Source organism: Streptomyces sp. NPDC031479, from assembly GCF_055581065.1.
In genome coordinates this window covers 1-115343 of sequence record NZ_JBVIKC010000014.1, presented here as the reverse complement: position 1 = coordinate 115343, position 115343 = coordinate 1, and the positions used below count along the sequence as shown (strand labels likewise).

Sequence of the window (115343 nt, the reverse complement as noted above, 5' to 3'; positions counted from 1 at the left end):
CCCGGTGGGGGGCTCGACCATGCGGCGACGATGCTGGCCGGGCCCGCCGTCGTGCAGCCGCCCGGCCCGCCGCCCGGTGCGCCGCGCGGTCCGGCTCCGCAGCAGCCCCCGGCCCCGTCCGGCGCGCCCACCGTCGGCCCCGGCTACCAGGCCGTGCTGCGCTACCGCGCGCCCGACGGCTCCGAGCAGCAGATCATCCGCCGCTCGGCGCCCGGCACCCCGCACCCCGAGTGGCAGATCCTCTACGAGCTCCGCGCGCTGAACGTGCCGCCCCAGCAGGTGCTGGAGCTGCACACCGAGCTGGCCTCCTGTGAGCTGCCCGGCGGCTACTGCGCCCGGATGATCCGGGAGACCTGGCCGCAGGTGCGGATCACCAGCGTGGCCCCGTACGGGACCGACCACGCGGGACGTCAGCAGGGCATGCGGCACCTGCTCACCCATCAGGGTGAGCTGCACCAGGTGGCCGACGGGCCGGCGCGTCCCGCTCCGGTGCGGGCGCCGCTGCCGCAGGTCCCGCTGCAGCCGGCCATCCCGATGGACGCCATCGCGCAGGAACTGGCCGGTGCCTTCGGGCCGCAGGGCGTGTTCCGTTTCGACCAGCGGGCGGTGTCCCGTCAGGGCGTGCCGGAGATCGTGGCGCAGACCCTGATGTGGGCCGGTCTGCCCGTCGACTTCGGGCCGTTCTTCTGGGCGCAGGCCGTGCCGGGCCAGCCGGTGCCGACGCTGGCCGAGCTCGCGGCGCAGAGGCAGGTCCAGCCGGCGTCCGACGCGGGTTCGTACCTGGTGGTCGGCAGCGACTTCGGCAAGGCGCTCTGCGTGCAGTACGGGACCGCGCACATAGTGGCGGTCCCGGTGGAGGCCGGACCCGGAGGGGCGCCCGTACCGCCGCAGTTCGTGAATTCGAGCCTGCCGCAGTTCGCGCGTTCCCTGGCGATGCTGGGTCACATGTGGCGTCTGAGGCAGCATCTGACGCCGGAACAGGCCGGCCGCTGGACCGTCGATTTCCAGGCGAATCTGGCGGGTCTCGACAGTGCGGCGCTGGCCTCTCCGGAGAGCTGGTGGTCGGTGCTGCTGGAGCAGATGTGGGACGGGCTCCTCTGATCGGATGATCGGATGTACGGCCGGGTCGGGACCTTCGAACGGGGTCCCGGCCCGGCCATTCCGGCTTCTGACACCAAATGACGCATCCTTGTCAGCAATCCCCGCGAGAGAGGCGCTTCCAGGATGAGTGCACCCATGTCACCTCACGGACCCCAGGGTTTCTCGACCGTGCGAGGTCGCGGCTACCGGACCGAAGAGGTCGACCGGTACCTGGCCCGGCTGTCCGGGAGCCGGGACGAGGCGTGGGAACGGGTGGCGCGGCTGACCGTCCTGGCCAAGCGGATGGAGGCGGAGGCGGAGCGGCTGGGCGTCGTCGTCGCCTCGCTGGCCCCGCAGACGTACGACGAGCTGAGCGAGCGCGCCCGGCGGATCCTGTCGCTCGCCCAGGAGGAGGCGGAGGTCCTGCGCCGCGACGCACGGGCCGACGCGGTGGAGGCGAAGGGCGCGGCCGAGGCGCACGCCGACCGGGTGGCGGAACTGGCGCGGCACGACGCGGAGGCCGTGCGCGAGCAGACCGAGGTCCGGGCGCGGCAGGGGCTGTCGAGGGCCCAGCGGGAGGCCGACGCGATGCGGGCGGAGGCGCGGGAGGACGCGGCGGGCTGGCGGGCGGAGGCGGTGGCGGCGCTCGGGGAGATGCGGCGGCGCACGGAGGCGCTGCTCGCGGAGCGGGAGCAGGAGCACGCGGAGCGGTGGGACGCGGCCGGGCGGGAGCTGGCCGCGCGCCAGGCCGAGCTGGAGGCGCGGAGCGCTGAGCAGGAACGGCAGGCGGAGGCGCGGCTGGCGGACGCGCGGCGGGGGTTCGCGGAGGCGGAGGAGACGGCGCGGCACGGGCAGGAGGACGCGGAGGCGCGGGCCGCGGAGCTGATCGCCGAGGCGCGGGTGCGGGAGGAGCGGGTGGGGCGGGAGACGGACCGGGTCCTGCGGGAGCACGCGGAGGCGCAGGAGGAGATGCGGGCCCACATGAACCACGTGCGCTCCAGCCTGGCGGCGCTCACGGGGCGGGCGCCGGCGGAGGGGTAGGGGGCTTGCCGTTGCCCTGGCCGGGCGGTTGTCCGGGGGCGGGGGCGGGGCGGGGGCGGGGGTGGCCGGGGTCGGGGCCGGGGCGGGGTGTCGTCCGGGACTGCATGATTTATGGCGCCCTGTCCGCAGCTGCGGAGTTTTTTGGGGTACCTCGCGCCAACACATCACGTTTTACGTCCCGGCCGACACCCCACCCCGTCCCCGCCCCCGGCCGGGTGCTCCCCCCTCATGAAGCCCGGCCCTCGTGGCGCATGCCGCCCCGTGGCGTCAGAGGTGCTTCGACAGGAACGTGGCGATCAGGGGCGCGATCGTCGGGAGGTGGGTTTCCAGGGCGAAGTGGCCCGCGCCTTCGAAGACGTGGATCTCGGCGTCCGGTACGTCGCGCCGGTACGCCTCCGCTCCGGCGGGGGTGAAGAAGGGGTCGCCCGCGCCCCAGACGACCAGCAGCGGCGGGCGGGTCGTGTGCAGCCAGGTCTGCCAGTCGGGGTAGAGCGCGAAGTTGCCGGAGTAGTCGAAGGCCAGGTCGGCCTGGGCGTCGGCGCGGCCCGGCAGGCCGAGGTAGTGGAGGTCCAGGGTCCAGTTGTCCGGGGAGAGGAGGGAGCGGTCCGCGACTCCGGTCTCGTACTGGAAGCGGGTGCCCTCCTCGGTGAAGAGGCGGCGGACGCGCTCCTCGTTGCCGGGGACCTCGCGGCTGAGCCCGGCGAATCCGCGGGCCGCGTCCGAGAGCCCCTCGTCGTAGGCGTTGCCGTTCTGGACGATCAGGCCCGTGACCCGTTCCGGCCGGCGGGCGGCCAGGCGCAGGCCCACGGGTGCGCCGAAGTCGAAGACGTAGAGCGCGTAGCGGTCCAGGCCGAGGGCGTCGGTGAAGCCCTCGACGACGTCCGCGAGCCGGTCGAAGGTGTACGTGAACCCGTCCGGGGCCTCGGTCCGGCCGAAGCCCGGGTAGTCGGGGGCGATCAGCCGGTACGGGGTGTCGCCGAGCGCGTCCATCAGGCGTGCGAACTGGTGGGAGGCGGTGGGGAAGCCGTGCAGGAGCAGCAGGACGGGGGCGTCCGCGGGGCCGCTCTCGCGGTAGGCGACGGACACGCCGTCGACGTCGACGGTGCGGTGGATCGGCATCACATGCCTCCTCGTGGCTTGGTGGCATTAGTCTTGCGGAGGTCTGGCTAATGGGTCAAGGGGGATTGGTAGAGTTAGTTCATGGTTTCGTTTCCGCTTGTGGGTGAGCCCCTCGCCCTGGACCTGCTGAACGCGGGGGAATTGCTCGACGCCCCCGTGGGCCTCGCCGCCTGGATCGGGGAGCAGGCCGGGCGGCTGGAGCCGGTCGATGAAGTGGGGGAGGCCGAGGTGTCCGCCGTGCGGGCCGTCCGGGAGGCGGCCGGGCCGGTGCTGGGCGCCGTCCGGCGGGGCGGGGCGCCGCCGGACGGGGCGCTGCGCGCGCTGAACGGCTTCCTGGCCGCGGCCCCCTCGCACACCGAGCTGGCCTGGACGGCCGGGGCCGGGCTGACGGCCGCCCCCTGCCGGACGGCGGACCCGGCGCGGCGGCTGGCCGCGGAGCTGGCGCAGGCGGTGGCGGAGCTGGCGACGGACCCGCGGGTGACGTCGGTCCGCCGGTGCGAGGCGGAGGGCTGCGTGCTGCTGTTCCTCCCCGCGCACCCGCGGCGCCGCTGGTGCGTGGCGTCGGTCTGCGGCAACCGGGCCCGGGTGGCCCGCTACTACGCCCGTCACAAGGAGGCCGGGGCGTGAGCGCCGAGTGGGAGGCGCTGGACGAGAGCCGGCGGGCGTTCATGATCAACGCGTTCGAGATCGACATCCTGCCCGGGGTCTGGGGCGACCTGGCGGAGGAGGACAAGGAGCTGCCGGTCTCCGCGCTGGCCGCGATGCTGCTCGACCTCGTCGACCGGGGCTGGGTGGAGGTGCGCCGGGTCGCGCCGTGGACCGCGCCCGACGGCACCCCCGGCTACCGGCCGGGCGAGCGGGTCCCGCGTGCGGAGCTGCCCGCGGTGCTGGCCGACCCCGACGAGTGGGAGTACCCGGCGGACGGGGCGGAGTGGATCGGGGCGCTGACCCTGACGGAGACCCCCGAGGGATGGCGCGTCAACCGCATCGGGCCGCAGGAGGCGGGCTATCCGGCCGGTTCGTAGCGGTACGGGTCGCTGCGCAGCCCGCGGGAGGTGACCACCACCGTGAACGGGGGCCGCGCCGTGGCCGGGAGCGGGGCGGTCAGGGCGCCCGTCGCGGGGTCCGGGGTGGCCGGGACGGCGGTGTCGTCCACCGTGAGGCGGGGTTCGGTGAAGCCGCCGCCCTCCACCGTGAGCAGGCCGTCGGCGGCTTCGACGTGGGTGATGACCGGGTTGGCGCGGGTGGCCATCTTGTTCACCAGGTAAGCCCCCGCCGGGGCGCCGGTCAGGGCCCAGACCTCGGACGGCAGTCGCGGGAGTCCCGCGCGCACGTCGGAGAGGAAGAACAGGACGACGTAGAGCATCGTGACGGCGCTCAGGGCCACGTACTGGAGGTCCACGAGGTCGGTGCGGCCGCTGTCGTTCGCGATCAGTTCGCGCAGCGGGCGCCGGCCGGTGGCGGTGGGCCTGGGGGCCGGCTTGGCCAGGGTGCCGCTCTCCACCCGTATCCCGACGACCGTCTTCGCCGCGATCAGGGCCACGTAGGGGCCGCCGAGCAGCGGCAGGTAGACGGAGGTCAGGGAGGACAGGGGGCCGTCCGGGCCGTGGAAGTACGCGACCCCGCCGCCCGCCGCCAGTCCGTACCCGAGGATCGCGAGCAGCAGCCAGACCAGGATCACGGTCCAGGCCAGCGCGAGGGCGGTGGAGGTGGAGAGCCGGCCGTCGCGGCCGGTCACCGTGCCGGGACGGTGGTACAGGCGCAGGCCGACGGGGCCGGCCAGCGCGGCCAGTAACGCCAGCGCGCAGAGTGCGGATGTCATGTCGTCCCCCCGGGTGCGGTCCAGGGGAAGAGGGTCACCCAATGGGTCCGGGCATGACAAGTCTGCCGGTGGCGGCTACTCCCCTTCCGGCAGCACCGGGAACCGTCGCGGCGCGACGAGCAGCAGCACCAGCAGGGCGGCCGCGCCCGCGGCCGTCGCGCCCAGGAAGATGTGGTCCACGGCCGCCGCCACCGCCGAGCGCAGGTGGTCCGAGGCGGCCGGGGTCAGGGAGCCCGGCTCGGCCAGGGCCCGCGACACGTCGTCGAGCCGCTCCGGGGACCCCGAGGCCGGGGAGTCCGCCAGCCGGGCGGCGACGGTCGCGTTGGCCACCGCCCCCAGCAGCGCGGCCCCCACGCTCTGCCCCACGGTGCGGCAGAAGAGCACGGAGGCCGTCGTGGTGCCCCGCTCGGCCCAGCCCACCGTGGACTGCACGCCGACGATCAGCGGCAGCTGGAACAGCCCGAGGGCGGCGCCCAGCAGCAGCATGACGAGCGCGGGCTGCCACGGCCGGGCGGGATACGGGAGCAGGGTGAAGGCGAACAGCACGACCGTCGCGAGGGACATGCCGAGGACGGCGGTGTCGCGGAAGCCGATGCGCCGGTAGACGTGCTGGCACAGGGCGGCCGACAGGGGCCAGCTCAGGGTCATCAGGGCCGTCATGAAGCCGGCCCCCACCGGCCCGAGGCCGAGCACGGACTGCGCGTAGGTCGGCATGAACACCATCGGGGCGACCATCAGCAGCCCCAGGGCGCCGAGCGCCAGGTTGACGGCGGCGATGGTGCGCCGGCGCCACACCCAGCCCGGCAGGATCGGCAGGGCCGCCCGCCGCTCGATCCGGACCACCACGGCGGCCAGGACCGCGCTCGCGCCGAGCAGCCCCAGCGAGGGCGCCGACAGCCAGGGCCAGGCGACCCCGCCCTGCACCAGTGCGAAGAGCAGCAGCCCGCCGCAGGCGAAGACGCCGAGGGCCCCGGCCCAGTCGACCGGGCCCCGGCGGCCGGGGGAGCGTAGGGGCTCCACGAGGTGGCGGGCGGTCAGCCACAGGGCCAGTCCGGCGAGCGGCACGTTGATCAGGAAGGTCCAGCGCCAGCCCGCGCAGGCGGCGAGCAGACCGCCGAGGGCCGGGCCGATCAGGGAGGAACTCGCCCACACGGTGGTCATCCGGGCCTGTATGCGCGGGCGGTCCCGGAGCGGATAGAGGTCGGCGGCCAGGGTCTGCACGGTGCTCTGCAGGGCCCCGCCGCCCAGCCCCTGGACGATCCGGAAGGCGATCAGCGCGGCCATGTTCCAGGCGGACGCGCACAGTACGGAGCCGAGGAGGAACAGGGCGGTGCCGAAGAGGAGGACGGGCTTGCGGCCGAGGGTGTCGCTGAGCCTGCCGTAGACGGGGAGGGTGACGGTGACGGCGAGGAGGTAGCCGGAGAAGAGCCAGGTGAAGACCGAGAACCCGCCGAGGTCCCCGACGATCTGGGGGACGGCGGTGGAGACGATCGTGCTGTCGAGGGCGACCAGGGCCATGTTCAGCATCAGCGCGACCACGACGGCGGTGGGCGGGCGCCTTCGCACGCCGTCCGCCGCGGGAGCGGCCCCGGGACCGGTCGCGGCGGGAGGTGCCCCGGGACCGTCCGCCGCTGGAGGTGCCCCGGGACCGGTCCCGGTGTGAAGGGCCCCGGTGGGAGCGGCCGTCGCATTGGCCGGAATTCTGTCCGCCGACGGATCCCCGGCCGCTGCCGGAGTCCCCCGCCCGGGGGCGTCCGCCCCGCCCGTCCCTGACCCCACCCTGTCCCCCTCGTCCGCGGACGGACACCATCTCACCGGGGGTGCGGACGGCGACATCCCCTACCCCGGATCGCCCGAAGGGTGGACATCCCCTAGGGGTGACTCCCCACTAGGGCGCAGGGGACTTTCGTCCCGGCGGATGAGGCCGAAGGTCCTCCGGCGTCCTTAACTGGTTCCTACGGGCGGGGACGTGGGGGTGGGGTTAACCCCCGGGTGGATACGGCGAAGGGCACCAGGGCGCCGGACACCCCCCGCACCGCAGACTTCACGGCGGCGACGCATTCACGCGCGCAGACGAAACACAACGGGGGAGAACACCGTGACAACGGCGATGACCGAAACCAGGCACGGAGGGACCGGCGGCCAGAGCTCCGTCGCGGCCCGGGCGCGCGAGGTCGTCAAGGCCTACGGCTCCGGCGAGACCCGCGTCGTCGCCCTGAACGCCGTCGACGTGGACATCCACCGCGGCCAGTTCACCGCGATCATGGGCCCCTCGGGCTCGGGCAAGTCCACGCTGATGCACTGCCTGGCCGGGCTGGACACGGTCACGAGCGGACGGATCGAGCTCGACGGCACCGAGATCACCGGCCTGAAGGACAAGAAGCTCACCCAGCTCCGCCGCGACAAGATCGGGTTCATCTTCCAGGCCTTCAACCTGCTCCCGACCCTGAACGCCCTGGAGAACATCACCCTCCCCATGGACATCGCGGGCCGCAAGCCCGAGCCGCAGTGGCTGGAGCGGGTCGTCGAGACCGTCGGACTCGCCGGCCGCCTCAAGCACCGCCCGACCGAGCTCTCCGGCGGCCAGCAGCAGCGCGTGGCGGTCGCCCGCGCCCTGGCGGCCCGTCCCGCGATCATCTTCGGCGACGAGCCGACCGGAAACCTGGACTCCAGGGCCGGCGCCGAGGTCCTCGGCTTCCTGCGCCGGTCGGTGGACGAGCTCGGCCAGACCATCGTGATGGTCACCCACGACCCGGTCGCCGCCTCCTACGCGGACCGCGTCATCTTCCTGGCGGACGGCGGCATCGTCGACGAGATGTACGCCCCCACCGCCGAGCAGGTCCTCGACCGCATGAAGGACTTCGACGCGCGCGGGCGGACCTCGTGACCGTCATGAAGACCGCGCGTCGCAACTTCTTCGCGCACAAGGGGCGGATGGCGCTCTCCGCCATCGCCGTACTGCTCTCCGTCGCCTTCGTCTGCGGCACGCTGGTGTTCACGGACACCATGAACACCACCTTCGACAAGCTGTTCGCGGTCACCAGCTCCAACGTCACCGTCAGCCCCAAGCCGCCGGCCGAGGGCGAGGAGAACCAGAACCGCGGCAAGCCGCGGGTGCTGCCCGCCTCGGCCCTGGAGAGCGTCCGCAAGGCCGCGGGCGTCAAGTCCGCGGAGGGCGGCGTCTTCTCGACCGCCGTCACCGTCGTCGACTCCAAGAACGAGAACATGGGGTCGAGCACCGGCGCCCCGACCATCGCGGGCAACTGGACCGAGAACGAACTCAAGTCCATGAAGATCACCTCCGGCCGGGCCCCGCGCGGCCCCACCGAGATGATGATCGACGCCGACACCGCCGAGAAGCACCACCTGGCACTCGGGGACGAGCTGCGCACCATCGCCGTCACCGGTGACATCCGTACGAAGATCAGCGGCATCGCCTCCTTCACCGTCACCAACCCGGGCGCGGCGATCGTCTACTTCGACACCGCCACCGCGCAGGAAAAGCTCCTCGGCGCGACCGGCGTGTTCACCCACGTCAACGTCACCGCCCAGGACGGCGTCAGCGACGAGCAGCTCAAGAAGGACGTGGCGGCCGCGGTCGGCGCCGACACGTACAAGCTGCAGACCGCCAAGGAGGCCGCGGCCGACAACAAGAAGGACATGGGCTTCCTCGACGTCATGAAGTACGTGATGCTCGGCTTCGCCGGCATCGCCTTCCTCGTCGGCATCTTCCTGATCTTCAACACCTTCTCGATGCTGGTCGCCCAGCGGACCCGCGAGATCGGCCTGATGCGCGCCATCGGCTCGGACCGCGGGCAGATCAACCGGTCCGTCCTCGTCGAGGCCTTCCTGCTCGGTGTGGTCGGCTCCCTCGCCGGAGTCGCGGCGGGCGTGGGCCTGGCCGTCGGCCTGATGAAGCTCATGGGCCAGATGGGCATGCACCTGTCCACCGACGACCTGACCGTCAAGTGGACGACCCCGGTCGTCGGCCTGCTCCTCGGCATCATCGTCACCGTGGTCGCCGCCTACATCCCGGCCCGCCGGGCCGGCAAGGTCTCCCCGATGGCCGCCCTGCGCGACGCCGGCACCCCCGGCGACCGCAAGGCCGGTACCGTCCGCGCGGTCCTCGGACTGGTCCTCACCGGGATCGGCGGCGCGGCCCTGTTCCTCGCCGGCGCCGCCGAGAAGGCCTCGGCCGGATCGCTGTGGCTGGCCCTGGGCGTCTTCTTCACCCTCATCGGCTTCATCGTGATCGGCCCGCTGCTGGCCGGCGTGGTGGTCCGGGTGCTCGCCGCCCCCGTGCTGCGGCCCTTCGGCTCCGTCGGCCGGCTCGCCGAACGCAACGCGCTGCGCAACCCGCGCCGTACGGGGGCCACGGCCGCCGCGCTGATGATCGGACTGGCGCTGGTCGCCTGCCTGTCGGTGGTCGGCTCCTCGATGGTGGCCTCGGCCACCGACGAGCTCGACCGGACGGTGGGCGCGGACTACATCGTCAGCTCCCAGACCGGACAGCCGGTCATGCCGCAGGCCGAGGAGGCCATGCGCGCCGCCAAGGGCCTGGACCACGTCACCGCCTACCGCGAGGTGGACGCCAAGGTCACCGCGCCCGACGGCAGCAGCCTGCAGACCGGCCTGAGCGTCACCGACCCGACGTACGCCCAGGACGTGCGCCGCAAGATGACCGCCGGAGCGCACAAGGACGCGTACGCGCCCGGCTCCATGTCGGTCGGCTCGATCTACGCCGACCAGCACCACGTCAAGGTCGGCGACGAGATGACGGTCGCCTTCACCGGGGGCAAGACCGTCCGGCTGAAGGTCGCCGCGATCACCTCGGACGAGGGCAACCTCGACAAGGGCGTGAAGTACATCAGCACCGCGACCGCCGAGGCCAACCTCCCGGCCGACCAGCTGGCCCGCCCCTTCATGCTGCTGGCCAAGGCCAAGCCGGGACAGGCGGACGACGCCTACCCGGCCCTCAAGGCGGCCATGGCCGGGTATCCGCAGTACAAGGTGCTCAACCAGACCGACTACAAGCAGAACCTCAAGGACCAGGTCGGGCAGCTGCTCAACATGGTCTACGGCCTCCTCGCGCTCGCGATCATCGTCGCGGTGCTGGGCGTCGTGAACACCCTGGCCCTCTCGGTGGTGGAGCGGACCCGCGAGATCGGCCTGATGCGCGCCATCGGCCTCTCCCGCCGCCAGCTGCGCCGGATGATCCGTCTGGAGTCGGTGGTCATCGCCCTCTTCGGCGCCCTGCTGGGCCTCGGTCTCGGCATGGGCTGGGGCGCCACCGCGCAGCAGCTCCTCGCCCTCCAGGGCCTGAAGGTGCTGGAGATCCCGTGGCCGACGATCATCGGGGTCTTCGCCGGCTCGGCCCTGGTGGGCCTGTTCGCCGCACTGGTCCCGGCCTTCCGGGCGGGGCGGATGAACGTACTGAACGCGATCGCGAGCGAGTAGTCGGCGCGGACCGGTCGTACGGGGGAACGCGGGGGAGGCGACGGGGGAGGGAGCGGGGGAACACGGGGGAAGCGCGCCGGCCCCGGCACGTCCGACAGGACGGGCCGGGGCCGGCGTACGTCCGTGTCCGGCTCAGGCCACCCGCTGGAGCAGGACGACCCCGCCCGCCTCGCCCACCAGGACAAACCGCGATCCCGGATGCAGCCGGGCGGCGTAGTCGACCGGGTTCTGCCCGGCCCAGCCGGAGGAGTTGTCGAAGGTCAGGTAGGCCGGGAGCACCCCCCGGGTGTTGCCGATCCAGAAGACCCGGCAGCGCGAGGTCAGCCGGGTCAGCACACCGATGTCGGCCTCCACCCCCACCCCGTCCGGGATCCGCGCGAGCAGCTTCTCCACGGCGGCCACCCGGGCGGGCTTGCGGTAGGTCTCCCGCTCCCCGAGCCGGGCCAGCGGCAGGCTGGTCGCGCTCAGCGCGAGGGCCGCGGCGAGCACGGCGGCGGGCAGCTGGTGGGCGTACGAGCGCAGCCACGGCCGCCGGTCGCGCCGTACGGTGTCGAGCGCGTCGGCCAGGGCGAGGAAGACGACCGGCATCAGGACGGCGCTGTAGTGGAAGTCGGTGGACCAGAAGTACGGGTCGCTCGACAGGAACCGCCAGCCGAGGGTGGGCGCGGCCACCAGCAGCAGCGGGGAGCGCAGCGCCAGCAGCCCGGTGGTGGGCACCAGCAGCCAGGCGAGGGTGGCGAGCTTCGTGCCGTACCCCTGGAAGGGGCCGCCGCCCTTGCCCATCTTCTCCCAGTAGGTGTAGCCGTCCAGGGCGAAGCCGGGTATCACCACGGTGAAGAGCAGTACGGCGGTCACCACCCCGGCCAGCGCGACGGCGAGCGCGAGCCGGGCTGCCCGCCGGTCCGCGCTCCGGGCCCGCAGGGCGATCACCAGGGCCAGCACCGCCACGGTGGCCCCGAGGTCCTCCTTGACCAGCAGCAGCGGTAGCGCCCAGAGGAGCGCGGCCCGCCACCGGCGCGCGAGCAGTGCCTCCAGCGAGAAGGCCAGCAGCGGCACCGCGAAGCAGATCTCGTGGAAGTCGAAGTCGATGGTCCGCTGGATCCCCCAGGACAGTCCGTACGCCGCCCCGACCGCGAGCCCGCGGCCCTGCCCCAGGAGGCGGACCGCGGCCCGGGTGACGGGCAGCGCGGACAGCGCGAGCAGCGCCGCCTGCACCACCAGCAGGGTGACCGGGCCCGGGAAGACCCGGTAGAGGGGGGCGATCAGGGCGATGACGGGACTGAAGTGGTCGCCGAGGACGAGGGCCCCGGGGCCCTTCAGGTCCACCACCGGGGCCTGGAGGTGGGCGTAGGCCCTGACCGCCTGCTCGAAGATCCCCAGGTCCCAGGAGGACTCCTCCATCCGCCGGTGGCGGCAGACGGAGAGCGTCGCGTACGCCAGGAAGAGCACGCCGACGAGTGCGTACGGGGCCCGTCGCAGCGCCGCGGACGCCAGGCGGGCCCGCCCGGCGGCGGGCGGGCGGGCGTACGCCGGCGGGGAGGGCGCGGCGGGTCCGCCCGCGGGCTCCTCGGCGGTCTGGGGGCTCCCGGACGTGGACATAAGGACAGATTGTCATCCCGGACCGGACCGGGCCGCTCCGGCCCCTCACCCGTGCGGAGGCCGGAATCCCCCGCGCGGGCGTCACACCCGCGTCGTAGGGTGGGAACCCCCGGCCCGTTCACGTGTCGGGTCCTTCGCGTTGCCCCTCCACGCCCCTCCCCAGGACGGAAATCCGCCTTCATGAGCCTGCACGGACTGCTCGACGCCGTCACCCGGGACCCCGCCCTCGCCGAGGCGGTCACGGCGGCCGGGGACGGCAACCGCATGCACGTGGACCTCGTCGGTCCGGCCGCCGCGCGGCCCTTCGCGATCGCCGCGCTGGCCGCCCGTACGGAGCGGACCGTCCTCGCGGTCACCGCCACCGGGCGCGAGGCCGAGGACCTGGCCGCCGCGCTGCGCTCGCTGCTGCCGGCCGACGGGGTGGTGGACTACCCCTCCTGGGAGACGCTGCCGCACGAGCGCCTCAGCCCGCGCAGCGACACCGTCGGCCGCCGCATCGCGGTGCTGCGCCGCCTCGCGCACCCGAGCAAGGACGACCCGGCCGCCGGGCCCGTCTCGGTGGTCGTGGCCCCCATCCGTTCCGTGCTCCAGCCGCAGGTCAAGGGGCTCGGGGACCTGGTGCCCGTCAGCCTGCGCCAGGGGCAGAGCACCGACCTCGGCGAGGTCACCGGGGCGCTGGCCGCGGCCGCGTACGCGCGCGTCGAGCTGGTCGAGAAGCGCGGCGAGTTCGCCGTGCGCGGCGGCATCCTCGACGTGTTCCCGCCCACCGAGGAGCATCCGCTGCGCGTGGAGTTCTGGGGCGACGAGGTCGAGGAGATCCGCTACTTCAAGGTCGCCGACCAGCGTTCCCTGGAGATCGCCGAGCACGGCCTGTGGGCCCCGCCCTGCCGGGAGCTGCTGCTGACGGACGAGGTGCGCGAGCGGGCGGCGGCCCTGGCCGAGGCCCACCCGGAGCTGGGCGAACTGCTGCACAAGATCGCCGAGGGGATCGCGGTCGAGGGCATGGAGTCCCTCGCTCCGGTCCTCGTCGACGACATGGAACTGCTGATCGACGTACTGCCCGCCGGGGCCATGGCCGTGGTCTGCGACCCGGAGCGGGTGCGGACCCGGGCCGCCGACCTGGTGGCCACCTCGCAGGAGTTCCTGATGGCCTCCTGGGCGGCCACCGCCGGCGGCGGCGAGGCCCCCATCGACGTCGGCGCGGCCTCGCTGCGCGGCATCGCCGACGTCCGCGACCACGCCCGCGAGCTCGGCATGATGTGGTGGTCGGTCTCCCCCTTCGCCGCCGAGGACGCGGACCTGGCCGGCGGGGACACCCTGAAGCTGGGCATGCGCGCCCCCGAGGCCTACCGCGGCGACACCGCCCGCGCGCTCGCCGACACCAAGGGCTGGATCGCCGACGGCTGGCACACCGTCTACCTCACCGAGGGCCACGGCCCGGCGGCCCGCACCGTGGAGGTCCTGGGCGGCGAGGGCATCGCGGCCCGGCTGGAGGCCGACCTGCCGTCCCTGGAGCCGGGCGTCGTGCACGTGTCCTGCGGCTCCCTCGACAACGGCTTCGTCGACCCGGCCCTGCGGCTGGCCGTACTGACCGAGACCGACCTGACCGGGCAGCGCACCGCCACCAAGGACCTCGGCCGGATGCCGACCCGGCGCCGCAAGTCCGTGGACCCCCTCACCCTGGAGGTCGGCGACTACATCGTCCACGAGCAGCACGGCGTCGGCCGCTACATCGAGATGGTGCAGCGCACGGTGCAGGGCGCCACCCGCGAGTACCTCCTCGTCGAGTACGCGCCCGCCAAGCGGGGCCAGCCCGGCGACCGCCTCTACATCCCCACCGACCAGCTGGAGCAGGTCACCAAGTACGTCGGCGGCGAAGCCCCGACCCTGCACCGGCTCGGCGGCGCCGACTGGACCAAGACCAAGGCGCGCGCGAAGAAGGCGGTCAAGGAGATCGCCGCCGACCTCATCAAGCTCTACAGCGCCCGCATGGCGGCCCCCGGCCACACCTTCGGCCCGGACACGCCCTGGCAGCGCGAGCTGGAGGACGCCTTCCCGTACGCGGAGACCCCCGACCAGCTCACCACCATCGCCGAGGTCAAGGAGGACATGGAGAAGTCCGTCCCCATGGACCGGCTGATCTGCGGCGACGTCGGCTACGGCAAGACGGAGATCGCCGTCCGCGCGGCCTTCAAGGCGGTGCAGGACGGCAAGCAGGTCGCCGTCCTCGTGCCCACCACCCTGCTGGTGCAGCAGCACTTCGGGACATTCTCCGAGCGGTACGCGCAGTTCCCGGTGAACGTGAGGGCGCTGTCCCGCTTCCAGAGCGACACCGAGTCCAAGGCCACCCTGGAGGGGCTGAAGGAGGGGTCGGTCGACATCGTCATCGGCACCCACCGGCTGTTCTCGCAGGAGACGAAGTTCAAGGACCTCGGCCTGGTCATCGTCGACGAGGAGCAGCGGTTCGGCGTCGAGCACAAGGAGCAGCTGAAGAAGCTGCGCGCCAACGTGGACGTGCTCACGATGTCCGCGACCCCGATCCCGCGCACCCTGGAGATGGCGGTGACCGGCATCCGCGAGATGTCGACGATCACCACCCCGCCCGAGGAGCGCCACCCGGTCCTGACCTTCGTCGGCCCGTACGAGGAGAAGCAGATCGGCGCCGCCGTCCGCCGCGAACTGCTGCGCGAGGGGCAGTGCTTCTACATCCACAACCGGGTCGAGTCCATCGACCGGGCCGCCGCCAGGCTCCGCGAGATCGTGCCCGAGGCGCGCATCGCGACCGCGCACGGGCAGATGTCGGAACAGGCCCTGGAACAGGTGGTCGTCGACTTCTGGGAGAAGAAGTTCGACGTGCTCGTCTCGACGACGATCGTCGAGTCCGGCATCGACATCTCCAACGCCAACACCCTGATCGTGGAGCGCGGCGACAACTTCGGCCTCTCCCAGCTGCACCAGCTGCGCGGCCGCGTCGGACGCGGGCGCGAACGCGGGTACGCGTACTTCCTGTACCCGCCGGAGAAGCCGCTGACCGAGACCGCGCACGAGCGTCTCGCGACGATCGCCCAGCACACCGAGATGGGCGCCGGCATGTACGTGGCGATGAAGGACCTGGAGATCCGCGGCGCGGGCAACCTGCTCGGCGGCGAGCAGTCCGGACACATCGCGGGCGTCGGCTTCGACCTGTACATCCGGATGGTCGGCGAGGCCGTGGCCGACTACCGGGCCGCGATCGAGGGCGGGGCGGAGGAGGAGCCGCCGCTGGAGGTCAAGATCGAGCTGCCGGTCGACGCGCACGTCCCGCACGACTACGCGCCCGGGGAGCGGTTGCGCCTGCAGGCGTACCGGTCCATCGCGTCGGCGAACTCGGAGGCCGACATCAAGGCGGTGCGCGAGGAGCTCACCGACCGCTACGGCAAGCTGCCCGAGCCGGTGGAGAACCTGCTGCTGGTGGCGGGACTGCGGATGCTCGCCCGGGCCTGCGGGGTCGGCGACATCACCCTCCAGGGGCCCAACATCCGCTTCGGCCCGGTGGAGTTGCGCGAGTCCCAGGAGCTGCGGCTGAAGCGGCTCTACCCGGGGACGGTGCTCAAGCCCGCGACCTCGCAGGTGCTGGTGCCGCGCCCGAAGACGGCCCGGGTCGGCGGGAAGCCGCTGGTCGGGCGGGAACTCCTGGCCTGGACGGGGGAGTTCCTCACCACCATCCTCGGTTCGTAGCCGGCCCGGCTGCATATCATCGGATGATGATCCCTTCCGTCGCCCTGCGCTGCCCGGCGCAGCAGGACCGTCCGGCCCTGCTGCTGCGTCCCTGGGAGGAGGCGGACGTGCCCGCGCTGAGGGGCGTGTACCGGGACCCGGTGCTGCGCCGCTGGACCCGGTACCCCGTCGACAGCGAGCGCGACGGGCTGATGTTCGTGGAGGACGGCCGGCGGGACTGGGCCGAGGGCCGGCGGTTCGGCTTCGCCGTGGTGGAGGAGGACTCGGGACTGCTGGTGGCGGGCAGCGTCCTCAAGCGGGCGGGCTCGGCGGACGGTCCGTCCGCCGAGGTGGGCTACTGGACGGCGGCGCCCGCGCGGGGCCGCGGCGTCGCCCCGCGCGCCCTGGAGGCCCTCACCGCCTGGGCGTTCGCCACCTTCGCCGGGGCCGGTCTGGAACGCCTCGACCTCCTGCACCAGGAGGACAACGAGGCCTCCTGCCGCGTCGCGGCCAAGAGCGGGTACGCCTTCGAGACGACCCTGCCCGCCGCGCCGCCCGAGTTCCCCCTCAGCGGCCACCTGCACGTGCGGCGGGCCTCCGCCTGACGGGGCGGGCGGGGCGGGCGGGGCTGACAGGGCGGGCAGAGCGGACGGGGCGGACGGGGCGGACGGTCGTCAGACGGCCTCGCCCGCCGGGCCGCCGATCTTCGACATGTCCAGGACGTCGGAGTCCTGCGGGGAGGCCGTGTCGACCGGGACGTCGAAGGCCGAGAACAGCGCCTCGCCTGGGGTGTCCCCGCTGACCGCCGACTTCAGCACGTACGGCTTGCCCTCCGTGGCGACGTAGTCGGTCTGCGTGCCCTGCCGGGACGGGGAGGTGACCGCCAGCGCCGGCTTGCCGTCGACGGTGGTGGGCTGTCCCTTGCGGGCGAGCGGGCTGCCCTTGCCGAAGTCGCCCGTCAGCTTGTCGAGGTCGCAACTGCCCGTCATCGACGCGGCCCGCGGATCGGAGACGGGGACCTTCACCCACCGGTCGGCGAGCGCGGCCACCATCTGGTCCGTCTGCTTCTGCGGGGTGTTCCGCTGCCGGGCCGCGCCCCGCCAGTAGGCGGCGTCGCCCCGGAAGTGCACCAGCTCGGTGGACTTGATGATGTCGAGGCGGCCCATGCCCTCCAGGCGGACGGCGCCGTTGCAGTTGCCCTTCTTGTCGAGGGACAGGTCGATCTGCATGGGCTTGCCCTGGTAGTCGACCTTCGCGGTGACGTGCGCCGACTCCGCCTTGCGGGTGGCCTCGTAGGCCTCCGTCAGGATCTCCTGCCCGGACCGTTCGGCGAGCGGGCCGCCGCTGCGGGCGGGCGCCGGGGCCCCGCCCGGGGCCGAGGGCGAAGGGGCCTTGGCCGCACGGGCCTCGCGCCCCACGGACGCGGCCGTGCCCGGACCGCCCCCGCAGGCCGTCAGGCCGGTGCCGATCAGGGCCGTGGCGGCGAGGGCCGCCGCGCTGGTCTTCGTACGGCTGCGCATTTCGGATCCCCCCGTGGAAAGTCGAACAGGCTCAGCCGTCGAGCGTAGAGGGTGCCTGAGACACGGGGCGGGCGGCCCCGGCCCGGGACGCGCCGCCGGCGGGGGCGCCGGGCCGGCGCAGCTCCGCGTATTCGGCGCTGCCGGCGTCCGGGCCGCCCCGCTGCCAGTGCCTGACGAGGTACGGCTCGCCGTCCAGCAGCACGTGGTCGATGAGCTCGACGCCGCCGGGCCCCTTCGAGGTGAACACCGCCACCGGCGTGCCGTTCTTGTAGGTGTCCGGCTCCCGGTGGACGCCGGTCCGCTCGGCCGGGAAGGCACGGGAGGGGCGGCCCTCCGCGCAGAGGGCGAGGAGGTGGGCGACCGACGGGTCGCCCGGCCTGACGTCGAACCAGCCGTCCTGGTCGTCGGGGGTCTTGACGGGCCCGTCCCCGAAATGGTTCTGGAGGAATCCGGCATCGCCCCTGAAGGAGAACCTGCCGTCCTCCATCAGGACCTCCCCCACCCCGGCCCGGAAGACCGTGACCTGGCCCCAGCACGTGCTGTCGCCCTCGAAGGACAGGTCCGCCCTGATCTGGCGGTCGCCGATGGTGCGCTGGACGGTCGCCCGCTTGGAGTCGGCCAGATCCGTCTGCTCGTAGGCGGAGCGCAGGACGGCGGCCGGGTCCTTGTCCGCGAGCGGGTCGGGCGCCGGAGCCGAGGCCGAGGCCGACGGCGTCCGCCGCGCCGCCGCGTCGGCGGACTTCGGCCCGCAGGCGGTGGCGCCGGCGGTCAGCAGGGCCGCGCAGGCGAGTGCGGCCATGGACACGGGTACGGGCGGTGTGGTGCGCAAGACGGGTCCCCCCTGGGATCGGTCAGGAACCCAGAGGGTAACCACGGCCACCCGGAGGGGGACTGGAGGGGAGGGAGGGGGAAGGCGGGCGGGTCGGGCGGTCGGGGCGCGGGTCGTCCAGGGGGCGCGCCGCGGCCGGTCCGGCGGACGGGCGGCCCGGACCGACCGGGCTGCGACCCTGCAACGGTTGGGGCCTTCCCCTCACGGACGGCCGGAAAGGCTGTATACGCTCAGACCAGCACCCTTCCGTACGCCTCGTCAGGAGCAGCGATGCACGGCCCCGGCCTCCCGCCGCAGCACGGCCCCCACGGCCACCGTTCCCTCTCCGGGAGCGAGATGACGCTGCGCGTGCTGTTCACGGCGCTGCCGCTGCTCAGCTGCGGGTTCTTCGCCTGGGGGTCGGTGCTGCGGCTCGCGATCCTCACCCGCAAGGGGCGGGACTGGGCGCTGCTGGTCATCAGCGGGGTGCTGTCGATCGTCTGGCTCACCCTCATCGAGATGGACCCCACGGCCGAGGTCAACGGCTGGCAGGGCAACCTCGGCGCCGGTGGCTCGATCTTCACGGGTTTCGCGATCTGCGTGTACCACCTCGTCGCGGACATCCGCCACCACGAGAACAAGCGCCCCGCCCCGGCCGTCGGGGCCGCGCCCTGGTACCCGGCGGGCCCGCAGGCCCCGTACGGCGGGCAGCAGACCACCCCCTCCTACGGCTATCCGCCCGTGCGGAACCCGGCCCCCGCGCCGGCGCCCCCGCAGGTTCCCCCGCAGACGCCGCCGCCGCGCCTCGGGCAGGTGCGCGCCGAACTCGACGAACTCAGCGAGCTCCTGCGCCGCCAGGGCCCCGGTCAGGGTCAGGGTCAGGGCCCCGGTCAGGGCCCGGCCCGCCCGCCGCAGCCCCCGCAGCCCCCGCAGCCCGGCGGCCCCTACCAGGACCCGAACAGCACGGCGTTCCAGGACCCGAACCGGTGACCGAGAGCGAACGCCTGATCGGCGAGCGCTACCAGCTCGCCACCATCCTCGGACAGGGCGGCATGGGCCAGGTGTGGACGGCCTACGACCGCCGCCTGGACCGGCGCGTCGCCGTCAAACTGCTGCGCCCCGACCGGGTGGCCGGCCCCGGCACCGTCGCCGAGGAGCTGCGCCGCCGCTTCGTGCGCGAATGCCGCGTCACCGCCCAGGTCGACCACCCCGGGCTGGTCACCGTCCACGACGCCGGCAACGACGGCGACGAGCTCTACCTCGTCATGGGCTACGTCGAGGGCTCCGACCTCGCCGACCACCTCGCCGGGCACGACCCGTACCCGTGGTCCTGGGCGGTCGCGGTGGTCGCGCAGCTGTGCGCCGTGCTCTCCGCCGTGCACGCGGTGCCGATCGTCCACCGCGACCTCAAGCCCCGCAACGTGATGATCCGGCCCGACGGGACCGTGCTCGTCCTGGACCTCGGCGTCGCCTCCGTGATGGACACCGACACCACCCGCCTCACCAGCACCGGTTCCCCGATCGGCAGTCCCGCCTACATGGCGCCCGAACAGGCGATGGGCGGCGCGGTCGGCCCCTACACCGACCTCTACGCCCTCGGCGTGCTGCTCTACGAACTCCTCTCCGGCAACGTCCCCTTCGCCGGATCGACCGCCCTCGGCGTCCTGCACCGCCACCTCTACGAGCCCCCGGCCCCGGTGCGTCCGCTGCGCCCCGAGATCCCGCCGGAGCTGGAGGCGCTGATGCTGCGCCTGCTCGCCAAGGACCCGCAGGACCGGCCCGGTTCCGCGCAGGAGGTCTACGAGGCCCTCGAACCCCTGCTCCCGGCCCGCGGCAGCCGCTCCCCGGCGGGCCCCCTCGACCCCACCCGCCCCTTCCTGCGCCCCCAGGCGCCCTGGCCGGACCGGGCCGCCGTCGTCCCGCCCCGGCCGGCCGACCCGCCCGCGCCGCCCCGGCCGGACATCCCCGGCGCGGTGGACGAGGCCCGCAAGCTGCTCGACCAGGGGCAGCTCACCCGGGCCGTGGACATCCTCGGCGGGATCCTCCCGGCGGCGGCCGCCGAGCACGGCGAGCACTCCCCGGTGGTCCGCTCGCTGCGCAAGCAGTACGCCGCCACCCTGATGGACGACGGCCAGTTCCGCCGCGCCCTGCCCGAACTGCGGCGCCTCGCGGACGAGTTCCCGGCCGGGGACCCGCAGGCGCTGCGCCTGCGCTACGACGCCGCGCAGTGCCTGGAGCAGCTCGGCGAGCCGGCGGCGGCCCTGGCCGAGTACCGGTCGCTGCTGCCCCTGTTCGAGAACCACTACGCCAACCCGGACCCGGGCCTCCCGCTGGAGGTCCGCCGCCGGATAGCGCACCTGCTGCTGTCGCTGGGCGACCGCCCCGCTGCCCACGACACCCTGGTCCGCCTCCTGTACGACACGGACCGCGTCCACGGGCCGGGCCACCCCCTCGCGGTGGACGTCCGCCGCACCCTGCAGTGGCTGGGCCAGGTGCGCTGACCTCCCGGCCGGGGCCGGGCCCCCGGTCCGGGACAGGGAGCCCCGGCGCCGGTGACCCCCGCGTCAGCGCGCCCGCCGCCGGCGCCTGAGCGCCAGGCCGAGCACCACCAGCGCCGACAGGCCGGCCGCCGCCGTGCCCGGGACGAGGCCCGGGGGGCGGAAGGTGCAGGTCAAGGCGGTGGTGCGGCCGTCCAGGGGGACGGCCAGCAGGCCGAGCCGGGACCGGGCCGGGCGGCCGTCGCAGGTCCAGCCCGCGATCGCCGGGACCGCGACCACGGCCGTGCCCCGGCTGCCCGGCGGCAGGGTGGCGCGCAGGCCCGAGTCGGTGACCTTGACCGAGGTGGCGGCCGTGGCGCGCAGGGCCGCCACCGCCGCCGACAGGCGGGGCCGGTCCAGGCAGGACAGCGCCCACCGCGCCGGGGCGGGCCGGTCGAAGACCAGCCTGGAGGCGGGCCCGCGCGAGAGCCCGAGGGGCTGGAGCGCCGCCCGGTTGCGGGGGGCGCTGCCGTTCAGCCGGAACGGGCGGCCACCGGCGAGGCGGGCCGTGGCGTTGTACTCCGGGGCCCACAGGTAGGCCTCCGTCCCCGCCCGGCAGACCCCGGGCGCGACCGGGTCCTCGTAGACCTCCGCGCCCAGCAGCAGCTCCTGGTTGGCGAAGGGGGATTCCCCGTAAGCCGGTTCGGGGCCCGCCGGGTGGACGGTGACCAGCGGCGGGACCTCGGCGCGGGCGATCGTGCCGTCGGGCTTCAGGCGCGCGCCGACCGCGAACACCGCGTCCGTCACCGGGTTGTCGAGGCTCTGCACGTTGCGGCCCCGCGAGGTCCAGCCCGCGCCCAGCGCCTGCATCGTGCGGGTGAACACGTCCGGGGTGTGGCTGCTGTAGTACGAGCCGCCCTCGCCGCCCAGCAGCATCGGGTCGTTGCCGGACAGCGCCGGCCGGCCCGCGTCGGTCCGGTACGCGGGCCAGCCCTCGGCGCCCGCGAGGGCCTCGGCGCGCCGGGTGTGCGCCGCGTTCCAGGACGGGTAGTCGTCCAGCCCGGCCAGTTTGCCCTTGTGGCCGTACGCCGTCGTCGCCGCGGCCTGCGCCACCAGCACCGCCGCCAGCAGACCGGCGGCGGGCAGCAGCAGCCGCGGCCGGCGCAGCGCCCACCAGGCCCCGGCCGTCAGTGCCAGCCCGCCGACGGACAGGGCGTACCCCCAGGTGGTGGTCAGGGCGCTGCCGCTCGCCCACAGCCCGGCCGCCGCCAGCACCGCGGCCCCCGACGCCAGCGCCCGTCCCGAGGGCGGTCCGGCCGCCAGCCCCGTCCAGGCGGCGATCACCACGATCCCGGCCAGCACGAAGGTCTGCCGGTACGCGCTCCCGTTCGGGGTGGCGAACAGGTGCCAGGCCAGGTGGGTCGGCTCCCACTGCAGCGACAGCAGCACCGCCGTCACCAGCCCGGCCCACCACCACCGGGTCCGGGCGGGCAGGGCCCGGTGGAAGGGGAGCGCCGCGACCAGCAGCAGGGTCCCGGTGCCCACGAACACCGCGGGGGAGTTGAAGGAGTACGTCGCCGGCATCAGCCGCGCGAACAGGTCGGACCACGGCACCGGACCGAACGTGCGGGACCACCCCGGATAGGCCTGCTTCGAGCTCAGGAACAGCGGCACCAGCACCGGCGCGGCCAGCCCGATCCCCAGCAGCACGGTCCCCGCCGCCCGCCCGACCACCCGGGCCCGCTCCCGTACGCCCTCCCGGGTCAGCACCACCCGCACCACCAGCACCAGGGCCGCGCCCAGGGTGGCCATGTACGCGGTGTAGAAGTTCGCGGTCCAGCCCACCGCCACCACCAGCACCCCGAGCACGGGCCGCCGCCCGCGCAGCGCCCACTCGCCGGTGAGGCACAGCAGGGGGAAGGAGATGAGCCCGTCCAGCCACATCGGGTTGTAGGAGGCCTCGATCACCGACCAGCCGCACAGCGCGTACGAGGCCCCCAGCAGTCCCGCGGCCCACCACGGACCCGGCCGCTGGGTGCGCAGCAGCCAGGCCATCGCCGCCGCCGCGGCGGCCGTCTTCAGCACGGTGACCACGTACACCGCGAGGTCGATGTCCTGGCGCGGGAAGAGCGCCACCAGCACGGCGAAGGGGCTCGTCAGATAGGTCCCCAGATCGGGCAGGAAGCTGGTCCCGTACCCGGACTGCCAGTTGAAGAGGAGACCGCCCTGCGCCCGCCCGTGCAGCAGGTCCCACAGGTGCGCGTGGAACGGCACGAACTGGTTGCCGAGGTCGTTGACGCTGCGGTGGCGGGGCCCGTACGGGAAGACGCGCGCGGTGGCGTCCCCGCCGCACACGGCCACGACGGTGACCAGCGCCGCGAACGCCGCCCCCACCAGGCCGGCCCGCCGCGCGGAGCGGCGCGGGGGAGCGGGGACGGGACGGCCGGGGACGCGGCGCGGGGCGAGCTGCTGTGTCGACATGGTGGAGCGACCATCCCAGGAACGGTGGGCAGGGCGGTGGCCGGGGGGTGAACTCGCACCCCAACACCCCCCGAATCGTTGGTCGAAGCGGTGGCCCGTACCACCCTGACTGCATACCATCGATCACCGCACGGCCCTTGTGCACCGACGCACAATCTCCCGGCCCTGGAGGCTCCTTTGCACCGTCGCACAGCGCTCTCCGTCTCCGCCGCCCTCCTCGCGGCGGCCCCCCTGCTGGCCGCCTGTTCGGGCGGGACGCGCCCCGGCACGGCGGCCGTCGTCGGCGGGGAACGCATCACCACCTCCGCGCTCCAGGCCCAGGTCAACCACGTCCGCACGGCGCAGAACCGTTCCGGGCAGGGTGCGCAGCTCATCGAGGCGACCGCCGGACTGGAGCGCCTCAAACTCAACAAGATGATCCAGACCGCCGTCCTGGAGCGGGCCGCCGACGACGCGGGCCTGAGCGTGAACACCCGGGAGATCGAAGAGGTCCGCAAGGCGCAGCTGCAGCAGGCGGGCGGGGAGAAGGAGCTCGCGGCGGCCGCGCTGCAGCAGGCGCAGCTGGCGCCGGACCAGCTGGAGGCGGACACCCGCTTCAAGCTGCTGCGCGACAAGCTCTTCGAGCACTACGGCAGCCAGGACAAGGCCCTGGCCAAGCTCGGGCAGGCGGCGAAGGCCCTGCACATCGAGGTCAACCCGCGCTACGGCCGCTGGGACGCGCAGCAGATCATCCTCGGTGACCAGCAGACCCCGTGGATCACCCAGCGGACCCGTCCGGAGCAGGCGGGACCCGCCGGAGCCTGACGCGCGCGGGCGGAGGTAGGTTCGGAGGGTGACCGACCACACCGCCGAACCCGCCCCCGCCGCCTCCGCCGATGCCCGCGCCGGTGCCCCCGCCGAAGCCGGCGCCGAAGCCGGTGCCGGCCCCGGCCGGATCGTCCTGCTGACCGCCAGCCACCGGGTCGCCCCCGGCCTGCTCTCCTGGCCGGCCTGGCGGACCCTGCGCGCCGCGGACCTGGTGCTGTGCGCCGATCCGGCCCACCCGCAGCTGCCGTACCTGCGCGAGGCGGGGGTGGAGGTGGCGCGGGAGGTGCCCGACGCGCACGGGCTCGTCGACGCGTGCGCGGGCGGCCGTACGGTCGTGGTGATCCCGGGCGGCGAGGGCGATCAGCGGCTCACGGACGGACTGGCCCGTCTCGCCGGGTCCGGCCGTGTCAGCATGCCCGACCTGGAACTGCTGCCGGGCTCCTACGACCTGCCCGGAGCGCGCCTGCTCGACCTGGTCCAGGTCATGGACCGGGTCCGGCGCGAATGCCCGTGGACCTCCCGGCAGACCCACGAGGGGCTGGTGAAGTACGCCATCGAGGAGGCGTACGAGCTGGTCGAGGCGATCGAGGACGGCGACCGCGCGGCGCTGCGCGAGGAGCTCGGCGACGTGCTGCTCCAGGTGTTCTTCCACGCCCGCATCGCCGAGGAGGCCGGCCGGGCGGAGGAACCGGTAGGGGAAGAGGGAGAAGAAGGGGAAGGACGGGAGGCGGCCTTCTCCATCGACGACGTCGCGGGAGACCTGGTGGACAAGCTGGTACGCCGCCACCCGCACGTCTTCGGGGACGCGCGGGCCGACTCCCCGGAGGACGTCAACGCGCACTGGCAGGCCACCAAGGCGGTCGAGAAGCAGCGGGAGTCGGTCACCGACGGGATCCCGCTGGGCCAGCCGGGGCTCGCGCTCGCGGCCAAGCTCGCCGGCCGGGTCCGGGCGGGCGGCATCGACGTGGAACTGCCCCGCGGCGAGGGCGTCGGCTACGAACTTCTCGCGCTGGCGGCGCGCGCCGAGGCGGCGGGCACCGACCCCGAGACGGCGCTGCGCGCGGCCGCCCGCGCGTACCGGGACGCGATCAGGGTGGCCGAGGGCGTCGGCTGAGCCGGCGGCCCGGGTCCGTAGGCGGTAGGGGCGCCGGGCGGTGGGCGGGCGGCGGCGCCCGGTTCAGTAGCTGTCGCGCGGGGTGCGTCCCGCCGGGTTGTGCCAGTGCGGGTCGGGGCGGCCCAGGAACCACTCGCCGAAGCCCTGGGGCCGGGTCCGCGCGGGGGCGGAGGCGGGGACGGCGTCGTGGAAGAGCCGGTCGGGGCGGGCGCCCAGTTCCTCCAGGAGGCCCACGGTCTCCTCCACGAACTGCGCGGGGCCGCTGAGGTGGACGTCCTGCTCCCGCCACAGGGCCCGGTTGCCGAGGGCGGTGGCCAGCCGGCCGGTGGCCTGGTTGCGGTGCCGCCCGGGGGCGGGGGTGATGTAGGTGACGGAGAGCCACCGGCAGGAGGCGGCGTACCCGTCGATGAGCGGGCGGTCGTAGAGGTGGGCGCCGTCCCGGGCGACCACGAAGAGGCGCACGTCCTGATCGGGAGGGTGCGCCACGAGGTCCTCCAGCATGGCCCGGACCGGCGCCCACCCGGTGCCGGCCGCGATGAGGGTGACGGGCCGGTCCTCGCGGCGCAGCACCAGGGCGCCGCCCGGGGCGCCGAGCCGCAGCAGCTCGCCGGGCCGCACGTCGCGGACCAGCGCGGTGCTGAGCCGGCCGCCCTCGATGCGGCTCACGTGCAGGTCGACGGTGGTGTCGGGGCGGGGCGCGTTGCCGAGGGAGTACGTGCGCCAGGTCCTCGGGACGCGTTCGCTGCTCACGCTGACGTACTGGCCCGGCCGGTAGGGGAGCGGGACGTGCGGGAGCAGGGTGAGCACGCCGATGTCCTCTCCGTACTGCAGGTGGCGCACCACCTCGGCGTCCCACCAGGGGGGCTCCGCGCTCGCGGCGGCGCCGGCCGTCATCGCGTCGGCGATGACCTGGTAGGCCTCGGTCCAGGCCTTCTCGACGACGGGGGTCCAGGCCTCGCCGGAGGTCTGGGCGAGGGCGGCGAGGAGGCTGGCGCCGACGGCCGCGTAGTGCTCGGGGCCGACGAGGAACTTGCGGTGGTCGCGTCCGAGGTCGCGTAGATAGGGGAGGAGGGTCTCGCTCTCCAGCTGCGCGACGACGTGGGTGAGCGCGGCGAAGAGGCGGTCGCGCTGGCGCTCCATGTCCTCGGGGGAGGCCGGGAAGAGGGCGCGAAGTCCGGGGTGGTGCCAGAAGAGGTGGGAGTAGAAGAACTTGACCGCGTGCTCGGCCCGTCTCTCCACCACCGCGAAACTGCTTTTCAAGATCCTCACGTCCACAAATCCGAAAGTAGGAATGTCGTGGAAGCCGAGGTCAAGCGATGGCCCATCTACGGACAGCCGCGACGAACCACCTATATGGGATGGCGGCTTCCGGCCGGGATAACGTCGTCAGGTGCATGAGCAGACCTCCACTCCCGCGGCCGACGGCTCCCCCTCCCAGGGGCCGACCCTCTTCGACTGGGAGTTCGCGACCGACCCCTACCCGGCCTACGCCTGGCTGCGCGAGCACTCCCCGGTGCACCGCACGAAGCTCCCCAGCGGGGTCGAGGCCTGGCTCGTGACCCGCTACGCCGACGCCCGCCAGGCCCTCGCCGACCAGCGGCTGAGCAAGAACCCGGCGCACCACGCGGAACCCGCGCACGCCAAGGGCAAGACCGGGATCCCGGGGGAGCGCAAGGCGGAGCTGATGACGCACCTGCTGAACATCGACCCGCCGGACCACACCCGGCTGCGGCGGCTGGTGTCGAAGGCGTTCACCCCGCGCAGGGTCGCCGAGTTCACCCCGCGCGTGCAGGAACTCACCGACCACCTGATCGACAGGATCGTCGAGAAGGCGGGCGACGCGGAGCGGGGGGAGGCCGATCTCATCCATGAGTTCGCCTTCCCGCTCCCCATCTACGCCATCTGCGAGATGCTCGGCGTACCGCGCGAGGACCAGGACGACTTCCGCGACTGGGCCGGGATGATGATCCGGCACGGCGGGGGACCGCGCGGCGGGGTGGCCCGCTCCGTGAAGCAGATCCGCACCTATCTCGGGGAACTGATCCACCGCAAGCGGGATGATCTGGGCAATGACCTCATCTCGGACCTGATCCGGGCGAGCGACCACGGGGACCACCTGACGGAGGCGGAGGCCACGGCGATGGCCTTCATCCTCCTGTTCGCCGGCTTCGAAACCACGGTCAACCTGATCGGGAACGGCCTGCACGCCCTCTTCGTGAACCCGGACCAGCGCGCGCGCCTCCAGGACTCCCTCGCGGCCGGGGAGCGCGCCCTCCTGGAGACCGGCATCGAGGAACTGCTGCGCTACGACGGGCCGGTGGAGCTGGCCACCTGGCGATTCGCGACCGAGCCGCTGACCCTCGGCGGGCGGGACGTCGCCGTCGGGGACCCCGTGCTGGTGGTCCTCGCGGCGGCCGACCGCGACCCCGCCCGGTTCGCCGACCCCGACACCCTCGACCTCTCCCGGAGTGACAATCAGCACCTCGGGTACGGCCACGGGATCCACTACTGCCTCGGCGCCCCGCTCGCCCGTCTCGAAGGCCAGACGGCGCTCGCGACTTTGCTGACGCGTCTGCCGGATCTGGAACTTGCCGTTCCCCCCACGGACCTGCGCTGGCGCGGCGGGCTCATCATGCGGGGCCTGCGCACCCTCCCGGTCCGCTTCACACCTTGAAACACCGGGGTCCGGCAACCCGGCGGCGGAAACCGATCGGCTGACCGGAAGTCAGCCCCGGCCCGAACTTGTGACATCCGTTCGAAGGCGGCTAGGTTCTGCCGTTACCCCGCCGTTATGCGAAAGGTGCAGCCACATGCTTCCCGGGAACGGCCGCCACAGACGCCCCCGCCAGGTACCAGCCCTGGTCGTCACCGCCGGAGTCACCGGCTCCGCGTTGGCCCTGCCGCTGCTCGCCGCCACGAACGCGAGCGCAGCCGACACCGCCACGTGGGACAAGGTCGCCGACTGCGAAAGCGGCGGCACCTGGAGCGCCAACTCCGGCAGCGGGGCCTACGGCGGCCTCCAGTTCAGCCTGGAGCAGTGGAAGAACGCGGGCGGACTCGCCTACGCGGAACGCCCCGACCTCGCCAGCCGCTCCCAGCAGATCGCGGTCGCCGAGACCGTGCTGGCCTCCCAGGGCCCCCAGGCGTGGCCGCTGTGCTCCGCCTCGGCCGGGCTGACCCAGCAGGGGCCGGCGCCGCAGGTGGACCCCGGCGACCGCCACGGGCCGGTCGCCCCGACCCCGACCCGGCCGGACAACGCCGTCCCCGACAAGAGTTCGAGCGGGCGCGCCACGGACTTCGGGGCCCCGACCCCGCAGCCGGGTAGGCCGGGCGCCTCCCCGTCCACGAGCCCGAGCGGGCTGCCGGACTACCCGCTGGGCCCGAACACCGGACTGCCCGTCATGCCGGACCCGGACCCGACCGCGCCGACCACCACGCCCCCGGTCACCCCCACCACCCCGGTGGACCCGACCGCCCCGGTCTCCCCGACGGCCCCGGTCAGCCCGACCGCCCCGGTGGACCCGACGGCCTCCCCGGCCCCGACGACCCCCGGCGCCAACCCCGCCTCTCCGGCCGCGGAGAAGGGCGAGGGCGCGGGCAAGCACCGCGGCCCGGCGGCCGTCGAGGTGGCGACCGCGCCCGGCACGGCGTCCGGCACCCCCGACCCCACGTACACGGTGAAGGCGGGCGACAGCCTGACCGACATCGCGAAAGCCAAGGGACTCAAGGGCGGCTGGACCGCCCTCTACCAGGCCAACGAGCAGGTCATCGGCGGGGACGCGGACCTCATCAAGCCGGGTCAGAACCTGGATCTAACCAAGAAATAAGGGCAGTTCGGGCATCCGGAAAGACCTGAATGTCCGTTATCGGTAAATGAGACATGCGTCTCTTCCGGTCAACTGGCGTGTCTCGTTCCGGAACTTCCGCAAACCCCGCCCTCACCTGCGAAAACGCCCATTTGAGGAATGCAAGTAGGCCGGTTTCTCCCTGATGTCGCGCGTTGAACATCGGGGAGAGACCTGCCTACCTTCTGAATCGCTCGCCACCGCGGGCTCCTTCGACCGCATCGCCGAATCCTGCCGGCGGACGGAGGGAACAGTCGTCGCGTCAAGCGCCGAAGGCAGGAGCGGGGGAACCAAGGTAGGCGCCGGGAAAGGCCGTTGAGAGACGGTCGCGACCGGCTAGGGGTTAAGCCACGTGCTCGACACGTGACCGGGCAACTCATCCGCCCGAACCCGACAGCTCACCTCGAAGGCGTCGGTGAGGAGAACTCCATGCTGCTTTCCGGCAAGGGCAAGCACCGTCGCGGCTCCAAGGCCGTCCGCATCGTCACGCTCGCCGGTGTCGCCGGTGTCGCGGTCGCCGCCCCCCTGATGGCCGCGGGCTCCGCGAGCGCCGCCACCGTCAGCGAGTGGGACAAGGTCGCCTCCTGCGAGTCCGGCGGCAACTGGTCCATCAACACGGGCAACGGCTACTACGGCGGCCTGCAGTTCTCGTCCTCCACCTGGGCCGCGTACGGCGGCAAGGCGTACGCCTCGCAGGCCAACCAGGCCTCCAAGAGCCAGCAGATAGCCATCGCCGAGAAGGTCCTCAAGGGCCAGGGCAAGGGCGCCTGGCCGTCCTGCGGCGTCGGCCTGTCCAACTCCGCGTACAACGGCGGCGGTTCGACCACCACCCCGTCGAAGCCGAAGCCCGACACCAAGCCGGCCCCGGCCAAGCCCGCCCCGGCGAAGCCCTCCACCCCGAAGGCCGACACCGAGACCAAGGCCTCCGGCTCCGGCTCCGGCAGCTGGACCCCGGCCAAGCCGGCCCCGGCCAAGCCGTCCACCCCGAAGGCCGGCACCCCGTCGACCGGCACGGTGAAGACCGGCAACGGCTCGTACGAGGTCAAGGAGGGCGACACCCTCGGGACCATCGCCCAGGCCAACGGCGTCAAGGGCGGCTGGGAGAAGCTCTTCGAGCTCAACAAGGACATCGTCGACGACGCCGACATGATCTTCCCGGGGCAGAAGCTGAAGCTCAGCTGAACTCCCGCGTAACACCGCATCACCGGGCCCGGCCCGTAGTGCTTCCCGCCGCCCGGCGCGTCTCCCACGCGCCGGGCGGCGGTGTGTTGTGCGCCGCCGCCGACCTGCGGCGGCTGCCGCCGAGGGCGGACAGGCGAGGGTCTTATGTCAGGGAAGAGGGGTATTCGGGCCCTTTTTCGTCCCAGGACCCGGGCGGCGACAGGCCCAGTGCCCGGAGCCGGTTAGGCTCTAGTCGGCAAGGCCGTCCCACGGCCACCCGCCACCGCACACCCAGCGTCACATCCCAGAAGGAGATGCTCGTGCCGTCCATCGACGTCGTCGTAGCCCGGGAAATCCTGGACTCCCGAGGCAACCCCACGGTCGAGGTCGAGGTGGGCCTCGACGACGGCAGCACCGGCCGTGCTGCCGTTCCGTCCGGCGCCTCCACCGGAGCGTTCGAGGCCATCGAGCTCCGTGACGGTGACCCCAACCGTTACATGGGCAAGGGTGTCGAGAAGGCCGTCCTCGCCGTCATCGAGCAGATCGGCCCGGAGCTCGTCGGCTACGACGCCACCGAGCAGCGCCTGATCGACCAGGCCATGTTCGACCTGGACGCCACCGACAACAAGGGCTCCCTCGGCGCCAACGCCATCCTCGGCGTGTCCCTCGCCGTCGCGCACGCCGCGTCCGAGGCCTCGGACCTGCCGCTCTTCCGCTACCTCGGCGGCCCGAACGCGCACCTGCTGCCCGTTCCGATGATGAACATCCTCAACGGTGGGTCGCACGCCGACTCCAACGTCGACATCCAGGAGTTCATGATCGCCCCGATCGGCGCGGAGTCCTTCTCCGAGGCGCTGCGCTGGGGTGCCGAGGTCTACCACACCCTCAAGAAGGTCCTGCACACCAAGGGCCTCTCCACCGGTCTCGGTGACGAGGGCGGCTTCGCCCCGAACCTGGAGTCCAACCGCGCCGCGCTCGACCTCATCATCGAGGCCATCAAGCAGGCCGGCTACACCCCGGGCAAGGACATCGCGCTCGCGCTCGACGTCGCCGCGTCCGAGTTCTACAAGGACGGCAAGTACGAGTTCGAGGGCCAGTCCCGCTCGGCCGCCGAGATGACCGACTACTACGCCGAGCTCGTCGAGGCGTACCCGCTGGTCTCCATCGAGGACCCGCTGTTCGAGGACGACTGGGCCGGCTGGAAGACCATCACCGACCGCCTGGGCGCCAAGGTCCAGATCGTCGGCGACGACCTCTTCGTCACCAACCCGGAGCGCCTGGCCCGCGGCATCGAGGAGGGCTCCGCGAACGCCCTGCTCGTGAAGGTGAACCAGATCGGTTCGCTGACCGAGACCCTCGACGCCGTCGAGATGGCCCAGCGCAACGGCTTCAAGTGCATGATGTCGCACCGCTCCGGCGAGACCGAGGACGTCACCATCGCCGACCTCGCCGTCGCCGTGAACTGCGGTCAGATCAAGACCGGCGCCCCGGCCCGCTCGGACCGCGTCGCCAAGTACAACCAGCTGCTGCGCATCGAGGAGATCCTCGACGACGCCGCGGTGTACGCGGGCCGCTCGGCGTTCCCGCGCTTCAAGGGCTAATCACCGCCTCTCGGCGCTGGCCTCCGTACGTCCCCGCACTCGGTCCCGTACCGTGTGCGGGGACGTATTTGCGTAGTACGCACCAGGGGAGGCGGGACCATGGCCGGGAACCGGGATCGGTTCTCCACCTTCTCGACGGCGACCAGGCTCAAGCAGCTCGGCGAGCGCACCGCGGCCCACGTCTACCGCTCGCAGTCCCGCCGGCACATCCGGCGCAGCCGGCTCACCGGCCGGGCGGCCCTGCTGGTGCTCGTCCTCTGTACCCTGGTCGTCGCCCTCGCCTATCCGATGCGCCAGTACGTCTCCCAGCGCTCGGAGATCGCGGACCAGCAGCGGGCCGCCGACGACGCGCGCAAGCGCCTCGACCAGCTCCGGGACGAGAAGGCCCGCTGGCAGGACCCGGCCTACGCGGAGCAGCAGGCGCGCAGGCACCTGCACTTCCTGCGTCCGGGGGAGGTCGGCTACATCATGACCGACCCCGGCTCCGGAGCCGCGGAACACCATCGCGGCGGGGAGTCGGGATCCGACCGCCCCTGGTACTCCAACGTCTGGGACGGAGTCGACAAGGCCGACCGCCCCGGCGACTGAGGCCGCCCGACCCGTCCCCGCACCCACCCACGAGAACGAAGAGACTTCCTCCAGGCATGCAGACGCCCCCGCCCCAGACCGACCGGACCGAGCCGACCGACGCGGACATCGACGCGTTCCAGCAGCAGCTCGGCCGCCCCCCGCGCGGGCTGCGCGCGATCGCGCACCGCTGCCCCTGCGGCCAGCCGGACGTCGTGGAGACCGCCCCGCGCCTCCCCGACGGCACCCCCTTCCCCACGCTCTACTACCTCACCTGCCCGCGCGCGGCCTCCGCGATCGGCACGCTGGAGGCCAACGGCGTGATGAAGGAGATGCAGGCCCGGCTCGCCGAGGACCCGGAACTCGCCGCCGCCTACCGGGCCGCGCACGAGGACTACATCCGGCGGCGCGACGCCATCGAGGTGCTCCAGGGCTTCCCCAGCGCCGGCGGCATGCCGGACCGGGTGAAGTGCCTGCACGTGCTCGTCGGCCACTCGCTGGCCGCGGGCCCCGGCGTGAACCCCTTCGGCGACGAGGCCCTGGCGATGCTGCCCGAGTGGTGGGCCAAGGGCGCCTGCGTCACCCCGTGCGGGGAGAAGACGGCGGAGGCCGGCGCGTGACCCGGGTCGCGGCCGTCGACTGCGGTACGAACTCCATCCGCCTCCTCGTCGCGGACTGCGACCCGGCCACCGGTGACCTGGTCGAGCTGGACCGCCGGATGACGGTCGTCCGGCTCGGCCAGGGCGTGGACCGGACCGGCCGACTGGCCCCGGAGGCGCTGGAGCGCACCTTCGCGGCCTGCCGCGAGTACGCCGCGGTGATCAAGGAGCTGGGTGCCGAGCGGGTCCGTTTCGTGGCCACCTCGGCCTCGCGGGACGCCGAGAACCGCGACGACTTCGTCCGGGGCGTCCTGGACATCCTGGGCGTGGAGCCCGAGGTGATCTCCGGGGACCAGGAGGCCGAGTTCTCCTTCACCGGCGCCACCCGCGAACTCACCGGCCACACCCACCTGGAGCGGCCCTTCCTGGTCGTGGACATCGGCGGCGGCTCGACGGAGTTCGTGGTCGGCGAGGAGCACGTACGGGCGGCCCGCTCGGTGGACGTGGGCTGCGTCCGGATGACCGAGCGCCACCTGGTCGTGGACGGGCAGGTCACCGACCCGCCGACCGCCGCGCAGGTCGCCGCCATGCGCGCCGACATCGAGGCGGCCCTGGACCTGGCCGGGCAGACGGTCCCGCTGGACGGGGCCCGCACCCTGGTGGGCCTGGCGGGCTCGGTGACCACGGTCGCCGCGATCGCCCTGGGCCTGGCGGAGTACGACTCTTCGGCGATCCACCACTCCCGGATCCCCTACGAGCGGGTCCGCGAGATCAGCGAGCGCATGCTCGCCTCGACGCACGCCGAACGCGCCGCGATCCCGGTGATGCACCCGGGCCGGGTCGACGTGATCGGCGCCGGCGCCCTGGTCCTGCTCGCGATCATGGAGCGGACGGGAGCCGCCGAGGTCGTGGTCTCGGAGCACGACATCCTCGACGGCATCGCGATCAAGGCAGCAGAAGAGGCCGAGGCCGCCAAGCAGCGGTCTTGACCTGCTGCACGGCTGAACGGCGGCGCTCCGGTGAGTCCACCGGAGCGCCGCCGCCGTATCCTGCGTTCAGATGGTGCGGTAGGCGTCGCGACGGTCGCCGACCTTGACGACGAGGACGACGAGCTCGCCGTCGAGCACCTGGTAGGCGATCCGGTAGCTGCCGACCCGGAGCCTGTAGAGGCCGGAGGGTCCGGTGAGTTCCTTGATGTCGGCGTCCTCGCGGAAGGGGTCGTCCCCCAGCGCGGTCAGGGCGGCGAGGATCCGCATGGCGGCCGGCTTGTCGATCGCCCGGAGCTGCCTTTGCGCGGCGGTCGTGAACCGGAACGCGTACTTCACGCCGCGCCGTCACCCCGTTCGCTGAACAGGTCGGCGAGGAGCTCGGCCATGGTCACGGTCGGTCCGCCCTCGGCGAGCACGGCTTCTGCCTCCCGCGCGAGCAGTTCGTCAGCCGCTTCTTCCAGCGCGTTGAAATCGGCGATCGGTACGAGGGCGGCCACCGGGGCACCGTTGCGGGTGATGATCGTCGGGGCGCCCTGCTCGGCCCGGTTGCCCGTCGTGGGCCGTACGGCTCGCACCGGCCGCCCGGAGTCCCGTGGGCGGCCTTCGCGCGTCCCGGGGCTGAACATCGTGTTCCGCCCGATGGGGTGGTCGTGGTCGGGGCGAGTGAGGGCCGAGCGGAGGCCGAGCGGAGGCCGGGCGGAGGGCTCGCGGAGGCCGAAAGTCCCCTCCTCCGCACGAACTTCGTGAAGTTCTTCACAAGGAAAAAGGGCCTGTTGGGCCGCGGGGAGGGTCCTTCGAGGGGTTCTCGGGGGTCGCGAGGCCGTTTCTCCGTGTGTTTGTGCGAAGAAGTAGGGCTGCGGGTTTCGTATCAGAGGTATGGACGAAGAGCGGTGGTCCAGTCCGGTTCAGGCCCTGGAGGCCAGTTCAGGACGGGTGAACAACGATTTCCGATCCACTCCGGTTCCCGTTGTGCGCCATGATCTGGGTCACGTGGGCCGCGCAGTGTAGCAGAGGGTCTGTGGCACCTTGTGAAGGGGCTCACGAGCGTCACCCCTTGGGGTGCTGGATACTCGTTCCATGAGCACCACGGAGCGTCCCAGGATCCTCGTTGTAGGAGGTGGGTACGTAGGCCTGTACGCAGCCAAGCGCATCATGAAGAAGATGCGCTACGGCGAGGCGACCGTCACGGTCGTCGACCCGCGGTCGTACATGACCTACCAGCCCTTCCTCCCCGAAGTGGCCGCAGGCAGCATCTCGCCTCGGCACGTCGTCGTCCCGCTGCGACGCGTGCTGCCCAAGGCTGAGGTTCTCACCGGCCGGGTCACCACCATCGACCAGGACCGCAAGGTCGCCGTCGTCACGCCGCTGGTCGGCGAGGCGTACGAGCTGCCCTTCGACTACCTGGTGATCGCGCTCGGCGCCGTCTCCCGCACCTTCCCGATCCCCGGCCTCGCCGAACAGGGCATCGGCATGAAGGGCGTCGAAGAGGGCATCGGCCTGCGCAACCACGTCCTCGAGCAGCTCGACAAGGCCGAGTCCACGACGGACGAGAACGTCCGCCGCAAGGCGCTCACCTTCGTCTTCGTCGGCGGCGGCTTCGCCGGCGCCGAGACGATCGGCGAGGTCGAGGACATGGCCCGCGACGCCGCGAAGTACTACTCCACGATCAAGCGCGAGGACATGCGCTTCATCCTGGTCGACGCGGCCGACAAGATCCTTCCCGAGGTCGGGCCCAAGCTCGGCACCTGGGGCAAGGAGCACCTCGAGTCGCGCGGCATCGAGATCTACCTCAACACCTCCATGGACTCCTGCGTGGACGGCCACGTGGTGCTGAAGAACGGCCTTGAGGTCGACTCCAACACCCTGGTGTGGACCGCGGGCGTCAAGCCCAACCCGGTCCTGGCCCGCTACGGCCTGCCGCTCGGCCCCCGCGGCCACGTGGACGCCGAGCCGACCCTCCAGGTCAAGGGCACGGACTACATCTGGACCGCCGGCGACAACGCCCAGGTTCCCGACATGGCCGCCCGCAAGGCCGGCGTCGAGAACGCCTGGTGCCCGCCGAACGCCCAGCACGCGCTGCGCCAGGCCAAGGTCCTCGGCGACAACGTGATCTCCGGCATGCGGGGCTTCCCGCAGAAGGAGTACGCGCACTCCAACAAGGGTGCGGTGGCGGGCCTCGGCCTCCACAAGGGCGTCGCGATGATCGTCATGGGCAAGATGAAGATCAAGCTCAAGGGCCGGCTCGCCTGGTACATGCACCGTGGCTACCACGGTCTGGCCATGCCGACCTGGAACCGCAAGATCCGCGTCTTCGCCGACTGGACCCTCGGCATGTTCCTCAAGCGCGAGGTCGTCTCCCTCGGAGCGCTGGAGACCCCGCGCGAGGAGTTCTACGAGGCCGCCAAGCCGGCTCCGGCCCCGGCCGCCGCCTCGGCTCCGGCCCAGAAGGCCAAGGCTTCCTGACCCCGGCACCCGCCGGCAGGAACCCGAGCAGTACCCGTACGTCCCCGAAGGGGCCGCCCGCCATCCGTGGTGCGGGCGGCCCCTTCGGCGTACCCGGTGCCGGTTCTGATTGACGCGTGCCCGAAACGGGTAGGCCGTTCGGTCGGAACTTATGGAGGTGCCTACGATGACCGACGCCGCGCCGCGGCTGGCCGCTCTTGCCGAAACCCTGCTGGGCGCCCCCCTGCCCGTACGCATACGAGCCTGGGACGGCAGCGAAGCCGGTCCCGCCACCGGCCCCACCCTGGTGATCGAAAACCGGCGCGCACTGCGCCGCGTCCTGTGGATGCCCGGGGAACTCGGGCTGGCCCGCGCCTGGGTCGCCGGGGACCTGACGGTCGACGGCGACCTGTTCGAGGTCCTGGACCGGGTGGCCGGACTGCTCTGGGAGCGGGAGCCCGCCGAGGCACCCGCCACGCCCGCGCCCCGCACGGGCCTGGGCAAGCTCACCGCTCTGCGCCCCCACCTGCCCGCGCTCGCCTCCGGCGCCGCCGGGACGGCCGCGTTACTCCGCGATCCGGCGAGCCGGGCCGCCGTACGGGAGCTCGTGGCCCTGGCCCGGCCCTGGGCGGCGCCCGCGCCGCCCGCGGAGGAGGCGGCCCGCAGGGGCGGGCAGATCCACTCCAAGGGCCGCGACCGCCAGGCCATCAGCCACCACTACGACGTGGGCAACGCCTTCTACGAGCACGTCCTCGGGCCCTCGATGGTCTACTCGTGCGCCTACTGGAGCCCCGGCGGGACCCTGGAGGAGGCCCAGCGCGACAAGCTGGACCTGGTCTGCCGCAAGCTGGGCCTCAAGGAGGGCGACCGGCTCCTCGACGTCGGCTGCGGCTGGGGCTCCATGGCCCTGCACGCGGCCCGGGAGTACGGGGTCCGGGTCACCGGGGTCACCCTCTCCCGCGAACAGGCCGCCTACGCCCGCAAGCGGATCGCCGAGGAGGGCCTGACCGACCGGATCGAGATCCGGGTTCAGGACTACCGGGACGTCAAGGACGGCCCGTACGACGCCATTTCCTCCATCGGGATGGCCGAACACGTCGGCGCCGAACGCTACCGCGAGTACGCCCGCACCCTGCACGCGCTGCTCGCCCCCGGCGGCCGGCTGCTGAACCACCAGATCGCGCGTCCGCCGGAGGCCGACGAAGAGGCCTACCGGATCAACGAGTTCATCGACGCCTACGTCTTCCCCGACGGGGAGCTGTCCCCCGTCGGCACGACCGTCGGCGAACTGGAGCGGGCCGGCTTCGAGGTCCGCGACGTGGAGGCGCTGCGCGAGCACTACGCGCTCACCCTGCGGGCCTGGGTGGCCCGGCTGGAGGAGCACTGGGAGGAGGCCGTACGCCTCACCTCGCCCGGCCGCGCACGCGTCTGGCGTCTCTACATGGCGGCCTCCGCGCTCGGCTTCGAGCACGGCCGGCTCGGGGTCAACCAGATCCTGGCGGTACGGCCCGGGGGCGCGGCGGCCTCGGGGTTGCCGCTGAGGACGCGTACGTGGGGCGCGTGACGGCGTAGCGGTGCGACCGGGAGACCGGACGCCGAAGGGCCCCGGGGGAGTGCCCCGGGGCCCTTCGTGCGCGTGCGCCGCGTCCGCTGCCCGGTTACTCGGTCTTGATGGCGGTCAGCATGTTCAGCCGGGCGGCGCTGCGGGCCGGCCACATGGCGGCCAGGACGCCGACCAGTCCGGCGAGGAGGAAGAAGATCCCGATCCGGTCGAAGGGGATCACCAGCTCGTAGCCCGGGACGGAGCCCGCGATGGTCCGGCCGCCGGCCCAGGCGAGGAAGACGCCGACGCCGATGCCGAGGACCGCGCCGAAGAGCGAGATGACCACGGCCTCCAGGCGGATCATGTTCTTGACCCGGCCGCGGTCGAGGCCGATCGCCCGCAGCATGCCGATCTCCTGCTGGCGCTCGTAGACCGACATCGCGAGGGTGTTGATCACGCCGAGGACCGCGATGATCAGCGCCATGCCGAGCAGGCCGTACATGATGTTCAGGGACGTGTTGATCATGCCGGCCATCTCGTCGCGCATGGCGGCCTTGTCGGAGACCTTGATGGCCGGGTTCTTGCCGAGGGCGTCGACGACGGCCTGCTGGCCCCCGTCGGAGGTGCCGCCGGAGACCTTGACGAGCACCTCGGGCAGGTACTGGGACTCGTTGTGCGCGGCGAGGATCCTGTTGTCGAGGACGTAGTCCTCCAGCTGGTCCTTGCCGTCGTACAGGGCTCCGACCTGGAGCCGGCCCTTCTGGCCGTCGTCGTACTGGACGTCGACGGTGGAGCCGACCGACAGGCCCCTCTTGCCCGCCTCCTCGGCGGAGACCATCAGCTTGCCCTGGCCCAGGGAGGCGAGGTCACCGGCGGTGGTCTTCACGTTCAGCACCGCGTCGAGGGCGGCCGGGTTGACGCCGCTCACCGTCCGGTGGCCGTCGCCGATCTTGACCATCTCCATCGTCTTCGGGGAGACGGCGGTGACGCCCTTGCCCTTCTCCAGGGCGGGGAGCACGGACTTGTCGAGGTTCATGCCCTCGCCGGCCATCGTGACGCGGTAGTCGGCCTTGATGTTCTGGGTGCTGAGCCGGTCGATGGCCTGGCCGACGGTGATGCCGATGACCGACATGGCGGTGACCAGGGTGAGGCCGATGGTCAGCGAGGCGGCGGTGACGGCGGTGCGGCGCGGGTTGCGCACCGCGTTCTGCGCGGCCAGCTTGCCGGAGACGCCGAACACCTTCTCCAGCAGCGGGCGGACTGCGGCGATGACCGGGCGGGACAGCATCGGCAGCAGTACGAACAGGCCGATGACCAGGAAGAACGCGCCGCCGGCGATCGTGGTGCGGCCCTCGCTCTTCTGGCTGGCGCCGAGCAGGACCACGCCGACGCCGATGACGGCCAGGACGCTGCCGATGATGTTGCGCAGCACCAGGGACTTCATCGTGGCGGGCAGGTGGACGCTGGCCATGGCGGCGACCGGGGCGATCTTGGCGGTCCGGCGGGCGGGCAGCCAGGCGGCCAGCATGGTCACGAGGACACCGATGACCAGGGCGACGACGACGGTCATCGGAGCGATGATCAGCGAACCGGCCGGGATCTTGGCGTTGAAGAGTTCCATCGCGGAGCGCATGGCGACCGCGAGGCCGATGCCGCAGGCCAGGCCGATGACCGAGGAGACGAGGCCGACCACTGCGGCCTCGGCGAGGACCGAGCGCTTGACCTGGCCGCGGTTGGCGCCGACGGCGCGCAGCAGCGCCAGCTCCTTGGTCCGCTGGGCGACCAGCATGGTGAAGGTGTTGTAGATCAGGAAGATGCCGACGAAGAGGGAGACCCCGGCGAAGATCAGCAGGCCGGTGCTCATGCCGGACATGGCCGTCTCGATGTCCTTGGCCTGCTCGGCCGCCAGCGCGGCGCCGGTCTTGGCCTCGGCGCTCTTGGACAGCAGCGGCTTGACGTCGGCGAGCAGCTGGTCGGCGGTGGTGCCGGGCTTCGCGGCGATGGAGAGCTCGCGGTAGAAGCCGGGCTGGAGGTAGAGTTCCTGGGCGATCTTGGTGTCGAAGAGCACGAGGCTGCCGCCCGCGTTGACGGCGCCGTCCTCGGTGGTGAAGACGCCGGTGAGGGTGAACTCCCGGACCGGGCCGTTGGTGGCGACGCGGACCTTGTCGCCGACCTGGTACTCGCCCTTGGCGGCGCTGTCCTTGTCGAGGGCGATCTGGTCGTCCTTGACCGGACCGGTGCCCTCGGTGAAGGCGTAGCGCGGGTCCTTGCCGTCCTTGACGGGGGCGAAGTTGGCACCGGCGTTGGCCCAGCCGCTGCCGATCAGCTTGCCGTTCTGGTCGCCGACGCCGGCGAAGCCCTGGACGCGGCCGGAGACCGAGTCGACGCCGTTGACGGCCTTGATCTTGTCGAGGGTCTGCTGGCCGATGCCGGGGTCGCCCTGCTTCTGGCCGTCCTCACCGCGGCCGCGGCCGTAGTCGGTGACGGAGACCGCGACGCCCTCGTAGGACTTCGCGGACTGGTTGGACATGGCCTTGCTGAGCGTGTCGGTGAACACGAGGGTGCCGGAGACGAACGCGACGCCGAGGGTGACGGCGAGCACCGTCATCAGCAGCCGGGCCTTGTGCGCGAGGACGTTGCGCAGGGCGGTACGGAACATGGGATCTCAGTCCTGGGGCTGGAAGTCTGTGCGGAGGGCTGCGGGGGGCCGCCGGGCGGCGCCGCTTCAGCTGGTACGGCCCTTGGCGTCGAAGGCCTTCATCCGGTCGAGCACGCCGTCGGCGGTGGGCTCGCGCATCTCGTCGACGATGGCGCCGTCGGCGAGGAAGATGACGCGGTCCGCGTAGGAGGCGGCGACCGGGTCGTGGGTGACCATCACGACGGTCTGGCCGAGCTCGCGGACCGAGTTGCGCAGGAAGCCGAGGACCTCGGCGCCGGAGCGGGAGTCGAGGTTTCCGGTGGGCTCGTCGCCGAAGATGATCTCGGGGCGGGAGGCCAGGGCGCGGGCGACCGCCACGCGCTGCTGCTGGCCGCCGGAGAGCTGCGTGGGACGGTGGGAGAGGCGCTCGGAGAGGCCGACCATGGCGATCACGGTGTCCAGCCACTGGCGGTCGGGCTTGCGGCCGGCGATGTCCATCGGGAGCGTGATGTTCTCCAGGGCGGTCAGGGTCGGCAGCAGGTTGAACGCCTGGAAGATGAAGCCGATCTTGTCCCGGCGCAGCTGGGTCAGCTGCTTGTCCTTGAGGGAGCCGAGCTCGGTGTCGCCGATGCGGACCGAGCCCCCGGAGAAGGTGTCCAGGCCGGCGACGCAGTGCATCAGGGTGGACTTGCCGGAGCCGGACGGGCCCATGATCGCGGTGAACTGGCCCTGGGCGAAGTCGACGGAGACGTTGTTCAGCGCGACCACCTGGGTCTCGCCCTGGCCGTACACCTTCGAGAGCTGCGTGGCGCGGGCCGCCACGGCCTGGGAGGTGTGGTGCGGGGCGTAGTTCATGGCGGTCACGGAGGACTCCTGTCGAGCGGCTGCTGCGGTGGGGCTGGGACCCTTCCATCCTCACCGCGCCAACAGGGCCGGGGATCAGCCGAGGTGCCCGTTCTCCGGCCCACTGGAGTCTGATCGCGAGCGCGTCCGCCTCCTCCTTTGGTATGACAGGAGCCCTGAGGACCGGCCGTCGCGGCCGGCCCCGGAGGGGATCCGCGCGGGCGGGGCCGGGGGCGCGAGCGGGGGCGCGGCCGGGGGCGCGGCCGGGGGCGCGCTCAGGGGGTGGCCCGGGGTGGCGGACGGGGTGGCGCGGGGCAGCGAAATTACGTCATTCCCGTGGCGGGGGAGAGCGTTGCCCGGAACGGTGCCGACCGTGACTTATCGACCCTGACGCTCCCTCAATCACCAATAAAATCAGACAACATCGGATAGAAGGCCGTCTGGGCGGCAGGGGGATCCGGATAGGCTCGCCGCAGCGTTTCAAGGCTTTTCCACGGGGGCCCGCTGCGCCTTGCCCGGATGGTGGAATGCAGACACGGCGAGCTTAAACCTCGCTGGCCCTCGGGCCGTGCCGGTTCAAGTCCGGCTCCGGGCACTTCCGCAGCCGTCCCCGTTTTTGACGGCGCTTCGACGCGTCCTCTTCTAAGATCCTCCTCCAGCAGTAGGGTGCTTTCTTTGCGAGCGCATTACTCTTGTGGCAAGGCTGCGCACGGTGGCCATGGAGGAGTGAGATGAGGAGCAGTAACCCGGTCTTCTCGCGACGGGGGTTCAGCCGCGACAACGGCGGCTACGCGGGCTTCGAGGCACAACACGCGCAGGCCGGGACCGCGACCAACCCATACGCGACGAATCCTTACGCCACCGACCCCACCACCGGCATGCCGGCGGCGCCGGTCCGCGGCAACGCCATGACGATCGACGACGTCGTGAGCCGTACGGCCATGACGCTCGGCACCCTGATCGTGACGGCGACGCTGGCCTGGATCACGCTTCCCGTCGACCCGGCGAACGTCAACAAGTCGTACGGCTTCGCCGTCGGCGCGGCGCTCGTCGCGTTCGTCCTCGCGATGATCCAGAGCTTCAAGCGCAAGCCGTCCCCCGCGCTGATCCTGGGCTACGCGGCCTTCGAGGGCGTCTTCCTCGGCGTCATCAGCATGGTGACCAGCACCTACATCAGTCCGGGCGTGGTCGTCCAGGCCGTGCTCGGCACGATGTGCGTCTTCGCCGCCGTGCTCTTCGCGTACAAGATGCGCTGGATCCGCGTCACCCGCCGCTTCACCGGCTTCGTGATGGCCGCGGCCCTCGGCTTCGTCCTGCTGATGCTGGCGAACTCGCTGTTCGCCCTGTTCGGCGGCGGCGACGGCCTCGGCTTCCGCAGCGGCGGCCTGGGCATCGTCTTCGGTCTCCTCGGCGTCGTCCTCGGCGCCTGCTTCCTCGCCATGGACTTCAAGCAGGTCGAGGACGGCGTGACCTACGGCGCCCCGCGCGAGGAGTCCTGGCTGGCGGCCTTCGGCCTCACCCTGACCCTGGTGTGGATCTACCTGGAGCTGCTGCGCCTCTTCCAGATCCTCTCCGGCGACGACTAGCCGGACCGCCCGGAGGCACCACGGGCACCACGGCACGGGGAAGGCCCCGCGAGCGGTCCGCTCGCGGGGCCTTCCCGCGTCGTGGAACGGGTGGAGGGAGGTGGGGGCGGGCGGCCTCAGCCGAACCGGCGTGCGGCTCTGCGCAGGTCGTACTCGTGGATGATCGCCTTGGCCTGGCCGTACGAGAGCTCGTGCGCGCCGCGCAGCCAGCTGACCTTCTCCTCGAACCGGTGGAGGGAGGGGCCCTCGTCGACGGTGCGGAGCCAGTCGGAGATCTCACGACCGGTGGTCCGGTGGATTCTGTCGATCATGTTGCGGTGGGTCTGCTCGGAGAACTCTACGGACATGGGCGCCTCCGGGGGTATCGCCGTGCTGTTCCCTTCACGTCACCGTGCCGGAGAGTTCGCCCGTTGGCAATGGTGCGGTGGCGGCGCGTAGGGTCGGCCGCGTGCTCGATACATCGCCCTTGACGGACGCCGTGGAACGTTTCGCCGACCGGCTGCGGGCCGCCCCGCAGAGCCGCCTCCAGCGCGGGGCCGCCGCCGAGGCGCTCGACCTGGCCCGGGAGCTCGCCCTGCGGGCGCAGCGGCTGGAGGACCCCTCGGGGCGGGCTCCGGAACGGGTCGTGCCGGACGCGGGGATCTTCGTCGTGGGGGACCAGGTGTCGGTCGCCGGGCTGGACCTCGCCGAGGCGCTGGGCGCGCTGCGGGACGGGGAGGGCGGGGAGAACGCGAAGGCCCCGTCCGAACTGCTGGACGAGGCCGTGGCGCTGGTGGAGCGGGCGGAAGTCAGAGCGATGCGATGACGCGGTCCGCGAGGATGTAGACGTTGCTGTCGGGGTCCTCGGAGTCACCGCAGGAGAAGGTCAGCGCGTAGGCGCCGGAGATGCCCGAGCCGCCCAGCAGGACGGGCGCCGTGCCCGAGCGGAGGGCCTCCGCGAGGCGCTCCGCCGTCTCCCGGTGGCCCGGGGTCATGCACAGCGTGGTGCCGTCCGTGAAGACGTACACGTCCAGGGTGCCCAGGGGGCCCGGACGGACGTCCGCGAGGGCCGTACGGGCCTCCGCGAGCTCCTCCAGGCGGTTGACCGTGCGCTCGTGGTCGGCGCCGGGGTGCGACTGGACCGGGACGAAGTCGGGGTGCGAGGGGTGGCGCCGGCGGGCCGCGGCCAGTTCGGCCGAATCCTCCGGGTACTCGTCGGCGAGGTCGTCGCCCAGGACCGGCTCCAGGCCGACCATGTCCGCCTGCCGGGGCAGGAAGACCGGGCCGTCCTCACCGAGGCCGGGCAGGCCGCCCAGCAGCGAGGGGGCGTCGGCGGCGTCGCGGGCCTCCTGCGCGGCCCAGAAGGCCCGCGCCTCGGCCAGCTCGCGCTCGCGCTCCTCGGCGAGGGCCTCGGCCACGGCGGCTCGTATCTCCGCGGCGGGGGAGGTCCCGGCGCTGCGGGCGTGGGGGACGGTCGCGGCACGCGGGTGTGCCGACACCGTCAGCTCACCGCGCAGGGCCGTGACCTGCTTGCGCAGTCCGTGGACGGCGTGCAGCGCAGCAGCGCCCACGGCCGTGGCAGCGGCCGTGGTCAGCAGCAGGGCAAGAGACATGGCGCTCACTGACTAACTCCTGATTGATTCGATCCCCCGACTTCCTACATCAGCTTGTCCTGTGCTGGGAATGGCGTGCAGTGCATTACGTCATGAATTGGACAGGTCTTTCGGCCTGGCGGCCTTGGGGGGATAGCGTCTGACCTGGGCAAATGCCGATCCCCCAGGACAAAGGTCACATCCTGGGGGAGATTCGGTCACAGGTCGGCCGCGACCGGATTAGATTCGACGTCAGTACAGCGCATGGATCTAGAGGATCCCTTGCGGGGCCTGGGTGCCCGCGCTGGGGCCGTACGGAGCCCTCACCCTCCGCTACGGCCGGCGCCGGGCCGGGGGCGGTCCGCCGCCGGCCCGGCCGGCATCAGCTCAGGCGCTCGATGACCATGGCCATGCCCTGGCCGCCGCCCACGCACATCGTCTCCAGGCCGAACTGCTTGTCGTGGAACTGCAGGCTGTTGATCAGCGTGCCGGTGATGCGGGCACCGGTCATCCCGAACGGGTGACCGACGGCGATGCCGCCGCCGTTGACGTTCAGCTTCTCCAGGGGGATCTCCAGGTCCCGGTAGGAGGGGATGACCTGGGCGGCGAAGGCCTCGTTGATCTCGAACAGGTCGATGTCGCCGACGGTCAGCCCGGCCCGCTTCAGGGCCTGCTTCGACGCCTCGACCGGGCCGAGGCCCATGATCTCCGGGGAGAGGCCGGTGACACCGGTGGACACGATCCGCGCCAGCGGGGTCAGGCCCAGCTCCCGCGCCTTGGTGTCGCTCATGATGACCAGCGCCGCGGCGCCGTCGTTCAGCGGGCAGCAGTTGGCGGCCGTGATCAGGCCGTCGGGGCGGAAGACGGGCTTCAGGCCCGAGACGCCCTCCAGGGTCACGCCGGCGCGCGGGCCGTCGTCGGTCGAGACGACCGTGCCGTCCGGCGTGGTGACCGGGGTGATCTCGCGCGCCCAGAAGCCGTTCTTGATGGCCTCCTCGGCCAGGTTCTGGGAGCGGACGCCGAACTCGTCCATGTCCTGACGGGTCACGCCCTTGAGGCGGGCCAGGTTCTCGGCGGTCTGCCCCATCGCGATGTACGCGTCCGGGATCAGGCCGTCCTCGCGCGGGTCGTGCCAGGACGAGCCCTCGCTCTGCGCGACGGCGGCCGTACGGGCCTCGGCGTCGGCGAACAGCGGGTTGTGGGTGTCCGGCAGGCCGTCCGAGGAGCCCTTCGCGAAGCGGGAGACCATCTCGACGCCCGCGGAGATGAAGACGTCGCCCTCGCCCGCCTTGATGGCGTGCAGCGCCATGCGGGAGGTCTGGAGCGAGGAGGAGCAGTAACGGGTGATCGTGGTGCCCGGCAGGAAGTCCATGCCCATCTGCACGGCCACGATGCGGCCCAGGTTGTGGCCCTGCTCGCCGCCGGGGAGACCACAGCCGAGCATCAGGTCGTCGATCTCGCGCGGGTCCAGCCCGGGGACCTTGGCGAGGGCGGCCTGGATGATCGTCGCGGTCAGGTCGTCCGGCCGCACGTCCTTGAGGGACCCCTTGCCGGCGCGCCCGATGGGAGAGCGGGCGGTGGAAACGATGACGGCTTCGGGCATCGGGACTCCAAGGGGTGCGTCGTTGCGGGACCGCAAGCGAAGTTACCGCTCCGTACGGTCGAGGTCACCGGCCTGGGCATGTGACGCCCGCCTCCCTTTTCCGGGGCGCCTTCGCCTCCGGGGCGCTGATGCCGTGCTCTCGGGGGCCACGTGCGTGCGGGCTGCGGGGCCGGCGCCGGATGCCGGGGGACGGTTCGCGCGGCTCCTTCCAGTGTCCCGCCGGTCCGCCGGTCCGCCGGTCCGCCGGTCCGCCGGTCCGCCGGACCGCCCGGCCCCGGCCCGGGGCGCGGCTTCAGCGCCCCGGGGGTGAGGGAGCCCCGGGCAGGGGCGCCGGGACGTCTTCCGCCGGGACCCGGCGGCGCCTGCGGTGTTTGAGCAGGGCCCACGGGCCCCGGGCCGCGGTGACCTCCGTGCCCGCCTCGCCGGCCGCCGCCGACGCCGCCTTGGCCACCGGCAGCATGTCCTCGTCCCGCGAGACGTCCAGCCGGTCCGACCCCGGCCACAGGCCCAGCGCCGCGCACAGCGTCGGCAGTATCGCCATCGCCGCGGTCGCGTACCCCTCCGCAGAAGGGTGGTACGAGTCCGGGCCGAACATCTCGCGCGGGTTCGCCGCGAACTCCGGCCCCAGCAGGTCCCCCATCGAGATCGTGCGGGCGCCCAGCGCCACCACGCCGATGGTCTGCGCGGCGGCCAGCTGGCGCGAGACCCGCCGGGCCATCCACCGCAGCGGCTGGTACACCGGCTCGATCGTGCCCAGGTCCGGGCAGGTGCCGACCACGACCTCTGAGCCCGCGAGCCGCAGCCTGCGCACCGCCCCGGTCAGGAACCGGACCGACTGCGTCAGCGGCATCCGCCGCGTCACGTCGTTCGCCCCGATCATGATCACGCACACGTCCGGCGGCGGGGCGTCCCCGTCCAGCAGCAGGCCCACCTGGCGGTCCAGGTCGTCCGACCTGGCCCCGGACAGCGCGACGTTGCGGAGCTCCACCGGTCGCTCCGCCACCGCCGCCAGCCCGGACGCCAGCAGCGCCCCCGGAGTCTGGCGGGCCCGGCGCACGCCCAGCCCGGCCGCCGTCGAGTCGCCCAGCATGCCCATCCGCAGCGGACCGGGACTCAGCTCGGGCCCGGAGAACTCGCTCCCGTACAGCCCGTCGGCGCGCGGCGGATCCGGCAGCCCGGTGCCCACCGTCCGCTTCGCGAACTGCACCTCGGCCAGTACGAGCCCCACCGTGGCGACCCCCACCAGTCCGAGTCCGCCCCCGCCGTACGCTGCCCCCGCCGCGATCCGGCGGGCCGTTCTCGCCCTGGACACCCTTCAGGCCCTCGCTTCCTGTCCTGCCTTGTTGACCTTCCTGCCCCGTACAGCCGGTCGGCCAATCCCTTTCCGCATACTCTGGCCAAACCTCCCGGAGAACCCGTGGAGTCCCCTCCCTGGAGAACATGGTGCAATTCCACGACTCGATGATCAGCCTCGTCGGCAACACCCCGCTGGTGAAGCTCAACCGTGTGACCGAAGGCCTGCAGGCCACCGTCCTTGCGAAGGTCGAGTACTTCAATCCCGGTGGATCCGTGAAGGACCGGATCGCCGTCCGGATGATCGAGGCCGCCGAGCAGAGCGGTGCCCTCAAGCCCGGTGGCACCATCGTGGAGCCGACCAGCGGCAACACCGGCGTCGGACTCGCCATCGTGGCCCAGCAGAAGGGCTACAAGTGCATCTTCGTCTGCCCTGACAAGGTGTCCATGGACAAGATCAACGTGATGCGCGCGTACGGCGCGGAGGTCGTGGTCTGCCCGACCGCCGTCGACCCCGAGCACCCGGACTCGTACTACAACGTGTCCGACCGCCTCGCGCGCGAGCCCGGCGCCTGGAAGCCCGACCAGTACAGCAACCCGAACAACCCCCGTTCGCACTACGAGACCACCGGTCCCGAGCTGTGGGACCAGACGGACGGGAAGATCACCCACTTCGTCGCGGGCGTCGGCACGGGCGGCACGATCTCGGGTACGGGCAACTACCTCAAGGAGGTGTCCGGCGGCAAGGTCAAGGTCATCGGCGCCGACCCCGAGGGTTCCGTCTACTCCGGCGGCTCCGGCCGCCCGTACCTCGTCGAGGGCGTCGGCGAGGACTTCTGGCCGACCGCCTACGACCAGAACGTCACCGACGAGATCATCGCGGTGTCCGACAAGGACTCCTTCCAGATGACCCGCCGGCTGGCGAAGGAGGAGGGCCTGCTCGTCGGCGGCTCCTGCGGCATGGCCGTCGTCGCCGCGCTGCGCGCCGCCGAGGGCCTCGGCCCCGACGACGTCGTCGTCGTCCTGCTGCCCGACAGCGGCCGCGGCTACCTCAGCAAGATCTTCAGCGACGAGTGGATGGCCGGTCACGGCTTCCTGGAGGAAGCGGGCCCGGCGGCGCGCATCGGCGACGTCCTCGCCGACAAGGAGGGCGGCATCCCCTCCCTCGTGCACATGCACCCGGAGGAGACCGTCGGCCAGGCCATCGAGGTCCTGCGCGAGTACGGCGTCTCGCAGATGCCGATCGTCAAGCCCGGCGCCGGCCACCCCGACGTGATGGCCGCCGAGGTCATCGGCTCGGTCGTCGAGAAGGAACTCCTCGCATCGCTGTTCGCACAGCGGGCCTCCCTCGGGGACCCGCTGGAGAAGCACATGAGCGCGCCGCTGCCGCAGGTCGGCTCCGGCGAGCCCGTGTCCGAGCTGATGGCGGTGCTCGGCGAGGCCGACGCGGCGATCGTGCTCGTCGAGGGCAAGCCCACCGGCGTCGTCAGCCGCCAGGACCTCCTGGCGTTCCTCGCCAAGGGCGCGAAGTAGCCACCTGTCGCACGAACGGTACGGGCCCGACACGTGACGGCAGCACCGGCTTAACACGGCACCGGCACAGTGGTGGTCGTCGGCAGGGAACCCCGGACACCCGGGAACCCCGCCGGCACCACGAACGGCGTCGGCGCACCTCCGGAGCGGCTCCCGGACCACGCGGACGCCAAGGACGCGGACGGCCCTGACCCGGCCCGTGTCCCTCGCGGGGACCGCCGTCGTCCCGCCCCCCGGGCAACCGGGGGTGCGGCGGTTCCCGCGCACACCCTTTTTAGGGGCTGCGTGGGCCGGTCAGGTCAGGGGGTCCGCGGTGGTCCGGCGGAGCCCCCGGGCGTGGGCGAGGTTGACCCCGCAGATGCCGGCCCAGGCCACCAGCAGCCCGCCGATGCCCGCCTGGGCCGCGCCGATCGCGGAGAGCGGGATCGCGAGGACCAGGGTCACGACGGCGAAGCCGAACCGTTCCCCGAAGGCGGCCACCGCCGAGTCCGCGCCCCCGGAACCGCCGCGCGCGGTCCGCAGCCGCTCCTCGGCTAGGCGGCGCCGCACCTGGGTGTCGACCTTCTCGACGAAGGAGTCCACCAGGGCGGCCTCGTATTCCGGTCCCAGCTCCCGCCGGGCGTCGAGGGTCGCGGCGAGCTCCTTCTTGAGCTCCTGGGCCTGAGGAGAGTGGGCTGAAGCGGTCATGCGCCCACCGTAGGAACCGGCGGAGCCACCGGCACTGGGGATAGCCCCCGTATCCCGGATCGCGGGCGCGGCTTGCCGAGCTGCATAACCCGATGCAGAGTGCACCGTGACTGAATATCTGACCGGGGACGGACGGAGGGGACGGCAATGAGCGACAGCCCGGCCGCACGGCTGCAGAAGCTGTTCGAGGGGCACCGGCTGACGCCGACCCAGCGGCGGATCGCGCACTGCATGGTGCGCGGCGCCGCGGAGGTGCCCTTCCTGTCGAGCGTGGAGCTCGCCGAGCTGGCCGGGGTGAGCCAGCCGTCGGTGACCCGCTTCGCGGTGGCGCTTGGCTTCGACGGGTACCCGGCGCTCCGCCGCCACCTGCGCGAGGTGGCGCCCGCCGGCAGGCCGGAGCCCGCGCGGGAGGACTCGTACAACGAGTACCAGCAGGCCGTCCAGGGCGAGATCGAGAACCTGCGGCGGCTCTCGGCGATGCTCGCCGATCCGGCGCCGGTGGAGGAGGCGGGCCGGCTGCTGGCCGGTTCGGCGCCGCTGCCGGTGCTGGGGCTGCGCGCGGCGTCCTCGCAGGCGCGCGGGTTCGCGTACTTCGCGGCGAAGGTGCACCCCGACGTACGGCTCCTCGACGAGGGCGGCTCCATGCTCGCCGACCGGATCGACGCGGCGGCCGCCGCCGGGGCCTCGGCGCTGCTGTGCTTCGCGCTGCCCCGCCACCCCCGGGAGGTGGTGGAGGCGCTGGAGCACGCGCGGGCGTCCGGGCTGACGACGGTGACGGTCGCCGACTCGCCGTTCGCGCCCGTCGCCCGCCACTGCGACCTGCTGATCCCGGCGCCGGTCGGCACCGGGCTGGCCTTCGACACGGCGTGTGCGCCGATGCTGCTGGGCCGGGTGCTGCTGGAGGCCATGGCGGACGCCCTGCCCGACGCGCAGGCGCGGCTGGAGTCCTTCGACGCGCGGGCCGTGGCGCGCGGGCTGTTCGTGGAGTGAGCCCGGCGGGTCCGGTCAGCTCGCGGCGGCCAGGGACGTGGTGCGGCGCAGCCAGGTGAGGGAGGCGTCGGCGAGTTCGGGCCAGCCGTGGTCGACGGTCAGGGAGTGGCCCCGGTCGTCGAAGCGCCGGTACTCGGTGATCGCGGCGGAGTGCCGGTACCGCTTGAGCGTGGAGCGGGTCAGGATGTCGGGGACGGTGTGGTCGAGCTTGCCGGAGAGCAGGAGCAGCGGCCCCCGGGTCCGGTTGGCGGTGTCGACGCGGGCCGGCGAGTGCGGGGTGAAGTTGCCGAGGGCCAGCTGGAACAGCGGCCGGGCGGGGCTGGGGATCGTCCACTTCTCGTACAGCTCGTCCGCTTCGTGTTCCGGGACGGCGTTGGCGAAGGCGTAGCGGAACTGCTCGGGGCTGAGGGAGACGGCCCGCCGGGTGTTGGCGGGGTTGCTCAGGAACGCGAACGTCGACCTGGCCTGGGCGGGGCCGATGGCCTTGACGCCCCGGATCTGGCCGGGGCAGATCGCTACGGCCGCCGCGCCCAGGCCCTCGCCCAGCAGGTGCTGGGCGATGAAACCGCCGACCGAGTGCCCCACGAGGACGGGCGGGACGTCGAGCGAGCGGATGACCCGGGCGTGGGCGTCGGCGATCTCCGTGAGGCCGACGCCGGCCTGGTCGTCCCCGCGCAGTCGGGCCTCGGCGACCGTCGGCGGGACGCCGGGCCACTCGGGCAGGACCGGTTCGTAACCCGCGTCGCGGAAGACGTCGGCCCAGCCTTCCCAGCTGGTGGAGTGGAGCCACAGGCCGTGGATGAAGACCACGGGGGTGGGTCGGGCGGCCATGGTGGCCTCCTCGGGGGCGGCGGCCCCGGCGGCCCGGGGCCGCGGGGACCGCGAGGGCGGGCCGTCCGGTACCGGCGTGCGGCGTCGCGCGTCGGCGTAAGCGGGTAAGCGGGTACGCGGGTACCCGGGTGCGCGCGGGCCGCTGAGTCCGCCCCGATCTCGTGCGGACTCCCCCATTCCACCCCATCGGGGCCGCCGCCGCCCGTTCGCGGCGCCGTGCGCCCTCGGGCCGGCGGCCCGGTGACGGCTCAGAGCAGCGCGTCGCGGAAGGCGCCCCCCGCCTCCGTGACGAGGTCCGCGAGGGGCTGGGCCGGGCGGGCCGGGGCGAAGCGGATCCCGCCGCCGGGGGTGGCCGTGAAACCGTGGACGGACGGGCGCGGGAGGCTGTTGTAGCCGTAGTGGGCGGTGAAGAAGTACGCGCCGGTGTCCGGGACGGCGATCACGTCGCCCGGCCGGAGCCCGGGCAGCTCCCGGGCGGTGGCGAGCAGGTCCCCGGCGAAACAGGCCGGGCCCGCGATGTCCTGGGCCACCGGCGGGCCGGTGCGCGGCTCGCCCTTGGCGTCGTAGGCGAGGATCCGCAGCGGCCAGGACGCGGGGGCGTACACCGTGCGGGTCGCCAGCTGCACCCCGGCGTGGGTCACGGCGATGGGCCGGCCCCCGGTCTCCTTCGTGTACTCGACCCGGGCCAGGATCAGGCCCTGCTTGGCCAGCAGCGACCGGCCGAACTCGGTGACCAGCCCGTACGAGCCGTCGAAGAGCGCGGGGACGGCCGCGCGCAGGGCCTCGACGTACGCGGCGTACGTGGGGGAGTGCTCGTCGGAGGCGAAGTTGACCGGCAGGCCGCCGCCGATGTCGAGGGTGTCGATCCGGCGCCGCCCGGCCGCCGCGTTGACCTCCTCGGCCAGCGCGTGGACCTCGCGGACGCCCTGCGCGATCAGGGCCAGCGGCACCCCCTGCGAGCCGGAGTGGGTGTGCAGGCGGGTCAGCCAGGGCCGGTCGAGGAAGGCGCGCACGAGCCGCTCCCGGGCGCCCGGGTCGCGCAGCGCGAAACCGAACTTCGAGGTGGAGGTGGCCGTGGACAGGGCGTCGATGGTGCCGGCGCCGGTCTGCGGGTTGATCCGCAGCCCGATCGGGGACCGGGTGGGCGGGCCCGCCGCCATCAGCGCGTCGAGCCGTTCCAGTTCCTGGGCGTTGTCGGCGTTGACGGCGATGCCCAGGGCCAGCGCCTCGCGCAGCTCGGCCTCCGTCTTGGCGGGGGAGTCCAGCACCGTCCGCTCCGCCGGGACCCCGGCCGCCCGGGCCAGCGCGAGCTCGCCGGGGCTGGCCACCTCGCAGCCGATGCCGGCGTCCGCGAGCAGCCGCAGGACCGGGACCAGGGGGGCGGCTTTCACCGCGAAGGTGTGCAGGACGGGTGTCCCGGGCGCGGCCGCGGCGTCGAAGGCGGCGGTCAGGGACGCGGCGCGGGCGCGGATCCCGGCCACGTCGAGGAGGCAGGTCACGGGCTCGCGGTCCAGCAGCCCCTGTCCGACCGCGGCCCGTACGGCCAGGTCACGCAGGGTGGCGGGGTCCGGGAGGGGCGTCCGTTCGGGCGTCTGGGAGGCCATGTCCGCCATCCCATCATCCGGCCGACCCCGCCGCAGCTGTTGACTGGATCTATTCATCCGGAGAGGATGTGAATAGATTGACCAACATCGGAGGAGGCACCGCCATGTCAGGACCCCGCCCCGTACGGGCCGCGCGAGGCACCGAGCTCAGCACCCTGGGATGGCAGCAGGAGGCCGCCCTGCGCATGCTGCAGAACAACCTCGACCCCGAGGTCGCGGAGCACCCCGACAAGCTGGTCGTCTACGGCGGCACGGGCAAGGCCGCGCGCGACTGGCGCTCGTACGACGCCATGGTGCGCACCCTGCGGACCCTCAAGCAGGACGAGACCATGCTGGTCCAGTCCGGCCGCCCGGTCGGCGTGATGCAGACCCACGAGTGGGCGCCGCGCGTCCTGCTCGCCAACTCCAACCTGGTCGGCGACTGGGCCAACTGGGAGGAGTTCCGCCGCCTGGAGCACCTGGGCCTGACCATGTACGGCCAGATGACGGCCGGTTCCTGGATCTACATCGGCACCCAGGGCATCCTCCAGGGCACCTACGAGACCTTCGCGGCCGTCGCCGCCAAGAAGTTCGGCGGGACCCTCGCCGGCACGATCACCCTCACCGCCGGCCTCGGCGGCATGGGCGGCGCCCAGCCGCTGGCCGTGACGATGAACGACGGCGTCGCCATCTGCATCGACGTCGACCCGCGCGCCATCGAGCGCCGCATCGAGCACCGCTACCTGGACGTCAAGGCCGACAACCTCCGCCACGCCCTCCAGCTGGCCGTCGAGGCCCGCGACGCCCGCAAGCCGCTCTCCATCGGCCTCCTCGGCAACGCCGCCGAGCTGCTGCCGCAGATGCTGGCCGAGGGTGCCCCGATCGACATCGTGACGGACCAGACCTCCGCCCACGACCCGCTCGCCTACCTCCCCGTCGGCGTCGACTTCGACGACATGGCCGCCTACGCCGCCAAGGACCCGGCGGGCTTCACCACCCGCGCCCGCGAGTCCATGGCCCGCCACGTCGAGGCCATGGTCGGCTTCATGGACGCCGGCTCCGAGGTCTTCGACTACGGCAACTCCATCCGCGGCGAGGCCCAGCTGGCCGGCTACGACCGCGCGTTCGCCTTCCCCGGCTTCGTCCCCGCCTACATCCGGCCGCTGTTCTGCGAGGGCAAGGGCCCCTTCCGCTGGGCGGCGCTGTCCGGCGAGGCCTCGGACATCCACAAGACCGACAAGGCGATGCTGGAGCTCTTCCCGGAGAACGAGTCCCTGCACCGCTGGATCAAGATGGCCGGCGAGCGCGTCCACTTCCAGGGCCTGCCCGCCCGCATCTGCTGGCTCGGCTACGGCGAGCGCGACAAGGCCGGCGAGCGCTTCAACGAGATGGTCGCCGACGGCACCCTCGCCGCCCCGCTGGCCATCGGCCGCGACCACCTCGACTGCGGCTCGGTCGCCTCCCCGTACCGCGAGACGGAGGCCATGCTCGACGGCTCCGACGCGATCGCCGACTGGCCGCTGCTCAACGCCATGGTCAACGTCGCCTCCGGCGCCTCCTGGGTCTCCATCCACCACGGCGGCGGTGTCGGCATGGGCCGCTCCATCCACGCCGGCCAGGTCACCGTCGCCGACGGCACCAAGCTCGCGGGCGAGAAGATCCGCCGCGTGCTCACCAACGACCCCGGCATGGGCGTCATCCGCCACGTCGACGCCGGCTACGACATCGCCGAGTCGGTCGCCGACGAGCGGGGCGTGCGCGTCCCGATGCGCGAGGGCGACGCGTGAGCCCCACCCCCGAGGCATCCGCCCCCCGTGCCGCCGCCGCACCCGCGGCGGCGGCCGGGGGCGGCGCCGGCTCGTTCCACACCCTGTGGAACGAGCTCGCGCCCATCGGCCGCCACGCGGACAGCGGCGGGTACCGCCGCTACGCCTGGACCGGCGCCGACGCCGACTGCCGTGCCTGGTTCCGGGCGCAGGCCGAGTCCCGCGGCCTCGCCTACGAGGTGGACCGCAACGGCAACCAGTGGGCCTGGCTCGGCGACCCCCTCGCGGGCGACGCCGTCGTCACCGGCTCCCACCTGGACTCCGTCCCGGACGGCGGCGCCTTCGACGGCCCCCTCGGGGTGGTGTCCTCCTTCGCGGCCCTGGACGAACTCCGCTCCCGCGGCGCCTCGTTCTCCCGGCCGCTGGCCATCACCAACTTCGGCGACGAGGAAGGCGCCCGCTTCGGCCTGGCCTGCGTCGGCTCCCGGCTCGCCGCCGGACAGCTGACCAAGGAGAAGGCGTACGAGCTCCGCGACGGCGACGGCGTCAGCCTGCCCGACGCGATGGAGCGGGCCGGCCACGACCCCGAGACCATCGGAGCCGACCCCGAACGCCTCGCCCGCATCGGCGCCTTCGTCGAACTGCACGTCGAACAGGGCCGCGCCCTCGACCTGTCCGGGGACCGCGTCGGCATCGCCTCCGCGATCTGGCCGCACGGCCGCTGGCGGTTCGACTTCCACGGCGAGGCCAACCACGCCGGCACCACCCGCCTCGTGGACCGCCGCGACCCGATGCTGACGTACGCGGCGACCGTGCTCGCCGCCCGCCAGGAGGCGGCCCTCGCCGGGGCCGTCGCCACCTTCGGGAAGATCTCCGTCGAACCCAACGGGGTCAACGCCATCCCCTCCCTCGTGCGCGGCTGGCTCGACTCCCGGGCCGCCGACCAGGCCACCCTCGACACGGTCGTCACCGCCGTCGAGAAGGCCGCCCGCGAGCACGCCGACCGGGACGGCATCGACCTCGCCGTCGTCCGGGAGTCCTTCACCCCGGTCGTCGAGTTCGAGCACGCCCTGCGCGACGAGCTGAACCGGATCCTCGGCGGGAGCGTCCCCGTCCTCGGCACCGGGGCGGGACACGACGCCGGAATCCTCTCCGCCGCCGTCCCGACCGCGATGCTGTTCGTGCGGAACCCCACCGGGGTCTCCCACTCCCCGCGGGAGTTCGCCGCCGAGGACGACTGCGTGGCCGGCGTCCTCGCCCTCGCCGACGTACTGGAAGGCCTGGCATGCCGCTGAAGACGTACTGGCTGGAGCACGCCTGGCTCGGCACCCACGTCGAGCCGGGCGTGGCCCTGGACGTGTCGGCGGACGGCCGCATCGCCGGGCTGCGCACCGGGGTGGACGCCCCGCCCCCCGGGGCGGAGGTGCTGCGCGGGCTCACCGTCCCCGGCCTGGCCAACGCGCACTCCCACGCCTTCCACCGCGCGCTGCGCTCCGTCGTCCAGGTCGGCTCGGGCACCTTCTGGACCTGGCGCGAGGTCATGTACGGCGTCGCCCAGAACCTCACCCCCGAGAACTACTTCGCCCTCGCCCGCGCCGTGTACGCGGAGATGGCGCTGGCCGGCATCACCGACGTCGGCGAGTTCCACTACGTCCACCACGCCCCCGGCGGCACCCCGTACGCCGACCCCAACGCGATGGGCGAGGCGCTGATCGAGGCGGCCGCGGCGGCCGGCATCCGCATCACCCTCCTCGACACCGCGTACCTGGCCGCCGGCTTCGGCGAGGCGCCCAACCCGCACCAGCTGCGCTTCTCCGACGGCACCGCGGAGGCCTGGGCCGAGCGGGTCTCGGCCCTCAAGCCCCGCGAGCACGCGCTGATCGGCGCGGCGATCCACTCCGTACGCGCCGTCCCGGCCGACCAGCTGGCCACCGTCGCGGCCTGGGCGCAGGAGCGGCAGGCCCCGCTGCACGTCCACCTGTCCGAGCAGACGGCGGAGAACGAGGCCTGCCGGGCCGCCCACGGCCGGACCCCGACGCAGCTCCTCGCCGACCACGGCGTCCTGGGCCCGCGCACCACCGGGGTCCACAACACGCACCTCACCGACGCCGACATCGCCCTGCTCGGCGGCACCACCACCGGCACCTGCATGTGCCCGACCACCGAACGCGACCTCGCCGACGGCATCGGCCCGGCCGGCCGGCTCCAGCGCGCGGGCAGCCCGCTGTCCCTGGGCAGCGACAGCCACGCGGTGATCGACCTGCTGGAGGAGGCGCGGGCGATGGAGCTGAACGAGCGCCTGCGCAGCCGGACCCGGGGGCACTGGACGGCCAACGCCCTGCTGAGTGCCGCCACCGCCGACGGCCACGCCTCCCTGGGCCGCCCGGACGCGGGACGCCTGGAGCCCGGGGCCCTCGCGGACTTCACGACCATCGCCCTGGACACCGTCCGCACGGCGGGCCCGCTGCCGCGGCTCGGCGCCGAGACGGCGGTCTTCGCGGCCTCGGCCGCCGACGTCCGCCACACGGTGGTGGGCGGCCGGCACGTGGTCCGCGACGGAGTCCATACCCTGGTCGGGGACGTCCCGGCGGCCCTGTCCGAAGCCATCGCGGCCGTCCGCGGCTGACGCCCGGAATTGCCCCACCCGGCCCTTCCTCCGTTCCCCGGGCCCGCCCCGGACCCCTTTGCAGGGGCGGCGCGCCCGTCGCGCCCCATCGCCGCGGGGTCCCGGGGGCGGGCCCCGGGAGCGGGGTCCGGGGCCGCGGGCCCCGGTTCCGGGAAGGGGCGGGGTGGGGGAACGAAACCTCCCGAGAGGAACCCATGACCACCACCGTCATCACCAACATCGGCAGCCTCGTCACCAACGACCCCGCCCTCGGCGACGGCAGCCCCCTCGGCCTGATCGAGAACGCCGCCGTCGTCATCGACGGCGAGGTCATCGCCTGGGTGGGACCCGCCGACACGACCCCCGCCGCCGACGCCGCCTTCGACGCGAACGGCCGCGCCGTCATCCCCGGCTTCGTCGACTCGCACTCCCACCTCGTCTTCGCCGGCGACCGCACCGCCGAGTTCAACGCCCGCATGTCCGGCCGCGGCTACTCCGCCGGAGGCATCCGCACCACCGTCGCCGCCACCCGCGCCGCCAGCGACGACGCGCTGGAGGCCAACCTGCTGCGCCACCTCGACGAGGCCCGCCGCCAGGGCACCACCACCTTCGAGACCAAGTCCGGCTACGGCCTCACCGTCGCCGACGAGGCCCGCGCCCTGCGCATCGCCGCCGCGCACACCGAGGAGGTCACCTACCTCGGCGCGCACATCGTCTCCCCCGACTACGCCGACGACCCGGCGGGCTACGTCGACCTCGTCACCGGCGAGATGCTGGCCGCCTGCGCCCCGTACGCCCGCTGGGTGGACGTCTTCTGCGAGAAGGGCGCCTTCGACGGCGACCAGGCCCGCGCCATCCTCACCGCCGGCGCCGCCGCCGGGCTGATCCCGCGCGTCCACGCCAACCAGCTCTCCCACGGCCCCGGCGTGCAGCTCGCCGTGGAGCTGGAAGCCGCCTCCGCCGACCACTGCACCCACCTCACCGACGCCGACGTGGACGCCCTCGCCCAGGCGGCCGGAACCACCGTCGCGACCCTCCTGCCCGGCGCCGAGTTCTCCACCCGCGCCCAGTGGCCCGACGCCCGCCGCCTCCTCGGCGCGGGCGCCACCGTCGCCCTGTCCACGGACTGCAACCCCGGCTCCTCCTACACCAGTTCCATGCCGTTCTGCATCGCGCTCGCCGTCCGCGACATGGGCATGACCCCCGACGAGGCCCTGTGGTCGGCCACCGCCGGCGGCGCCGCCGCGCTGCGCCGCACCGACATCGGCCGGATCAGCCCCGGGGCCCGCGCCGACCTCGCGCTCCTCGACGCGCCCAGCCACGTCCACCTCGCCTACCGGCCGGGCGTCCCGCTCGTCTCCGCCGTCTGGCAGCGGGGGGTGCGCGCCGCCTGACGCCCCGCCCGCCCCCCCGCCCGACGGCCCGCGCGCCCCGGAACGGCCGGAAACGGCACGTCCGGGAGGCCGTCGAACCGGACCGTCCTTTGTCTTCCCTCCGCAAGGTCCCGGGCGTACCTTGAGCCACCAATCTGATGTGTCGTCAGTAACTTGTGGCCCGAGGGGAAGACGAAGGTGTCCGACCGGAAACGTTCCACCGCGCTCGCGCTGGCCTCCGCGCTGGCCGGATCGGCGGTGCTGCTCGCCGCCCCCGCGGCCCACGCCGATGTCGTCGACGTCCAGTACGACTGCAAGACCCCCATCGGGGACAAGTCCGCGGTCTCGCCCATCGACATCAAGGCCGTCAAGGAGGGCGACGGCTACAAGCTGACGATGTCCTTCCAGAAGGGCGTCTCCTCCAGCCCCATCGAACTGGGCAAGGGCGCCATGACCCCCAGCGCCGTCATCCAGACCGACGGCGCCGAGAAGGGCACCGTCCAGGTCTCCGGCCCGCCCAACTCCGAGGCCGTGCCCGCCAACACCCCCATCAAGATCAGCGACCTCTCGGGGACCTACACCCCCAAGCAGAGCGGCAAGGTCACCTTCACCGCCGGGGTCCTCACCATCAAGGCCATGGGGACCACCACCACCTGCACCCCCGGGAACGGCCCCAAGCCCTCCCTGGAACTCCAGGTGACGGGCGCGGGCGGTGCCCAGGACCCCGCCCGGGACCCCGCCCCGCCCACCGGCGACACCCTCCCGCAGACCGGACCCGCCGACTCCGCCCTCGCCCTCGGCACCCTCGGCGCCACCGTGCTGCTCACCGGCGCCGCCGGAACGCTCTGGCTGACCCGGCGCGGCCGCCGGGCCGGCGAGACCCGGCCCTGAACGGAGCGGCCCCGGCCATGCGCGTGCTCCACACCCTCACCCGGCTCGGCGCCGCGCTGCTCGCCGCCGCCGCCCTCCACGGCACCCCGGCCGCGGCCGCCGACGAGCCCGGCTGGACCGCCGAACCGGCCACCGGGCGGCCCGGCACCCCGCGCCCGTACTTCTACCTCGCGGGCGCGGCCGGCGCCGTCCTGGAGGACCGCCTCACCCTGGCCAACCCCGGCGACCGCGAACGGACCGTCACCCTGCGCGGCGCCGACGCCTACAACACCCCCGACGGCGCCCTCGCGGTCTCCCCGGCCGGGGAGGGCGCACCGGCGGCGGCCGGCGTCGGGGCCGGTGCCGGGTCCTGGATCAGCTTCGGCGCGGCCACCACCGTGAAGGTCCCGCCGCGCACCCGCGCCGTGGTCCCCTTCACCGTCACCGTGCCGCCCGCCGCCGCGCCCGGGGACCACCCCGCCGCCGTCGTCGCCACCGAGGCGGGCCACGAGGCGGCCGTACGGGTCCACCTGCGCGTCGGCGGCCCGGCACTGGCCGCCCTCACCGTCGAGGACGTCGCCGTGCACGGCTCGGGCACCTCCGCCGTCATCCGGTACGCGCTGGTCAACCGCGGCAACGTGGCCCTCGCCCCGGAGCTCGCGGTCCGCGCCGAGGGCCGCTTCGGCGAGGTCCGTGGCCGGAGCGCCCACGCGGTGCCCGTCGAGCTGCTGCCCGGCCGGCGGGTCGAGCTGAGCGAGCCCTGGCCCGGCGCCCCCGCCCTCGACCGGGTCGCCCTCACCCTCACGGTCACCGCCCCCGGCGCCGCACCGGCCACCGCCCGCGCGTCGGCGTGGCTCCTGCCCGGGGGGACCACCGCGCGGCTCGGCGTCGCACTGCTCGCCCTCGGCACGCTCGCGACGGCCGCGCTGCTCCTCGTACGGACCCGGCGCACCGGCCGGGAACGGCCCCCCGAGCCGCCCGCGACCGCGGCGGCGCCCGCACCGGAACCCGAGCTGACGGGAGCGTCCAGGTGAGCCCCAGCCCCGGCCGCACCCCCGGCCGCACCCCCGGCCCCGTCCGCACGGCCGACGCCGCCCGCGGCCCCGTGCCCCGCGCCGCCCGCCGCCGCGCCCGCATCGCGTCCCTGCCGGCCGCGCTCGCCGCGCTGGCCGCCCTCGCCGCCCTCGCGCTGCTCCCGGCCGCGGCGCCCGCCGCCGCCGACACCGGCAAGCCCGCCGTGACGCTCTCCCTCCAGGAGGCCGCCAAGGGCACCGAGCTCGCCGTCGACGGGACCGGCTGGCGGGCCAGGACCATGGTGATGCTGCTGGTCTGCGGCCAGAACATGATCGGCGGCACCAACAGCTGCGCCAACGCCGACGGGGTCGCCGTGGCGGTCGGCGACGACGGCCGCTTCGCCGCCCGGCTGCCGGTCGTGGCCCCGCCCAAGCCGTGCCCCTGCGTGGTGAACGTGACCTCCGTCAACGGGGACCAGTCCACCGTCGCCGTACCGCTGAGGATCACCGACCATCCGGTGGCCGAACTGCCCGCGGAATCCGGCACCGCCCGCCTCGCGATGCTCACCGGGGTCCGCCTCACCGGCGACGACGGGGTGCTGACCTGGTTCGGCGCGCCGCCCGGCAGGAAGTTCCGGGTCACCGTCGGCAACCTCGGCTCGGCCCCCGTCAAGGATCCGGTCTTCCGGCTCGGCACCGCCCACGGGGTCTTCGCCCCGACGTGGGAGGAGGCCCGCTGGAAGGGCAGCATCGCGCCCGGCGGCAAGGCCGAGGTCGCACTGGACGTGGAGCTCCCGGCCGGCGCCCACGGTGACTACACCGTCTCCCTCAAGTACGGCGACACGGTCCTGGCCACCCAGCCGTGGGGCGTCGACCGCCCGTACGGGGTGCTGCTGTTCTGGGCCCTGCTCCTCGTGGTGATCCCGACGGCCCTCTTCCGGCTCGGCATGGCCGTCGTCGACAAGGTCCGCCCGCGCACCGCCGCCCCCGGCGGGGGCCGCCGGCACGCGGCCTCCGCGGTGACGGCCCGGCTGCCGCGGCTCCCCGGCGCGGGGGAACGGGCGCCGGCGGGGCCGCCCCCGGCCGGCCCCGCCCCGGTCCTGCCGTGGTTCACCCCGGAGCCGCAGCCGCAGCCGCTGCCCGACGCGGGCCGGCCGCGCGCCCCACAGACATCCGCACCGTCCGATCACAGTCAGACGACGAAGGGACACTCGTGAAGACCCAACGGAGGGTGAGCGCGGCCGTGGTCGCGCTGCTGCTCAGCGGCGCGGGTATCGCCATGGCGGCTTCGCCCGCCCAGGCCGCCGACGCCACGTTCAAGGTCAGGTGCGTGCCGCCGGCCGGCGGCGGTGATCCGGTGGAGGGCGAGACCACCGCCAGGATCACGGCACCGGCCACGGCGAAGGTCGGGGACGAGGTCGACGTGTCCTGGGAGACCGTCAAGCCCGCCTCGAACAACACCGACCTGATGGTGATCCCGAAGGACGCGGTCCAGCCCACCGGCTGGATCGCGCTCGGCGGGGGCATGGGCGAGCTGAAGGTGGTGGGGGAGAAGAAGAACCCCGAGATCCCCAAGAAGGCGCCGATGGTCATGTCCGTCATGAAGGGCAAGCTGAAGCTGACCAAGGCGGGGAAGATCAGCCTGACCCCCGGCAGGTACGAGGTCGCGGTCACCTTTTCCTTCGGCACCTTCGTCACGAAGTGCGCGCCGACGGGTGAGGTGAGCGGCGGGGCCACCATCGACGTGGCGGCCGGCAGCGGCACCGGCGGCACCACGACCGGCGGCACCACCACCGGCGGGGCGACGACCGGCGGGGCGACGACGGGCGGTTCCACCACCGGCGGTTCCACCACCGGCGGTTCCACCACCGGCGGTTCCACCACGACCGGAGGATCCACCACCGGCGGCAGCGGCGGCCAGACCGACTTCCCCGGCAAGGCCGTCGAGGTCGCCTACGACTGCGGCGCGGTGGTCCCGGGCGGCATCAAGACCCCGGTCACGATCAGCGCCAAGAAGAACGGCGGCGGCTACGACCTGACGGTCAAGACCGCCAAGGGGGCCATGGCGGCCCCCATGGCCCTGCCCGCCGGAGCCCTGAAGCCCTCGATGGACATCAAGCTGGGCGGCGCCGACAGCGGCTCGGTCAAGGTCACCGGCCCGGCCAACGCCGAGCCGATCCCGGACAAGGCCCCGGTCAGCCTCAGCGATATGACCGGCACCTACAAGCCGGGCAAGACGGGCAAGACCACGCTCAGCCCCGACCAGCTGACGATCGACGTCACGATGGCCCCCGGCTCCACCCCGATCAACGTGCCCTGCAAGGCCACCAGCAGCGCGGTCTCCCTGGAGCTGGACACCACCGCCCAGCAGGGCGGTGCCACCGGCGCCACCACGGCCGGCACCTCCGGCACCGGCGGAGCCGCAGGCGGCCTCGCCGAGACCGGCGCCGAGAACACCGGCGGGGTCAAGGCCCTCGCCCTCGTCGCCGGCACGGTGATCCTGCTCGGCGCCGCGGTCTTCACCCTCACCCCCTGGCGCCGCCTGCGCGGCACCCGCTAGCCGCACCGGCACCGGTGACCGAAGCCGTGCACGTCCCCCGTACGGGTGGGCGCGCACGGCTTCGCGGTCTCGGCGCCTCGTTCCTCGTGGGGTTCGCGACCGAGGTGAAGGGAGGCTGAACCCGCTCCCGCCCGCACAACGGAACGGCCCGGCACACCAGGAGGTGTGCCGGGCCGTTCACGGCTTCCGCGGGGGCGTGCGTCAGCGCACGTCGCCCATGAGCGCCTTGACCTTCTTGCGGTACATGAAGACCGCGACGCCGGCCAGGACGGCCAGGGTGGCCTCGATCGCCACCGCGCCGGTGCCGTTGAGGTCGATGCCGAACACGGCCGGGTCGGACAGCAGGCTGGTGACGGAGTCACCGGCGGTGACCGCCAGGAACCACACGCCCATCATCTGCGAGGCGTACTTGGCCGGAGCCATCTTGGTGGTGACCGACAGGCCGACCGGGGAGATGCACAGCTCGCCGACCGTCTGGATCAGGTAGATCCCGACGAGCCACATCGGGCTCACCGTCTGGCCGTTCGCCGCCAGGGCGATCGGGACCAGGAAGAAGAAGAACGAGACGCCGATGAAGAACAGGCCCGCGGCGAACTTGCCGACGGTCGACGGCTCGTTGCCCTTGCGGTTCAGCCACACCCAGATCCAGGCGAAGACCGGGGCCAGCGCCATGATGAAGATCGGGTTCAGGGACTGGTACCAGGACGAGGGGAACTCGAAGCCGAGCAGCGCGCCGGAGGCCTTGGTCTCACCGAAGGACTGGACGGTCGAGGCGCCCTGGTCGTAGATCATCCAGAAGACGGCGGCGGCGACGAAGAACCAGATGTAGCCGGTCATCTTCGACTGCTCGGTGCCCGACAGGTCCTTGTCCCGCTTGATGCGGATGAGGACACCGGTCGGGATGATCAGGCCGATCAGGGTCAGCGGGATGGTCGCCCAGGCCTTGGTGAACATGCCGGCCATGGCGACGGCGGTGTAGAACACGGCCACGGCCGCGACGACGGCGACGATCTTGCGGATCCAGGCGGAGCGCTCCTCGGCCGACAGCGGCTTGGGGACGACCGAGCTGACCGGGTTCAGGTTCTTGGTGCCGAGCAGGAAGGCGATCAGGCCGATGCCCATGCCGACGGCGGCCAGCGCGAAGCCGAGGTGCCAGTTGACTTCCTGGCCGACGGTGCCGATCACCAGCGGCGCGAAGAAGGCGCCGGCGTTGATGCCCATGTAGAAGATGGTGAAGCCGCCGTCACGACGCGGGTCGTTCGCGTCCTTGTACAGCTGGCCGACCATCGTCGAGATGTTGGCCTTCAGCAGACCGGAGCCGAGCGCCACCAGCGCCAGGCCGACGAAGAAGGTCGCGCCGCCCGGGAGGGCGAGGATGATGTGACCGGACATGATCGTCACGGCCGCGATCGTCACCGTCTTGCGGGGGCCCCAGACGCGGTCGCCCAGCCATCCGCCCGGGAGGGCGAGCAGGTAGACCATGGAGACGTAGATGGAGAACACGGTGATCGCCGTGCCCTCGTCCATCCCGATACCGCCGGCCAGGCTGCCCTTCTTGGCATCCGGGCCACCCGAGAGCAGGTAGACGAGGAGGAGGGCCTTCATGCCGTAGAAGCTGAACCGCTCCCACATCTCGGTCATGAAGAGAGTGGCCAGGCCACGGGGGTGTCCGAAGAAGGTCTTCTCGGCGGCCGGGGTCGCCGAGTCCTTCGTCAGGCTGGAAGCCATGGTCGATCCTTGCTTGCTCGGGACGCTCGGCTTCGTGAGCTGTTCAGCGCCCGGTGGGGGGTGGCCGGCACCGGCAGACGGGTGTCCCACCCCACGCCCTGGGGTCTCGGCTCCGGTCGGGAGACGAAGGAACAGCAGTCACCGGGATCCACGCCCTCCGCGCTGCATCGCGCGCAGGGCCCGGCCCACAGGTCATTCACTGTCATCTGGGCCGGATGAAACCGACCAGAGCAGAATTTGAGGTCCTTGGCTCGCTTTACGGCACAAAGATCCCCTGGGTAGTGCATCAGGCGTCTCGCCACCATACGACAGGACACTGCGCCATATGGAAGGACTTGAGAGATGGATCACAGGCTTCCAGGGAACCGTTTCGTCATATTCGAAGGCCGTTAGTAGTTCATAAGCCCAGTTCGAGAGGGGTGTGCGGGCAAGCACCTCCTCGCAGCCGCCGCGGACTACCATCACCCACATGACGCGTGTACTGCTCGCCGAGGACGACGCATCCATCTCGGAACCCCTGGCCCGCGCCCTGCGCCGGGAGGGCTACGAGGTCGAGGTACGGGAGGACGGCCCCACCGCCCTTGAGGCCGGACTGCAGGGCGGCGTCGACCTCGTCGTCCTGGACCTCGGACTGCCCGGCATGGACGGCCTGGAGGTGGCCCGGCGACTGCGCGCCGAGGGCCACGGCTTCCCCATCCTGGTCCTCACCGCCCGGGCCGACGAGGTGGACACGGTGGTCGGCCTCGACGCCGGCGCCGACGACTACGTGACCAAGCCCTTCCGGCTCGCCGAGCTGCTGGCCCGCGTCCGGGCCCTGCTGCGGCGCGGCGCCAACGAGGCCGCCCAGGCCCCCGCCACCCACGGCGTGCGCATCGACGTCGAGTCCCACCGCGCCTGGATGGGGGAGGAGGAGCTCCAGCTCACGGCCAAGGAGTTCGACCTGCTGCGCGTCCTGGTCCGCGACGCCGGCCGGGTCGTCACCCGCGACCAGCTGATGCGCGAGGTCTGGGACACCACCTGGTGGTCCTCCACCAAGACCCTCGACATGCACATCTCCTGGCTCCGCAAGAAGCTGGGCGACGACGCCGCGAACCCCCGCTACATCGCCACCGTCCGGGGCGTCGGCTTCCGCTTCGAGAAGAGCTGAGCCCGCACCGTTAGGGCATCCTCTAAGCCATGCGCCGCCGCCTGATCAACTCCACGCTCGCCGTGGTGCTCGTCGTGATCGCCGTGTTCGGGGTCTCCCTCGTCATCGTGGAGACCCGGACCATCACCAGCAGCGCCCAGGACCGCATCGGCTCCGAGGCCCTGCGGCTGCTGGGCACCGTCGAGGCGGACGCGCTGGAGCACAAGCCGGTCGACCCCTCCGCGCTCGCCGAGCAGCTGGACCTGGGCACCTACGCCCGCATCTCCATCCCCGGCCGGCCCGTCGTCGAGGTCGGCGACCGGATCCCCGACAGCGTCATCCGGGGCACCGCCCGCGGGGAGCAGGGCGAGGTGGTGACCGTCGAGGAGTCCCGCGCCACCGTCACCAAGGAGGTCGGGCGGACCCTGGCGGTGGTCGGGGCGGTGGCGCTGCTCGCGGTCGTCGCGGCCGTGCTGCTCGCCGTACGGCAGGCCAACCGGCTCGCCTCCCCGCTCACCGACCTCGCCGAGACGGCCGAGCGGCTGGGATCGGGCGACCCGCGGCCCCGGCACAAGCGCTACGGGGTTCCCGAGCTGGACCGGGTCGCCGACGTGCTCGACTCCAGCGCGGAGCGGATCGGCCGGATGCTCACGGCCGAGCGCCGGCTCGCCGCGGACGCCTCCCACCAGCTGCGGACCCCGCTGACGGCCCTGTCGATGCGGCTGGAGGAGATCACGGTCACCGACGACCTGGAGACCGTACGGGAGGAGGCCACCATCGCCCTCACCCAGGTGGAGCGGCTCACGGACGTGGTGGAGCGGCTGCTGACGAACTCGCGGGACCCGCGGACCGGCTCGGCGGTCCCCTTCGACCTGGACGAGGTCGTCAAGCAGCAGGTGGAGGAGTGGCGGCCGGCCTACCGCAGCGCCGGGAGGGCCATCGTGCGCTCCGGGAAGACGGGGATGCGGGCCGTGGGCACCCCCGGGGCGGTCTCCCAGGTCCTGGCGACCCTCGTGGAGAACGCGCTGATGCACGGGGGCGGCACCGTCGCGCTGCGCACCCGGGTCACCGGCAACCAGGCCGTACTGGAGGTCACGGACGAAGGCCCCGGCGTCCCCCCGGACCTCGGCAACCGGATCTTCGAGCGGGCGATCAGCGGCCGCAACTCCACCGGGATCGGCCTCGCGGTCGCCCGGGACCTCGCGGAGGCGGACGGCGGCCGACTGGAGCTGCTCCAGAGCCAGCCGCCGGTGTTCGCGCTGTTCCTCAGCCGTACCGCGCCGCGGCGGACCGAGCCGGAACCGACGGTGCGCTGAGGGGCTACTTCGCGGCCGGCGCGACCGGCGCCGGGGCGAGCACCACGGCCGGCGCGTCGTGGCCGTCCCGCTGCTCGACGACCAGCGAGGCCGCCGCCGGCGCGGGCAGGGCCTGGAAGACCCAGGTCCGGTAGGACCAGAAGCGGAACACGGTGGCGATCGCCATGCCCAGGAACTTGAAGACGTTGTTCTGCAGCGAGCTGTCCCAGCCGAAGCCGTACGTCGCCGCGTAGAGCACGCCGCTCTCGATGACCATGCCGATCAGGCTGAACAGGACGAAGAGGACCATCTCGCGGCGGCGGCTGCCCAGGTCGCGGTCGCGGTACGTGAAGTAGCGGAAGCCGATGTAGTTGGTGACGATGGCCACCACGATGGCTATGACGTTCGCGCGCACCGTCTGGAGGTCGGTCGTGCTCCGGAGCAGGTTGAACACACCGAAGTTGACCAGGACGCCCAGCCCGCCCACCGCACCGAACTTGGCCGCCTCCCGGGCGAGACCGCGGAAGCGCTCGGACAGCGGTGCTGCTTTCGACGTACTCATGTGATCCTTCAGTCCCTGTCCGTCGTCGCCGCCCCGCGCTGGAGCGTCACTCGATTTCGTCAACCCCGACATGTTAAGTGTCGCCCCCGGGCTCCGTACGCGCCTCGGCACCCCTGCGACGCACGGCACACGGCCCGGCACACGGGTATGCGCCAGGGCACGTCCGGATGGCGCAATACCGCCGGATACCCTGGAGTGGTGACGTTCCCGGTAGTCGGTATGGTCGGCGGCGGGCAGCTCGCCCGCATGACCCACGAGGCGGGCATCCCCCTCGGCATCAGATTCAAGCTCCTCAGTGACACCCCACAGGACTCGGCGGCCCAGGTCGTGAGCGACGTCGTCATCGGCGACTATCGCGATCTGGAGACACTGCGCGCCTTCGCGCGCGGCTGCGACGTGATCACCTTCGATCACGAGCACGTGCCCACCGAACACCTCCGGGCCCTGGAAGCGGACGGCATTCCCGTCCGCCCGGGGCCCGACGCGTTGGTGCACGCCCAGGACAAGGGGGTGATGCGCGCCAAGCTCGACGAGATCGGCGCGCCCAGCCCCCGCCACCGGATCGTGCGCGATCCGGCGGACGCGGCGGCCTTCGCGCAAGAGGTGGGCGGCTTCCCGGTCATCCTCAAGACGGTGCGCGGCGGGTACGACGGCAAGGGCGTGTGGTTCGTCCGCACGCCCGAGGACGCGGAGGCGCCCTTCAAGGCGGGCGTCCCCGTCCTGGCGGAGGAGAAGGTGGACTTCGTCCGCGAGCTCGCCGCCAACATCGTCCGCTCCCCGCACGGCCAGGCCGTCGCGTACCCCGTCGTCGAGTCCATCCAGGTGGACGGCGTGTGCGACACGGTGATCGCCCCCGCCCCGAACCTCTCCGAGGCCCTCGCGGGCGAGGCCCAGGCCCTCGCCCTGCGCATCGCCCAGGAACTCGACGTGACCGGCCACCTGGCCGTGGAGCTGTTCGAGACCACCGACGGCCGCATCCTCGTCAACGAACTGGCCATGCGCCCGCACAACAGCGGCCACTGGACCCAGGACGGCGCGGTCACCTCCCAGTTCGCCAACCACGTCCGCGCGGTCCTGGACCTCCCCCTGGGCGACCCCCGCCCCCGGGCCCGCTGGACGGTCATGGCCAACGTGCTCGGCGGGGACTACCCCGACATGTACGCGGCGTACCTGCACTGCATGGCCCACGACCCCCAGCTGAAGATCCACATGTACGGCAAGGACGTGAAACACGGCCGCAAGGTCGGCCACGTCAACACCTACGGCGACGACCTGGACGATGTGCTGGAGCGCGCACGTCACGCAGCCGGCTACCTCAGAGGAACCATCACCGCATGAGCACCGCTAACGCAGGTCCCGTCATCGGCATCGTCATGGGTTCGGACTCCGACTGGCCGGTCATGGAGGCCGCCGCCCAGGCACTGGACGAGTTCGAGATCCCGTACGAGGTCGACGTCGTCTCCGCCCACCGGATGCCCCGCGAGATGGTGGCGTACGGCGAGCAGGCCGCCGGCCGCGGCCTGAAGGCGATCATCGCGGGCGCGGGCGGGGCCGCCCACCTGCCCGGGATGCTCGCCTCGGTCACCCCGCTCCCGGTCATCGGGGTCCCGGTGCCGCTGAAGTACCTCGACGGCATGGACTCGCTGCTCTCGATCGTCCAGATGCCCGCCGGGGTTCCCGTCGCCACCGTCTCCGTCGCCGGGGCGCGCAACGCCGGCCTGCTGGCCGTACGGATGCTGGCCGCGCACGACCCGGAGCTGCTCACCCGGATGCGCGAGTTCCAGCAGGAGCTGAACGACCAGGCCACCGAGAAGGGCAAGCGGCTGCGGACGAAGGTCGCCGGCGCGGACTCCTTCGGATTCGGCAAGTGAGCGCGGCGCAGCGCCTGGAGGAGGCGCGCGGCCTGCTCGCGGAGCACCCGGTCGTCGACGGGCACAACGACCTGCCCTGGGCGCTGCGCAACCAGGTCCGCTACGACCTGGACCGGCGCGACATCGGCGCCGACCAGTCCGCCCACCTGCACACCGACATCCCCCGGCTGCGCGCCGGCGGGGTCGGCGCGCAGTTCTGGTCCGTGTACGTGCGCTCCGACTTCGCGGGTGACGAGGCGGTCAGCGCCACCCTGGAGCAGATCGACGCGGTCGGCCAGCTGATCGACCGTTACCCGGACACCCTGGTGCGGGCGCTGACGGCGGACGACATGGAGGCGGCCCGCGAACGGGGGAGGATCGCCTCCCTGATGGGCGCCGAGGGCGGCCACTCCATCAACAACTCGCTCGCCACCCTGCGCGCCCTGCACCGCCTCGGCGTGCGGTACATGACGCTCACCCACAACGACACCATCGACTGGGCGGACTCGGCGACCGACGAGCCCCGCCACGGCGGGCTCACGGACTTCGGCCGCGAGGTCGTCCGCGAGATGAACCGCGTCGGCATGCTGGTGGACCTCTCGCACGTGGCGGAGACGACCATGCGCGACGCGATCGCCGTCTCCGCCGCGCCGGTGATCTTCTCGCACTCCTCGGCGCGGGCCGTCTGCGACCACCCGCGCAACGTCCCCGACGACGTGCTGGAGCTGCTGCCCGTCAACGGCGGCGTGGCGATGGCCACCTTCGTGCCGAAGTTCATCCTGCCCGCGGCGGTGGAGTGGACCGCGGCGGCCGACGAGAACCTGCGCGCCCACGGCCTCCACCACCTCGACACCTCACCCGAGGCGATGGAACTCCACCGGGCCTTCGAAGCGGGCCGGCCGCGCCCGGTGGCCACCGCGGCCACCGTGGCCGACCACCTGGACCACATGCGCGCGGTGGCCGGCGTCGACCACATCGGCATCGGCGGGGACTACGACGGCACCGCCTTCACCCCGTCCGGGCTGGACGACGTGGCGGGCTACCCCAACCTGATCGCGGAGCTGCTCACGCGCGGCTGGTCGCGGGCCGACCTGGCCAAGCTGACCTGGTCGAACGCGGTACGGGCGCTGCGCGACGCCGAAGGTGTGGCCCGTGGCCTGTCGGCGTCCCGGGGGCCGTCGAACGCCCACCTCTGACGCTCCACCGGGGGCGGGTCGCGGGGTCCCACCCCGCGACCCGCCCCTTTTCCATGCCCTCCTCCACCCGAACGCCACATCCGCCGGGCGCCCCGGCCACCCCACATGTCACGGTGGCACCACATCTCCTCCCCTCCCGCTGCCGCCGAGACCGGAGCGAACGCCATGGCCGACCTGCAGGACGACCCGCACGACGCCCCCACCCTCCCGGCGGGCCCCGGATCCGCCGGGGCCGAGGACGCGTCCGCCCCCGAAGCGGTGGCCGGCGCCCTGGAGCGAGCCACCGCGCTGCTCGCCGAACATCCCGTGGCGGACGGGTGCAACAGCCTCGTCTGGACGCTGAGCCAGAGCCCGTACCACGACATCGACACCCCCGACACCGGCATCGACACCGACATCCCGCGGCTGCGGGCCGGTGGCGTGGGCGCCCAGTTCTGGTCGCTGCTCGTGCCGCCGGACCGGACGCGCGAGGGCGGGGCCGCCGATCGGGTGGTCTCCGACACCCTGGAGCTCATCGACGTCGCGCTCGCCCTGGTGCGCCGCTACCCCGACGGCCTGCGCCTGGGACTGAGCGCCGACGACATGATGGACGCCCGCAACAAGGGCCGGATCGCCTCGTACCTCGGCCCGGTGTCCGGACGTACCCTGAGCGATTCGCTGGGCGCGCTGAGGGCCTTCCACACGCTGGGCGTAAGGATCCTCGCGCCGGCGGGGGCGCCCTGGGCGCTGGAGGGGCTGACGGCCTTCGGCCACGAGGTGGTCAAGGAGGTGAACCGGCTCGCGATGCTGCTGGACCTCACGGGCTGCCCGCCGGTGGCGGCCTGTCAGCTCACGGCCGCCTCGAAGGCACCGGTGATCGTCTCGAACACGGGGGCGGCGGCGCTCACCGCGCACCCGGACAACGTCACCGACGAGGTGCTGCTGGCGCTGAGGGCGGCCGGCGGTCTGGCGATGGTCACCTTCGACACCGCGCGGACGGGGGACTCCCTGCACGCGGTGGCGGACCACCTCGACCACCTGCGGGCGGTCGCCGGCCCGGAGTGCGTGGGACTGGGAGCCGCCTTCGGCGCCGAGGGGGCGACACCCCGTCCGGCGGGGCTCACCGATCCCTCGGGCTACCCCAGACTCCTCGCGGAACTACTGGAGCGGGGCTGGCCGGAGTCCGACCTGGCCCTGCTGACCTGGGGCAACGCCCAGAGGGTGCTGCGCGACGCGGAGTTCACGGCCCGCGCCGCACAGCACCGCAGAACTCCTTAGGCGGACTGGGCGGCCAGGCTGTCCTTGGGCAGCACGGTCGCCTTCCACAGGCGCACGCCGGACCAGACCGTGGCGTACAGCAGCAGGCCGTTGCGCGCGCACAGCAGGATCGTGCCGAGCGTGGAGTTGGTCAGGATGTCCGAGCCGTACCAGACCGGGAAGATCAGCGTGGTGAGCGCGGTGGCGATCACGAGCAGCCAGGCGATCGGCCGCTGGGTGGTGTGCCGGGACGTCAGGCAGACGGCCGCGAGGCCGAGCAGCCAGATCATGTACTGCGGGCTGATGACGCGGCTGGTGACCGTGAACACCATGATGGCGCAGAGCGCGGCGTCGAACGGGGTCGCGGTCGACCAGCGGTTCGCCTTCACGCGCCACAGCAGGAGCAGCAGGAAGCCGATCACCGTCAGCGCGAGGGAGGCCCGCGCGATGCTGGAGACGTACGGGCCGACGTACTCGAAGGCGCCGTACTGGAAGTTGATCTTCCCGGGCCACAGGTGGACGAGCCGGGCCGCCATCAGCGCGCTGCCGCCGAGGGACTCGACCTGGACACCGCGGTCGCCCTGGTTGCCCAGGAAGCCGAGGGTGTCGCGGAACAGCGCGGCGAAGACGGCGAGCAGCGCGACGCAGGAGAGCGCGGCGGAGATGAAGGCCTCGCGCGTCGACTTGCCGCGCGGGGTCCCGAGCAGGGTGAGCAGCGGCCACACCTTGACCATGGCGCCGATGCCGGCGATGACCCCGCCGAGCTTCGGGCGGTAGCGCAGGCAGAGCAGCGAGGCCACGGCGAGCAGGGTGACCTGGACGTCGTAGCGGGCGAACGGGGTGGCCATCAGCATCGGCAGCGTGACGAGCCACACGAGGGCGCCGGCCATGCTGCCGTCGTCACGGCGGGCGGCGCGCATCAGGCCGACGAGGACCACCGCGTCACAGAGCACCGTCAGGGCGACGAAGGCCTGGAAGTAGGTGAGGAACGGCAGGAGGTCGGGCGACAGGAAGATCGCCGCGGCTGCCGGGGGGTACTGCCACATGATGTCGTTGTGCGGCATCGTCCACGTGACGAGGACGTTGTACCAGTTGTGATAGGTCGCGGTGATCTCTACCCGTACGACGTTCGAGCTGAAGAAGTCGTTGACGAGCATCCAGAGCATCGCGGCCCGACTGGCCAGCCAGAAGCCCGCGATGCCCAGCCGGGCTCCGCGTCCTCGCATGGCTGCTTCGAAGGATCCCCGCCGGTCACGCGTGGCGGGCGCCGCCGTCGCAGATGCGGTGGGGTTGGTCGGGGGGCTGCTGGTCGTGGTCATCGGCCCGAAGTCTACCCAGTCATTTATTCCACTTACTTGGGTGCGAGCGGTCGAAACGGGGTAGGGGGATACGCCCAGGTCAGCCTCCGTACCCCCCCAAATCCCTTACGCGTGCGGCCGCCCCATGGCCCGGTAGGTCCAGCCGGCGGCCCGCCACCGCTCCGGGTCCAGCGCGTTCCGCCCGTCGAGGATCAGGCGGTCGGTGACGGTCTCGCCGAGGGCCGCGGGGTCCAGGTCGCGGAACTCGCGCCACTCGGTGAGGTGCAGGACGACCTCGGCGCCACGGGCGGCCTCCAGCGCGGAGCCGGCGTAGCCGAGGGTGGGGAAGACGCGGCGGGCGTTGTCCATGCCCTTCGGGTCGTAGACGGTGACCTGCCCGCCCTGGAGGTGGATCTGCCCGGCGACGTTGAGCGCGGGCGAGTCGCGGACGTCGTCCGAGTCGGGCTTGAAGGTGGCGCCGAGGACGGCGACCCGCTTGCCGAGGAAGGAACCGCCGACCGCGTCGCGGGCCAGCTCCACCATGTGCCCGCGGCGGCGCATGTTGATGGAGTCGACCTCCCGCAGGAAGGTCAGGGCCTGGTCGGCGCCGAGTTCGCCGGCCCGGGCCATGAAGGCCCGGATGTCCTTGGGCAGGCAGCCGCCGCCAAAGCCGATGCCCGCGCGCAGGAACTTCGCGCCGATCCGCTCGTCGTGGCCGATGGCCTCCGCCAGCTTGACCACGTCGCCGCCCGCGGCCTCGCAGACCTCGGCCATCGCGTTGATGAAGGAGATCTTGGTCGCGAGGAAGGAGTTGGCCGCCGTCTTGACCAGCTCGGCGGTCGGGAAGTCGGTCACCACCAGCGGGGTCCCCTCCGCCATCGGCGTCGCGTACACCTCCCGCAGCACCTTCTCGCCGCGCTCGCCCCGTACGCCGATGACGATCCGGTCGGGGTGCAGGGTGTCCTGCACGGCGAAGCCCTCGCGCAGGAACTCCGGGTTCCAGGCCAGCTCCACGTCCGCGCCGGCCGGAGCCAGCTCCACGAGCTTCGCCGCGAGCCGCTCCGCCGAGCCCACCGGCACGGTCGACTTGCCGACGACCAGCACCGGCCGCGTCAGGTGCGGGGCCAGCGAGGCCATCGCGGAGTCGACGTAGGACATGTCGCAGGCGTACTCGCCGTGCTTCTGCGGGGTGTTCACGCAGACGAAGTGGACGTCGCCGAACTCCCCGACCTCTTCCCAGGAGGTGGTGAACCGCAGCCGGCCCGTCGAGCCCGGCAGCCCGGCGACGTGCGCGGCGAGCAACTCCTCCAGCCCCGGCTCGTACATGGGGACCCGGCCGCCGGCCAGCATCTCGATCTTCTCCGGGACCACGTCCAGCCCGAGCACCTCGAAGCCCAGCTCGGCCATCGCGGCGGCGTGTGTCGCGCCGAGGTAGCCGGTGCCGATCACAGTGATCTTGAGGGGGGCCATGGGTGCTCCAGAGGTGCGGGGCCGTTTGCGGCCACCGAGCATAGTCGTGCCCCGTGTGGGGGACGTTCCCCGGCGGGATCCGCGCTGTCACGCAGCTCACGTACGCCGTACATATCGCCGACGGGGCCCCGGACACTAAGATTTCGGTTACTTAACGGTAGTTAGCATCACGCATCACACATGGGGAGTGAGAGTCTTGGCGGGTTCTGCCGACTTCGACCTGTACCGCCCGGCCGAGGAGCACGACATGCTCCGCGAGTCCGTCCGCTCGCTCGCCGAGGCGAAGATCCTGCCGTTCGCCGCCGCGGTCGACGAGGAGTCCCGCTTCCCGCAGGAGGCCCTCGACGCCCTGGTCGCCAGCGACCTGCACGCCGTCCACGTCCCCGAGACCTACGGCGGCGCCGGCGCCGACGCCCTCGCCACCGTGATCGTGATCGAGGAGGTGGCCCGCGTCTGCGCCTCCTCCTCCCTGATCCCGGCCGTGAACAAGCTCGGCTCCCTCCCGGTGATCCTCTCCGGCTCGGAGGAGCTCAAGGCCAAGTACCTCGGCCCGCTGGCCAAGGGCGACGCGATGTTCTCCTACGCGCTCTCCGAGCCCGACGCGGGCTCCGACGCCGCCGGCATGAAGACCCGCGCCGTGCGCGACGGGGACTTCTGGGTCCTCAACGGCGTCAAGCGCTGGATCACCAACGCGGGCGTCTCCGAGTACTACACGGTCATGGCCGTCACCGACCCGGAGAAGCGCTCCAAGGGCATCAGCGCCTTCGTCGTCGAGAAGGGCGACGAGGGAGTCTCCTTCGGCGCTCCGGAGAAGAAGCTCGGCATCAAGGGCTCCCCGACGCGCGAGGTCTACCTCGACAACGTCCGCATCCCCGCCGACCGCATGATCGGCGCCGAGGGCACCGGCTTCGCCACGGCGATGAAGACCCTCGACCACACCCGCATCACCATCGCCGCCCAGGCCCTCGGCATCGCCCAGGGCGCGCTGGACTACGCCAAGGGCTACGTCCAGGAGCGCAAGCAGTTCGGCAAGCCGATCGGCGACTTCCAGGGCGTGCAGTTCATGCTCGCGGACATGGCCATGAAGATCGAGGCCGCCCGCCAGCTGACCTACTCGGCCGCCGCCAAGTCGGAGCGCGTCGATTCCGACCTCACCTTCTTCGGCGCCGCGGCCAAGTGCTTCGCCTCCGACGTCGCCATGGAGGTCACCACGGACGCCGTCCAGCTCCTCGGCGGCTACGGCTACACCCGTGACTACCCGGTCGAGCGCATGATGCGCGACGCGAAGATCACGCAGATTTATGAAGGCACGAACCAGGTCCAGCGGATCGTCATGGCCCGCAACCTGCCGTAGCGGTCCCGCGCGCGCGGAAGGCCCCCGGCGTCCCGTCGGGGGCCTTCCGCGTGGAGAAGGGGCAAGGGTTCGTAACGGGTTGCCGACAGGTTCGGAACAACCGGCCGTCAACCGGGGCGGCCGAAGCACCCTTGCGCACCGGATCCGTTACGGAGGGGTCCGGCGGCGCCCGACGCGCCACGCGACGGGGCGAACCCCGGCGCACCTCTCTGACCAGCGGTGATGGTCCACCAGCTGGGCGGGCGCACGTGATGCGTCCTCATATATAGAGGACGGCCGCGCGCAGGGGTGTCCGATGTGCCGCAATCCGCCCGTCTCCGCGCGGCCGTCCGCCCGTAACCGGAACGTGGCCGTGGCGGCCCCCGCCGGGCCCGCCCACGGCCTTGGCATGTCCCCGGATGGGCTAAATTTGAACCTTCGTACGCCCGAACCGGTTGGGGAGAAAACAATGACGGAAGCGATCCTGCTGGTCGGCGGGCAGGGGACGCGACTGCGCCCCGTGACGGTGAACACCCCCAAGCCGATGGTTCCCGCGGCAGGCGTTCCCTTCCTCGCCCACCAGATAGCCAGGGCCGCAGCCGCCGGTGTCACCCACATCGTGATGGCCACCTGCTACCTCGCCGAGGTCTTCGAGCCCTACTTCGGCGACGGTTCCGACTTCGGCATCACCCTCGAATACGTCGTCGAGGACGAGCCGCTGGGCACCGGCGGTGCCATCCGCAACGCCGCGCAGCGGCTGACCGGAGGCCCGGACTCCCCCGTCCTCGTCTTCAACGGCGACATCCTGACCGGCCTGGACATCGCCGGCCTGGTCGAGTCCCACCAGGCGGCCGACGCCGACGTCTCCCTGCACCTGGTGCGGGTCGAGGACCCGCGCGCCTTCGGCCTGGTGCCCACCGACTCCGAGGGGCGGGTGCTGGCCTTCACGGAGAAGCCGCAGACCCCCGAAGAGATCATCACCGACCAGATCAACGCCGGCTGCTACGTCTTCCGCCGCAGCGTCATCGACTCCATCCCGGCCGGCCGGCCGGTATCCGTCGAGCGCGAGACCTTCCCCGGTCTGCTGGACTCCGGCGCCAGGCTGCACGGCGTCACCGAGGACACCTACTGGCTGGACCTCGGCAAGCCCGAGTCCTTCGTGCAGGCCTCGGCCGACCTCGTGCGCGGCATCGTGAGCTCCCCGGCCGTCCCCGGCCCCCGCGGCGAGGCCCTGGTCCTCCCGGGTGCCGTGGTGGCGGACGGAGCCAAGCTGTCGGGCGGTACGGTGGTGGGTGCCGGCGCCCGGATCGAATCGGGCGCGGTCGTCCAGGGCTCGATCGTGCTGGACGGTGCGACCCTCGGCCCGGACACGGTGGTGAGCGCCAGCCTCATCGGCGCCGGCGCCTCGGTGGGTTCGCGCACGGTGGTGAACGGCGCGGTCGTCGGAGACGGTGCCGTCGTAGGGGCCGACAACGAACTTCGCGCAGGGGTGCGGGTGTGGTGCGAGGCTGAACTGCCCGACGCCGCCGTCCGCTTCTCCTCCGACCGGTGACCAACTTCAGTGAGGCACAACCTGTGATAGGCGAGCAGCAGACTCCCCGCGCGACCGACGTCGCAACCACGAAGCTCCCCGACACCTGGGCACACACCCCGCTCACCGTGGTCATGCCGACCTACAACGAGGCGGGCAACCTGCCGGGCATGGTGGAGCTGCTCATGGGTCTCGACCAGCCGGGCCTGCGCCTGCTGGTCGTCGACGACTCCTCGCCCGACGGCACCGGCAAGATCGCCGACGAGCTGGCGGAGGGCTTCCTCACCGAGGACGGCAAGCCGCGCATGTCGGTCCTGCACCGCACCGCGAAGGACGGCCTCGGCCGCGCCTACGCCGCCGGCATGGCCAAGGCCGTCGAAGACGGCGCCGAGTACGTGCTCCAGATGGACGCGGACGGCTCCCACCCGGCCGGCAAGATCGCCGAGATGCTGGGCGTCGCCCGCTCCACCGGCGCCGGTCTCGTCGTCGGCTCCCGCTACGTTCCGGGCGGCACCCTCTCCGACGCCTGGGGCGCGCACCGCAAGCTGCTCTCCCGCTGGGCCAACGCCTACGCGAGCACCATCCTGGGCACCCGCGTCCGCGACATCACGGGCGGCTTCAACCTGTGGAGCGCCGACGCGCTGAAGGCGATCGACCTCGCGTCGATCGGCAGCGCCGGCTACAGCTTCCAGGTGGAGATGAAGTTCAAGGCCCTGCGCCGCGGCTTCCAGGTGATGGAGGTCCCGATCCACTTCGAGGACCGCACCGTCGGCGAGTCCAAGATGAACCTGGCCGTCCAGCTGGAGTCCATCGCCATGCCGTGGAAGCTCCGCGCCCGCGCCGGCAAGTAGCCGGGCAGGCGGGCGCGTAGGGACACGCGCACGCGAACACCGAGGAAGGGGCACCCCGAGAGGGGTGCCCCTTCCTTCGTGTCCGGAGTTCGTGTCCGGAGCCGACGTCCGCGGGCCGCCCCCTACGGCGTCTCGCGCAGGGGCTTGGTCCGTTCGCCGCCGCCCGGACGGGCCTCCAGGAACCGCTTGAGCCGCCGGGCCGCCGGCCGCTCCACGAACCGCTGGATCAGCCACGAGGCCAGCAGCATCACGGCCGTCGCCGACAGCAGGAGCGTCCACGGCTCCACGTCCTGCCGCCACATCCGCAGCAGCGTCACGCCGATCTGCTGGTGCAGCAGGTAGAGCGGGTAGGACATCGCGCCCGCGACCGACAGCCAGCGCCAGTCGATCCGGTCCAGCCATCCCAGGGCCACGGCGGCCATGACCACGTAGCACAGGGTCACGACGAGCAGGCACATCTCCCAGGACAGCCGGTCGCCCTTGACGGTGTTCCAGTGGACGATGTCGTTCAGCCAGCGCTGCGTCAGCAGCCAGGAGAACGCGAGCAGTACCCACGGCTCGCCCGCGCGCGGCCCCTCACGGCGGATCAGGTAGAAGCAGATGCCGGAGATGAACAGCGGGGAGTAGGTGGGGTTCGCGAGGACGTTCAGGATCGGCAGCCCGGAACCGGGGGCGAGCAGCGAGGCGACCGTCCAGATCCAGCAGAAGTTCAGGACCTTGCGGTACGTCAGGCCGGTCCAGGCGACCGCCGCGAAGATCAGGTAGAACCGCAGCTCGGACCAGAGCGTCCAGTACGAGGGGTCCAGCTCGGCATTGCCCAGCGGGGTCTGGAACATCGTCAGGTTCGTCAGGACCTGGCTCAGCCCCGGCCCGGCGCCCCCGAAGGGCTTGCCGACCGCCAGCAGCACGCCCATGGTGAGCAGTACGCAGAACCAGTACGCGGGTCCGAGGCGGATCACCCGGCTGCGCAGGTAGGAGCCCAGCGGCCGGCCCCACGCCGACATGCAGATGACGAAGCCGCTGATCATGAAGAACAGCTCCACGCCCATCCAGCTGTAGCGGCCCACCATGGTCAGCCACCCGAACGCGTCGCGTCCCCACACCTCTTGGCGGGTGTAGTGGTGCATGAGCACCAGCACCGCCGCCAGGATCCGCAGCCCGTCCAGGATCCGCAGCCGGGGCCGGTCCGCCGGTTCCCCGGTGGACCGGGCGGGCCGGGGCAGGGCGGGCCAGGCCGAGGGTCTGCCGTCTTGCCGTCGGTCGCTGAGGACGCGCGGGGACGGGTGCAAGGACATGAACGCTCCACGGGCAGGACGGACGCGTGCCCGAACGTGCTGAGCGCCGCGCCGGACGGCGGGGCCCAGCCGGGCATCCCCCCCGTTGCATGGGCCGCCACAGTCTTACGAGAAACCATCGCACTGTCCACAGCACGTGGCCCATCGCACCGCGTTCCGCGCCTGCCGCGCGGCTGGTTCACTGCCCCCGGACGGTGACCTTCTGGTCGCTCTGGATCTCCTTGACCAGCTGCTGCACCTTCGCCTTGTCCCAGACGAGGTTGCCGCCCTTCTGGCCGGAAATGGGCATGTTCATCGACACGCCGTCACCCGATGTGATGCCCTTCATCGCGAAGAACATCTGACCGAGGTCCCACAGCCCCATGTCCTTGTCGACGACGAGGGTGTCCAGGCCCGCGCCCATCACCGGGTAGAGGGCGAAGGGGTTGAGGAGCGTGCCCGGCGTGGCCGCCTGGCTCGCCAGCGCCGACAGGAACTTCTGCTGGTTCTTGGTCCGCTGGAGGTCCGACTCGGCGAAGGCGTAGCGGGTGCGCACGAAGGCCAGCGACTGTTCGCCGTTGAGGGTCTGACGGCCCGCCTTGAAGTCGGCGCCCGACTTCTCGTCCTTGAAGCCCTGTTCGATGTCGAGCTCCACGCCGCCCAGCGCGTCCACGATGTTCGCGAATCCGGCGAAACCGATCTCGGCGTAGTGGTCGATGCGCAGCCCGGTGTTGAACTCGATCGTCCGCACCAGCAGTTCCGGTCCGTCCTCCGCGTACGCCGCGTTGAGCTTGACCCGCCGGCCCTGGGACGCGAACTTCTTGCCCGACTGGGAGCCGATGAAGGAGGGGATCTCCACGTCCGAGTCGCGCGGCAGCGAGATCATCGTGTTCCCGCTGGAGCACTTCGCCAGGACCATCATCGAGTCGGTGCGCTTGCCCTCGGCGGAGCCGGTGTGGAGCTTCTTCTTCTCCTCGTCGGACATGCCCTCGCGGCTGTCGGAGCCGACGATCAGGTACGTGGTGCAGTCGCCCTCCTTGGGGCGCTCGATCACCTTGGAGAGGTCGACCTCGCGGCGCACCTTGGAGTCGGCCCAGAAGTAGGTGCCGATGGAGGTGACCAGGAGCGCGGAGACCAGCACGATGGAGCCGATCTTGATCCGCCGGCGCCAGTCGGGCGCGGGGCCCGCCGGCCCGCCCGGACCACCGTTCCCGCCAGGCCGCCCGAGGCGGCCCGGTCCCGCCGGACCGCCGGGGCCCGCGGGCCGGCCGTAGACCTGGCCGGTGTTGTACCCGCTGTCGTACGAGGCGTCCGGTCCCTGCGTCTGCTGCGGCGGCACTCCGTGGCCGGGGCGGCCCTGCGGCGGTCCCTGCGGGGGGACCGGCGGGCGGGCCGGGCGCTGCGGCGGCTGCGGCTGCCGCTGGACGTGGCGCATCCGCTGCGCGCCCTCCGGCTGCGGCTGCCCGCTGCCGCGCCCGTACCCGTCATCGCGGCGGCCGCGCGCGTCGCGCTCGCCGTTCCACCCGTCCCAGTCACTCATGCGCACAAGGATGCCTGCCGCGGCGTGTCGCCCGACACCCAGGTGGACGCTTCGTACCGCGGCTGTTGCAGAGCTGATGCCTGCGGCGCCCACTTATGGTGGCTCCATGACAGAAATACCGTCGGTGCCCGCGGGCAAGCCGATCTCGGCCTCCCGGACCACGCTCAGCCACATCATGACCGCCAACGACACCAACCTCCTCGGTACCGTGCACGGTGGCGTGATCATGAAGCTGGTGGACGACGCGGCCGGCGCGGTGGCCGGGCGGCACTCGGGCGGGCCCGCCGTGACGGCGTCGATGGACGAGATGGCCTTCCTCGCCCCGGTCCGGGTCGGCGACCTGGTCCACGTCCGCGCGCAGTGCAACTGGACCGGCCGCTCCTCGATGGAGATCGGCGTACGGGTCCTCGCGGAGCGGTGGAACGAGTCCACCCCCGCCACCCAGGTCGGCAGCGCCTACCTCGTCTTCACCGCGGTCGACTCCGACGGCAAGCCCCGCCAGGTCCCGCCCGTGATCCCGGAGACCGAGCGGGACGAGCGCCGCTACCAGGAGGCGCAGATCCGCCGCACCCACCGGCTCGCCCGCCGCCAGGCGATCACCGAGCTGCGCGAGCGCCGCGCCGCCGAGGGCCTCGACGACTGACGGGCCGGCGGCGGGCGGCCGCCCGCCAAGGCCACACGCAACACGCCACACGCCGCCGGACCGCCCGGCGGCCGCCCGCCGCCGGCCCGTCGCGTACGGGCTCCGGGGCATACCCGTGCCTTACGGGGGCCCCGTAGACTGGTCCGTCGACGTCCGGCTGCTCCGCCCGAGCGACGGCCTGCCCCTCGACCGGCCCTGCCGCGGAGAACCCCTGATGCCGACTGCCACCCAGACCACCGCCGCGGCCCCGTCCGCCCCCGCCCGACCGCGCGCGCGGCGGCTGACCGGGCCCGACTGGCTGTGGGCGGCGCTGCTGACCCTCGCGGTCACCGCCTTCCGGGGCGGCACCCCGCAGCTCTGGCGCGACGAGCTGGCCAGCTGGAACGCCGCCTCCCGCTCCACCGGCGAGCTGTTCGCCATGCTGGGTCACGTCGACGCCGTCTCCGGCCTCTACTACCTGGTGCTGCACGGCTGGGTCTCCGTGTTCGGGGACTCCGCGGCCATGCTGCGGCTGCCCTCGGCCCTGGCCATGGCCGGCTCCGCCGCCCTGGTGGTGCTGACCGCGCGGGCCCTGTTCGACCGCCGCACCGCCGTCTTCGCCGGGCTGCTGTTCGCGCTGCTGCCCGTCGTCACCCGGTACGGCACCGAGGCCCGCTCGTACGCCTTCGTCGTCCTCGCCGTCTCGGCCGCGACCTGGCTGCTGCTGCGGGCGCTGGAGCGGCCGGGTCCGGCGCGCTGGGCCGGGTACGCGGCGGCGGTCGCGGTGGCCGGGCTGCTGCACATGGTGGCCCTGCTGTTCCTGCTGCCGCACGCCATGGTCGTGGCGCTGCGCTGGTGGCGGGACCGGCGCGGGCGCACGGTGCTCACGTTCGCCCTGGCGGCCGTCGCCGGGCTGCTGCCGGTGATTCCGCTGGTGCTGCTGGGGCGTCAGCAGGTCGGCCGGCAGATCAGCTGGATCAAGACCCCGCGGATGCGGGACATCGCGGGTCTGTGGGACAACCTCTTCGCCTCCCCGCTCGTCGGGCTCGGCATCGCCGCGCTGGCCCTGCTGCCGCTGGCCTGGAGCCGGGGCCGGCGCCCCGCCGTGGAGCTGCTGCTGCTGGGCGCGATGCCGATCGTCGCCGTCTACGTGGTCTCGCAGGGCAGCACCTCGTACTTCATCGACCGCTACGTCCTGTTCACCGTGCCCGCGTGGGCGGTGCTGGCGGCCGCCGGACTGGCCGCCCTCAAGCCCCGTGCGGCCGGGGCGGCCGGGCTGGCCGCGCTGGTCCTGCTCGGCGTGCCCGACCAGCGTCACCTGCGTACCGAGCAGGCCAAGGAGACCTCCGACGGCCGGGCGGCGGCGCGGGTCATCGCGCAGGGCTACCGGCCCGGCGACGGTTTCGTGCCGGTCCGCGGCGCCGACCGGGTGTACATGGTCGACTTCCAGATCGAGTACTACCTGCCCGGCCGGGTCCGGCTCCACGACGTCTTCGCGGCCCGTTCGGCGCTGGACGCGAACGACCTCTTCCCGCGGGAGTGCGAGCGGCCCGAGCAGTGCCTCGGCGACACCCGGCGGATCTGGCTCGTCACCCGCGACACCGGCAAGGACGACCCGTACAACCGGCTGCCTGCCGACCAGGTGTGGGCGCTGAAGGGCCACTACCGGGTCGCCTCGACGACCGAGGTGCGCGGGCTGCACGTGTCCCTGCTGGAGCGGACCGGCTGAACCCGCCGGGGTTCAGCTCCCGCAGACCACCTGGTCCCCGGTGACCACGCCGAACTCGCCCTGGTACGGGTCCTCGGCCCGCACCGGCACGACCTTCTTGAAGTCCGCGCCCGCGATCACCAGCACCGTGCGCCCCTGTCCGGCGACCGCGCGCAGCTCGCTGCCCGGCAGCGCCGCGGACACCGTCCGCGCCGAGCGGTCCCAGCGGGGGTCGTACGCGATCACCGTGCGCCGGACCTCGCGGCTGGCGCCGGCCGCCGGGGCCTGGGTGGTGTCGAAGCCGGTGGCGCGCAGGGCGGCGTCCACCCGCCCGCCGAGCCCGTCGATCCGGGTCCCGTTCTCCACCTGGACGCGGATCTGCCGGGGCGGCACGTCGACCGGGACCGGCGCGGGCCCGCGCGGGGCCTGCCCGGGGCGGGCGGGGGCCAGCGGCTGGTCCTGGCGCAGCGCCTCGAAGAGCTTGGCGGCCTTCGGCTCGTCCCATTTCACCGTCGAGCCGATGCCCTTGACCTGGAAGGAGGGGTCCCCGACCGGCACGGAGGCGAACTCCGACGAGGAGGGGGTGAAGCCCCGCATGGCCTGTCCGAGCGCCAGCATCTGCTCCGACCCGAAGCCCCTGTCGGCGCGCACCGACCCCAGCAGGGTGGAGCTGACCTCCTTGAACTTCACCGGGTTCAGCAGGACGCCGCCCCCGGTGGCCTGCTTGATCAGGGCGGCGATGAACCGCTGCTGACGCTGCATCCGGCCCAGGTCGGAGGCCCCGTCCACGTGGCGCGAGCGCACGTACTGCAGGGCCTGGCCGCCGGTGAGCCGGTGGGTGCCGGGGAGCAGGTCGAGGCCGGTGTAGGTGTCGTGCATGGCCTTGGCCGTGCAGATCTCGACGCCGCCCATCGCGTCGACGGTCTTCATGAAGCTGGTGAAGTCGACCTCCAGGTAGTGGTCGATCTTCACGCGGGTCATGTTCTCGACGGTCCGTACGGTCAGGTTGGGGCCGCCCTCGGCGTAGGCGGCGTTCAGTTTCACCGGGTGGGCCTTGTGCGGATTGCCGGTGACCAGGTCCTGGTGCGCCGGAACCTCGGCGTAGCTGTCCCGGGGCAGGCTGATGACGCTGGCCCGTTCCCGGTCGGCGGAGAGGTGGACGAGCATCACGGTGTCGGTGCAGTGGCAGGGCGCGCCGCCGAGCCGGTACTCGCGCTTCTCCTCGGGGGTGATCTTCTCGCGTCCGTCGGTGCCGACCAGCAGGAAGTTCACCCCGTGACCGGCCTGCGGGCGGTTCTTCATGTCCTTGAACGGATCGACCCGTTCGATGCCGGTGTCCAGGCCGGTCATCACCGCGTGCCCGACCGCCCCGGAGCCCAGCACCACCAGCGAGAGCACGGCCGCGATCCGCACCCCCCAGCGTGGCCGGGGCTCCCGGTGCCCGGTCCGGCGACCGCCTCCGCCGCCGCGCGCGGACCGTGGCCGGGGTGGCTGGGAGCCGGGGGCGCGTCGGGTGGGACGGTGCGGTTGGGGCACGGGGGACACCTCCGCGGGGGCAGTGCGGGCGGATTATTCATATTCATCTGATTCGTCTGAACAGTAGGCCCATACGATCAGCCTCTGTCCGTACCGCTCGTCCGCCGCGCACCCGTTTCCCCCGTACGCGGTAACGTGACACCGATACCCGACCGTGAAGGACCACATGCCCGCCCAGCAGCCCGCAGTTTCGGTGATCATGCCGGTGCTCGACGAGGAGCGTCACCTGCGTGACTCCGTCCGGCACATCCTCGGACAGGAGTACGCAGGCGAGATAGAGGTGGTGATCGCGCTCGGGCCGTCCACGGACCGCACCGACGAGATCGCCGCCGAACTCGTCCGGGACGACCCGCGCGTCCACACCGTCCCGAACCCCACCGGCCGCACCCCCGCAGCCCTCAACGCCGCGATCAAGGCCTCGCGCCACCCGATCGTGGTGCGCGTCGACGGCCACGGCATGCTCTCCCCGAACTACATCGCCACCGCCGTCCGCCTCCTGGAGGAGACCGGGGCGCAGAACGTCGGCGGCATCATGCACGCCGAGGGCGAGAACGCCTGGGAGGACGCCGTCGCCGCCGCGATGACCTCGAAGATCGGCGTCGGCAACGCGGCCTTCCACACCGGTGGACAGGCCGGCCCGGCCGAGACCGTCTACCTCGGCGTCTTCCGCCGCGAGGCCCTCGAACAGCAGGGCGGGTACAACGAGGAGTTCATCCGCGCCCAGGACTGGGAGCTGAACTTCCGCATCCGCGAGGCCGGCGGTCTCATCTGGTTCTCGCCCGAGCTGAAGGTCCAGTACCGCCCACGGCCCTCGGTGCGGGCCCTCGCCAAGCAGTACAAGGACTACGGCCGCTGGCGGCACGTGGTGGCCCGCTACCACGCCGGCTCCATCAACCTGCGCTACCTGGCCCCGCCGACCGCCGTCTGCGCGATCGCGGCCGGGGTGGTCGCGGGTGTCGCCGTCAGCCCGTGGGCGTTCGCCGTCCCGGCCGGCTACCTCGCCGCGATCACCGCCGGCTCCGTCCCGGCGGGCAAGGGGCTGCCGCTGAAGGCCAGGGCGCAGATCCCCGTGGCCCTCGCCACGATGCACATGTGCTGGGGCTACGGCTTCCTCACCAGTCCGCGCTCGCTCGCCCGCAAGGTCATCGCCAGCCGCCGCCCGTCGGTGCGCCGCGACCCGGCCGAGGCCTGAGGGGCCGGGGCACCGACGCGAAAGGGGTGACCCGGTCCGTACGGACCGGGTCACCCCTTCGGCGTTGCGCGGAGCCGGCTCAGCGGCGCCGCGTCACCAGCGGTACGGCTTGTAGACGTCCATGCAGGCACCGGTGTCGGAGCCGTTGATCGCGTCGGCCGTGTCCGGGATCGCACCGGCCGGCGGCGGGGTCTGCTGCGGGAAGCCGTTGCCCTCGCGCCAGTCCGCGCCCACGACCAGCGTGATCTTCGAGACCTCGTCCGACTGCTGCACCGCCGTGCCCGGGATGCCCAGGGACGCCGCCACGCTCTGCGCCTCGTCCGCCAGTTCGGGCGTCGGGTAGCGCACCACGGTGGTCTTCTCCGGGGTCAGCGCGCTGTCCGCCCGGGCTCCGGTGAAGCCCTTGGAGACCAGGACCTCCGCGATCGCGTTCGCCCGGTGGGGCGCCAGCGGCTGGCCGGCCGCGGTGCCGTTGACCACGTTGACGGGGATCTTGTCCGGGGTGGTGACCGGGGCCTTCGAGGCCCCCTGGGTGGGCTGGGCCGGCTCCTGCGAGCCTCCGGGGGCCGGCTGCGAGGCGCCCGGCGCGGGCTGGGAGGCCGAGGGGCTCTGCGGGGTCTGCGGCTCGCCGTTCTTGTCGAACGCGACGTCCTTGCGGAGCATCGTCCACAGCTTGTCGGCGTCCGCCGGGTTCACGATGAGCCGGTCCACGTCCCGCGGGTCCTGGAAGGTCGGCATCGTCGTCATCGTGATGCGGTTGGTGGGGACGTCCTTGAGCTGCATGGCCAGGTTGTAGAGCTTCTTGACCGAGCCGATCTCCTCGGAGACCTCCAGCGCCTTGGTGCCGGCCTCCGCCAGGTCCGTGATCCGGCCGACGTCGGTGAAGGCGTTCTGGCCCTTGAGCTCGCGCATCATCGAGTTCATGTACATGTGCTGGGCCTGCGCCCGGCCCAGGTCGCTGCTGAACGCGTGCCGGGTGCGCAGCCACTGGAGCGCCTGCTCGCCCTTGACCCGGGTCGTGCCCTTCTGGAGCTTGAGGCCGGAGCCGCCGCCGGAGGTGGGCAGCGGCCGGTCCCAGACGTTGTCCTTGACGCAGACCGGGACGCCGCCGACGGCGTCGGCCATCTTCACGACACCGGAGAAGTCGATCATCATCCAGTGGTCGATGTAGACGTTGGTCAGCTTCTCCCAGGTGGCCAGCGTGCAGCCGGGGCCGCCGCGGCCGAGCGACTCGTTGATCATCGCGTTGGTCTTCTTGAACTTCTCGCCGGTCTTGGGATCCGTGCACTCGGGTATGTCGACCCGGGTGTCGCGCGGGATGCTCACGACCGAGGCGTTCTCCCGGTCCGCCGACACGTGCAGCAGCATCTGCACGTCCGCGAGCGGGGGGTTCCCCACGGTGTCGCTGCTGCCGCCGAGTTCCACGTTCTCCGGCTTGTTGCGGCTGTCGGAGCCGATCAGCAGGATGTTCAGCGGGCGCTGGCCCTTGGCGTTGGCGTGGGTCTTCTCCACGCCGCTCTCACCGCTGAGGCGCTGCCCGCTGCGGATGTTGCCGTCGAGATGACGGTAGTAGAGGTACCCGGCCGCCGACGTCCCCAGGATCAGGAACGCCAGCACGGACGCCACCCAGAACAGCACCCGCCGGCGCTTGCGCCGCACGGGTGCCCCACCGCCGCCCTGGCCCGACCGCGGTGGAGGCACCGCGCCGGAAGCGCCCGTCCCCCCGCCGGATATGCCGCCGGTGGCCTGGTCGGGCGCCCCCTCCCCCCGCACGCTGCTGTGCCTCACGCGTACCCCCCTCAAGATCACTGATGTCGGTGTTGTGCCGGGCCTACCGGCTACCGCCCGGTCGTGCGGCGGTGGGTGGGTGGCGGCGGCGTAACCGCGCTCCCGTCACTTGGCGCAGACCGCCTTGTCCGCCTCGACCCGCTGCAGCCCCTCGGGGGCCTGCTGCGGGGCGGCCGGCGCACCGAGCGGCGTACCCGGCTCCTTGAAGTCGGAGCCGAGGGTCAGCTTCATCGGGGTCTTCGGCCCCGCGTCCACCGTGCCGACCTTCATGGCCGCGGCGGACAGCCCCATCATGTCCGCCAGCGCCCGTGCCTGGTCGGCCTGGTTGGGGGCGTACTCCAGCTGCGTGGCCGCGAGCCGCTCCGCGGCGTTGCCGTGGTTGCTCGCCTTGTAGACGCCCTTCGCGTTCTGCAGCCAGGTCAGGGTGGTGGAGGCCGATCCCGGGGGGCCGCCGCCGTTGTACACGTCCACCCGGACGTCCCCGGCCGGCGCCCGGTTCCCCTGGAGCAGCGCGTCCTGCTTGGCGTCGGCGGCCTCCTTCGCGGCGTGCTCCTTCTTCTCCACCTCGGTGAGGGAGACGTCCTCGCGGATCATCTGGAGGAGGGGGTCGGCCTGTGAGGAGTTGACGACGACGGTCGCCTTCCGGTTCGACGGCTCGTTCGGATTGTCGACCACCGGCAGCGTCGTGAAGGTGACGTTCTTCAGGTTCATGTCCTTCAGTTCACCGGCGAGGTCGGTGAGCTTGCCGATGGACCCCAGCCCCTGGTCCACGGTCAGCGACTTGGTGGCCGCCTCCGCGAGCGAGAAGAACTTCTTCGGACTGGTCAGCGTCTCCTTGGACTTCATCTCGCGCATCATCGAACTGAGGAACTGCTGCTGGGTCTTGATCCGGTCGAGATCGCTCTCGTTGCCGAAGGAGTGCCGGGTCCGTACGAAGGCCAGCGCCTGTTCGCCCTGCAGCCGGTGCTCGCCGGCCTTCAGGTTCAGCTTGGAATCACGGTCGTTGACGTCCTTGGCCAGGCACACGGGCACACCGCCGACCGCCGTGCTCAGGTTCTTGACCGCGTTGAAGTCGACCATCATGAAGTTGTCGACGCCGATCCCCGTGAGCTGCTTGACCGTGCGCATCGTGCAGCCCGGGTCGCGGCCCTCCTGGCCCAGGCTGTTGTTGAAGCGGCTGCCCTTGGTGGCGGGGATCTGCTTCACCGAGCCGTTCGACTGCTTCGTCGGGCAGACCGGGATGTCGGTGATCAGGTCGCGCGGGATCGACAGGGCGGTCGCGTTGCTGCGGTCCTTCGACACGTGGAAGAGGATCGTGGTGTCGGCGTGGCCGACGCTCTCGGCGTCCCCGTAGCCCTCGTTGCCCGCGCCGCTGCGCTTGTCGGTGCCGATCACCAGGATGTTGATCGGCTGGTCCTTCTTGAAGCTGCCGCCCGCACCGTTGGTGTCGATGACCTTCAGGTTTCCGTTGAGGTGCTGGTAGTACAGGTACGACGCCAGCCCGCCGCCGACCAGCAGGAACGCCAGCGTCCCGCCGGTGACGGCCAGCGCCCTGCGCCGCCGTTTGGCCGCTCCGCCGCCACCGGGCCCGCGGGGCTTGCCGCCGCGCCTGCCGCCGGGCGGGCCTTCGCCGCGCCGGGGTTTGGGGACCGCGGGGGAGGGGGCCGCCGGCGCGGCGGGAGCCGTGGGGCGTCTGCGGGTCCTGCGGGGGGTGGTGACGGAGTGCTGCTGCGCAGGGGAATTACCCAGTCGCAGTTCGTAGTTGCCAGTGCGGGGATTGAGGACCCACTGGTCTGCGGGGTCGATTTCGTCCGCCCGCCCACGGCTTTGCGCATCCACGGTTGCTCGAATCCTCCGTCGGTGCCTCGCGACGCGCCTCCCCCCAGGCGCGCGGTCAACGATCCGGCTGCTGGTGCACGGTGTCTTCGCTTCCGGTGCACCGGATCGCTCACCCTATCCGCCCAGGTCAGCTGCAAACCATGCTGGTGACAAAATCCACTCCCCCGATAACTGCCCAAAACGCCCATCCAGTGCGGTTGGACCACCGGCTTTTGGATTGCTTTACCGGCAGTCGGCCGTGTCCGCCGTGGTTCCTGTGAAAGTCGGGTCCGGAAGGGGGGCGGACGTGGTTCCGCTTTTCGCTCGCACAGAGTCGCGGAACACCTCGGCGGGGGAGAGCGGGGCGGGCTCCGCGGCGGCCGCGGACGCGGGTGCGGAGGCGGCCGTCGGCGCGGCCGTCGAGGTGGGCACGGGCGGGGTGACCGTCACGGGCCGGTCAAGCCGCAGCCACTGGAACAGCCGCCCCGCTTCGGGCTCCAGCAGTTCGTCCCGGTTGGGGTTCGCGGGGTAGGGCCGCCGCGGCACCGTCAGGAACCCGATCCGGTCGGACGGTATGTCCCTCACGCTCCGTACGAGTTCGTACAGCCCGCGCAGCGAGGCCAGCCCCGGGTCGGTGGTCAGCGCGGAGGTGGCCGCGTCCAGCAGCGGGTAGAGCCGCGCCGGGTTCAGCAGGACGCCGTTGCTCTGCACCTTCTTGACGAGCGAGCCGAGGAACTGCTGCTGGCGCTCCATCCGTTCGGTGTCGCTGCCGTTGCCCAGGCCGTACCGGGCCCGGACGAAACCCAGCGCCTGTTCCCCCTGGAGGAGGTGGCGGCCCGCCGGGAGCCGCAGGTGCGCCTCGGCGTCGTTCACCGGCTGCCGCAGGCACACCTCCACCCCGCCCACGGCGTCGACCATCTGCTTGAAACCGCCGAAGTCCAGCACCATGTGGTGGTCGATCCGGACGCCCGTGAGCCGCTCGACCGTACGGATCGTGCAGGCGGCCCCGCCCCACTGGAAGGCCCAGTTGAACTGGGCGAAGCGCTCGGCGGTACGGGTCCCGTCGGCGGCCCGGCAGCTCGGGACGTCCGTCATCAGGTCCCGGGGTATCGAGACGGCCGTCACGCTCGCGCCGTCCGCCGACAGGTGCAGCAGGATCGTCGTGTCGGAACGCTGCGTGCCGCCGTCCTGCCCGTAGCCCGCGTTCTCCCGGCCGGACCGCGAGTCCGAGCCGATCAGCAGGATGTTCCGGGCGCCCTCGGTGGAGTGCCCCGGGCGCTCGCGCTCGTAGCGGCGCAGTTCCGCCTCGGCGGAGGTGTCCGCGGTGATGTTCCCGTCGAGCTTGGCGTACAGCCACCAGCCGGTGGCCGCGCCCGCCAGGACCAGCAGGACGGCCCCGAGCCCGATCCAGCGCAGCAGCCGGCGACGCCGACGGTCGGCCGGGGGCCTCGGCCCGCCTCCGGCCGCCCCGGTGCCGCCCGGTATGCCCGCGCTGTCCCTCACTCGCGTTCCGTCCCCTCGCCGAACCGGCTGCCAGCCGTACGGGTGAGTACGGCCTGGAGCCGATCCTGCCCCCGGGGGGCGCGGACGGCCCGGGGGCACCGCCCTGTACAGGGCCATGCGGGTGACAGATCGCGCGAAGTCGCCGTCAGACGGTGTGAGTGACGCGCTCGCTCTCGGTCCGCTGCTCCAGCGCCTGCGGCGACAGCCGGTCCAGGTGGCGGCACAGCACCACCGAGCCGCCGGTGGCCAGCGCCCCGTACAGCCCCGAGGAGAGTCCCTCCCAGCTGTCGTAGCCCAGCCCCGACAGCACCCGGGCGCCCTCGCCGAAGCCGCGTGCCGCCGCGTCCGCCCGGGCCCGCTCGACCACGGCCGCGTACGAGAGCTCCTCGCCGCCCACCACCAGCCCCGGGGCGTCGGCGTCGACCGGCGCGAACGGGGCGAAGCGGTCGCCCTGCCCCGGCACCTCCACCGCGTAGTCCGCGAACCCGGCCGGCGGCTGCGGGAACCGCCCGCCCAGGGGACGCAGCGCGAGCGCGACCCGCTCCCCGGAACAGCCGCGGGCCTCCTCCAGGGTGTCGGGCCCGCTCACCACCAGGTCCGCGCCGGCCGGGTCGCCGCCGACCTCGGCGACCACGCCGACCGAGGCGCAGGCGAGCAGCCACACGGCGCTCTGCCAGTGCGCGGGGAGCAGCAGGGCGAGCCGGTCGCCCGGCTCGGCGGCCAGGTCGCCCTGGAGCAGATTGGCGGTCTTGGCCACCCAATTGGCGAAGGTGGCGACGGACAATTCGACGCGCTCGCCCGTGGCGTCGTCGTAGAAGGTGACGAGGGGGCGGCCCGGATCGGCGGCGAGCGCGGATCGCAGCAGGTCGGCAGGGGTGCGGTCAGTGGCGTTCACCCGCCCCAGCCTACGCGGGCCCTTCCCTCGTACGGAGGGCAGCGGCTGCGCCGTCCAGGGGAGGCGCGGCCCCGGCGTTGTCGGACGGATCGTCAGTTCTCCGATGGCGCTTCGTGAGGGCTGTGCCCAGCATCGCTTCCATGCGTGGATTCCTTGCTTCCTCGATCGGTGTCGCGACCGCGGCCGCACTGGCCCTGCCGCTCGCGCTCTCCACTCCGGCCCTGGCCGCCGCGTCCGAGGGCGCGGCGGCCCCCGTGACCCCCGCGGGGTCCACCCAGTCCCTGCCGCTCGCCCCCCTCGGCCCCTCCGACGGCCGGATCCCCGGCGTACCGGGCATGAGCGCCTCGCCCGGCCGCCCCGAGACGCGCGGGCTCGCCGCCCGGGACGTGAAGACCTTCTCGCTGGTCGGCGTCGTATGGGACGACGCCGCCACCCGGCTCGTCGGCCGGGTCCAGGTCCGCACCCGCGCGGCGGGCACGGGCGCCTGGTCCGGCTGGCAGGACGTCGAGACCCACAACGGCGAACACGGCGCCGACCCCGACGCGGTGGAGCGCGGCTCGCGCCGCGTCCGCGGCAGCACCGCTCCGCTGTGGGTCGGCGCCTCCGACGGGATCGAGGTCCGGGTCCACGCCGAGACCGGCGGCGACACGCGGGCCGAGTCCCGGCTCCCCTCGGGCCTGCGCATCGAACTCGTCGACCCGGGAGCGGCGGAGCCCGTCGCCGTGCTCGACGGCAAGAACGCCGGCCGCCCGTCGTCCCCGGCCGGCGACGACAAGGGCGACGCGGCGCTCCTGCCCGAGATGACCATGGAGGGGGCCGAGTCCTCCGCCGCGAACGTCCCGCACGCCACGCTCGGCGCGCTGGAGATCGGCGCGCTGAACAAGGCCGACTCCACCGCCGACGCCGTCCTCGCCGCCGACGGATCCCTCGGCGCGGCCGCCCGCCCGTACATCGGCCCGCGCCCGCGGATCGTCACCCGGCGCGGCTGGGGCGCCGACGAGAGCCTGCGCGAGACGGGCTTCGTCTACACGAACACCGTCAAGGCGGCCTTCGTCCACCACACCGCCTCCGGCAACAACTACGCCTGCAAGGACGCTCCGGCGGTGCTGCGCAGCCTCTACCGCTACCACGTGGTCAGCGAGGGCTGGCGGGACATCGGCTACAACTTCGCCGTCGACCGCTGCGGGACGGTCTACGAGGGCCGGGCGGGCGGGGTCGCCAAGCCGGTGCTCGGCGCGCACACCATGGGGTTCAACGCGGACAGCATGGGCATCGCCGTGATCGGCTCCTTCGGCGGCGCCGCCCCGCCGAAGGCGGCCGTCGACGCGGTGGCCCGGCTCACGGCCTGGAAGCTCGGGCTGTTCGGCGCGGACCCGAGGGCGAAGACCACCCTGAGGTCGGGCGGCGGGAACCGGTTCCCGAAGGGGAGCAGCGTGAAGATGAACGTGATCTCGGGCCACCGCGACGGCTTCGCCACGGAATGCCCCGGCAGGCAGCTGTACAAACAGCTGCCCCCGACCCGCACGACATCGGCGAGACTCCAGGGCCGCTGACCCCTGCCCTGGCCGGGCGGCGGGGTGCGGGGCGGCGGGGTGCGGGGCGGAGCCCCGGGGAGGCGGTCCGCGCAGCGGCGGCGGGGCCGGACCCCCGGCGGGCTACGCTCAAGGCATGGCCGGCCGTTTCGACCCCCTCACCCGCACCGTCGTCCGTGGCGGCCGTACCCACGTACCCCCCGGCTCCGGGGCCGGGCCGAAGCCCTCCGCCGCCGCGCAGCGCCGCCGCTGGAGCCCCGGCGGGCCCGTCGACCTGGGGCTCATCCTCGGCCCGCTGCGCCGAGGCCCCGCCGACCCCACCTTCCGCGTCACCCCCGACGGCTCCGTCTGGCGGGCCACCCGCACCCCGCAGGGCCCGGCCACGCTCCGGGTCGCCCGGGTCGGCGCCGGCGAGGAGGTCGAGGCGGAGGCCTGGGGCCCCGGCGCCGAGTGGGCGCTCGCGGAGCTGCCCCGGCTGCTCGGCGCCGAGGACGATCCCGCCGCCTTCGTCCCCCGGCACCGCCTGGTGCACGCCAGCCACCGCCGCCGCCCCGGGCTGCGCCTGACCCGTACCGGACTGGTGCTGGAGTCGCTGGTCCCGGTGGTGCTGGAGCAGAAGGTGACCAGCGACGAGGCCTACCGGTCCTGGCGCCGCCTGGTCCGCCAGTACGGGGAGCCCGCCCCCGGGCCGCAGGAGCTGTACGTGATGCCCGACGCCCGCACCTGGGCGCTGATCCCGTCCTGGGACTGGCACAGGGCGGGGGTGGACGCGAAGCGTTCGGCGACCATCGTGCGCGCCGCCCGGGTGGCGGACCGGCTGGAGGAGGCCGCCGCGATGGACCTGCCGAGGGCGGCCGCCCGGCTGGAGGCCGTGCCCGGCATCGGCCCGTGGACCTCCGCCGAGACCCTGCAGCGCAGCAACGGCGCCGCCGACGCGCTCACCACGGGCGACCTCCACCTGCCCGGCATCGTCGGCTACGCCCTCACGGGCGACCGGGACGCCGACGACGACCGGATGCTGGAGCTGCTAGCCCCGTACGAGGGCCAGCGCCACCGCGCCGCCCGGCTCATCCTCCTCGCGGGCCGGACCCCGCCCCGCCGCACGCCCCGGATGCCGCGCGGCGACATCGGCCGCCTCTAGCGGACCTCGACGAACGCGTCCGCGGTCCGCTCCCCGCGGGGCGCCGGGGCCGCGGCCGGGTGGCCGACCGCCACCGCGCCCATCGGGTCCCAGTCCTGCGGCAGCGCGAGCACCTTGCGCACCACGTCCCGGCAGAACATCGTCGAGGACACCCACGCCGAGCCCAGCCGCTCACCGGCCAGCGCCACCAGGAAGTTCTGCACGCCGGCGCCCATCGCGACGACGAACATCTCCCGTTCGGCCGCGTCCCGCCGCGCGTGCCCGTAGTCGTGCGCGCCGTCCGTCACGAGGCAGGGCACCACCAGGTACGGGGCCCGGCGCAGCACGTCCCCGCGCCGCACCCGCTTGGCGACGGACTCCTCGGACTTGCCGTCGGCGCGCAGGTCGGCGATCCACGCGTCCCGCATCGCGTCCAGCAGTTCCCCGCGCGCGGCCGCCGATTCCAGCAGGACGAAGCGCCACGGCGTCGTGTGGTGCGGTGCCGGGGCCGTGACGGCCGCGGCGACGGCCCGCCGTACCGCGCCCGGGTCCACCGGTTCGTCGGTGAAGTCCCGTACGGTGCGCCGCTGCGTGACGGCTTCCCGTACGGCCTCCGAGGTGCCCAGCCGGAACATGTCGTCGGCCGGCGGGCGCACCAGGTCCCGTGCCGAGGACCCGTCGCCGAGGACGTGTCCCAGTCCGCGGACGACGGCCACGGGCAGCCCCGCCGCCTTGCCCTTGACCAGGTCGCCGGCGGCGGCCAGTTCGTCCGCGGTGGCCACGACCGTCGCGCTCAGCGGGTTGCCGTGCGCGTCGGTGCCGCCGCGCAGGTCGTCCAGGACCCGTACCCCGGCCGCGCCGATGGCGACGTCCGTCAGCCCGTTGCGCCAGGGCCGCCCGAACGTGTCGGTGACGATCACGCCGACGTCCACGGAGAGCAGCTCGCGCAGCCCGGCCCGGATCCGGGCCGCCGAGGCGTCCGGGTCCTCGGGCAGCAGGAGGACGGTGCCGGGCTCCGTGTTGGAGGCGTCGACGCCGGCGGCGGCCATCACCAGGCCCCGCCGGTCCTCCACGATCCGCAGCGTGCCCCGGCGCGCGACGACCCGTACGGTCTCGGCGTCTATGGCCTCCTCGCGGGAGGCCGCCGTGACGATCCGGCCCTCCGCCTTGGAGACGATCTTCGAGGTGACCAGCAGGACGTCCCCGTCGCGCAGGCCGGGCGAGGTCCCGGCGATCAGGGCCGCCAGGTCGTCGCCGGGCCGGACCTCGGGGATCCCGGCCAGGGCCCGCACCTCGTAGGAGGGGGCGGGCACGGTCACCGGGACGCCTCGGCGAGCTCCAGGGCGGCCCGCGCCATCGCGGCGGTGGCCTGCGTGTCGGTCATCATCAGCGGTACGGCCCGGCAGGAGATGCCGGCGGCCTCCACCTCGGCGACCGCGTCCGCGTCGGCGGTGTCCACGAGCCAGCCGTCGAGCAGCCCGGTCCCGTAGTGCAGGGCGACGGCGGCCGCGGTCGCCTCGACGCCGACGGCGGCCAGCACCTTGTCGGCCATGCCGCGCACGGGGGCGCCGCCGACGATGGGGGAGAGGCCGACGACGGGGGCGTCGGCGGCCGCGACGGCCTCCCGGATGCCGGGCACGGCGAGGATGGTGCCGACCGACACGACGGGGTTCGACGGCGGGAAGATGATCACGTCGGCGGCGGCGATGGCCTCCAGCACGCCCGGTGCGGGCTTGGCCTGCTCGGCGCCGACGGGCACGACGGCCTCGGCGTCCACCGCGGCGCGCATCCGGACCCAGTACTCCTGGAAGTGGACGACCCGCCGCTCGCCGGACTCCGGGTCGGTGATGGCGACGTGGGTCTCGACGCGGTCGTCGGACATGGGCAGCAGCCGGACGCCGGGCTGCCAGCGGTCGCAGAGGGCTTCGGTGACGGCGCTGAGCGGGTAGCCGGCGCCGAGCATCTGCGTTCGGACGATGTGGGTGGCGAAGTCGCGGTCGCCGAGGCCGAACCAGGTGGGTCCGACCCCGTACGCCGCGAGTTCCTCCTTGACGGTGAAGGACTCGTCGGTGCGGCCCCAGCCCTGGTCCTCGTTGATGCCACCGCCGAGGGTGTACATCACGGTGTCCAGGTCGGGGCAGACCTTCAGCCCGAACAGGTGGATGTCGTCACCGGTGTTGCCGATGACCGTGATGTCCGCGTCGGGGACCGCGGACAGGAGTCCGCGCAGGAAACGGGCGCCGCCGATGCCGCCGGCCAGAACAACAATGCGCATGCGGACAGTCTGTCAGCCGCGGGCCGTCCTCCGACGGGGGGTGGCGGCGGGTGACGGGCGGGGGCGTCAGGCCGGTACGTGTTCCCCGCGGGCCGGGGAGCAGCTGTGCATGGGCATCTCGGTCAGGCCGGGGAAGTACACGTGCAGGCTGACGGCTCCGTCGAGGGTGTCGTTGACGACCTCGTGGGAGTAGCCGGGGGCGAAGACGCGCTGGGAGCCGGGGCCGAGGGTGAGCGGGCCGCGGGCGCTGTGCTCGGTGAGCTCGCCGTCCAGGACGGTCAGCACGCCGGAGGAGCCGCCGTGGCCGTGGCGGCCGCTGCCCTGGCCGGGGACCCAGCTGAGCAGCCAGACCTCGTAGCCGGGGCCGGTGCGCAGGCGGTGGTACCAGCGGGTGGTGGCGTCGTAGCGGACCAGGTGCTCCCAGCTCCCGCGGTCCTGCGCGATGGACCGGGCGAGGCCCGCGAACTCGGCGACGGTGGCCGGGTGTTCGCGGGCGGGCTGCAGGAGGTGCTGGACGGAGAGGATGTCGCCGGCGATCTGGAGGTCGCTCTCGATCACGGAGGCCGTGGCGGAGGGGGCGGCGGTGGGAGCGGTGGCGGCGGGGGCGCTGTTCATCGTGGGGGTGTCCTCGACGGATGTCAGTCGTGCGGGGCGGTTGCTGTGGGGGAGTAGCCGGTGCTCGGACGGAGCCGGGGCTCCGGAGGCATCAACAGCTGCAACAGCAACAGCGAACCTGGGCAGCGCACAGGAACCCACGAATGGGGGTCCGGGTGGCGGCTGCGGGCGCTGACATGCGTACAAGGAGAACGGGGAAAGGGGCGGACTGTCAACCCAATGTCCGGTTTGAGAGAAAAGTTTCACCTCATCCGGTTACCGTGCGCGGAGAAAGGTTTGTGCAGTCGGGTCCAGGGGATGTGCCGTTCAGTCCCGCCCGAGCCGTCTTCAAACCCGCAGCCCGCACTCGTAACCGGAATGTGATCCGCGCCGCATCTTCGGCCGAATCGCAACCCCGCTCCGGAGCGAATCGTCGGCAACGAGAGAGGGTGGCGCCCGCGCGACACCTGAGCCATGTGTCACGATTTTTGGCGATATGAACACTTTCTGCATAGGCTTGGTTCCGCAGAGTGAATAAGGCGCCCAATAGCAGATCTCGGCTTGACTGCGCCGGAGCCACGCACTTGTAATTTCACTCGTGTCGTTACCTGGCGATCAGTAACGGCAACACCACGGGGACGCACAGAAGAGCGAGGGGCGCACATGACCGAGCTGTTTCAGGAACTGCTGGTCGAGGAGGCGGACGAGGAGCTCGGATGGCAGGAGCGCGCGCTGTGCGCCCAGACCGACCCCGAGTCCTTCTTTCCCGAGAAGGGCGGCTCCACCCGCGAGGCCAAGAAGGTCTGCCTGGCCTGTGAAGTCCGGTCCGAATGCCTGGAGTACGCCCTCGCCAACGACGAGCGATTCGGCATCTGGGGCGGCCTCTCCGAGCGCGAGCGCCGCAGGCTGAAGAAGGCGGCGGTCTGATCCGGCCGCACCGGCCGCACCGCCCCCGCCGGGACACCCGTCCCGCCGCCCACCCCATACCCGAGGGCCCGGCCCCCACGGCGCCAGGCCCACCGCGCACCACACCGCACCGCACGACGCGCACCACCGGTCCACAGAGCAAACGGTCCGCCTCCCGCACCTTCCCCGCAGGAGGCGGACCGTCGCGTTCCGGGCCCTGCGCGGGCGAGGCGGACCGTCCCCTTCCCGGCCCCGCGCACACGAGGCGGACCGTCCCCTTCCCAGCCGTTAGGGTGGGGCGCTGTCCAGCAGCCTCCGAGGGCACAACACCCCCGGATCCCCGGCCGGAGGGCCCGTACCGCGATGTCCCTGCACAGCAACTCGACGGCCTCCCACCAGGCAGCCGCCACTCCCGAGTTCCCCCGGCACGTCGTCACCGCGGTCCTCGTCGCCCACGACGGAGCCCGCTGGCTGCCCCAGACCCTCGCCGGCCTCCTCGCCCAGGAACGCCCCGCGCAGAGCCACGTCGCCGCCGACACCGGCAGTGCCGACGACTCCGCGCGCCTGCTCGACCAGGCCTTCGGCGACGACCGCGTCCTGCACCTCGCCCGGCGCACCGGCTTCGGCGCCGCCGTCGACGAGGCCGTCCGCAGCGCGCCGGTCCTGACCGCCGAGGAGCTCCCGTACCTCAAGCGTCCCAGCGGCTGGGACCCCGTCAGCCGCACCTGGCGCGACGACGCCTACGACCTCCCCGACCTCCCCCACGGCGAACCCGTCCAGTGGCTCTGGCTGCTCCACGACGACAGCGCCCCCGAACCCGACGCCCTCGCCGAACTCCTGCGCGTCGCCGACGAGAACCCCGACGCCGCCGTCATCGGCCCCAAACTGCGCGGCTGGTACGACAAGAAGCAGCTCCTCGAAGCCGGCGTCACCATCGCCCGCAGCGGCCGCCGCTGGACCGGCCTCGACCGCCGCGAACAGGACCAGGGCCAGCACGACCAGGTCCGCCCCGTCCTGTCCGTCTCCACCGCCGGCATGCTCGTGCGCCGCGACGTCTACGACGCCCTCGGCGGCTTCGACCGCCGTCTGCCCCTCATGCGCGACGACGTCGACCTGTGCTGGCGCGCCCACAGCGCCGGCCACACCGTCCTCGTCGCCCCCGACGCCGTCCTGCGCCACGCCGAGGCCGCCGCCCGCGAACGCCGCACCGTCGACTGCGCCGGCCGCTCCGCCGTCGACCCCCACCGCGTCGACAAGGCCGGCGCCGTCTACACCCTGCTGGCCAACTCCTCCGGCCGTGCCCTGCCCTACGTCCTGCTGCGCCTGGTCGTCGCCACCCTCCTGCGCACCCTCGGCTACCTCGTCGGCAAGGCCCCCGGCCAGGCCGTCGACGAGTTCACCGGCCTCCTCGCCACCCTGCTGCGCCCCGGCCGGATCCTCGCCGCCCGCAAGGCCCGCCGCCGGCCCGCCGTCCCCGCCGCCGACCTGCGTCCCCTCTTCCCCCCGCCCGGAGCCACCCTGCGGGCGGGCGCCGAACAGCTCGCCGGCCACTTCGGCTCCGGCCAGGGCGCCGACACCGCCCCCGCCGGACGGCACGGCGGAGCCGTCGAATCCGGACCCGGCGGCGACGACGCCGACTACCTGGAGATCGAACAGTTCGGCCGGCTCAAGCGGATCGCCCGCAGGCCCGCCCCCGTCCTCTTCGCACTCCTGCTGCTGGTCTCCCTCGCCGCCTGCCGCGCCCTGATCGGCGGCGGCAGCCTGATGGGCGGCGCCCTGCTGCCCGCCCCGCCCGGCGCCCTCGAACTGTGGCACGCCTACACCGGCGACTGGCAGCCCGTCGGCATCGGAACCACCGCCGGGGCACCCCCCTACCTCGCGGTCCTCGCCGCCTTCGCCGCGCCCCTGCTCGGCTCCACCAAGGCCGCCCTGACCCTGCTGCTCGTCTGCTCCGTCCCCCTCTGCGGGCTCACCGCCTACTTCGCCTCCCGCCCCCTCGTCACCTCCCGCCTGCTGCGCGCCTGGGCCGCCGTCGCCTACGCCTTCCTGCCCGCCGTCACCGGAGCCCTCGCCGGGGGCCGCCTGGGCACCGCCGTGCTGGCCGTCCTGCTGCCGCTCCTCGCCCGCTCCGCCGTCGCCGCCTTCGGCCTCGCCGACCGCGAGACCACCGGATCCTGGCGGGCCGTGTGGACGTACACCCTGCTGCTGACCCTGACCACCGCCTTCACCCCCGTCGTGTGGCCGCTCGCCGCCGTCCTGGGCACCGGCGCGCTCCTCGTGCGTCGCGCGCGCTGGAAGGCGTACGCCCCCCGGCTGCTCGCCACCCTCGCCGTCCCCCTGGCCGTCCTCGCGCCCTGGTCCCTGGGCCTGCTCACCCACCCCGGCCGCTTCCTGCGCGAGGCCGGACTGCCCTACGGCAGCGGCTCCGCCACCGCCCTCGGCCTGCTCGGCGCCAGCCCCGGCGGCCCCGGCACCACCGGCGGACTGCTCTTCGCCGGAACCGTCCTGGCCGCCCTGGCCGCACTGCTGCGCGCCGACCGGCGCTTCGCCGTGGCCGTCGCCTGGACCACCGCCCTGGCCGCCCTGTTCCTCGCCGTCCTCCTCAACCGCGACGGCTGGGCGGGCCCCGCGACCCTCGTCCAGGGACTCGCGCTGATCGCGGCCGCCGTGCTCGGCGCCGACGGCGCCAGGGAGCGGGTCGCCGCCCGCAGCTTCGGCTGGCGCCAGCCGCTCGCCGCCCTCGTCGCCCTCGGCGCGGCCCTCGGCCCGCTGCTCCTCGCCGCCGTCTGGACCGTCGCCGGAGCCGACGGACCGCTGGGACGGCGCGACCCCGTCCAGGTCCCGGCCTTCGTCGCCGCCCAGTCCGACGACAGCAACCGCACCCGCACCCTCGTCCTCGGCGGCGACTCGCCCGCCACCGTCTCCTACACCCTGGTCCGCGGCTCCGGCGTCCGCCTCGGCGACGCCGAACTCCTCGCCGAGGCAGGCTCCGGACCCCGCCTCGCCCAGGCCGTCTCCAGCCTGGTCTCCGGCTCCGGAGCAGACCAGTCCGAGCAGCTCGGCGCGTTCGCCGTCCGCTACGTGATGATCCCGCCCGGCGGCTCCCCCGCGATGCGCCGGACCCTCGACGGGACCCCCGGCCTGCGCCAGCGCCATCAGGACGACGGCACCGCCATCTGGGAGGTCCAGCGGCTGCCCGCCCGCGTCGCGATCCTCCCCGGCAGGCAGGGCCAGGCCACCGTCGCCGTCGACGCCGGACCCGTCGAGGCCCACGCCAAGATCCCGGCCGGCGAGGAGGGCCGCACCCTGCGCGTCGCCGACCGCGCCGACCCGGGCTGGCACGCCACCCTCGACGGCAAGCCCCTCAAGCCCAAGGCCCTCGAAGGCCGCGACGGCTGGGCACAGGGCTTCGCCCTCCCCAAGGAAGGCGGCCGCCTCGCCCTCGTCCACACCGACTCCCTGGCCCGCGACGCCTGGCACTGGACGCAGGGGATCCTCGCGCTGGTGCTGCTGGTGATGGCCCTGCCCGGCCGCCGCGCCCGCCTCGACGACGACCTGCCCGAGGAGGACGCCGCCGCCCCCGCCTCAGACCGCACCGGGGCGAGCGTGCCCGGACAGGGCCGCCGCGCCCGCCGGGCCGCCCCCGCGGAGCCCGCGCCCGAGCCGGCCCCCGCCGAGGCCGTCGCCGACCCGTACGCGCAGATCCCGGCGCAGCAGGTGTACGGGGAGGAGTCGTACGCCTACCAGGAGCCCTGGTCCCCGTCCCCGTACGCGGACGGGCAGCAACAGCAGCAGCCGCAGCAGCCGGCGGAGCACGGCGACCCGTACGCCCAGCAGTACGCCCAGCCGTACCCCCAGCCCTACGCCGCCCCGCCGCACCCGGACGCGCAGCAGGCGTACGGCCAGGGGCAGCAGTTCGGCTACACGCAGCAGCAGCCGCCCCACCCGTACGAGTACGACCAGCAGCCGTACGACACCTACGGACAGCACGACCCGCGTCCGGACGGGAGCCCCCAGCAGTGAAGCAGCGCGCCCCCCTCACGTTCGCGGCCGTGACCGCGGCCCTGGCCGCCGCCTGCGGCCTGGCCGTCCTCACCGCCCCCGCCGCCACCCCGGCCGGGGGCACCGGCGGCCCGCCCGTCGCCCGCATGCCCGTGGAGCGGTCCGTGCTGGTGTGCCCGGCGCCCAGCTCCTCCGACATCGCCGAGACCACGTACACCTCCCTCACCCCCGGCAAGGGCGCGGGCAAGGGCACGGCCCGGCTGCAGACCAAGGACGGCAAGACGGTCCTGCAGCCCAAGGAACCCGGCAGGCCCGTCGGCGCCACCGCCTCCGGAGCCGAGGCGCCCGCTCTGACCGGCACCGCCGACGGGGTCCTCGCCCCCGGGTGGACCGCCCAGCAGACCACCAAGGTCGCGGTCGGCCAGTCCCGCGGCCTGCTCGGCGTGGCCTGCACCGCACCCGGCACCGACTTCTGGTTCCCCGGCGTCAGCACCGCCAAGGGCCGCCAGGACTACATCCACCTCACCAACCCGGACGACACCGTCGCCGAGGTGGACGTCAAGCTGTACGGCCCCGACGGCCTCGTCAAGGGCAAGCCCGGCACCGCCGACACCGTCATCGCGGTCGACCCCCGCTCCACCACCAAGGTGCTGCTGTCCTCCCTCGCCCCCGACGCCCAGCTCACCGACGTCACCGCGCACGTGACGACCGGCTCGGGCCGGGTCGGCGCCTCCGCGCAGATCGGCGAGGACGGGGTGGGCGCCGACTGGCTGCCCGCCTCGGCCGGACCGGCGGGCTCCGCCGTCCTGCCCGGCATCCCCGCCGACGCCACCTCCGTACGCCTGATCGCCTTCGCCCCCGGCGAGGACGACGCCGACCTCCGCCTGAAGCTGGCCGGCCCCACCGGCTCGATCAGCCCGGCCGGCGCCGAGCAGCTGCACCTCAAGGCGGGCATGACCGCGAGCGTGGACCTGAAGGACGTGACCCGCGGCGAGGCGGGCTCCCTGCTGCTGGCCCCCGCGGACCCGAAGAAGGCCGTACCCGTCGTCGCCGCCCTGCGCGTGGTCCGCGGCACCGGCACCAAGCAGGAGCTGGGCTTCATCCCGGCCGCCGCCCCCGTGGGCGCCCGGGCCACCGTCGCCGACAACCGCCTCGACGACAAGGCCACCGCCCTGGCCCTCACCGCCTCGGGCGGCGCCGACGCGAAGGTCCGCGTCACCGCCTCGGCCGGGACCGAAGGCGGCGAGAGCGCCGTCAAGGAGGTCACGGTCAAGGCGGGCACCACCCTCGCCGTGTCACCGCCGCCGGCCCCCGCGGGCGGCAAGGGCGCCTACGCCCTGACCCTGGAGACCCTCTCCGGCGGCCCCGTCCACGCGGCCCGCACCCTGACCCTCCCGCACGAGGGCATCCCGATGTTCACCGTCCAGACCTTCGGCGACGACCGCTCCACCGTCTCGGTGCCCCGCGCCGTCGAGGACCCCTCGATCCTCGTCCGCTGACCACCGCTGACCACCGTCCCGGTACGGGCCTCAGTCCTGCCCGTACCGGGGGTCCACGGTCTCCGGGGACAGCCCCAGCAGCTCCGCCACCTGCTCGACCACGATCTCGTGCACCAGCAGCGCCCGCTCGTCGCGCGTCTTCGCCCGGATCTCCACCGGCCGCCGGAACACCACGATCCGGGCCGGCCGCCCGTCCCGGGCCTCCACCAGCCCGCCCAGCGGCACCGCCTCGTCGTTCCACCCGGCGTCGGGCCCGCCCGGCGGCCCCGGCACGTCCGCGATCACGAACTCCACCTCGGCGAGCTGCGCCCAGCGCCGCTCCAGCCGCTCCACGGAATCCCGTACGAGGTCGCCGAACAGCTCCGCCCGGCTCGCCGACAGCGGCACCTGCGGTGGCGCGAGCGGCCCCCGCATCCCCCGGCCGTGCCGGTCGCGCCGCCGCGGCCGCGGCTCGTGGGGGGTCTCGGCGGAGGGAGCGGGGCGGGGAGGAAGGGAGCTGTCCGTCACCCCCGCAGGGTAGCCCTCACCCCACCTCCCGGAAGGGCCCCGATCCGGTCACGGCCCGGTGTCGCGGCGGTGTCACACCCCGAACGATCCGGTCAAGATCGGGTACCGGCGCGGCCGCGACGGCCCCCGCCGGACCCGTCGCGGGAGGCGACACGGGGGACCGGCCGGGGGGCGAGTCGTCGCGGCCCGGTCAAGAGTGCGGTACCGTCCAACGTCGTGAGCCTTGTACGTCGCTGTTCGCGCACCGCGTGCGGCCGCCCTGCCGTCGCCACACTGACGTACGTCTACGCCGACTCGACCGCAGTTCTCGGCCCGCTCGCCACCTACGCCGAACCCCACTGCTACGACCTGTGCGCCGAGCACTCCGAGCGCCTGACCGCCCCGCGCGGCTGGGACGTCGTCCGCCTGTCGGACGGCTCCGGCCCGTCCCGCCCCAGCGGTGACGACCTGGAAGCCCTCGCGAACGCCGTGCGCGAGGCGGCCCGTCCGCCGGAGCGCGCGGCCGAAGCGAGCGGTTCCGGTCAAGGTCCCCGGGTGACCGGCGAGACGCGCCGCGGACACCTGCGCGTCCTGCGCTCGCCCGACTCCTGACACCGGGATCGTCTGAAAAGCCGCTCTGCGCACAGGGTAGGTTTGCTCCACCGCACAGAACCTTCAGGAGGGCAGGCAGTGGCCGCAGATCTTTCGAACATCGTCAAGGCATACGACGTACGCGGCGTCGTACCGGACGAGTGGGACGAGCCCCTGGCCGAGCTGTTCGGTGCTGCGTTCGTCGAGGTCACCGGCGCCACCGCGATCGTCGTCGGTCACGACATGCGGCCCTCCTCCCCCGGCCTGTCGGCCGCCTTCGCCCGGGGTGCCAGCGCCCGCGGCGTGGACGTCACCCTGATCGGGCTGTGCTCCACCGACCAGCTGTACTACGCCTCCGGCAAGCTGGACCTGCCCGGCGCCATGTTCACGGCCTCCCACAACCCGGCCCAGTACAACGGCATCAAGCTCTGCCGGGCCGGCGCCGCTCCCGTGGGCCAGGACACCGGCCTCGCCACCATCCGCGAGCTCGCCGAGAAGTGGACCGACGAGGGCGCCCCCGCGATCCCCGCCGGCACCGTCCCGGGCACCGTCACCGAGCTGGACAGCCGCCCCGGCTACGCCGAGCACCTCAAGGGCCTGGTCGACCTCACCTCGATCCGCCCCCTCAAGGTCGTCGTCGACGCGGGCAACGGCATGGGCGGCCACACCGTCCCCACCGTCTTCGAGGGCCTCCCGCTGGACCTCGTCCCCATGTACTTCGAGCTGGACGGGACCTTCCCGAACCACGAGGCCAACCCCCTCGACCCGAAGAACATCGTCGACCTCCAGGCCCGCGTGATCGCCGAGGGCGCCGACCTCGGCCTCGCCTTCGACGGCGACGCCGACCGCTGCTTCGTCGTCGACGAGCGCGGCGAGGGCGTCTCCCCGTCCGCCATCACCGCCCTGGTCGCGGCCCGCGAGCTGGCCCGCAACGGCGGCACCGGCACCGTCATCCACAACCTGATCACCTCGTGGTCCGTCCCGGAGGTCGTCCGCGAGAACGGCGGCACCCCGGTCCGCACCCGCGTCGGCCACTCCTTCATCAAGGCGGAGATGGCCTCCTCGGGCGCCATCTTCGGCGGCGAGCACTCGGCGCACTACTACTTCAAGGACTTCTGGAACGCGGACACCGGCATGCTCGCCGCGCTCCACGTCCTCGCGGCCCTGGGCGGCCAGGAGGGCACCCTGTCCGCGCTGGTCGCCGAGTACGACCGCTACGTCGGCTCCGGCGAGATCAACTCCACCGTCGCCGACCAGGCGGGCCGCACGGCCGCCGTCAAGGCCGCGTACGCCTCCCAGGAGGGCGTGACCTTCGACGAGCTCGACGGCCTGACCGTCTCCGCCGCCGACTGGTGGTTCAACCTCCGCCCCTCGAACACCGAGCCGCTCCTGCGCCTCAACGTCGAGGCCCGCGACGAGGCCACCCTGGACAGGATCCGCGACGAGGTCCTCGCCCTCGTCCGCGCCTGAGGCTCCCCGCCCCGGCGCCGGGCCGCCGACATCCGGCCCCGCCCGCGTTTGAGGAGCGGGTTTCCGGGGGCAGAGCCCCCGGAAACGGACCCGCACCCGCCGCGGTCCCCGCGCCGCCCTCCCGGGGGCGGCCCGGGGCCCGGGGTGGGCCCCCCGGGCCCGGCGGCCCCACCCCCACCTCCGAGCCGCACCGCAGGTGACTCGGCGGTACGCTGACCACGCCCGATCCGCGATCCGCGGCCCGTATCCCCGAAGGGAACCGCCCCATGCCGCTCGAAGCCGGCCTGCTGGAGATCCTCGCCTGCCCCGCCTGCCACGCCCCCCTCCGGGACAACTCGGCAGACGAGACCGCACCCGAGCTGATCTGCACCGGCCAGGACTGCGGCCTCGCGTACCCGGTCCGCGACGGCATCCCGGTCCTGCTCGTGGACGAGGCCCGCCGCCCCGCGTAACCCCTCCCCGCCGCACCGTCCGACCCGCGCAGCGCAGACCGCACACGCCGTCAACACCGCCGGAGGCCGCCATGCTCGACGAGCCACTCCTCGACGCACCGGACGATCTCGCCCGTGCCGACCGCCGCGGCCTCCTCCGCGGCGCCGCCGACGCCGGGGCGAGGGTCCGTACCGCCGCCCGGCACGCGACCGAGGCGGGCCTGGCGGACCTGCGCCCCGACGGGCGCCCCCGGTCCGTCCTCATCGCCGGCCCCGGCACCGCGGCCACCGGCGTCGCCGACCTCCTCGGCGCCCTCGCAGGAGCCTCCGCCCCGGTGATCCGGCTGCACCCCACCGGCGTCGCGTACGCCGCCGGGGCCCTGCGCTGGGCGCTGCCCGGCTGGGCGGGACCGGTGGACCTGCTCCTCATCGTCACCACCGACGGCACCGAACCCGGCCTCGCGGTCCTCGCCGAGCAGGCCTACCGGCGCGGCAGCTCCGTGGTCGCCGTCGCCCCCGAGCGCTCCCCGCTGAGCGAGGCGGTGGACGGGGCGCACGGGGTCCTCGTACCGATGGCCCAGGCCCCGTACCAGGAGTACGACGAGTCCGCCGCGGCCGGCCCCGGCGCCCTGTGGGCCCTGCTGACCCCGCTGCTGGTCCTCCTGGACAAGGTCGGGCTGGTCTCCGCCGCGCCGGACACCCTCCAGCTCGTCGCCGACCGGCTCGACCGCACCGCCGAGCGCTGCGGCCCCGCCATCGCCACCTACTCCAACCCGGCCAAGACCCTCGCCGCGGAGCTCGCCGACTCCCTGCCGCTCATCTGGAGCGAGGGCGCCGGAGCCGGCCCCGCCGGCCGCCGCTTCGCCGCCACCCTCGCCGAACTGGCCGGGCGCCCCGCCCTCGCGGCCGACCTCCCCGAGGCCCTGCCCGCGCACGGCGTCCTGCTCGCCGGGGCCTTCGCCGCCGGAGCCGACCCCGAGGACTTCTTCCGCGACCGCGTCGAGGAGCCCCAGACCCTGCGCGCCCGCGTCGTCCTGCTGCGCGACCGGCCCACCGGAGGCCTCTCCGCCGCTCCCGCCGCCCGCGAGCTCGCCCTCAGCCACGACACGGCCATCAGCGAGCTCGAACCCGAGGAGGGCACCGAGCTGGAACAGCTCGCCGAGCTCCTCGCCGTCACCGACTTCGCCACCGCCTACCTGGCGCTGGCGTCCCGGGGACACGGCTGAGGCGCGCACCCGCGCCCGCCCCCACGCTCCACCGATCCAGGAAGAACGACGGAAGACCACGATGGACCGCCTGAAGAACACGATCCGCCCCTACGCCTGGGGATCCACCACCCTGATCCCGGCCCTCCTCGGGGTCGAGCCCACGGGTGAGCCCCAGGCCGAGATGTGGATGGGCGCCCACCCCGGCGCCCCGTCCCGTCTGGACCGCGGAGCGGGCGAGACCACCCTGTCCGCCGTCATCGAGGCCGACCCCGAGGGCCAGCTCGGCTCCGCCGCCGTCGCCAAGTTCGGCCCCCGTCTGCCCTTCCTGCTCAAGCTCCTGGCCGCCGGCGCCCCGCTCTCCCTCCAGGTCCACCCCGACCTGGCCCAGGCCAAGGAGGGCTTCGAGGACGAGGAGCGCCGAGGCGTCCCGATCGACGCGGGCCACCGCAACTACAAGGACGCCAACCACAAGCCCGAGATGATCTGCGCGCTCACCCCCTTCGACGGACTGTGCGGCTTCCGCCCGCCGCTGGAGGCCGCCGCGCTGCTCGAAGGCCTCGGCGTCGACTCCCTCAAGCCCTACGCCGACCTGCTGCGCGCCCACCCGGAGGAGGCGGCCCTGCGCGAGGTCCTGACCGCCGTCCTCACCGCGGACCGCGCGGAGATGTCCCGTACCGTCAGCGAGGCCGCGTCCGCCGCCGAGCGCCTGGGCGGCCCGTACGCGCCGTACGCTTCCCTCGTCCACGAGTTCCCCGGCGACCCGGGCGTGATCGCGGCCATGCTGCTCAACCACGTACGGCTCCAGCCCGGCGAGGCCATGTTCCTCGGCGCCGGCGTTCCGCACGCCTACATCGACGGCCTCGGCGTGGAGCTGCTGGCCAACTCCGACAACGTGCTGCGCGCGGGCCTGACCCCCAAGCACGTGGACGTCCCCGAACTGCTCAAGGTCGTCCTCTTCGAGCCGAGCGCCCCCGCCCTGCTGCGCCCCGAGGGCGGCGCCGAAGAGGTCTACGAGACCCCCATAGACGAGTTCCGCCTCTCCCGTTTCGTCCTGGCACCCGGCGGCGCCCCCCACACCCTCCCGGACGCCGCCCCGCAGATCCTGCTGTGCACCGCGGGCGCGCCCGCCGCCGGCGAACTGACCCTCGCGCCGGGGGAGTCGGTCTTCGTCCCCGCGGGCGAAAAGGTCGAACTGTCCGGTTCTGGTACGGTCTTCCGCGCCACCCTGGTCCTCTGACGTACCGTCGGCCGCACAGGCAGCTGCAACAATGTGCGGCCGTAGTCAGTGGCTAGGAAGGGACATCGGCACCCATGAGCGCGTCGGGCGGTACCAGGGCGATCGTGGCGGCACTCGCCGCCAACCTCGCCATCGCTGTAGCCAAGTTCGTGGCATTCCTCATCAGCACGTCCTCGTCGATGCTCGCCGAAAGCGTCCACTCGCTGGCCGACTCCGGGAACCAGGGCCTGCTGCTCCTCGGCGGGAAGAAGGCCAAGCGCGAGGCGACCCCCCAACACCCCTTCGGGTACGGGCGGGAACGCTACATCTACGCCTTCCTCGTCTCCATCGTCCTCTTCACCGTCGGTGGCCTGTTCGCCGTCTACGAGGGCTACGAGAAGATCCACGACCCGCACCCGATCAAGGCCTGGTACTGGCCCGTCGGCGTCCTCGTCTTCGCGATCGTCGCGGAGAGCCTCTCCTTCCGCACCGCGATCAAGGAGTCCAACGAGATCCGCGGCAACCAGACCTGGAGCCAGTTCATCAGGCGAGCCAAGGCCCCGGAGCTGCCGGTGGTGCTCCTGGAGGACTTCGGCGCGCTCATCGGCCTCGTCCTCGCCCTCGCCGGCGTGGGCCTCGCCCTGCTCACCGGCAACGGCGTCTGGGACGGCATCGGCACCGTGTGCATCGGCGTACTGCTGATCGCCATCGCCATCGTGCTCGCCCTGGAGACCAAGTCCCTGCTCCTCGGCGAGGCCGCGGGCACCGAAGAGGTCGAGAAGATCAAGGCCGCCCTCGTCGACGGCGACACCGTCACCCGCGTGATCCACATGCGGACCCTGCACCTCGGCCCCGAGGAACTCCTCGTCGCCGCCAAGATCGCCGTCCAGCACGACGACACCGCGACCGAGGTGGCCAACGCCATCAACGCCGCCGAGGCCCGCATCCGCGCGGCCGTCCCGATCGCCCGCGTCATCTACCTGGAGCCGGACATCTACCACCCCGAGGCCGCCAAGGCCGAAGGGAACTGACCCCGGTCCGGACACACGAAGGCCCCCACGGCTCACCGAGCCGCGGGGGCCTCCGCATGTCCGTACGGGGCGTCGTCGTCCGCTCCTACGAGGGCACGTCCGCGCGCCCACCGGGCCCGACCGGCGCCTGCGCGTCCCCCGGACCCGGCTGCGCGACGACGGGAGCCTGCTCGCCGGCCCCCTCACCGCCGCCCTCGCCCGGCTCCGGCTGCGCCGCCGGAGCCGGGATCGCGGCGACCGGGGCCGCGGCGGCCCGCCCGGCCCGGCCGCGCGCCCGCCGGGCCACGCCCGCCAGCACACCGCCGAGCAGGAGCACCAGAGCGCCGGCCAGCTGCCCCCACACGGCCAGCTTCGCCATCGGGTACGGCACGACCCGGGCGGTGACCTTGGCCTCCGGGACCGGACCGTTGTTCGCGTACTGCGAGCCGTCCGAGTTCATCCGGTTGTCCGCCATCAGGAAGACGTACCCCTTGGGCACCTTCACGTTGAAGGCCACCGCCGACGGGTTCTTCCACTGCTCCAGGTACGGCTCGTCCAGCGGCGTCCCGTTCAGCACCAGCCGGTACTGGCCCGCCACCTTGCTGCTCGGCTTGTACTGGATGCGGTCCCCGCCCACGGCGACGACCCGGTTCATCTGGGTCTTCTGCAGGGACCACGGCACGGAGGCGAGCACGACGTCACCGCGCCGCAGCTTCCCCTTGGCGACCGGTTCCAGGTAGATGCTCTCCCCGTTGGTGTAGGTCGGCGTCATGGTCCAGCCGACCTGCTTGCCCTCCGTGTACCGCGAGGGCGGGTTCACGGCCTTCGCCACCGTCACCCCGCCGAGGATGACCGCTCCGAGCACCAGCAGGACGATCGCCGCGATCCCGCGTCTGCGTCCTGGCCTGTGTTCCATTTCGTCCCTTCCGATGTACCTGCCTTGCATCGTAGGTCGACCGGGACGCCGTCGATGCCGCCGGGGGGCCGGTGTGCCGAGTACGTACATACCGATTCGGACACTGCGCGCACGCCGTCGGGTCCCGCACCGCGGCGGTGCGGGACCCGACGGGACGGAGCGGAAGGACCGCCGTTAGCGGATCTCGCGCAGCACCTCCAGGACGGCCGCCCGGTCCGGCGCGCCCCGCAGCCGGTCGCGGAAACCGGTGTCCATCAGCTTGCGCGACAACAGCGCCAGGATCCGCAGGTGTTCGTCCCCGGCCGCCGCCTCCGGCACCGAGATCATGAAGACCAGCCGGGCCTTCGTACCGTCGAGCGCACCCCACTCGATGCCCTCGGCGGACCGGGCGAAGCCCACCGTGGGACGCGTCACCGCGTCCGTCTTGGCGTGCGGGATCGCGATCGACTCGCCGAGCCCGGTCGTGCCCTGCGCCTCGCGGGCGAGGGCGACCCGGACCAGTTCGTCCACGTCCCGCACGTTGCCGGTGGTGGCCAGCATCTCGGCCATTTCCCGGATCGCCGCCTCCTTCGAGTCCGAGACCAGCTCCGGCTTGACCGTCCGCGCGGTCAGGTAACCGGACAGCACCTCCGCCTCCTCCGCCTCCTCCGGCGCGACGGCGGCCGCGGGGACGGGCGCCGCGGGGACGGCGGGGGTGACGGCCGCGGCGCGCGTGAGGGCGGCCGTCCCCTCCGCACCGGCCCCCACGCCCACCAGTACGGGCTCGGGCGTCGGCGCCGTGGCCTGCGCCGGGCCGCCGCGGCCCTCCTTGACCTCGATCAGCAGGTTGGTGGTGAGCGCCGTGACGACGGCACCGACGGTGATGGCGACGAAGAACATCGCGACCCCGCTGACGGCGCCGAACAGCGCCACGACCGGACCGCCGTGCGGCACCGAGTCCTCGACCCCGGTCAGGCCCGCGAGCGCGCCCGCCACCGCGCCGCCGAGCATGTTCGCCGGGATGACGATCGCCGGCCGGGCGGCGGCGAACGGGATCGCGCCCTCGGAGATGCCGAAGAACCCCATGAACAGGGCGGCGACGCCCGTCTCCCGCTCCTGGTCGCTGTAGAGCCTGCGGCGCAGCAGCGTGGCCAGGCCCTGGCCCAGCGGCATGACCGGGATCGCGGCGGCGGCCATGCCCATGACGGCGTTGTTGGTGCCGATGAGGCCCACCGCGACCAGGAAGGCGGTCTTGTTGACCGGGCCGCCCATGTCGAAGGCGATCATCAGGCCGATGATCGCGCCGAGCACGACTGCGCTGGAGCCGGTCATTCCGTTCAGCCAGGCGGTCAGGGTCGTGAAGAGCCAGGAGATGGGCCGGCCGATCACGTAGATGTAGAGCAGCCCGACCGTCAGCGTCGACACGATCGGGATCACGATGATCGGCATGATCGGCTGGACGAACCGGGGGACCTTGACCTTCTTGATCCACACGACGACATAGCCGGCGAGGAATCCGGTCGCGATCGCGCCCAGGAAGCCCGCGTTCGCCTCGGCGCCGTAGATGTTCACGGCGTCGGCGGCCAGGAAGCCGCCGAGCATGCCCGGAACCAGTGCGGGCCGGTCGCCGAGCGCGTAGGCGATGTAGCCGGAGAAGACCGGCAGCATCAGCTTGAAGCCGAGGCCGCCCAGCGCGTTGACGTAGGACCAGAACGAGCCCTCGTCGAACCCGATGCCCTCGGACGTGGTGTGCCCGCCGAGCGCGATCGACACCGCGAGCAGCAGACCGCCCACGACCACGAACGGGATCATGTGGGAGACACCGTTCATCAGTGCCTTGTACGCCGCGCCGCGCTCCCGGCCCCCGTCACCCCCGCCGCCGGAGGCCGCCGCGCCGGTCTGCACCGGCGCGCTGCGTACCCGCTCGATCAGCTCCTCCGGCTTGTGGATGCCGTCCGCGACGCCCGTGGACAGGACCCGCTTGCCCGCGAAGCGGTCGCGGTCGACCTCCTTGTCGGCGGCGATGATCACGCCGTCCGCCTCCCTGACATCGTTGTCAGAGAGCACGTTCTCGGCCCCGATGGATCCCTGCGTCTCCACCTTGATGTCCACGCCGAGTTCGTCGGCGGCCTGCTGCAGCTTCTCCGCGGCCATGTACGTGTGGGCGATCCCCGTGGGGCAGGCCGTGACGGCCACGAACTTCAGGCGCTCGGGCCCGCTTGCGCCTCCGCCACCGGGAGGGCCGGCCGGACTGGTGGTCACTGGAATCTCCTTCAGCCATGGGTCCTGCGGGGCCGTGCGCACGACCCGGTCCACCAGGCATCCTGCCCCACCTGAGAGGTGCATCAAAAGTCCGAAAGGCCCCGAACCGTTCCGCCTTAGGGCCCGAAACCGGCACCCGACACATCCCCCTCACGACTGGGGCCGCTAGGCCGATCGGTGTAGATTCGTCGTCAGTGTCAGGCGTCGCTGCTGATGGCGGTCGGGCGGTCCCCGTGGCCGGCCGAGGGGAGAGAGGGCCCCCGACGGACTGTGCTCGGCGTACCGTCCCCGACGGCACGCGGCCCAGCCGTACCCACCCTCTCGAACCATGAGGAGCAGCACCCATGGACTTCAAGGTCGCCGACCTTTCCCTTGCCGCCTTCGGCCGCAAGGAGATCACCCTGGCCGAGCACGAGATGCCGGGTCTGATGTCGATCCGCCGGGAGTACGCCGAGGCGCAGCCGCTGGCAGGCGCCCGGATCACCGGCTCGCTGCACATGACCGTGCAGACCGCGGTCCTGATCGAGACCCTCGTCGCCCTGGGCGCCGACGTCCGCTGGGCCTCCTGCAACATCTTCTCCACCCAGGACCACGCGGCCGCGGCCATCGCCGTGGGCCCGAACGGCACCCCGGAGAACCCGCAGGGCGTCCCCGTCTTCGCCTGGAAGGGCGAGACGCTGGAGGAGTACTGGTGGTGCACGGAGCAGGCGCTGACCTGGCCGAACACCCCCACCGGCGGCCCGAACATGATCCTCGACGACGGTGGCGACGCCACCCTCCTCGTCCACAAGGGCGTCGAGTTCGAGAAGGCCGGCGCGGCCCCGGACCCGTCCACCGCGGACTCCGAGGAGTACGCGCACATCCTCACGCTCCTCAACCGCACCCTCGGTGAGGCCCCGCAGAAGTGGACGCAGCTCGCGTCCGAGATCCGCGGCGTGACGGAGGAGACCACCACCGGTGTCCACCGCCTCTACGAGATGATGGCCGAGGGCACCCTGCTGTTCCCGGCGATCAACGTGAACGACGCCGTGACGAAGTCGAAGTTCGACAACAAGTACGGCTGCCGCCACTCCCTGATCGACGGCATCAACCGTGCCACCGACGTCCTGATCGGCGGCAAGGTCGCCGTCGTCTGCGGTTACGGCGACGTCGGCAAGGGCTGCGCCGAGTCCCTGCGCGGCCAGGGCGCCCGTGTGATCGTCACCGAGATCGACCCGATCTGCGCCCTGCAGGCCGCGATGGACGGCTACCAGGTCGCGACGCTGGACGACGTGGTGGAGAGCGCCGACATCTTCATCACGACCACGGGCAACAAGGACATCATCATGGCCGCCGACATGGCCAGGATGAAGCACCAGGCGATCGTGGGCAACATCGGCCA

93 protein-coding genes, 1 tRNA gene and 1 riboswitch (1 of these 95 running past the window's edge) are annotated in these 115343 nt (G+C 73.0%); of the genes, 58 read left to right on the top strand and 36 right to left on the bottom strand.

Features of this window, described 5'->3' with window-relative positions; genetic code table 11:
• Positions 1-1101, top strand: the end of a protein-coding gene (locus ACZ5D2_RS18025; RefSeq protein WP_468930307.1) for an SUKH-4 family immunity protein. 1344 nt of this gene lie to the left of the window's left edge; only the last 1101 of its 2445 coding nucleotides appear in the window; its start codon lies beyond the left edge, outside the window; it ends in the stop codon at positions 1099-1101.
• A gap of 123 nt (positions 1102-1224) precedes the next feature.
• Entirely contained in the window at positions 1225-2121 is an 897-nt protein-coding gene (locus tag ACZ5D2_RS18020) for a DivIVA domain-containing protein (RefSeq protein WP_468930304.1), read from the top strand.
• Positions 2122-2388: 267 nt separating this feature from the next.
• Here the strand turns inward: ACZ5D2_RS18020 and ACZ5D2_RS18015 are convergent, their stop codons facing one another.
• Positions 2389-3240 carry an alpha/beta fold hydrolase gene (locus ACZ5D2_RS18015; RefSeq protein ID WP_468930301.1) on the bottom strand — a complete coding sequence of 284 codons (852 nt, stop codon included), beginning with the start codon at positions 3238-3240 and terminating at the stop codon, positions 2389-2391.
• 81 nt (positions 3241-3321) lie between these two features.
• Here ACZ5D2_RS18015 and ACZ5D2_RS18010 point away from each other — a divergent pair, with 81 nt between their 5' ends.
• Positions 3322-3867 (top strand): CGNR zinc finger domain-containing protein, encoded by a 546-nt coding sequence (locus ACZ5D2_RS18010; protein WP_468930298.1) that lies wholly within the window; start codon positions 3322-3324, stop codon positions 3865-3867.
• Positions 3864-4265 (top strand): hypothetical protein, encoded by a 402-nt coding sequence (locus ACZ5D2_RS18005; protein WP_371678208.1) that lies wholly within the window; start codon positions 3864-3866, stop codon positions 4263-4265. Before ACZ5D2_RS18010 ends, ACZ5D2_RS18005 begins: the two co-directional genes overlap by 4 nt.
• On the opposite strand, the gene ACZ5D2_RS18000 is transcribed toward ACZ5D2_RS18005, so the two are convergent.
• Positions 4247-5062: a hypothetical protein gene (locus tag ACZ5D2_RS18000; RefSeq protein WP_371678209.1), complete on the bottom strand. Its 816-nt coding sequence runs from the start codon at positions 5060-5062 to the stop codon at positions 4247-4249. The two genes, ACZ5D2_RS18005 and ACZ5D2_RS18000, sit on opposite strands and share 19 nt — an antisense overlap.
• Before the next feature lie 75 nt (positions 5063-5137).
• The gene (locus ACZ5D2_RS17995) at positions 5138-6898 is read right to left on the bottom strand and encodes an MDR family MFS transporter (protein WP_468930293.1); all 1761 of its coding nucleotides are present in this window, start codon (positions 6896-6898) and stop codon (positions 5138-5140) included.
• Positions 6899-7172: 274 nt separating this feature from the next.
• Here ACZ5D2_RS17995 and ACZ5D2_RS17990 point away from each other — a divergent pair, with 274 nt between their 5' ends.
• Both ACZ5D2_RS17990 and ACZ5D2_RS17985 read left to right on the top strand, forming a co-directional pair.
• On the top strand, positions 7173-7949 hold the full coding sequence (locus ACZ5D2_RS17990; RefSeq protein WP_468930290.1) for an ABC transporter ATP-binding protein: 777 nt from the start codon (positions 7173-7175) through the stop codon (positions 7947-7949).
• Positions 7946-10519, top strand: coding sequence for an ABC transporter permease (locus ACZ5D2_RS17985; protein WP_371678212.1), 2574 nt, complete (start codon positions 7946-7948; stop codon positions 10517-10519). The genes ACZ5D2_RS17990 and ACZ5D2_RS17985 overlap by 4 nt, the downstream gene beginning before the upstream one ends.
• Before the next feature lie 132 nt (positions 10520-10651).
• Here the strand turns inward: ACZ5D2_RS17985 and ACZ5D2_RS17980 are convergent, their stop codons facing one another.
• Positions 10652-12118: a DUF2079 domain-containing protein gene (locus tag ACZ5D2_RS17980; RefSeq protein WP_371678213.1), complete on the bottom strand. Its 1467-nt coding sequence runs from the start codon at positions 12116-12118 to the stop codon at positions 10652-10654.
• A 180-nt stretch (positions 12119-12298) separates the two neighbouring features.
• Between ACZ5D2_RS17980 and mfd the strand changes: the two genes are divergently transcribed.
• A complete protein-coding gene (gene mfd, locus ACZ5D2_RS17975; RefSeq protein ID WP_371678214.1) occupies positions 12299-15835 on the top strand; it encodes a transcription-repair coupling factor in 3537 nt (1178 codons plus the stop codon).
• Positions 15836-15861: 26 nt separating this feature from the next.
• Positions 15862-16419, top strand: a complete 558-nt coding sequence (locus ACZ5D2_RS17970) for a GNAT family N-acetyltransferase (protein ID WP_371678215.1) — start codon at positions 15862-15864, stop codon at positions 16417-16419.
• A 69-nt stretch (positions 16420-16488) separates the two neighbouring features.
• Here ACZ5D2_RS17970 and ACZ5D2_RS17965 read toward each other — a convergent pair whose 3' ends face one another.
• Together ACZ5D2_RS17965 and ACZ5D2_RS17960 are read right to left on the bottom strand one after the other, a co-directional pair.
• The gene (locus ACZ5D2_RS17965) at positions 16489-17334 is read right to left on the bottom strand and encodes a hypothetical protein (RefSeq protein WP_371678216.1); all 846 of its coding nucleotides are present in this window, start codon (positions 17332-17334) and stop codon (positions 16489-16491) included.
• 31 nt (positions 17335-17365) lie between these two features.
• Positions 17366-18163 (bottom strand): hypothetical protein, encoded by a 798-nt coding sequence (locus ACZ5D2_RS17960; RefSeq protein ID WP_468930283.1) that lies wholly within the window; start codon positions 18161-18163, stop codon positions 17366-17368.
• A gap of 270 nt (positions 18164-18433) precedes the next feature.
• On the opposite strand from ACZ5D2_RS17960, the gene ACZ5D2_RS17955 reads away from it, so the two are divergent.
• Positions 18434-19132 carry a hypothetical protein gene (locus ACZ5D2_RS17955; RefSeq protein ID WP_468930280.1) on the top strand — a complete coding sequence of 233 codons (699 nt, stop codon included), beginning with the start codon at positions 18434-18436 and terminating at the stop codon, positions 19130-19132.
• The gene (locus ACZ5D2_RS17950; protein WP_371678219.1) at positions 19129-20643 is read left to right on the top strand and encodes a protein kinase domain-containing protein; all 1515 of its coding nucleotides are present in this window, start codon (positions 19129-19131) and stop codon (positions 20641-20643) included. Before ACZ5D2_RS17955 ends, ACZ5D2_RS17950 begins: the two co-directional genes overlap by 4 nt.
• 63 nt (positions 20644-20706) lie before the next feature.
• Here ACZ5D2_RS17950 and ACZ5D2_RS17945 read toward each other — a convergent pair whose 3' ends face one another.
• The gene (locus tag ACZ5D2_RS17945; protein ID WP_468930277.1) at positions 20707-23100 is read right to left on the bottom strand and encodes a YfhO family protein; all 2394 of its coding nucleotides are present in this window, start codon (positions 23098-23100) and stop codon (positions 20707-20709) included.
• Between the two features lie 177 nt (positions 23101-23277).
• Between ACZ5D2_RS17945 and ACZ5D2_RS17940 the strand changes: the two genes are divergently transcribed.
• Positions 23278-23904, top strand: coding sequence for a SurA N-terminal domain-containing protein (locus ACZ5D2_RS17940; RefSeq protein ID WP_371678221.1), 627 nt, complete (start codon positions 23278-23280; stop codon positions 23902-23904).
• 130 nt (positions 23905-24034) lie between these two features.
• A complete protein-coding gene (locus ACZ5D2_RS17935; RefSeq protein WP_468930437.1) occupies positions 24035-25021 on the top strand; it encodes a nucleoside triphosphate pyrophosphohydrolase in 987 nt (328 codons plus the stop codon).
• A gap of 63 nt (positions 25022-25084) precedes the next feature.
• Here the strand turns inward: ACZ5D2_RS17935 and ACZ5D2_RS17930 are convergent, their stop codons facing one another.
• Positions 25085-26290 carry a globin domain-containing protein gene (locus tag ACZ5D2_RS17930; RefSeq protein ID WP_371678222.1) on the bottom strand — a complete coding sequence of 402 codons (1206 nt, stop codon included), beginning with the start codon at positions 26288-26290 and terminating at the stop codon, positions 25085-25087.
• A gap of 121 nt (positions 26291-26411) precedes the next feature.
• On the opposite strand from ACZ5D2_RS17930, the gene ACZ5D2_RS17925 reads away from it, so the two are divergent.
• From ACZ5D2_RS17925 to ACZ5D2_RS17895, 7 genes are all read left to right on the top strand, one after another.
• Complete coding sequence (locus ACZ5D2_RS17925; protein WP_468930274.1) at positions 26412-27695, top strand: cytochrome P450 family protein; 1284 nt, start codon at positions 26412-26414, stop codon at positions 27693-27695.
• A 136-nt stretch (positions 27696-27831) separates the two neighbouring features.
• Positions 27832-28848: a transglycosylase family protein gene (locus ACZ5D2_RS17920; protein WP_371678224.1), complete on the top strand. Its 1017-nt coding sequence runs from the start codon at positions 27832-27834 to the stop codon at positions 28846-28848.
• A 275-nt stretch (positions 28849-29123) separates the two neighbouring features.
• Positions 29124-29293: riboswitch (cyclic di-AMP (ydaO/yuaA leader) on the top strand.
• Positions 29294-29295: 2 nt separating this feature from the next.
• Complete coding sequence (locus tag ACZ5D2_RS17915; protein ID WP_468930270.1) at positions 29296-30048, top strand: transglycosylase family protein; 753 nt, start codon at positions 29296-29298, stop codon at positions 30046-30048.
• Between the two features lie 293 nt (positions 30049-30341).
• On the top strand, positions 30342-31628 hold the full coding sequence (gene eno, locus ACZ5D2_RS17910) for a phosphopyruvate hydratase (RefSeq protein WP_030028493.1): 1287 nt from the start codon (positions 30342-30344) through the stop codon (positions 31626-31628).
• A gap of 99 nt (positions 31629-31727) precedes the next feature.
• A complete protein-coding gene (locus ACZ5D2_RS17905; protein WP_371678226.1) occupies positions 31728-32216 on the top strand; it encodes an FtsB family cell division protein in 489 nt (162 codons plus the stop codon).
• Between the two features lie 56 nt (positions 32217-32272).
• Positions 32273-32815, top strand: a complete 543-nt coding sequence (locus tag ACZ5D2_RS17900) for a DUF501 domain-containing protein (protein ID WP_371678227.1) — start codon at positions 32273-32275, stop codon at positions 32813-32815.
• Positions 32812-33783: a Ppx/GppA phosphatase family protein gene (locus tag ACZ5D2_RS17895; protein ID WP_468930264.1), complete on the top strand. Its 972-nt coding sequence runs from the start codon at positions 32812-32814 to the stop codon at positions 33781-33783. Before ACZ5D2_RS17900 ends, ACZ5D2_RS17895 begins: the two co-directional genes overlap by 4 nt.
• Positions 33784-33849: 66 nt before the next feature.
• On the opposite strand, the gene ACZ5D2_RS17890 is transcribed toward ACZ5D2_RS17895, so the two are convergent.
• Positions 33850-34119, bottom strand: coding sequence for a type II toxin-antitoxin system RelE family toxin (locus tag ACZ5D2_RS17890; protein WP_371678230.1), 270 nt, complete (start codon positions 34117-34119; stop codon positions 33850-33852).
• Complete coding sequence (locus tag ACZ5D2_RS17885; RefSeq protein WP_468930259.1) at positions 34116-34358, bottom strand: type II toxin-antitoxin system Phd/YefM family antitoxin; 243 nt, start codon at positions 34356-34358, stop codon at positions 34116-34118. The genes ACZ5D2_RS17890 and ACZ5D2_RS17885 overlap by 4 nt, the downstream gene beginning before the upstream one ends.
• 502 nt (positions 34359-34860) lie before the next feature.
• On the opposite strand from ACZ5D2_RS17885, the gene ACZ5D2_RS17880 reads away from it, so the two are divergent.
• Both ACZ5D2_RS17880 and ACZ5D2_RS17875 read left to right on the top strand, forming a co-directional pair.
• Positions 34861-36246 carry an NAD(P)/FAD-dependent oxidoreductase gene (locus ACZ5D2_RS17880; protein WP_371678231.1) on the top strand — a complete coding sequence of 462 codons (1386 nt, stop codon included), beginning with the start codon at positions 34861-34863 and terminating at the stop codon, positions 36244-36246.
• A gap of 166 nt (positions 36247-36412) precedes the next feature.
• Positions 36413-37789: a class I SAM-dependent methyltransferase gene (locus ACZ5D2_RS17875; protein WP_468930255.1), complete on the top strand. Its 1377-nt coding sequence runs from the start codon at positions 36413-36415 to the stop codon at positions 37787-37789.
• Between the two features lie 94 nt (positions 37790-37883).
• Here the strand turns inward: ACZ5D2_RS17875 and ACZ5D2_RS17870 are convergent, their stop codons facing one another.
• Together ACZ5D2_RS17870 and ACZ5D2_RS17865 are read right to left on the bottom strand one after the other, a co-directional pair.
• Complete coding sequence (locus ACZ5D2_RS17870) at positions 37884-40427, bottom strand: ABC transporter permease (RefSeq protein ID WP_468930251.1); 2544 nt, start codon at positions 40425-40427, stop codon at positions 37884-37886.
• 66 nt (positions 40428-40493) lie between these two features.
• Positions 40494-41261, bottom strand: coding sequence for an ABC transporter ATP-binding protein (locus ACZ5D2_RS17865; RefSeq protein ID WP_030231828.1), 768 nt, complete (start codon positions 41259-41261; stop codon positions 40494-40496).
• A gap of 501 nt (positions 41262-41762) precedes the next feature.
• On the opposite strand from ACZ5D2_RS17865, the gene ACZ5D2_RS17860 reads away from it, so the two are divergent.
• Both ACZ5D2_RS17860 and ACZ5D2_RS17855 read left to right on the top strand, forming a co-directional pair.
• A tRNA-Leu gene (locus ACZ5D2_RS17860) sits at positions 41763-41844 on the top strand.
• A 136-nt stretch (positions 41845-41980) separates the two neighbouring features.
• Positions 41981-42835 carry a Bax inhibitor-1/YccA family protein gene (locus tag ACZ5D2_RS17855; protein ID WP_266839449.1) on the top strand — a complete coding sequence of 285 codons (855 nt, stop codon included), beginning with the start codon at positions 41981-41983 and terminating at the stop codon, positions 42833-42835.
• Positions 42836-42951: 116 nt separating this feature from the next.
• Here ACZ5D2_RS17855 and ACZ5D2_RS17850 read toward each other — a convergent pair whose 3' ends face one another.
• Positions 42952-43182, bottom strand: coding sequence for a DUF4287 domain-containing protein (locus ACZ5D2_RS17850; RefSeq protein WP_030231822.1), 231 nt, complete (start codon positions 43180-43182; stop codon positions 42952-42954).
• 101 nt (positions 43183-43283) lie between these two features.
• Between ACZ5D2_RS17850 and ACZ5D2_RS17845 the strand changes: the two genes are divergently transcribed.
• On the top strand, positions 43284-43640 hold the full coding sequence (locus tag ACZ5D2_RS17845) for a hypothetical protein (RefSeq protein WP_371678234.1): 357 nt from the start codon (positions 43284-43286) through the stop codon (positions 43638-43640).
• Here the strand turns inward: ACZ5D2_RS17845 and ACZ5D2_RS17840 are convergent.
• From ACZ5D2_RS17840 to ACZ5D2_RS17830, 3 genes are all read right to left on the bottom strand, one after another.
• Positions 43624-44427 carry a hypothetical protein gene (locus ACZ5D2_RS17840; protein WP_371681252.1) on the bottom strand — a complete coding sequence of 268 codons (804 nt, stop codon included), beginning with the start codon at positions 44425-44427 and terminating at the stop codon, positions 43624-43626. The genes ACZ5D2_RS17845 and ACZ5D2_RS17840 overlap by 17 nt on opposite strands.
• A gap of 361 nt (positions 44428-44788) precedes the next feature.
• Positions 44789-46009, bottom strand: a complete 1221-nt coding sequence (locus tag ACZ5D2_RS17835) for an acetyl-CoA C-acetyltransferase (protein WP_371678235.1) — start codon at positions 46007-46009, stop codon at positions 44789-44791.
• 292 nt (positions 46010-46301) lie between these two features.
• Positions 46302-47321 carry an SGNH/GDSL hydrolase family protein gene (locus tag ACZ5D2_RS17830; RefSeq protein WP_371678236.1) on the bottom strand — a complete coding sequence of 340 codons (1020 nt, stop codon included), beginning with the start codon at positions 47319-47321 and terminating at the stop codon, positions 46302-46304.
• A 131-nt stretch (positions 47322-47452) separates the two neighbouring features.
• Between ACZ5D2_RS17830 and ACZ5D2_RS17825 the strand changes: the two genes are divergently transcribed.
• The gene (locus ACZ5D2_RS17825; RefSeq protein ID WP_371681253.1) at positions 47453-48835 is read left to right on the top strand and encodes a cystathionine beta-synthase; all 1383 of its coding nucleotides are present in this window, start codon (positions 47453-47455) and stop codon (positions 48833-48835) included.
• A 294-nt stretch (positions 48836-49129) separates the two neighbouring features.
• Here ACZ5D2_RS17825 and ACZ5D2_RS17820 read toward each other — a convergent pair whose 3' ends face one another.
• Positions 49130-49522 carry a hypothetical protein gene (locus tag ACZ5D2_RS17820; RefSeq protein ID WP_371678237.1) on the bottom strand — a complete coding sequence of 131 codons (393 nt, stop codon included), beginning with the start codon at positions 49520-49522 and terminating at the stop codon, positions 49130-49132.
• A 147-nt stretch (positions 49523-49669) separates the two neighbouring features.
• On the opposite strand from ACZ5D2_RS17820, the gene ACZ5D2_RS17815 reads away from it, so the two are divergent.
• Positions 49670-50512 (top strand): MurR/RpiR family transcriptional regulator, encoded by an 843-nt coding sequence (locus ACZ5D2_RS17815; protein WP_371678238.1) that lies wholly within the window; start codon positions 49670-49672, stop codon positions 50510-50512.
• 15 nt (positions 50513-50527) lie between these two features.
• On the opposite strand, the gene ACZ5D2_RS17810 is transcribed toward ACZ5D2_RS17815, so the two are convergent.
• Together ACZ5D2_RS17810 and ACZ5D2_RS17805 are read right to left on the bottom strand one after the other, a co-directional pair.
• A complete protein-coding gene (locus ACZ5D2_RS17810; RefSeq protein WP_371678239.1) occupies positions 50528-51343 on the bottom strand; it encodes an alpha/beta hydrolase in 816 nt (271 codons plus the stop codon).
• A gap of 248 nt (positions 51344-51591) precedes the next feature.
• The gene (locus ACZ5D2_RS17805; RefSeq protein WP_468930242.1) at positions 51592-52947 is read right to left on the bottom strand and encodes a type III PLP-dependent enzyme domain-containing protein; all 1356 of its coding nucleotides are present in this window, start codon (positions 52945-52947) and stop codon (positions 51592-51594) included.
• Between the two features lie 104 nt (positions 52948-53051).
• Here ACZ5D2_RS17805 and hutU point away from each other — a divergent pair, with 104 nt between their 5' ends.
• The 8 genes from hutU to ACZ5D2_RS17765 all read left to right on the top strand — a co-directional run bounded on the left by hutU (position 53052) and on the right by ACZ5D2_RS17765 (position 63113).
• Positions 53052-54713: a urocanate hydratase gene (hutU, locus tag ACZ5D2_RS17800; RefSeq protein ID WP_371678241.1), complete on the top strand. Its 1662-nt coding sequence runs from the start codon at positions 53052-53054 to the stop codon at positions 54711-54713.
• Positions 54710-55987, top strand: coding sequence for an allantoate amidohydrolase (locus tag ACZ5D2_RS17795; RefSeq protein WP_468930238.1), 1278 nt, complete (start codon positions 54710-54712; stop codon positions 55985-55987). The genes hutU and ACZ5D2_RS17795 overlap by 4 nt, the downstream gene beginning before the upstream one ends.
• Complete coding sequence (locus ACZ5D2_RS17790) at positions 55978-57318, top strand: formimidoylglutamate deiminase (RefSeq protein WP_371678243.1); 1341 nt, start codon at positions 55978-55980, stop codon at positions 57316-57318. The genes ACZ5D2_RS17795 and ACZ5D2_RS17790 overlap by 10 nt, the downstream gene beginning before the upstream one ends.
• Before the next feature lie 194 nt (positions 57319-57512).
• On the top strand, positions 57513-58691 hold the full coding sequence (hutI, locus tag ACZ5D2_RS17785; protein ID WP_468930235.1) for an imidazolonepropionase: 1179 nt from the start codon (positions 57513-57515) through the stop codon (positions 58689-58691).
• A gap of 177 nt (positions 58692-58868) precedes the next feature.
• A complete protein-coding gene (locus ACZ5D2_RS17780) occupies positions 58869-59561 on the top strand; it encodes an LPXTG cell wall anchor domain-containing protein (protein WP_371678245.1) in 693 nt (230 codons plus the stop codon).
• A 17-nt stretch (positions 59562-59578) separates the two neighbouring features.
• A complete protein-coding gene (locus ACZ5D2_RS17775) occupies positions 59579-60574 on the top strand; it encodes a COG1470 family protein (RefSeq protein ID WP_468930232.1) in 996 nt (331 codons plus the stop codon).
• A 101-nt stretch (positions 60575-60675) separates the two neighbouring features.
• Positions 60676-61770, top strand: coding sequence for a hypothetical protein (locus ACZ5D2_RS17770; protein ID WP_371681254.1), 1095 nt, complete (start codon positions 60676-60678; stop codon positions 61768-61770).
• Positions 61767-63113: a hypothetical protein gene (locus tag ACZ5D2_RS17765; RefSeq protein WP_468930229.1), complete on the top strand. Its 1347-nt coding sequence runs from the start codon at positions 61767-61769 to the stop codon at positions 63111-63113. Before ACZ5D2_RS17770 ends, ACZ5D2_RS17765 begins: the two co-directional genes overlap by 4 nt.
• 201 nt (positions 63114-63314) lie before the next feature.
• On the opposite strand, the gene ACZ5D2_RS17760 is transcribed toward ACZ5D2_RS17765, so the two are convergent.
• Positions 63315-64841, bottom strand: coding sequence for a peptide MFS transporter (locus tag ACZ5D2_RS17760; RefSeq protein WP_266839425.1), 1527 nt, complete (start codon positions 64839-64841; stop codon positions 63315-63317).
• Between the two features lie 469 nt (positions 64842-65310).
• Here ACZ5D2_RS17760 and ACZ5D2_RS17755 point away from each other — a divergent pair, with 469 nt between their 5' ends.
• The gene (locus tag ACZ5D2_RS17755; protein WP_030231763.1) at positions 65311-65988 is read left to right on the top strand and encodes a response regulator transcription factor; all 678 of its coding nucleotides are present in this window, start codon (positions 65311-65313) and stop codon (positions 65986-65988) included.
• A 29-nt stretch (positions 65989-66017) separates the two neighbouring features.
• Positions 66018-67283 (top strand): ATP-binding protein, encoded by a 1266-nt coding sequence (locus ACZ5D2_RS17750; protein ID WP_371678248.1) that lies wholly within the window; start codon positions 66018-66020, stop codon positions 67281-67283.
• A gap of 4 nt (positions 67284-67287) precedes the next feature.
• Here the strand turns inward: ACZ5D2_RS17750 and ACZ5D2_RS17745 are convergent, their stop codons facing one another.
• Entirely contained in the window at positions 67288-67824 is a 537-nt protein-coding gene (locus tag ACZ5D2_RS17745) for a GtrA family protein (protein WP_371678249.1), read from the bottom strand.
• Between the two features lie 198 nt (positions 67825-68022).
• Between ACZ5D2_RS17745 and ACZ5D2_RS17740 the strand changes: the two genes are divergently transcribed.
• The 4 genes from ACZ5D2_RS17740 to ACZ5D2_RS17725 all read left to right on the top strand — a co-directional run bounded on the left by ACZ5D2_RS17740 (position 68023) and on the right by ACZ5D2_RS17725 (position 72127).
• Positions 68023-69162: a 5-(carboxyamino)imidazole ribonucleotide synthase gene (locus tag ACZ5D2_RS17740; RefSeq protein ID WP_371678250.1), complete on the top strand. Its 1140-nt coding sequence runs from the start codon at positions 68023-68025 to the stop codon at positions 69160-69162.
• Entirely contained in the window at positions 69159-69695 is a 537-nt protein-coding gene (gene purE, locus ACZ5D2_RS17735) for a 5-(carboxyamino)imidazole ribonucleotide mutase (RefSeq protein WP_371678251.1), read from the top strand. Before ACZ5D2_RS17740 ends, purE begins: the two co-directional genes overlap by 4 nt.
• Positions 69692-70870 (top strand): dipeptidase, encoded by a 1179-nt coding sequence (locus tag ACZ5D2_RS17730; RefSeq protein ID WP_371678252.1) that lies wholly within the window; start codon positions 69692-69694, stop codon positions 70868-70870. The genes purE and ACZ5D2_RS17730 overlap by 4 nt, the downstream gene beginning before the upstream one ends.
• Before the next feature lie 165 nt (positions 70871-71035).
• Positions 71036-72127, top strand: coding sequence for a membrane dipeptidase (locus ACZ5D2_RS17725; RefSeq protein WP_468930222.1), 1092 nt, complete (start codon positions 71036-71038; stop codon positions 72125-72127).
• Here ACZ5D2_RS17725 and ACZ5D2_RS17720 read toward each other — a convergent pair.
• Together ACZ5D2_RS17720 and ACZ5D2_RS17715 are read right to left on the bottom strand one after the other, a co-directional pair.
• Positions 72124-73425 (bottom strand): glycosyltransferase 87 family protein, encoded by a 1302-nt coding sequence (locus ACZ5D2_RS17720; RefSeq protein ID WP_371678254.1) that lies wholly within the window; start codon positions 73423-73425, stop codon positions 72124-72126. The genes ACZ5D2_RS17725 and ACZ5D2_RS17720 overlap by 4 nt on opposite strands.
• Positions 73426-73530: 105 nt before the next feature.
• Positions 73531-74874: a UDP-glucose dehydrogenase family protein gene (locus tag ACZ5D2_RS17715; RefSeq protein WP_371678255.1), complete on the bottom strand. Its 1344-nt coding sequence runs from the start codon at positions 74872-74874 to the stop codon at positions 73531-73533.
• 196 nt (positions 74875-75070) lie between these two features.
• Between ACZ5D2_RS17715 and ACZ5D2_RS17710 the strand changes: the two genes are divergently transcribed.
• The 3 genes from ACZ5D2_RS17710 to ACZ5D2_RS17700 all read left to right on the top strand — a co-directional run bounded on the left by ACZ5D2_RS17710 (position 75071) and on the right by ACZ5D2_RS17700 (position 78589).
• Positions 75071-76228 (top strand): acyl-CoA dehydrogenase family protein, encoded by a 1158-nt coding sequence (locus tag ACZ5D2_RS17710; protein ID WP_266839411.1) that lies wholly within the window; start codon positions 75071-75073, stop codon positions 76226-76228.
• A gap of 448 nt (positions 76229-76676) precedes the next feature.
• Complete coding sequence (gene manB, locus ACZ5D2_RS17705; protein ID WP_266839409.1) at positions 76677-77759, top strand: mannose-1-phosphate guanylyltransferase; 1083 nt, start codon at positions 76677-76679, stop codon at positions 77757-77759.
• Between the two features lie 113 nt (positions 77760-77872).
• Positions 77873-78589: a polyprenol monophosphomannose synthase gene (locus ACZ5D2_RS17700; RefSeq protein WP_266841684.1), complete on the top strand. Its 717-nt coding sequence runs from the start codon at positions 77873-77875 to the stop codon at positions 78587-78589.
• A gap of 122 nt (positions 78590-78711) precedes the next feature.
• Here ACZ5D2_RS17700 and ACZ5D2_RS17695 read toward each other — a convergent pair whose 3' ends face one another.
• Together ACZ5D2_RS17695 and ACZ5D2_RS17690 are read right to left on the bottom strand one after the other, a co-directional pair.
• The gene (locus ACZ5D2_RS17695) at positions 78712-79884 is read right to left on the bottom strand and encodes an acyltransferase family protein (protein WP_371678256.1); all 1173 of its coding nucleotides are present in this window, start codon (positions 79882-79884) and stop codon (positions 78712-78714) included.
• Between the two features lie 178 nt (positions 79885-80062).
• Entirely contained in the window at positions 80063-81403 is a 1341-nt protein-coding gene (locus ACZ5D2_RS17690; RefSeq protein ID WP_371678257.1) for an LCP family protein, read from the bottom strand.
• A 106-nt stretch (positions 81404-81509) separates the two neighbouring features.
• Here ACZ5D2_RS17690 and ACZ5D2_RS17685 point away from each other — a divergent pair, with 106 nt between their 5' ends.
• Both ACZ5D2_RS17685 and ACZ5D2_RS17680 read left to right on the top strand, forming a co-directional pair.
• A complete protein-coding gene (locus ACZ5D2_RS17685; protein WP_266839406.1) occupies positions 81510-82046 on the top strand; it encodes an acyl-CoA thioesterase in 537 nt (178 codons plus the stop codon).
• Between the two features lie 214 nt (positions 82047-82260).
• A complete protein-coding gene (locus ACZ5D2_RS17680; RefSeq protein ID WP_468930213.1) occupies positions 82261-83754 on the top strand; it encodes a glycosyltransferase family 39 protein in 1494 nt (497 codons plus the stop codon).
• A 12-nt stretch (positions 83755-83766) separates the two neighbouring features.
• Here ACZ5D2_RS17680 and ACZ5D2_RS17675 read toward each other — a convergent pair whose 3' ends face one another.
• Positions 83767-85269: an LCP family protein gene (locus tag ACZ5D2_RS17675; RefSeq protein ID WP_468930210.1), complete on the bottom strand. Its 1503-nt coding sequence runs from the start codon at positions 85267-85269 to the stop codon at positions 83767-83769.
• Between the two features lie 166 nt (positions 85270-85435).
• Between ACZ5D2_RS17675 and ACZ5D2_RS17670 the strand changes: the two genes are divergently transcribed.
• The gene (locus ACZ5D2_RS17670) at positions 85436-86461 is read left to right on the top strand and encodes a glycosyltransferase family 2 protein (protein WP_371678261.1); all 1026 of its coding nucleotides are present in this window, start codon (positions 85436-85438) and stop codon (positions 86459-86461) included.
• 93 nt (positions 86462-86554) lie between these two features.
• Here ACZ5D2_RS17670 and ACZ5D2_RS17665 read toward each other — a convergent pair whose 3' ends face one another.
• The 4 genes from ACZ5D2_RS17665 to ACZ5D2_RS17650 all read right to left on the bottom strand — a co-directional run bounded on the left by ACZ5D2_RS17665 (position 86555) and on the right by ACZ5D2_RS17650 (position 92465).
• A complete protein-coding gene (locus ACZ5D2_RS17665) occupies positions 86555-88249 on the bottom strand; it encodes an LCP family protein (RefSeq protein ID WP_371678262.1) in 1695 nt (564 codons plus the stop codon).
• A 105-nt stretch (positions 88250-88354) separates the two neighbouring features.
• A complete protein-coding gene (locus ACZ5D2_RS17660; protein ID WP_371678263.1) occupies positions 88355-90088 on the bottom strand; it encodes an LCP family protein in 1734 nt (577 codons plus the stop codon).
• Between the two features lie 222 nt (positions 90089-90310).
• The gene (locus ACZ5D2_RS17655) at positions 90311-91570 is read right to left on the bottom strand and encodes an LCP family protein (RefSeq protein ID WP_468930205.1); all 1260 of its coding nucleotides are present in this window, start codon (positions 91568-91570) and stop codon (positions 90311-90313) included.
• A 145-nt stretch (positions 91571-91715) separates the two neighbouring features.
• Positions 91716-92465, bottom strand: a complete 750-nt coding sequence (locus ACZ5D2_RS17650) for a TIGR03089 family protein (RefSeq protein ID WP_371678265.1) — start codon at positions 92463-92465, stop codon at positions 91716-91718.
• Positions 92466-92605: 140 nt separating this feature from the next.
• Here ACZ5D2_RS17650 and ACZ5D2_RS17645 point away from each other — a divergent pair, with 140 nt between their 5' ends.
• Together ACZ5D2_RS17645 and ACZ5D2_RS17640 are read left to right on the top strand one after the other, a co-directional pair.
• Positions 92606-94018 carry a peptidoglycan recognition protein family protein gene (locus ACZ5D2_RS17645; protein ID WP_468930201.1) on the top strand — a complete coding sequence of 471 codons (1413 nt, stop codon included), beginning with the start codon at positions 92606-92608 and terminating at the stop codon, positions 94016-94018.
• Between the two features lie 115 nt (positions 94019-94133).
• The gene (locus ACZ5D2_RS17640) at positions 94134-95138 is read left to right on the top strand and encodes a DNA-3-methyladenine glycosylase family protein (RefSeq protein WP_371678267.1); all 1005 of its coding nucleotides are present in this window, start codon (positions 94134-94136) and stop codon (positions 95136-95138) included.
• On the opposite strand, the gene ACZ5D2_RS17635 is transcribed toward ACZ5D2_RS17640, so the two are convergent.
• The 3 genes from ACZ5D2_RS17635 to ACZ5D2_RS17625 form a co-directional block, all read right to left on the bottom strand.
• On the bottom strand, positions 95135-96436 hold the full coding sequence (locus ACZ5D2_RS17635) for a coenzyme F420-0:L-glutamate ligase (RefSeq protein WP_371678268.1): 1302 nt from the start codon (positions 96434-96436) through the stop codon (positions 95135-95137). The genes ACZ5D2_RS17640 and ACZ5D2_RS17635 overlap by 4 nt on opposite strands.
• Positions 96433-97392 (bottom strand): 2-phospho-L-lactate transferase, encoded by a 960-nt coding sequence (gene cofD / locus ACZ5D2_RS17630; RefSeq protein WP_371678270.1) that lies wholly within the window; start codon positions 97390-97392, stop codon positions 96433-96435. The genes ACZ5D2_RS17635 and cofD overlap by 4 nt, the downstream gene beginning before the upstream one ends.
• A gap of 66 nt (positions 97393-97458) precedes the next feature.
• Positions 97459-98007: a cupin domain-containing protein gene (locus tag ACZ5D2_RS17625; RefSeq protein ID WP_371678272.1), complete on the bottom strand. Its 549-nt coding sequence runs from the start codon at positions 98005-98007 to the stop codon at positions 97459-97461.
• A 642-nt stretch (positions 98008-98649) separates the two neighbouring features.
• On the opposite strand from ACZ5D2_RS17625, the gene ACZ5D2_RS17620 reads away from it, so the two are divergent.
• The 3 genes from ACZ5D2_RS17620 to ACZ5D2_RS17610 all read left to right on the top strand — a co-directional run bounded on the left by ACZ5D2_RS17620 (position 98650) and on the right by ACZ5D2_RS17610 (position 104393).
• Complete coding sequence (locus ACZ5D2_RS17620) at positions 98650-98913, top strand: WhiB family transcriptional regulator (RefSeq protein ID WP_003983763.1); 264 nt, start codon at positions 98650-98652, stop codon at positions 98911-98913.
• Positions 98914-99255: 342 nt separating this feature from the next.
• Positions 99256-102915: a glycosyltransferase family 2 protein gene (locus tag ACZ5D2_RS17615; protein WP_468930196.1), complete on the top strand. Its 3660-nt coding sequence runs from the start codon at positions 99256-99258 to the stop codon at positions 102913-102915.
• Positions 102912-104393, top strand: coding sequence for a DUF5719 family protein (locus ACZ5D2_RS17610; RefSeq protein WP_468930193.1), 1482 nt, complete (start codon positions 102912-102914; stop codon positions 104391-104393). The genes ACZ5D2_RS17615 and ACZ5D2_RS17610 overlap by 4 nt, the downstream gene beginning before the upstream one ends.
• Positions 104394-104423: 30 nt before the next feature.
• Here the strand turns inward: ACZ5D2_RS17610 and ACZ5D2_RS17605 are convergent, their stop codons facing one another.
• Entirely contained in the window at positions 104424-104900 is a 477-nt protein-coding gene (locus tag ACZ5D2_RS17605) for a metallopeptidase family protein (protein ID WP_371678276.1), read from the bottom strand.
• A 216-nt stretch (positions 104901-105116) separates the two neighbouring features.
• Between ACZ5D2_RS17605 and ACZ5D2_RS17600 the strand changes: the two genes are divergently transcribed.
• From ACZ5D2_RS17600 to ACZ5D2_RS17575, 6 genes are all read left to right on the top strand, one after another.
• On the top strand, positions 105117-105491 hold the full coding sequence (locus ACZ5D2_RS17600) for a DUF3499 domain-containing protein (RefSeq protein ID WP_371678277.1): 375 nt from the start codon (positions 105117-105119) through the stop codon (positions 105489-105491).
• A gap of 78 nt (positions 105492-105569) precedes the next feature.
• Positions 105570-106940 (top strand): phosphomannomutase/phosphoglucomutase, encoded by a 1371-nt coding sequence (locus ACZ5D2_RS17595; protein ID WP_371678278.1) that lies wholly within the window; start codon positions 105570-105572, stop codon positions 106938-106940.
• Between the two features lie 266 nt (positions 106941-107206).
• Positions 107207-107392, top strand: a complete 186-nt coding sequence (locus tag ACZ5D2_RS17590) for a Trm112 family protein (protein ID WP_266839393.1) — start codon at positions 107207-107209, stop codon at positions 107390-107392.
• Between the two features lie 71 nt (positions 107393-107463).
• Entirely contained in the window at positions 107464-108597 is a 1134-nt protein-coding gene (locus ACZ5D2_RS17585) for an SIS domain-containing protein (protein WP_371678279.1), read from the top strand.
• Between the two features lie 61 nt (positions 108598-108658).
• Positions 108659-109816: a mannose-6-phosphate isomerase, class I gene (gene manA / locus ACZ5D2_RS17580; protein WP_371678281.1), complete on the top strand. Its 1158-nt coding sequence runs from the start codon at positions 108659-108661 to the stop codon at positions 109814-109816.
• A 74-nt stretch (positions 109817-109890) separates the two neighbouring features.
• Positions 109891-110826 carry a cation diffusion facilitator family transporter gene (locus ACZ5D2_RS17575; protein WP_371678282.1) on the top strand — a complete coding sequence of 312 codons (936 nt, stop codon included), beginning with the start codon at positions 109891-109893 and terminating at the stop codon, positions 110824-110826.
• 85 nt (positions 110827-110911) lie between these two features.
• Here ACZ5D2_RS17575 and lepB read toward each other — a convergent pair whose 3' ends face one another.
• Together lepB and ACZ5D2_RS17565 are read right to left on the bottom strand one after the other, a co-directional pair.
• Positions 110912-111721, bottom strand: coding sequence for a signal peptidase I (gene lepB, locus ACZ5D2_RS17570; RefSeq protein ID WP_371678283.1), 810 nt, complete (start codon positions 111719-111721; stop codon positions 110912-110914).
• A 174-nt stretch (positions 111722-111895) separates the two neighbouring features.
• Positions 111896-113854, bottom strand: a complete 1959-nt coding sequence (locus ACZ5D2_RS17565) for a fructose-specific PTS transporter subunit EIIC (RefSeq protein ID WP_468930430.1) — start codon at positions 113852-113854, stop codon at positions 111896-111898.
• A gap of 452 nt (positions 113855-114306) precedes the next feature.
• Between ACZ5D2_RS17565 and ACZ5D2_RS17560 the strand changes: the two genes are divergently transcribed.
• The coding region (locus tag ACZ5D2_RS17560; RefSeq protein ID WP_468930184.1) for an adenosylhomocysteinase at positions 114307-115343 on the top strand (1037 nt) is incomplete at its 3' end.

Excerpts from the sequence above, each read along its gene's own strand:
- ACZ5D2_RS18020 (WP_468930304.1), top strand. The coding sequence starts at position 1,225 with ATGAGTGCACCCATGTCACCTCACGGACCCCAGGGTTTCTCGACCGTG.
- ACZ5D2_RS17700 (WP_266841684.1), top strand. The coding sequence starts at position 77,873 with ATGCCGACCTACAACGAGGCGGGCAACCTGCCGGGCATGGTGGAGCTG.
- ACZ5D2_RS17790 (WP_371678243.1), top strand. The coding sequence starts at position 55,978 with ATGCCGCTGAAGACGTACTGGCTGGAGCACGCCTGGCTCGGCACCCAC.
- ACZ5D2_RS17850 (WP_030231822.1), bottom strand. The coding sequence starts at position 43,182 with ATGTCCGTAGAGTTCTCCGAGCAGACCCACCGCAACATGATCGACAGA.
- ACZ5D2_RS17945 (WP_468930277.1), bottom strand. The coding sequence starts at position 23,100 with ATGTCGACACAGCAGCTCGCCCCGCGCCGCGTCCCCGGCCGTCCCGTC.
- hutI (WP_468930235.1), top strand. The coding sequence starts at position 57,513 with ATGACCACCACCGTCATCACCAACATCGGCAGCCTCGTCACCAACGAC.
- ACZ5D2_RS17995 (WP_468930293.1), bottom strand. The coding sequence starts at position 6,898 with ATGTCGCCGTCCGCACCCCCGGTGAGATGGTGTCCGTCCGCGGACGAG.
- ACZ5D2_RS17645 (WP_468930201.1), top strand. The coding sequence starts at position 92,606 with ATGCGTGGATTCCTTGCTTCCTCGATCGGTGTCGCGACCGCGGCCGCA.
- ACZ5D2_RS17615 (WP_468930196.1), top strand. The coding sequence starts at position 99,256 with ATGTCCCTGCACAGCAACTCGACGGCCTCCCACCAGGCAGCCGCCACT.
- ACZ5D2_RS17690 (WP_371678257.1), bottom strand. The coding sequence starts at position 81,403 with ATGAGTGACTGGGACGGGTGGAACGGCGAGCGCGACGCGCGCGGCCGC.
- ACZ5D2_RS17870 (WP_468930251.1), bottom strand. The coding sequence starts at position 40,427 with ATGTTCCGTACCGCCCTGCGCAACGTCCTCGCGCACAAGGCCCGGCTG.
- ACZ5D2_RS17575 (WP_371678282.1), top strand. The coding sequence starts at position 109,891 with ATGAGCGCGTCGGGCGGTACCAGGGCGATCGTGGCGGCACTCGCCGCC.
- ACZ5D2_RS17970 (WP_371678215.1), top strand. The coding sequence starts at position 15,862 with ATGATCCCTTCCGTCGCCCTGCGCTGCCCGGCGCAGCAGGACCGTCCG.
- ACZ5D2_RS17760 (WP_266839425.1), bottom strand. The coding sequence starts at position 64,841 with ATGGCTTCCAGCCTGACGAAGGACTCGGCGACCCCGGCCGCCGAGAAG.
- ACZ5D2_RS17715 (WP_371678255.1), bottom strand. The coding sequence starts at position 74,874 with ATGGCCCCCCTCAAGATCACTGTGATCGGCACCGGCTACCTCGGCGCG.
- manB (WP_266839409.1), top strand. The coding sequence starts at position 76,677 with ATGACGGAAGCGATCCTGCTGGTCGGCGGGCAGGGGACGCGACTGCGC.
- ACZ5D2_RS17680 (WP_468930213.1), top strand. The coding sequence starts at position 82,261 with ATGCCGACTGCCACCCAGACCACCGCCGCGGCCCCGTCCGCCCCCGCC.
- ACZ5D2_RS17590 (WP_266839393.1), top strand. The coding sequence starts at position 107,207 with ATGCCGCTCGAAGCCGGCCTGCTGGAGATCCTCGCCTGCCCCGCCTGC.
- ACZ5D2_RS17625 (WP_371678272.1), bottom strand. The coding sequence starts at position 98,007 with ATGAACAGCGCCCCCGCCGCCACCGCTCCCACCGCCGCCCCCTCCGCC.
- ACZ5D2_RS17670 (WP_371678261.1), top strand. The coding sequence starts at position 85,436 with ATGCCCGCCCAGCAGCCCGCAGTTTCGGTGATCATGCCGGTGCTCGAC.
- ACZ5D2_RS17990 (WP_468930290.1), top strand. The coding sequence starts at position 7,173 with ATGACCGAAACCAGGCACGGAGGGACCGGCGGCCAGAGCTCCGTCGCG.
- ACZ5D2_RS17805 (WP_468930242.1), bottom strand. The coding sequence starts at position 52,947 with ATGGCCTCCCAGACGCCCGAACGGACGCCCCTCCCGGACCCCGCCACC.
- ACZ5D2_RS17695 (WP_371678256.1), bottom strand. The coding sequence starts at position 79,884 with ATGTCCTTGCACCCGTCCCCGCGCGTCCTCAGCGACCGACGGCAAGAC.
- ACZ5D2_RS17880 (WP_371678231.1), top strand. The coding sequence starts at position 34,861 with ATGAGCACCACGGAGCGTCCCAGGATCCTCGTTGTAGGAGGTGGGTAC.
- ACZ5D2_RS17900 (WP_371678227.1), top strand. The coding sequence starts at position 32,273 with ATGCAGACGCCCCCGCCCCAGACCGACCGGACCGAGCCGACCGACGCG.
- ACZ5D2_RS17835 (WP_371678235.1), bottom strand. The coding sequence starts at position 46,009 with ATGCCCGAAGCCGTCATCGTTTCCACCGCCCGCTCTCCCATCGGGCGC.
- ACZ5D2_RS17810 (WP_371678239.1), bottom strand. The coding sequence starts at position 51,343 with ATGGCCGCCCGACCCACCCCCGTGGTCTTCATCCACGGCCTGTGGCTC.
- purE (WP_371678251.1), top strand. The coding sequence starts at position 69,159 with ATGAGCACCGCTAACGCAGGTCCCGTCATCGGCATCGTCATGGGTTCG.
- ACZ5D2_RS17920 (WP_371678224.1), top strand. The coding sequence starts at position 27,832 with ATGCTTCCCGGGAACGGCCGCCACAGACGCCCCCGCCAGGTACCAGCC.
- ACZ5D2_RS17875 (WP_468930255.1), top strand. The coding sequence starts at position 36,413 with ATGACCGACGCCGCGCCGCGGCTGGCCGCTCTTGCCGAAACCCTGCTG.
- ACZ5D2_RS17915 (WP_468930270.1), top strand. The coding sequence starts at position 29,296 with ATGCTGCTTTCCGGCAAGGGCAAGCACCGTCGCGGCTCCAAGGCCGTC.
- ACZ5D2_RS17865 (WP_030231828.1), bottom strand. The coding sequence starts at position 41,261 with ATGAACTACGCCCCGCACCACACCTCCCAGGCCGTGGCGGCCCGCGCC.
- ACZ5D2_RS17775 (WP_468930232.1), top strand. The coding sequence starts at position 59,579 with ATGCGCGTGCTCCACACCCTCACCCGGCTCGGCGCCGCGCTGCTCGCC.
- ACZ5D2_RS17955 (WP_468930280.1), top strand. The coding sequence starts at position 18,434 with ATGCACGGCCCCGGCCTCCCGCCGCAGCACGGCCCCCACGGCCACCGT.
- hutU (WP_371678241.1), top strand. The coding sequence starts at position 53,052 with ATGTCAGGACCCCGCCCCGTACGGGCCGCGCGAGGCACCGAGCTCAGC.
- ACZ5D2_RS18010 (WP_468930298.1), top strand. The coding sequence starts at position 3,322 with ATGGTTTCGTTTCCGCTTGTGGGTGAGCCCCTCGCCCTGGACCTGCTG.
- ACZ5D2_RS17620 (WP_003983763.1), top strand. The coding sequence starts at position 98,650 with ATGACCGAGCTGTTTCAGGAACTGCTGGTCGAGGAGGCGGACGAGGAG.
- ACZ5D2_RS18000 (WP_371678209.1), bottom strand. The coding sequence starts at position 5,062 with ATGACATCCGCACTCTGCGCGCTGGCGTTACTGGCCGCGCTGGCCGGC.
- ACZ5D2_RS17640 (WP_371678267.1), top strand. The coding sequence starts at position 94,134 with ATGGCCGGCCGTTTCGACCCCCTCACCCGCACCGTCGTCCGTGGCGGC.
- ACZ5D2_RS17905 (WP_371678226.1), top strand. The coding sequence starts at position 31,728 with ATGGCCGGGAACCGGGATCGGTTCTCCACCTTCTCGACGGCGACCAGG.
- ACZ5D2_RS17685 (WP_266839406.1), top strand. The coding sequence starts at position 81,510 with ATGACAGAAATACCGTCGGTGCCCGCGGGCAAGCCGATCTCGGCCTCC.
- ACZ5D2_RS17840 (WP_371681252.1), bottom strand. The coding sequence starts at position 44,427 with ATGTCTCTTGCCCTGCTGCTGACCACGGCCGCTGCCACGGCCGTGGGC.
- lepB (WP_371678283.1), bottom strand. The coding sequence starts at position 111,721 with ATGGAACACAGGCCAGGACGCAGACGCGGGATCGCGGCGATCGTCCTG.
- ACZ5D2_RS17745 (WP_371678249.1), bottom strand. The coding sequence starts at position 67,824 with ATGAGTACGTCGAAAGCAGCACCGCTGTCCGAGCGCTTCCGCGGTCTC.
- ACZ5D2_RS17565 (WP_468930430.1), bottom strand. The coding sequence starts at position 113,854 with ATGGCCGCGGAGAAGCTGCAGCAGGCCGCCGACGAACTCGGCGTGGAC.
- ACZ5D2_RS18015 (WP_468930301.1), bottom strand. The coding sequence starts at position 3,240 with ATGCCGATCCACCGCACCGTCGACGTCGACGGCGTGTCCGTCGCCTAC.
- ACZ5D2_RS17755 (WP_030231763.1), top strand. The coding sequence starts at position 65,311 with ATGACGCGTGTACTGCTCGCCGAGGACGACGCATCCATCTCGGAACCC.
- ACZ5D2_RS17720 (WP_371678254.1), bottom strand. The coding sequence starts at position 73,425 with ATGACCACGACCAGCAGCCCCCCGACCAACCCCACCGCATCTGCGACG.
- eno (WP_030028493.1), top strand. The coding sequence starts at position 30,342 with ATGCTCGTGCCGTCCATCGACGTCGTCGTAGCCCGGGAAATCCTGGAC.
- ACZ5D2_RS17585 (WP_371678279.1), top strand. The coding sequence starts at position 107,464 with ATGCTCGACGAGCCACTCCTCGACGCACCGGACGATCTCGCCCGTGCC.
- ACZ5D2_RS17725 (WP_468930222.1), top strand. The coding sequence starts at position 71,036 with ATGGCCGACCTGCAGGACGACCCGCACGACGCCCCCACCCTCCCGGCG.
- cofD (WP_371678270.1), bottom strand. The coding sequence starts at position 97,392 with ATGCGCATTGTTGTTCTGGCCGGCGGCATCGGCGGCGCCCGTTTCCTG.
- ACZ5D2_RS17965 (WP_371678216.1), bottom strand. The coding sequence starts at position 17,334 with ATGCGCAGCCGTACGAAGACCAGCGCGGCGGCCCTCGCCGCCACGGCC.
- ACZ5D2_RS17815 (WP_371678238.1), top strand. The coding sequence starts at position 49,670 with ATGAGCGACAGCCCGGCCGCACGGCTGCAGAAGCTGTTCGAGGGGCAC.
- ACZ5D2_RS17980 (WP_371678213.1), bottom strand. The coding sequence starts at position 12,118 with ATGTCCACGTCCGGGAGCCCCCAGACCGCCGAGGAGCCCGCGGGCGGA.
- mfd (WP_371678214.1), top strand. The coding sequence starts at position 12,299 with ATGAGCCTGCACGGACTGCTCGACGCCGTCACCCGGGACCCCGCCCTC.
- ACZ5D2_RS17855 (WP_266839449.1), top strand. The coding sequence starts at position 41,981 with ATGAGGAGCAGTAACCCGGTCTTCTCGCGACGGGGGTTCAGCCGCGAC.
- ACZ5D2_RS17820 (WP_371678237.1), bottom strand. The coding sequence starts at position 49,522 with ATGACCGCTTCAGCCCACTCTCCTCAGGCCCAGGAGCTCAAGAAGGAG.
- ACZ5D2_RS17750 (WP_371678248.1), top strand. The coding sequence starts at position 66,018 with ATGCGCCGCCGCCTGATCAACTCCACGCTCGCCGTGGTGCTCGTCGTG.
- manA (WP_371678281.1), top strand. The coding sequence starts at position 108,659 with ATGGACCGCCTGAAGAACACGATCCGCCCCTACGCCTGGGGATCCACC.